General features: G+C 41.7%; 91 protein-coding genes, 2 tRNA genes and 3 pseudogenes (2 of these 96 only partly in view). 28 read left to right on the top strand and 68 right to left on the bottom strand.

The features are described from left to right. From FA047_RS01940 to FA047_RS01930, 3 genes are all read right to left on the bottom strand, one after another. Window positions 1-36 carry the beginning of an ATP-binding protein gene (locus FA047_RS01940; protein ID WP_136834301.1) on the bottom strand. 1341 nt of this gene lie to the left of the window's left edge, so the window shows 36 of its 1377 coding nt (coding positions 1-36); the start codon lies at window positions 34-36; its stop codon lies beyond the left edge, outside the window. A 144-nt stretch (window positions 37-180) separates the two neighbouring features. Then, window positions 181-819 carry a response regulator transcription factor gene (locus FA047_RS01935; RefSeq protein ID WP_136834300.1) on the bottom strand — a complete coding sequence of 213 codons (639 nt, stop codon included), beginning with the start codon at window positions 817-819 and terminating at the stop codon, window positions 181-183. Between the two features lie 47 nt (window positions 820-866). Then, on the bottom strand, window positions 867-1919 hold the full coding sequence (locus tag FA047_RS01930; RefSeq protein WP_136834299.1) for a sensor histidine kinase: 1053 nt from the start codon (window positions 1917-1919) through the stop codon (window positions 867-869). 230 nt (window positions 1920-2149) lie between these two features. Between FA047_RS01930 and FA047_RS01925 the strand changes: the two genes are divergently transcribed. Beyond that, window positions 2150-2704: a YciE/YciF ferroxidase family protein gene (locus FA047_RS01925; protein WP_136834298.1), complete on the top strand. Its 555-nt coding sequence runs from the start codon at window positions 2150-2152 to the stop codon at window positions 2702-2704. A gap of 234 nt (window positions 2705-2938) precedes the next feature. Here FA047_RS01925 and FA047_RS01920 read toward each other — a convergent pair whose 3' ends face one another. Genes FA047_RS01920 through FA047_RS01885 form a run of 8 tightly spaced genes read right to left on the bottom strand, consistent with a single transcriptional unit; the run spans window position 2939 to window position 16005 of the window. Then, a complete protein-coding gene (locus FA047_RS01920) occupies window positions 2939-3736 on the bottom strand; it encodes a helical backbone metal receptor (protein ID WP_136834297.1) in 798 nt (265 codons plus the stop codon). A gap of 35 nt (window positions 3737-3771) precedes the next feature. After that, on the bottom strand, window positions 3772-6183 hold the full coding sequence (locus tag FA047_RS01915; protein WP_136834296.1) for an ABC transporter permease: 2412 nt from the start codon (window positions 6181-6183) through the stop codon (window positions 3772-3774). 9 nt (window positions 6184-6192) lie between these two features. Then, complete coding sequence (locus FA047_RS01910) at window positions 6193-6873, bottom strand: ABC transporter ATP-binding protein (protein WP_136835131.1); 681 nt, start codon at window positions 6871-6873, stop codon at window positions 6193-6195. A gap of 13 nt (window positions 6874-6886) precedes the next feature. Then, window positions 6887-9247, bottom strand: a complete 2361-nt coding sequence (locus tag FA047_RS01905) for an ABC transporter permease (protein ID WP_136834295.1) — start codon at window positions 9245-9247, stop codon at window positions 6887-6889. Between the two features lie 17 nt (window positions 9248-9264). After that, window positions 9265-11631 (bottom strand): ABC transporter permease, encoded by a 2367-nt coding sequence (locus FA047_RS01900; protein ID WP_169304296.1) that lies wholly within the window; start codon window positions 11629-11631, stop codon window positions 9265-9267. Between the two features lie 17 nt (window positions 11632-11648). Further along, complete coding sequence (locus FA047_RS01895; protein ID WP_136834293.1) at window positions 11649-14042, bottom strand: ABC transporter permease; 2394 nt, start codon at window positions 14040-14042, stop codon at window positions 11649-11651. Between the two features lie 10 nt (window positions 14043-14052). Further along, complete coding sequence (locus FA047_RS01890; protein WP_136834292.1) at window positions 14053-14751, bottom strand: ABC transporter ATP-binding protein; 699 nt, start codon at window positions 14749-14751, stop codon at window positions 14053-14055. A gap of 9 nt (window positions 14752-14760) precedes the next feature. Next, window positions 14761-16005 carry an efflux RND transporter periplasmic adaptor subunit gene (locus tag FA047_RS01885; protein ID WP_136834291.1) on the bottom strand — a complete coding sequence of 415 codons (1245 nt, stop codon included), beginning with the start codon at window positions 16003-16005 and terminating at the stop codon, window positions 14761-14763. 178 nt (window positions 16006-16183) lie between these two features. On the opposite strand from FA047_RS01885, the gene FA047_RS01880 reads away from it, so the two are divergent. Both FA047_RS01880 and FA047_RS01875 read left to right on the top strand, forming a co-directional pair. Beyond that, the gene (locus FA047_RS01880; protein WP_136834290.1) at window positions 16184-17557 is read left to right on the top strand and encodes a sigma-54-dependent transcriptional regulator; all 1374 of its coding nucleotides are present in this window, start codon (window positions 16184-16186) and stop codon (window positions 17555-17557) included. Further along, window positions 17557-18912, top strand: a complete 1356-nt coding sequence (locus FA047_RS01875) for a sensor histidine kinase (protein WP_136834289.1) — start codon at window positions 17557-17559, stop codon at window positions 18910-18912. The genes FA047_RS01880 and FA047_RS01875 overlap by 1 nt, the downstream gene beginning before the upstream one ends. A 23-nt stretch (window positions 18913-18935) precedes the next feature. On the opposite strand, the gene FA047_RS01870 is transcribed toward FA047_RS01875, so the two are convergent. The 9 genes and pseudogenes from FA047_RS01870 to FA047_RS01830 all read right to left on the bottom strand — a co-directional run bounded on the left by FA047_RS01870 (window position 18936) and on the right by FA047_RS01830 (window position 29009). After that, window positions 18936-20204, bottom strand: a complete 1269-nt coding sequence (locus FA047_RS01870) for a glucose-1-phosphate adenylyltransferase (protein WP_136834288.1) — start codon at window positions 20202-20204, stop codon at window positions 18936-18938. Window positions 20205-20216: 12 nt separating this feature from the next. Next, window positions 20217-21623 carry a glycogen synthase gene (locus FA047_RS01865; RefSeq protein WP_136834287.1) on the bottom strand — a complete coding sequence of 469 codons (1407 nt, stop codon included), beginning with the start codon at window positions 21621-21623 and terminating at the stop codon, window positions 20217-20219. A gap of 240 nt (window positions 21624-21863) precedes the next feature. Further along, window positions 21864-23114: a sulfate adenylyltransferase subunit 1 gene (locus FA047_RS01860; RefSeq protein WP_136834286.1), complete on the bottom strand. Its 1251-nt coding sequence runs from the start codon at window positions 23112-23114 to the stop codon at window positions 21864-21866. 22 nt (window positions 23115-23136) lie between these two features. Next, on the bottom strand, window positions 23137-24042 hold the full coding sequence (gene cysD, locus FA047_RS01855) for a sulfate adenylyltransferase subunit CysD (protein WP_136834285.1): 906 nt from the start codon (window positions 24040-24042) through the stop codon (window positions 23137-23139). 15 nt (window positions 24043-24057) lie between these two features. Further along, window positions 24058-24762 (bottom strand): phosphoadenylyl-sulfate reductase, encoded by a 705-nt coding sequence (locus FA047_RS01850; RefSeq protein ID WP_136834284.1) that lies wholly within the window; start codon window positions 24760-24762, stop codon window positions 24058-24060. Window position 24763: 1 nt separating this feature from the next. Then, complete coding sequence (locus tag FA047_RS01845) at window positions 24764-25348, bottom strand: precorrin-2 dehydrogenase/sirohydrochlorin ferrochelatase family protein (protein ID WP_136834283.1); 585 nt, start codon at window positions 25346-25348, stop codon at window positions 24764-24766. 6 nt (window positions 25349-25354) lie between these two features. Beyond that, complete coding sequence (cobA, locus tag FA047_RS01840; RefSeq protein ID WP_136834282.1) at window positions 25355-26140, bottom strand: uroporphyrinogen-III C-methyltransferase; 786 nt, start codon at window positions 26138-26140, stop codon at window positions 25355-25357. Beyond that, window positions 26140-28224 carry a HEPN domain-containing protein gene (locus FA047_RS01835; RefSeq protein WP_136834281.1) on the bottom strand — a complete coding sequence of 695 codons (2085 nt, stop codon included), beginning with the start codon at window positions 28222-28224 and terminating at the stop codon, window positions 26140-26142. Before FA047_RS01835 ends, cobA begins: the two co-directional genes overlap by 1 nt. Before the next feature lie 270 nt (window positions 28225-28494). Further along, window positions 28495-29009: pseudogene (locus FA047_RS01830) on the bottom strand (DUF3472 domain-containing protein). A 156-nt stretch (window positions 29010-29165) separates the two neighbouring features. On the opposite strand from FA047_RS01830, the gene FA047_RS01820 reads away from it, so the two are divergent. Beyond that, on the top strand, window positions 29166-29534 hold the full coding sequence (locus tag FA047_RS01820; protein WP_136834278.1) for an RNA recognition motif domain-containing protein: 369 nt from the start codon (window positions 29166-29168) through the stop codon (window positions 29532-29534). A gap of 9 nt (window positions 29535-29543) precedes the next feature. Here the strand turns inward: FA047_RS01820 and FA047_RS01815 are convergent, their stop codons facing one another. The 17 genes from FA047_RS01815 to FA047_RS01735 all read right to left on the bottom strand — a co-directional run bounded on the left by FA047_RS01815 (window position 29544) and on the right by FA047_RS01735 (window position 56447). Then, complete coding sequence (locus FA047_RS01815) at window positions 29544-30500, bottom strand: HTTM domain-containing protein (RefSeq protein ID WP_136834277.1); 957 nt, start codon at window positions 30498-30500, stop codon at window positions 29544-29546. A 23-nt stretch (window positions 30501-30523) separates the two neighbouring features. After that, the gene (locus FA047_RS01810) at window positions 30524-30997 is read right to left on the bottom strand and encodes a hypothetical protein (protein WP_136834276.1); all 474 of its coding nucleotides are present in this window, start codon (window positions 30995-30997) and stop codon (window positions 30524-30526) included. A gap of 55 nt (window positions 30998-31052) precedes the next feature. Beyond that, a complete protein-coding gene (locus FA047_RS01805; RefSeq protein ID WP_136834275.1) occupies window positions 31053-31445 on the bottom strand; it encodes a hypothetical protein in 393 nt (130 codons plus the stop codon). A 90-nt stretch (window positions 31446-31535) separates the two neighbouring features. Then, a complete protein-coding gene (locus FA047_RS01800; RefSeq protein WP_136834274.1) occupies window positions 31536-34295 on the bottom strand; it encodes a CHAT domain-containing protein in 2760 nt (919 codons plus the stop codon). Window positions 34296-34302: 7 nt separating this feature from the next. Further along, window positions 34303-35673: a S8 family serine peptidase gene (locus FA047_RS01795; RefSeq protein ID WP_136834273.1), complete on the bottom strand. Its 1371-nt coding sequence runs from the start codon at window positions 35671-35673 to the stop codon at window positions 34303-34305. 38 nt (window positions 35674-35711) lie between these two features. Beyond that, window positions 35712-36446 carry a hypothetical protein gene (locus FA047_RS01790; RefSeq protein WP_136834272.1) on the bottom strand — a complete coding sequence of 245 codons (735 nt, stop codon included), beginning with the start codon at window positions 36444-36446 and terminating at the stop codon, window positions 35712-35714. After that, on the bottom strand, window positions 36443-37024 hold the full coding sequence (locus FA047_RS01785) for an RNA polymerase sigma factor (protein ID WP_136834271.1): 582 nt from the start codon (window positions 37022-37024) through the stop codon (window positions 36443-36445). The genes FA047_RS01790 and FA047_RS01785 overlap by 4 nt, the downstream gene beginning before the upstream one ends. 144 nt (window positions 37025-37168) lie before the next feature. Beyond that, window positions 37169-38275 (bottom strand): Fic family protein, encoded by a 1107-nt coding sequence (locus FA047_RS01780; RefSeq protein ID WP_136834270.1) that lies wholly within the window; start codon window positions 38273-38275, stop codon window positions 37169-37171. A gap of 116 nt (window positions 38276-38391) precedes the next feature. Beyond that, complete coding sequence (locus FA047_RS01775; RefSeq protein ID WP_136834269.1) at window positions 38392-38808, bottom strand: hypothetical protein; 417 nt, start codon at window positions 38806-38808, stop codon at window positions 38392-38394. Window positions 38809-39453: 645 nt separating this feature from the next. Continuing rightward, on the bottom strand, window positions 39454-42213 hold the full coding sequence (locus tag FA047_RS01770; RefSeq protein ID WP_136834268.1) for a glycoside hydrolase family 2 protein: 2760 nt from the start codon (window positions 42211-42213) through the stop codon (window positions 39454-39456). Between the two features lie 142 nt (window positions 42214-42355). Continuing rightward, entirely contained in the window at window positions 42356-43780 is a 1425-nt protein-coding gene (locus FA047_RS01765) for a Gfo/Idh/MocA family protein (RefSeq protein ID WP_136834267.1), read from the bottom strand. A 41-nt stretch (window positions 43781-43821) separates the two neighbouring features. Beyond that, on the bottom strand, window positions 43822-45189 hold the full coding sequence (locus FA047_RS01760) for a 3-keto-disaccharide hydrolase (RefSeq protein WP_136834266.1): 1368 nt from the start codon (window positions 45187-45189) through the stop codon (window positions 43822-43824). A gap of 235 nt (window positions 45190-45424) precedes the next feature. Continuing rightward, on the bottom strand, window positions 45425-46981 hold the full coding sequence (locus FA047_RS01755) for a discoidin domain-containing protein (protein ID WP_136834265.1): 1557 nt from the start codon (window positions 46979-46981) through the stop codon (window positions 45425-45427). Window positions 46982-47054: 73 nt separating this feature from the next. Further along, a complete protein-coding gene (locus FA047_RS01750; RefSeq protein ID WP_136834264.1) occupies window positions 47055-48779 on the bottom strand; it encodes a RagB/SusD family nutrient uptake outer membrane protein in 1725 nt (574 codons plus the stop codon). A gap of 11 nt (window positions 48780-48790) precedes the next feature. Further along, window positions 48791-51805 carry a SusC/RagA family TonB-linked outer membrane protein gene (locus tag FA047_RS01745; protein WP_136834263.1) on the bottom strand — a complete coding sequence of 1005 codons (3015 nt, stop codon included), beginning with the start codon at window positions 51803-51805 and terminating at the stop codon, window positions 48791-48793. Window positions 51806-51835: 30 nt separating this feature from the next. Continuing rightward, window positions 51836-53470 (bottom strand): RagB/SusD family nutrient uptake outer membrane protein, encoded by a 1635-nt coding sequence (locus FA047_RS01740; protein WP_136834262.1) that lies wholly within the window; start codon window positions 53468-53470, stop codon window positions 51836-51838. A 10-nt stretch (window positions 53471-53480) separates the two neighbouring features. Continuing rightward, the gene (locus tag FA047_RS01735; RefSeq protein ID WP_136834261.1) at window positions 53481-56447 is read right to left on the bottom strand and encodes a SusC/RagA family TonB-linked outer membrane protein; all 2967 of its coding nucleotides are present in this window, start codon (window positions 56445-56447) and stop codon (window positions 53481-53483) included. Window positions 56448-56732: 285 nt separating this feature from the next. Between FA047_RS01735 and FA047_RS01730 the strand changes: the two genes are divergently transcribed. Further along, a complete protein-coding gene (locus tag FA047_RS01730) occupies window positions 56733-57746 on the top strand; it encodes a LacI family DNA-binding transcriptional regulator (protein WP_136834260.1) in 1014 nt (337 codons plus the stop codon). On the opposite strand, the gene FA047_RS01725 is transcribed toward FA047_RS01730, so the two are convergent. After that, the gene (locus FA047_RS01725; protein WP_136834259.1) at window positions 57731-60730 is read right to left on the bottom strand and encodes a glycoside hydrolase family 2 protein; all 3000 of its coding nucleotides are present in this window, start codon (window positions 60728-60730) and stop codon (window positions 57731-57733) included. The two genes, FA047_RS01730 and FA047_RS01725, sit on opposite strands and share 16 nt — an antisense overlap. 142 nt (window positions 60731-60872) lie before the next feature. Further along, complete coding sequence (locus FA047_RS01720) at window positions 60873-64889, bottom strand: hybrid sensor histidine kinase/response regulator transcription factor (RefSeq protein ID WP_136834258.1); 4017 nt, start codon at window positions 64887-64889, stop codon at window positions 60873-60875. A 644-nt stretch (window positions 64890-65533) separates the two neighbouring features. Between FA047_RS01720 and FA047_RS01715 the strand changes: the two genes are divergently transcribed. The 5 genes from FA047_RS01715 to FA047_RS01695 all read left to right on the top strand — a co-directional run bounded on the left by FA047_RS01715 (window position 65534) and on the right by FA047_RS01695 (window position 69612). Next, entirely contained in the window at window positions 65534-66724 is a 1191-nt protein-coding gene (locus FA047_RS01715) for a metallophosphoesterase (RefSeq protein ID WP_136834257.1), read from the top strand. Window positions 66725-66776: 52 nt separating this feature from the next. After that, window positions 66777-67466 (top strand): CDP-alcohol phosphatidyltransferase family protein, encoded by a 690-nt coding sequence (locus FA047_RS01710; RefSeq protein WP_136834256.1) that lies wholly within the window; start codon window positions 66777-66779, stop codon window positions 67464-67466. After that, window positions 67466-67876: a GtrA family protein gene (locus tag FA047_RS01705; protein WP_136834255.1), complete on the top strand. Its 411-nt coding sequence runs from the start codon at window positions 67466-67468 to the stop codon at window positions 67874-67876. Before FA047_RS01710 ends, FA047_RS01705 begins: the two co-directional genes overlap by 1 nt. 150 nt (window positions 67877-68026) lie before the next feature. Continuing rightward, entirely contained in the window at window positions 68027-68914 is an 888-nt protein-coding gene (locus tag FA047_RS01700) for an alkaline phosphatase (RefSeq protein WP_136834254.1), read from the top strand. Window positions 68915-69030: 116 nt separating this feature from the next. After that, the gene (locus FA047_RS01695) at window positions 69031-69612 is read left to right on the top strand and encodes a helix-turn-helix domain-containing protein (RefSeq protein WP_136834253.1); all 582 of its coding nucleotides are present in this window, start codon (window positions 69031-69033) and stop codon (window positions 69610-69612) included. A 10-nt stretch (window positions 69613-69622) separates the two neighbouring features. Here the strand turns inward: FA047_RS01695 and FA047_RS20600 are convergent, their stop codons facing one another. Next, window positions 69623-69844, bottom strand: a complete 222-nt coding sequence (locus tag FA047_RS20600; protein ID WP_205943218.1) for a hypothetical protein — start codon at window positions 69842-69844, stop codon at window positions 69623-69625. A gap of 189 nt (window positions 69845-70033) precedes the next feature. Between FA047_RS20600 and FA047_RS20960 the strand changes: the two are divergent. Next, window positions 70034-70767: pseudogene (locus FA047_RS20960) on the top strand (DUF5690 family protein). Between the two features lie 4 nt (window positions 70768-70771). Continuing rightward, the gene (locus tag FA047_RS20955; RefSeq protein WP_136834250.1) at window positions 70772-71044 is read left to right on the top strand and encodes a DUF5690 family protein; all 273 of its coding nucleotides are present in this window, start codon (window positions 70772-70774) and stop codon (window positions 71042-71044) included. A gap of 66 nt (window positions 71045-71110) precedes the next feature. Here FA047_RS20955 and FA047_RS01670 read toward each other — a convergent pair whose 3' ends face one another. Next, window positions 71111-72595: a hypothetical protein gene (locus tag FA047_RS01670; protein ID WP_136834249.1), complete on the bottom strand. Its 1485-nt coding sequence runs from the start codon at window positions 72593-72595 to the stop codon at window positions 71111-71113. A gap of 128 nt (window positions 72596-72723) precedes the next feature. Here FA047_RS01670 and FA047_RS01665 point away from each other — a divergent pair, with 128 nt between their 5' ends. Together FA047_RS01665 and FA047_RS21080 are read left to right on the top strand one after the other, a co-directional pair. Continuing rightward, window positions 72724-73617, top strand: coding sequence for an AraC family transcriptional regulator (locus FA047_RS01665; protein WP_136834248.1), 894 nt, complete (start codon window positions 72724-72726; stop codon window positions 73615-73617). A gap of 123 nt (window positions 73618-73740) precedes the next feature. After that, window positions 73741-74307 (top strand): annotated as a pseudogene (locus tag FA047_RS21080) (phosphatase PAP2 family protein); the annotation flags it as partial. A 123-nt stretch (window positions 74308-74430) separates the two neighbouring features. On the opposite strand, the gene FA047_RS01655 reads toward FA047_RS21080, so the two are convergent. Next, window positions 74431-74503: transfer RNA gene (locus tag FA047_RS01655), tRNA-Gly, on the bottom strand. A gap of 161 nt (window positions 74504-74664) precedes the next feature. Here FA047_RS01655 and FA047_RS01650 point away from each other — a divergent pair. Then, window positions 74665-75321, top strand: coding sequence for an HAD family hydrolase (locus tag FA047_RS01650; RefSeq protein WP_136834247.1), 657 nt, complete (start codon window positions 74665-74667; stop codon window positions 75319-75321). 3 nt (window positions 75322-75324) lie between these two features. On the opposite strand, the gene FA047_RS01645 is transcribed toward FA047_RS01650, so the two are convergent. From FA047_RS01645 to FA047_RS01620, 6 genes are all read right to left on the bottom strand, one after another. Beyond that, window positions 75325-76737, bottom strand: a complete 1413-nt coding sequence (locus FA047_RS01645) for a c-type cytochrome domain-containing protein (protein ID WP_225872604.1) — start codon at window positions 76735-76737, stop codon at window positions 75325-75327. A 6-nt stretch (window positions 76738-76743) separates the two neighbouring features. After that, window positions 76744-77679 carry a sugar phosphate isomerase/epimerase family protein gene (locus tag FA047_RS01640; RefSeq protein WP_136834246.1) on the bottom strand — a complete coding sequence of 312 codons (936 nt, stop codon included), beginning with the start codon at window positions 77677-77679 and terminating at the stop codon, window positions 76744-76746. Window positions 77680-77722: 43 nt separating this feature from the next. Further along, window positions 77723-79231: a DUF1501 domain-containing protein gene (locus FA047_RS01635; RefSeq protein ID WP_136834245.1), complete on the bottom strand. Its 1509-nt coding sequence runs from the start codon at window positions 79229-79231 to the stop codon at window positions 77723-77725. A gap of 5 nt (window positions 79232-79236) precedes the next feature. Beyond that, window positions 79237-81975 carry a DUF1553 domain-containing protein gene (locus tag FA047_RS01630; RefSeq protein WP_136834244.1) on the bottom strand — a complete coding sequence of 913 codons (2739 nt, stop codon included), beginning with the start codon at window positions 81973-81975 and terminating at the stop codon, window positions 79237-79239. Window positions 81976-82281: 306 nt separating this feature from the next. Continuing rightward, window positions 82282-83586, bottom strand: coding sequence for a sensor histidine kinase (locus tag FA047_RS01625; RefSeq protein WP_136834243.1), 1305 nt, complete (start codon window positions 83584-83586; stop codon window positions 82282-82284). 101 nt (window positions 83587-83687) lie between these two features. Further along, entirely contained in the window at window positions 83688-84263 is a 576-nt protein-coding gene (locus FA047_RS01620) for a YdeI/OmpD-associated family protein (RefSeq protein WP_136834242.1), read from the bottom strand. A gap of 68 nt (window positions 84264-84331) precedes the next feature. On the opposite strand from FA047_RS01620, the gene FA047_RS01615 reads away from it, so the two are divergent. Then, the gene (locus FA047_RS01615; RefSeq protein ID WP_136834241.1) at window positions 84332-86179 is read left to right on the top strand and encodes a Xaa-Pro dipeptidyl-peptidase; all 1848 of its coding nucleotides are present in this window, start codon (window positions 84332-84334) and stop codon (window positions 86177-86179) included. A 71-nt stretch (window positions 86180-86250) separates the two neighbouring features. Here the strand turns inward: FA047_RS01615 and FA047_RS01610 are convergent, their stop codons facing one another. The 5 genes from FA047_RS01610 to FA047_RS01590 form a co-directional block, all read right to left on the bottom strand. Continuing rightward, window positions 86251-86691, bottom strand: a complete 441-nt coding sequence (locus FA047_RS01610; protein WP_136834240.1) for a carboxymuconolactone decarboxylase family protein — start codon at window positions 86689-86691, stop codon at window positions 86251-86253. A 77-nt stretch (window positions 86692-86768) separates the two neighbouring features. Continuing rightward, window positions 86769-87341, bottom strand: a complete 573-nt coding sequence (locus tag FA047_RS01605; RefSeq protein ID WP_136834239.1) for a Crp/Fnr family transcriptional regulator — start codon at window positions 87339-87341, stop codon at window positions 86769-86771. 26 nt (window positions 87342-87367) lie between these two features. After that, the gene (abc-f, locus tag FA047_RS01600) at window positions 87368-89002 is read right to left on the bottom strand and encodes a ribosomal protection-like ABC-F family protein (RefSeq protein ID WP_136834238.1); all 1635 of its coding nucleotides are present in this window, start codon (window positions 89000-89002) and stop codon (window positions 87368-87370) included. Next, on the bottom strand, window positions 88995-89297 hold the full coding sequence (locus FA047_RS01595) for a DUF6266 family protein (RefSeq protein WP_136834237.1): 303 nt from the start codon (window positions 89295-89297) through the stop codon (window positions 88995-88997). The genes abc-f and FA047_RS01595 overlap by 8 nt, the downstream gene beginning before the upstream one ends. 184 nt (window positions 89298-89481) lie before the next feature. Continuing rightward, on the bottom strand, window positions 89482-89739 hold the full coding sequence (locus FA047_RS01590; protein WP_136834236.1) for a DUF6266 family protein: 258 nt from the start codon (window positions 89737-89739) through the stop codon (window positions 89482-89484). Window positions 89740-89867: 128 nt separating this feature from the next. Between FA047_RS01590 and FA047_RS01585 the strand changes: the two genes are divergently transcribed. From FA047_RS01585 to FA047_RS01560, 5 genes are all read left to right on the top strand, one after another. After that, entirely contained in the window at window positions 89868-90113 is a 246-nt protein-coding gene (locus tag FA047_RS01585) for a GIY-YIG nuclease family protein (protein ID WP_225872603.1), read from the top strand. Between the two features lie 232 nt (window positions 90114-90345). Then, the gene (locus FA047_RS01580; protein ID WP_136834235.1) at window positions 90346-91227 is read left to right on the top strand and encodes an Rpn family recombination-promoting nuclease/putative transposase; all 882 of its coding nucleotides are present in this window, start codon (window positions 90346-90348) and stop codon (window positions 91225-91227) included. A gap of 386 nt (window positions 91228-91613) precedes the next feature. Next, on the top strand, window positions 91614-92084 hold the full coding sequence (locus FA047_RS01570; RefSeq protein WP_136834233.1) for a GNAT family N-acetyltransferase: 471 nt from the start codon (window positions 91614-91616) through the stop codon (window positions 92082-92084). 23 nt (window positions 92085-92107) lie between these two features. Further along, a complete protein-coding gene (locus tag FA047_RS01565) occupies window positions 92108-92473 on the top strand; it encodes a helix-turn-helix domain-containing protein (RefSeq protein ID WP_136834232.1) in 366 nt (121 codons plus the stop codon). Window positions 92474-92996: 523 nt separating this feature from the next. Next, complete coding sequence (locus FA047_RS01560; protein WP_136834231.1) at window positions 92997-93890, top strand: winged helix-turn-helix domain-containing protein; 894 nt, start codon at window positions 92997-92999, stop codon at window positions 93888-93890. Here FA047_RS01560 and FA047_RS01555 read toward each other — a convergent pair. The 5 genes from FA047_RS01555 to FA047_RS01535 form a co-directional block, all read right to left on the bottom strand. Further along, window positions 93880-95529 (bottom strand): YceI family protein, encoded by a 1650-nt coding sequence (locus FA047_RS01555; RefSeq protein WP_136834230.1) that lies wholly within the window; start codon window positions 95527-95529, stop codon window positions 93880-93882. The two genes, FA047_RS01560 and FA047_RS01555, sit on opposite strands and share 11 nt — an antisense overlap. 118 nt (window positions 95530-95647) lie before the next feature. Next, the gene (locus FA047_RS01550; RefSeq protein WP_225872602.1) at window positions 95648-95854 is read right to left on the bottom strand and encodes a hypothetical protein; all 207 of its coding nucleotides are present in this window, start codon (window positions 95852-95854) and stop codon (window positions 95648-95650) included. A 109-nt stretch (window positions 95855-95963) separates the two neighbouring features. After that, on the bottom strand, window positions 95964-98645 hold the full coding sequence (locus FA047_RS01545) for a carboxypeptidase-like regulatory domain-containing protein (protein WP_136834229.1): 2682 nt from the start codon (window positions 98643-98645) through the stop codon (window positions 95964-95966). Beyond that, window positions 98642-99430 carry a GLPGLI family protein gene (locus FA047_RS01540; RefSeq protein WP_136834228.1) on the bottom strand — a complete coding sequence of 263 codons (789 nt, stop codon included), beginning with the start codon at window positions 99428-99430 and terminating at the stop codon, window positions 98642-98644. The genes FA047_RS01545 and FA047_RS01540 overlap by 4 nt, the downstream gene beginning before the upstream one ends. A 69-nt stretch (window positions 99431-99499) precedes the next feature. Next, complete coding sequence (locus FA047_RS01535; protein WP_136834227.1) at window positions 99500-99853, bottom strand: hypothetical protein; 354 nt, start codon at window positions 99851-99853, stop codon at window positions 99500-99502. Between the two features lie 324 nt (window positions 99854-100177). Here FA047_RS01535 and FA047_RS01530 point away from each other — a divergent pair, with 324 nt between their 5' ends. Continuing rightward, entirely contained in the window at window positions 100178-100930 is a 753-nt protein-coding gene (locus FA047_RS01530) for a LytR/AlgR family response regulator transcription factor (protein WP_225872601.1), read from the top strand. Further along, the gene (locus FA047_RS01525) at window positions 100927-102852 is read left to right on the top strand and encodes a histidine kinase (protein WP_136834226.1); all 1926 of its coding nucleotides are present in this window, start codon (window positions 100927-100929) and stop codon (window positions 102850-102852) included. The genes FA047_RS01530 and FA047_RS01525 overlap by 4 nt, the downstream gene beginning before the upstream one ends. A gap of 34 nt (window positions 102853-102886) precedes the next feature. Here FA047_RS01525 and FA047_RS01520 read toward each other — a convergent pair whose 3' ends face one another. Then, on the bottom strand, window positions 102887-103510 hold the full coding sequence (locus FA047_RS01520; RefSeq protein WP_136834225.1) for a class I SAM-dependent methyltransferase: 624 nt from the start codon (window positions 103508-103510) through the stop codon (window positions 102887-102889). Window positions 103511-103737: 227 nt separating this feature from the next. Between FA047_RS01520 and FA047_RS01515 the strand changes: the two genes are divergently transcribed. From FA047_RS01515 to arsB, 4 genes are read left to right on the top strand one after another with little or no spacing between them, the layout of a single operon-like run. Continuing rightward, the gene (locus tag FA047_RS01515; protein ID WP_136834224.1) at window positions 103738-104067 is read left to right on the top strand and encodes an ArsR/SmtB family transcription factor; all 330 of its coding nucleotides are present in this window, start codon (window positions 103738-103740) and stop codon (window positions 104065-104067) included. 54 nt (window positions 104068-104121) lie between these two features. Then, entirely contained in the window at window positions 104122-104589 is a 468-nt protein-coding gene (locus FA047_RS01510) for a DUF6428 family protein (RefSeq protein ID WP_136834223.1), read from the top strand. Window positions 104590-104600: 11 nt separating this feature from the next. Continuing rightward, the gene (locus tag FA047_RS01505) at window positions 104601-105227 is read left to right on the top strand and encodes an arsenate-mycothiol transferase ArsC (protein ID WP_136834222.1); all 627 of its coding nucleotides are present in this window, start codon (window positions 104601-104603) and stop codon (window positions 105225-105227) included. Between the two features lie 2 nt (window positions 105228-105229). After that, complete coding sequence (gene arsB, locus FA047_RS01500) at window positions 105230-106306, top strand: ACR3 family arsenite efflux transporter (RefSeq protein ID WP_136834221.1); 1077 nt, start codon at window positions 105230-105232, stop codon at window positions 106304-106306. Between the two features lie 198 nt (window positions 106307-106504). On the opposite strand, the gene FA047_RS01495 is transcribed toward arsB, so the two are convergent. The 9 genes from FA047_RS01495 to FA047_RS01455 form a co-directional block, all read right to left on the bottom strand. Then, window positions 106505-106584 (bottom strand) — tRNA-Leu (locus tag FA047_RS01495). Between the two features lie 60 nt (window positions 106585-106644). Continuing rightward, window positions 106645-106932, bottom strand: a complete 288-nt coding sequence (locus FA047_RS01490; protein WP_225872600.1) for a DUF3817 domain-containing protein — start codon at window positions 106930-106932, stop codon at window positions 106645-106647. A 59-nt stretch (window positions 106933-106991) separates the two neighbouring features. Further along, window positions 106992-107534, bottom strand: coding sequence for a Fe-S protein assembly co-chaperone HscB (gene hscB / locus FA047_RS01485; protein WP_136834220.1), 543 nt, complete (start codon window positions 107532-107534; stop codon window positions 106992-106994). A gap of 7 nt (window positions 107535-107541) precedes the next feature. After that, entirely contained in the window at window positions 107542-108870 is a 1329-nt protein-coding gene (gene rseP, locus FA047_RS01480; RefSeq protein WP_136834219.1) for an RIP metalloprotease RseP, read from the bottom strand. Between the two features lie 8 nt (window positions 108871-108878). Then, window positions 108879-110060: a 1-deoxy-D-xylulose-5-phosphate reductoisomerase gene (locus FA047_RS01475; protein WP_136834218.1), complete on the bottom strand. Its 1182-nt coding sequence runs from the start codon at window positions 110058-110060 to the stop codon at window positions 108879-108881. Beyond that, window positions 110057-111556: a GH3 auxin-responsive promoter family protein gene (locus FA047_RS01470; RefSeq protein ID WP_136834217.1), complete on the bottom strand. Its 1500-nt coding sequence runs from the start codon at window positions 111554-111556 to the stop codon at window positions 110057-110059. Before FA047_RS01470 ends, FA047_RS01475 begins: the two co-directional genes overlap by 4 nt. A gap of 6 nt (window positions 111557-111562) precedes the next feature. Continuing rightward, window positions 111563-112351, bottom strand: coding sequence for a hypothetical protein (locus tag FA047_RS01465; protein WP_136834216.1), 789 nt, complete (start codon window positions 112349-112351; stop codon window positions 111563-111565). Further along, complete coding sequence (locus FA047_RS01460; RefSeq protein WP_136834215.1) at window positions 112348-113316, bottom strand: glycosyltransferase; 969 nt, start codon at window positions 113314-113316, stop codon at window positions 112348-112350. Before FA047_RS01460 ends, FA047_RS01465 begins: the two co-directional genes overlap by 4 nt. Before the next feature lie 3 nt (window positions 113317-113319). Next, window positions 113320-114273: a glycosyltransferase family 2 protein gene (locus FA047_RS01455; protein ID WP_136834214.1), complete on the bottom strand. Its 954-nt coding sequence runs from the start codon at window positions 114271-114273 to the stop codon at window positions 113320-113322. Between the two features lie 86 nt (window positions 114274-114359). Between FA047_RS01455 and FA047_RS01450 the strand changes: the two genes are divergently transcribed. Further along, window positions 114360-115343 carry the start of a DUF6263 family protein gene (locus FA047_RS01450; RefSeq protein ID WP_136834213.1) on the top strand. Its footprint extends 1302 nt past the window's final position, so the window shows 984 of its 2286 coding nt (coding positions 1-984); the start codon lies at window positions 114360-114362; its stop codon lies beyond the right edge, outside the window.

Below are 115343 nucleotides of genomic sequence, written 5' to 3'. Positions count from 1 at the left end.
CAACCAGACCATTACCACAGTAACATTAATTCTCATATCCTCTTATAACATTTATCCCATTGCCTAACAGCCAATTAGTATAATAGTTTGATACATTTTAAAAACACGTACAACCCGCGCCGCCTGGTGTTCGATTCCTATATCCATTGCAATGGCGATCTGACGGTAGACTTGGGGGCATCAGATCAGCTTTTGCAGCACAGCAGAGCGGATTAACGTGGCTGTATTACGGGATTCTGTTTTTTCCAGAAGACTTTGACGGTGTCCTTCCACGGTACGCTTACTAATAAAAAGCCTATCGGCAATTTCCATGTTGGTATATCCCTCTGCGATAAGGTGCAGAATCTCCAATTCCCTTGCTGAAAATTCAGCACCCTTATAATCAGCGGTCTTTATATCGCCACCAAATTGCTCCAGGAGATTCATGCCAATTTCAGCGCAAATGTAGCGTTCGCCTGCACTGATATGGTTTAGCGCAAATATCAGTTCCTCTGCACCGGTATTCTTCAACAAATAGCCACAGGCACCGGCCTTTATCATTTGTGCGATATGCGCCGGATTCTCCATCATCGATAAAAAAACAACTTTAACTTTTGGGTAATTTTCATTTATGGCGTCGAGAAGCCCTTTCCCATCCAGTACCGGCATATTAATATCAGCCAGCACCATATCAGCTGTGGTGCCGCCTGCAAGCAGGTCAAGCACAACCTGACCATTGGGGGCTTCTGCAATTACTTCCAGCGTGTCTGACGTGCCCAGTAGCATTTTAACGCCGTCACGGACCAGCTTGTGGTCTTCTGCCAATATGATTCTTAACATGTCTTTTTATCTCAAGGCTTTAAACATATGATCTACAGAATAGTTTTTTAAAGCTTTGGAATGATAAAATGAAACGTACTTCCGGCGCCTTCTTCACTTTCGCACCAGATCCGGCCGCCATGCCACCCAATGATCGTTTCTACAATGGAAAGCCCCAGGCCAAGCGTCGGTTCTCCATGCAGACCTGGCTTGCGCGCAGCGGTGAATTTTTCGAATATCTCAGAGAGCTGGCTTTTAGGGATGCCGATCCCGTCATCAGAAAAACTAAAACGTACTTGTTCCACTTCGTCAAAAACCTGGAGTATGATTGCTCCTCCCTGGTTGGTAAATTTCAAGGCATTAGACATCAGGTTATTGATCACCTGCATAAATTTGGCATGATCCAGGTTTATAAAGATCTCATCCCTTGAACTTTTCAGGCTGAAGCTGCGCTGAGCTAAATCCTCTGATCGCTTACATTCCTCGAGGTATTCCAACAGCTTCTCTACAATATTCACCTGCTTTTTGACCAGCACTACTGCTGTAGTTTCCAGAAACTCACGGGCGACCAGATCAGCGATCAAATCTATAGACTGCTGAAGCACGCCTGCTATATAGCTCGTTTTTCTGCGAAGTCCCGGCTCCGCCAGTTCGCGGTCTACAATCTTTACCACAGATTTGGCCATATTCAGGGGACCGCGGAGATCATGGGCCAGCATATGCAGAATAGAGTTTTTCTTATTGGCATACCGGGCGATACTTTCCATATTCAGGATTTCGCCGGTGACCTCCTTCAATGTTCCAAATAATACTGTCGAAGATTCATAGCTGGCCAGAAAAGGGGATATTTCCAACCAGCGCCTTCCATCAGGTGTATCAAGCTTTAAAGTGATGCTGCCATTATAATGCCCCTGAATAACCTGGTGATAAGTTTCAATTTGCCGGGGAACATCTTCAGCTGAGATCATTGCTAATAACTGAGCAACCAAGTCCGCACCCTCAGAAACCACCCAGTTGAAATCAGGATGCAAGAAACGCAGCTGCCCACTGTCAACCTGATACAGAAAATGGACATTTGGCCCGTAAGGTTGAGCAGGTGAGGTGATCAGTTCTATGGTCATAATGAAGTGGTAGGTTTAACTTTACTATAATACTATTTTAAGAAATAGGTTTTAGATATCTAAAAAAAACGTAGTTAGCTGAGGATGGATCATCTACATTGGGCATGGCATACGTATTTCACGCAAATCACCCGTTAATTACGCGTTTTTAAGAACTTACAAACTCCTGCGAAGAATCACTGTTGTGGTTATACAGCTATGAAAACCTGTATTAATTTAAATCTATAATTATGGCAACTACAAAAAAATCAGGCGCAAAGACCGCCGTAGAATCTAAAACAGGAAAAATGGAGAATTCAGAATTTCATGAATTTTTTGTGGATGAACTTAAAGACATTTACTGGGCGGAGAAACATCTGGTAAAGGCGTTACCTAAAATGAAAAAAGCTGCTACCAGTCCTGAACTTTCAGCGGCATTTGAAAAACATACCGAAGAAACCAACCAACACATTGCTACGCTTGAACAGGTATTCGGATTGCTGGATGAAAAAGCACAGGCAAAAAAATGCGACGCTATGGAAGGTCTGTTAAAAGAAGCCGATGGGATTATTGAAGATACTGACGCCGGCACACTCATCCGTGATGCAGGATTAATCCTCGCTGCGCAGAAAGTAGAGCATTATGAAATTGCTACCTATGGTACCCTGGTCGTGTTCGCACAAAACATGGGGCATACTGACGTAGCCGAATTACTTCAATCCACGTTGGACAATGAAAAAGCAACCGACGTAGCGCTTACAGAAATTGCTGTTAGCTCTATCAATGAGCAGGCAGTTGCGGAATAATAAGGTTCTACTGCAAGCCCTCTTAGCTAATCGTTAAGGGGGCTTTTTTATGCGCTACACACTGCCTAACTTGCAGTAAGCATCGCCAATATTTCAGTTGTGTTGGCTTCGCCCTGCGCTCGTATCATCAGGGTATTGCTCCGATCGTGATCGAAGCAATACCCTGGATGAACCGAAGAGGCAGCGGAGTTGAAGCGAAACCATAGCGAAGTCAAAGAGGAAGGAAAGCATGTCTTACCTGATCTCGTTTTGTAACTGAAAAAGGTATTGAACAGCCTTAACCAGACTGCTGCCATACCAGGAAAACATCTCCCCATCTACCAGCATAACTTTGGTCCGGGGGATTACATTACGTATTTCTTCAAGATGTTTTTCTTTAAAAGGATAAGGTTCAGAGGACAAGAAGATCAGATCAGGCTCCAGCAAAGCGAGTTCGTCAAGTTTAACCTGAGGATATCTTTTTTCATTTACGACATTACTAAGTCCGTTCAGCACAAGTATATGATCTATAAAAGTGTCCTTACCTGCCAGCATATAAGGATTGCGCCAAATTAAATAGGCTACTTTTTTATCTATTCCATTCTGGAGAGCCAGGGTCTGCAGATCAGTAAAACCAGCATGGATCAAATGATTTAAATAAGCCGCTTCTGGCTGCTTGTCCACCAGTTCCCCTATCTGAGCGATGGTATTTTTAGCATCTTCCAGCGTGTAAATATCACTCATCCATACCGGGAACTCAGCCATAAGCTCTTCTACCTGATCTTTTTCATTCTCCTCTTTATTGCCAATGATCAAATCAGGCTGCAGCGCCCTGATCATTTCTATGTTCAGCTTCTTGGTACCTCCTACTTTTACTGTTGAGGCAAATTTTTCTATGGGATGGATACAAAACTTAGTAATACCAATTACCTCAGTATCCAGCCCCAGATCAAACAACAATTCTGTTTGCGAGGGAACAATAGAAATGATCCTTTTCGGGGGATAATTAAGGGTAACTACCCTACCCAGCTGATCCGTAAAACTGCGTTCCATTACACAAAGATACGCAGTGTATCCACAAATCACATTTACTCGTATTTTAATGCATCCACAGGATTAGCTTTGACTGCATTCTTTACCTGAACACTTACAGTAAGGGCCGTGACAAGAATGGAAACGATAAATGCAATTAAAAATGGAAACACAGGCATTTCAATCCGGTAGGCAAAGCCCGCCAGCCAATGCTGCACCGCAATGTATATCAATGGACAGGCTACAACATTAGCACCAAGCATCAGCCACAAATAGCCCTTGTTCAGCAGAAAGAATATGTCCTTATCATCTGCTCCCAATACTTTCCTGATGGCGATTTCTTTAGTCCGCTGACGGGTCATGAATGCAGCCAGCGAAAACAGTCCGATCATGGAAAGAGAAATGGATAGCAAAGAAAAGAGTTTTACCATTTGCTTGAAACGTTCGTGACTCACAAACAACTTCTTAAAATCATGTTCGAGAAAACTAAAGCTCAAAGGATAGTCAGGTGATGCTTGTCTCCATATTTTATTGAATTCTGCAAGTACATGTTTTTCTTTTTTAGTGTCGTAGGTAACCAGGTTGGCAAAGCCGTCGTTGGTGTAATCAGTAGCATTGAATTCAGATGCAGTGTAGATCGTCGGTGGCGATACTTTATCGAATCCGGTAACCTGTATATCTTTAATAATGCCCACCACTTGCACCCTTACACTATCATTATTATAAGTGATGTATTTGTTGAGCATATCTCCTCCATATAGCTTTTCAAGGCTTTCGTTTATAATTACTGTTCTTGATGTATCTTGTTTATGTAATTTATCAAAGAACCTTCCGTTAATCAATTTTGCGCCGACAGCCTGCAATCCTTCAAGGTTCACAAATACAGTATTCAGTTCCTTCACTTCGTTGTTATACTTATAATCTGCAGTAATATTCGGATGCCTACGTACATTCCCATTATTGACGGCAACATATTTCACTCCTTCTATATTTCTGATGCGATCAGAAAGCACTTTATTCATTGGCTCATTGACATATATTATTCCTGTCGGATCAAAACCAGGATCTCTTGATTCCATGTATTTAATCTGACTGGAAATGATTAGGATGCCAATAAAAAAGCCTACAGCGATCACAAATTGCATTCCGACCAGGGCAACTCTTAATTTAGAGCCTTTCTTTCCCTGTGCAAAATTGCCCTTCAATACATTATGAGGATCATAGGAAGAAAGGAATATCGCAGGGTAAATTCCAGAAAGTAGTGTAATTAGCGTTACGAGACCTATAAGTTGTAAAGAGACCAATCCAATACTGTAACTGTCGGCTATTGACAGTGCAAGCGAAAACTGTTCGTTAAGATATGGGAGAAACAACTCCAGCAGGATCACACCCAGTATCAATGCGCAAAAACATTGAAGAGCGGTTTCTAAAAGAAATTGCTTGATCAATGATGCCCTGCTTGCACCGGTTACTTTCCTGATTCCGACTTCTTTTGCCCGGGAAACAGCCTGGGCAGTAAACATATTCATGAAATTGATGATAGAGATCAGTAACAAAAGAGAGGATAACAGTATGATGGGTTTTAATTGTTTAAGCCAGTCTTCCTGTTGCAAGGGTTCTTGATGCACGCTATAAAATGGTTTTAATCGTACCGCGGGTTTATTTCCATTTTTCAGATACTCCGAGGGCGACCATTTCCACTTTTTAAGCATTGCTGCCCGGAAAGGCTCGTATATTTTTTGAAGCGACTGATTAATATTCTGCTCATTTTGCTTCTCGCTAAACTTCACGTAGTTAGGTCTGAAATAAAGTGCCCGGTCTGTGAATTTCAAATTGGGAGCTTGAACCAAAACATTAAAATCAAAAATACTTGGGGTTTCTGGTTTTGCAATTACACCGGTAATCGTATAATGCGTCGTTTGGTTTACCCAGGCCTGAGATGTAAGTTTCACTACCTTCCCTACTGGATTAACATCACCAAAGTATTTTTTTGCAAAATCCTCACTAATAACCATATCATTTAGATTTCTTAATGCCCCAGCAGGGTTTCCATGAATGAACTTATAGGGAAAGACAGAAAAAAACATGCTGTCGGCCCTTTGCACATCATTTATAAAAAACGCTCCTTTATTATCTATAACAATGGCTTCATCCTGTTCCGCTTCATAGACATGAGTAACCGCAACTACGTTAGGCAAACCGGCTTTTATCATTTCCCTTAGCCGTCCGTCAGATTCTCCCCGCCACTCAGCCTTGCCTTCTTTTAAAGAAAACAAATCCAGCTCCTGCACCTGGTAAACTTTATCCAGTTCTTTGTCCCAGGTATCGTAACTTTTCTCATAATTGATATAGAGCAGGATAAAAATAAATCCGGCCAATCCCAATGCGAGTCCGGCAATGTTAATGGCTGTATATGCCTTATTTTTATACAGGTTCCTTAAAGCAATTTTCAGGTTGAGTTTAAACATCTCGAGAGACTATTTTAAGTTTACATCTTCTTTTATAATCCCATCGAGCAAGTGCAGGATGCGACTGCCATAACCTGCATTAATTTCAGAATGGGTCACCTGAATGATCGTCATCCCCTCCTCTTCATTGAGCCGTTTAAACAACTCCATAATTTGTATGGCTTGTACCGACTGTAGATTTCCTGTAGGTTCATCGGCGAGTATAATAGATGGCTGGGCGACCAATGCTCTTGCTATCCCTACCAGTTGTTGTTGCCCGCCCGATAGCTGATTTGGAAAAAGATCTCTTTTGGCCACCATGCTGAAGCGATCGAGTATATCTGCCACACGGCTTTTTCTTTCCGCGCTTCCTATCTTTTTGTACAGCAATGGTGCTTCAATATTTTCCGCTACTGTCATTTCATCTATCAGATGGTAGGCCTGAAATACAAAGCCAATATGACTGCGATACAGATCGATGCGCTTGCGCTCGTTCAGAGACAGCACATTTTCGCCCATAAATTCATAATCTCCATAAGTAGGCTCTTCCAGCATCCCCAGGATATTTAACAGCGTCGATTTTCCGGCACCTGAAGGGCCCATTATCGACACGAATTCCCCTTGTTTGATGCTCGTGGTTATATGCCTCAGGATATAACTCTTTACACCTTTATTGGCGTAGTATTTCTCTATGTTTTTTAATTCGATCATCATATTTATTATGCTATTCGTATTTCAGTGCATCGATAGGATTGGATTTCGCCACCTTTACTGATTGCACACTTACTGTAAGTATGGCGATAAGCAGCGAAAGTACAGCCGCAATTACAAAAGGGAGAATAGAGATATTTATTCTGTATTCATATGCAGAAAGCCATTTGTTGACAATAATGTACGCAAGCGGAAATGCTATTAAGTTTGCAATGACTACCAGCCTGATAAAGTCTCTATTCAGTAAGGTTAAAATGTTAGTCGTGCTAGCTCCCAGCACTTTGCGGATGCTGATTTCTTTTTTACGCTGCTCGGCCATAAACAGTGCCAATCCTAATAAACCCAAACAGGAGATAAAAACGGCGAAGCCACCAAACCAGTTAGACAACGTCCTAAGTAATTTTTCGTTTTGAAATTTTTGTTCAAAACCATCGTTCACAAACTTTCTGCCTACCGGATATTCAGGATTCAGTGTTTTAATAATCTCGTCAATTTTACCGATAGCGTTACTTACATTCATAGCCGGGTTTAATCTGGCTATAATGACATTTACTTCCCTCATATGATGATATACAATCATAGGTCTCGCCCTATAATACGGCGATTCAATTACAAAATCTCTCATCACCCCGATGATGTTCAATGGGGTTCCCTGTGAGTTAATCATTGTGCCTACCGGATTTTTTAATCCCATAATTTTAGCAGCTGACTCATTGATTATTGCATTTGAAGAGTCAGAGGAACTCAGAAATTCTCTGCCTGAGATCATGTCCGTCCCTATGGTTTTAACAAAGTCGAGACCCGCAAATCTAAAATTAAACAGTGTTTCATCTTTCAAGTTTTTACCAGGCCATTCTACACTAAAAGTATTGTTTCCGTCTTCATTTAAACCTCTGCTAAAGGAAGTTACGCTGCTGACAGCTCCTGATTTTATTAACAGATCTTTTAACGTATTCAATTTCTCAGGTGCTTTGAAATTCCCCTGTATTGGCATTTCAATTAATCCTGCTCTCTGGTAACCAATAGGTTTGTTTTTAATGTAGCTCAACTGTTGATAGATAACTGTTGTGCATATAATCAGGCAAGTGGCAAATACAAACTGAAATACTACTAGAACTCTTCGTACAGAGAGTGACGAGTTCCCAACTATTGTAGCCCCCTTTAACACTTTAACCGGTTCAAAAGAGGACAGATAAAATGCTGGATAGCTTCCGGCGATAAAACCGGTAATTAGCGTCAATCCAGTAAGTGCAGACCAAAATCTCCAGTCGCTGTAATTGATAGATAGATTGACGTCTAACAGTTCATCAAAATATGGCAGACTTATTTCAAGCAATACAAATGCGACTAACATCCCCATTAATGCCAGCAATAAAGATTCTAGCAGAAACTGCCCAATAAGGGACTTTCTTGAAGAGCCAATGGTTTTACGAACCCCAACTTCCTTACCCCTCTTCTCTGATCTGGCGGTAGAGAGATTCATGAAATTAACACAGGCAATCAGCAGGATACAAAATGCCAGAATAAAAAAGATCTTGATCTGATCGATCCTCCCCCCTACAGATTTCCCATTTTCGAAATTACTGTACAAATGCCATTTCGATAAAGGATGCATGATCGCTTCGGAATTAGAGTCTTTTTTATGTTGTTTATAGATACCTTTGATCTGAGCATTGGCACGTTCAAAATAGTTATTATCCTGCAACTGAATAAGTGTTAAGCAAAAATTGCCTTCGTAACCATTGGTTTTCATCCATGGATTTACTTTTACATTTAAGGCCCAGGGCATGAGGTAGTCAAAACGAATACTATTGTTTTTTGGAATGTCTTCAATTATCGCTTCTACTTTCAGTACTTCGGCGTTGTCTAACTTGACAGTTTTGTTGATCGGATCTTCGTCTCCAAAGAGATTCCTTGCCATTGTCTCCGTTAAAATAATCGTATTGACTCCCTTTAATACTTTATCTGGATTCCCCTTCACAAATTTATAATCAAGTATTTTCAGAAATGACGGATCTGCAAAAACCCCTGACTTTTTAAAATTCCTTTGTCCGTAACTGATCAATCGGTCTTCAGGATATGAGGAATGTGAAGCGTATGCAACACCCGGAATGCTTTGTTCTACATCGGGCGCCATATCTCCCGGCGTCCATGCCCAGCTAAATATCCTTCCGCTTGCATTGGCCAGATTGTAAACCACATAAGTTTTATGATTGTTCTTAAACTGCTTATCAAAACTCCATTCATAGGCAACGTACATAAGCAACACCATGCAACTTGCAAGGCCAATAGCTAAACCACCCATATTGATCAGGGTGTAAGCTTTGTTTTTCCAAAGATTCCTTAGTGCTATTTTTAAGTTTAATCTGAACATGGCCCTATTATTTAAATTTATTCGTATTTCAATACTTCTGCCGGATTCCTCCGTACGGCCTTTTGCGCCTGTATACTTACAATAATAATGGTTAGTACGGACGTAACGACTGCGGCAACAAGAAAGGGCAATATTGGCATCTCAATGCGGTAAGCGAATGTCTGCAACCACTTTTTCGCCAGCATATAAGTGAGCGGCCAGGCTACCAGATTGGCTACAAGTATGATCCAGATGAAATAGGTATTCAATAATTTCAGCACCTGAAAATCTGTAGCCCCTAATACTTTGCGGATAGAGATTTCCTTGATCCTGCTGTTTGTGGTAAAAGCAGAGAAAGCAAACAATCCCAATACGGCTATAAAAATAGTAAGTACGGCCGCGAAGAAGAATACGGCCTGCAACTGCTCTTGCTTTTTGAATAACCTGCCATAGAGTTCATCCAGAAAATCATATCTGAAATCATCTCCATCCAATTTATTGATCGACGACCATTGCGATTTTAAAGTAGTGAGGACAAGTGCCATCCTTTGTTCATCTACATTGATCATGATTTTGGTCTTGAAATTACCACAAGGATTTTTGATAGTATAGACTGTTGGCTCTACCGCTGTCTGAAACCCTTGTGATTTAAAGTCCTTTACCACACCTACAATCTTATAATCGATATCACAGCCTCTGATGGTCTTCCCTACCGGATCTTTAACACCATATCTAGCCACAGCACTTTCATTTAAAATAGCTGAATTGGCGGTATCAGCATTGAACTTCCAGGAGAAAAGACGTCCTTCTTTCAGACGAATGCCGAGTGTTTCAAAATAATCAAAATCTACATAGAGAAAATCGCTGGAAGCCTCCTTTCCGTCAATCTTGTAGTTCATTGTCCCCGCTTTAGAGCCATCTGGAATATCAGAAGCGACAGTGACATAATTAACCCCCGGTATTTTGGAGATCTTCTCCCTTACATCCCTGAAGCTCCAGGGCTGCGAATACAGCACCATATTTTTTATGCTGATCACCTGTTCAGGTTTGAAACCTGTATCCTCCGTACGCATGTATTTCAACTGACTGTTCACGATAAACAATCCGGTGATGAAGATGATTGCAATCCCAAATTGTCCGGCCAGCAGTGCATTTCTCAGCCACAACGTTTTATAACTGGTCTGCAGATTGCCTTTCAGTACCGCAGCCGGCTTAAATCCGGAAAGTACCAGGGCCGGATAGATTCCCGAAATAATGGTAATCAGCAACAACAGCAGTGGCAATTGCCAATACAGGGTGGTATTGCTTCGCCATAGCGACAAGGGTGTGCTGAACAAATTATTAAAAACGGGGAGCAGTATTTCAGCCACGATCAACCCCATTATGAGTGCTAGCACACACTGCATGAAGATTTCTGCAAGAAATTGGAAAGTAAGGTTGAAGCGGTAGGCACCAAGTACCTTTTTGACCCCTACCTCTTTTGCCCTTTTTGTGGCTTGCGCAATGGTCAGATTGGTAAAATTAATACAGGCAATCACCATGACCAATATGCCCAATCCAAATAAGGCCATCACCACTTTATAATTTGCATCGCTACCGGCGGCTGGCCTGAGGTGCAGGTTTTTAAGAGGGTCAAGAAATATAACTGACCTCCCAGCAATTCTCCTGTCTGTCGGCGACACCCCGGCTTTGACGACTTCCTTTTTATACAAGCGGTCTATTTTTTCCTGCAGGGCTTTTACATCTGTACCCTTTTTTACCTGTATAAAGGTTTTGAAATTATTGGCCCCATAATCCTGATCCCCAAAACTAATGTCATTGCCCAGGGCCAGGAGGTCAAACTTCAGATTAGAATGTTCATCATCTCTATCTATAGTGCCTGAAACCTTCTCGGCCTGTGCTCCATTACTGGGACCTAATGCCACCATTTGTGGGGGCTTCATGCTTTCTTTGGGAAAAAGCTGTTTGTATAAAGGTCGGGGCAGATACGCTTTTAACCCAGCATCATTAGCCGGAAGGCCATCCCGGGGATCGATATCGAACATTTTTGCCACTTCAGATTCTACTTGCAGCGCATTACTTGAAAATATTTTCCCATGATCTGAACTTACCGGCATTTCAAATCCCATGTTTTTGGTCAGTCCCGCCAGTTCCACTTCCGGAAAATTCTGCCTGATTGCCTTCGCTAATGGCGCGGGTGTATAATCTGTTTTAAAATCAGGCATACTGCGGCCCACCAGGTAAATCCGGTCATAATTTGGTAGGTTCTTATCATAGCTGGTTTCATAGTTGACATAAAGTACAACTATGATAAATGCCGCTAATGCAATAGACAGTCCACCGATATTAATGGCAGTATATACCTTATTTTTCCAAAGGTTGCGCAATGCGATTTTCAGGTTCATTCTAAACATAGGGCTCCTTATTCGTATTTTAAAGTATCAACAGGTGATTTTTTGATTGTGCTTAATGCTTTCAGAGAAACCGTAAGAATGGTAAGTACCAGGCAAATGAGCATTGCCCAGACAAAAGGCCAGTACGATAATGAAATCCGGTAATAAAAGGTACTGAGCCATTTATTGATTAGTAAATAGGCGATCGGCCATATGATCACATTGGCGATGAGCACCATGATCACAAAGTTCTTATTCATGAGCGTCAGCAGATCATTTAAAGAAGCACCCAGCACCTTACGGATGGCAATCTCTTTGGTTTTTTGCTCGAGTTCATAATACACTATTCCGAACAAGCCAATACAGCATAAGAATATGGCCATGCCGGCAAAAACGATAAATATTGAGCCCAGGCGCATCTCTGAAACATAGAGTTTCTCCAGATATTGATCCAGAAACTGAAATTCGGTTACCACATCAGGAAAATGCTTTTTCCATAGGGCTTCAATGGTTTTACGGGTGGCCGGCAGGTCATCAGTCTCCATTTTAACATAGGTATATCCTGACGTAGTTTTCGGCTGCAAATAAAGCGCAACCGGCTTCACTTTATTGTGTAGCGACATCCCATTGAAATCAGTCACCACGCCAATAACCTTCCCCTGAAGGCCTCCTGCCAGCAACAAGGTGTCGACGTTTTTTATATTCAGGCTTTTGGCGGCTGCTTCATTCAGCAATATAGGATTTCGCATTTCAAGCTCCCGCTGTTGTTTTTCAGTCAGGCCCTGCCCTTCTGTATTGAAAGCCTTTAATTCAGCAGGTGTGGCTTCAGAAAAAGACCTACCCTTCAACACCTTAATATCCAGCGTTTTCATAAAATCAAGGTCGCAGTACACCATTTCCATCTCATATTTGGTAGTATCGCCGTCGTTTGTCCAGGAGGACGTTCCTCCGTAGGAAACGCCAGGATTAAATGTAGATATGCTCAATGACTTAACTCCTTTTTCCTTCAGCAGTGCTTCTTTAAATCCGGTAAACCTGTTGTCGAGCATATTATAGGAAGTAACCAATACCTGATCTTTATCGAAACCAAGATTCTTATTGCTGATGTATTTCAACTGACTATAGATAACCATGGTGCATACCATGAGCAATGCACTGATGGCAAACTGAAATACAACCAGGAATTTCTTGAATCCTCCTTTGCCTGGAATATGTCCTGTATAGCCTTTCAGTGTATCAGCAGGCATCATTCTGGACAGCACCATAGCCGGATAAAAAGCCGCAATGAAACCTGAAAGTACAATGATGGTCAGCGAAATGCCGATCATCTTCAGATTAAACACCTCTGAAAATGTGATGTTGATACCAAGTCTGTTACCTAACAAGGGTATCAGATCCATTATAATTAGAAATACCACAAAAGTAGCCGCTATGAAATAGATGTAGCTTTCGCTCAGAAACTGAACCTTTAATTGCTGCATAGATGCACCAAGCACTTTCTTAACACCTATTTCTTTACTTCTCTTTAAAGATGCCGCAACGGTAAGGTTGATGAAGTTCACCACAGCTATCAATAAGATGAGAGACGCCACAATCGAGAAAATATAAATATATTTAATGTCACTATTAGGCTCCAGTTCACCAGAGGTATGGGAATGCAAATGAATATCAGTAAGCGGCATCAGCTTTAGCGCTATCTTTTCTGGAAACTGGTATTTCTTGTACAAGCTCTTCATTTTTGCCAATACTGTTGCGGGGGATGTTCCCTTTTTTAATAGGATGTATTGGGGAGCTGAGGTATACCCTCGCCAGTTCACTACCTGCTTGAGGTTGGATTTCACCAATATGTCTCCATGAAAATGCGATGCTTTAGGAATGTCTCCAATGATACCGCTGATGAGGTATGGAGTGCTGTTTAGATTTAATGAAATGGTCTTACCTATGGCAGATTGTCCGGGAAATGCCTGTTTGGCAAAGGCAGCAGAAACGAGGGCTTCCTTAGGTTCTTTTAAAACCGTATTACGATCAGCCCCCTCTTTTAGGGGAACCGTAAACAGGTCAAAAAAAGATGCTGTAGTCCTTAGGATCTTTACTTTAAACATATTCCTGTCAACCTGTATAGGCGTTTCATAAATACTCAAATAGGTTCCTTCTTCCACTTCGGGGATTTCCTGTTTCATCATTTCAACCATCCCTGAAGGCATATGAATACTTTCATTCTCACCGTCAGTCTGCACAACGTGCAACCTGTAAATGCGATCAGCATTCAGGTTGTGCCTGTCGTAAGACAATTCAAACAACACATAGGCTACCAGTAATACCACACTCGCCAGTCCTGCAATGAGACCAAATAATTTAATCGACGCGGTAAGCCTATTTTTCCAGATATTTCTGAATGCAATTTTGAGGTTAATTCTAAACATGATATTGGATTTAGATCAGTTCTTCATTTCTTCCCTTATTCATTTTCTCGGAGATCACATGGCCATCTTTCAGATTAATGATCCGGTTAGAGAAGCTGGCATCATGCGAAGAGTGGGTTACCATCACAATAGTCGTTCCCGCCTCGTTTAATTCACAAAGCAATTCCATTACTTCATTACCATGTGAACTATCCAGGTTGCCTGTAGGCTCATCCGCCAGTACGAGTTTGGGTTTGGTGACCAAAGCTCTGGCAACAGCAACACGCTGCTGCTGTCCTCCAGAGAGTTGTTGTGGGAAATGGCCGCTACGGTTTACAATGTTCATTCTTTCAATGATCTCGTTGACCAGTCTTTTACGCTCCGATGTGGCTATTTTATTATAAATGAGAGGCAGTTCAATATTTTCAAATACGGTCAGTTCATCAATCAGGTTGAAGTTTTGAAAGACAAAGCCCATATTTCTTTTTCTGAAATTCGCCCGCTCCCTATCGTTCAAACCCAGAAGTTCGGTATCCATGAAATGATAGCTTCCTTTTTCAGGCTTATCCAGCAATCCCATCACATTCAGGAGCGTTGACTTGCCACAGCCGGAGGGGCCCATGATGGAAACAAACTCCCCTTCTTTTACGTGGAGATTGATATCGTTTAATGCCGTGGTTTCGATCTCCTCTGTCTTATATATTTTTTCCAGCTTTTCTATTCTGATCATGGTTATATTTTATTTGCTAAGTTCTATGATGTCATATTGATTAAACTGATCGTAGGATGAAGTGATGACCTCCTCATTCTTTTGTAACCCTTCCAGTACTTCATAATACTGATAGTTTTTACGTCCGATCTTTATATTTCTCTTTGCTGCTTTACCATGCTTCACTACAAACGCCCATGAACCTCCGGTACTCTGAAAAAATTGGCCTTGTGCTAGCAACAACGACTTACTGTTGTCTGATAAAGTTAGCTTTAATTGTAATGAAAGTCCCCTTCTAAGTTCATCAGGTGCTTTTCCGTTGAAGATCAGCTCTACCTGAAACTGTCCTGAGGTAATCTCCGGGATCACTTTTCGTACAATAAGGGAATAAGTTTTACCGTCAAATTCACAGGTGGCTGATTGCCCTTCCTTCACTCTGTTTACATAATATTCATCCACGCTGGCCTGCAGTTTGTATCCCTGCAATACGTCAATTTTACCCAGCATTTCATTTCCTCCGTATGACTTACCTATTACCGGATCATAGGAAGACAGTTTACCTGACACAGGTGCTTTAATGGTCATATTCTCAATATTTTGCCTGATGGTCTCCAGACTCTCATTCATTCTGCCAATTGAAAAATCTATCTGCTGTAACTGCATGACACGGCTTTGGTTTTCCTGTCTTACTGCCTCTTTTAATATCTTTTTACGCCCCTGATAATATTCATAATCCTGACTGGAGACATTAAACTCCTGCTGGGTAATTACTTTCTTTGAATACAGCGTACTGTCGATCCTGTACTTCCTGGTCGCCGTGCGCAGGCTGTTCTCAATTTCCATCATGTCCTGACTCATGACCCTTTGATTTTGTTCCAGGTCCAGGCGGAGCTTTCTCAGTTGGTTAATCTGTTCCGTAATGCTGGTTTCGCTGGAGGTATAACTGGACAATGCATTTGGGTTGGTAATTCTGAGCAATGGTGTCCCTTTCTCTATGGTCGCTCCATTCTCCGTAAATATCTCAGCCACTGTACCGCCTTCGGGCGAACTCACGATCACAGAAGTCAGTGGAACCACACTGCCATTGATCAGTACTACATCCTCAAAATCCCCATAGATTACCTTATTCACAGTTAATTTATCTGCATCAGCTTTATAAATTTTGTTCAGGGATAGACTATAGCCATAAGCTACCAGGCCTACAAAAGCCAATATTGCCCCCAGTGTCAGCAGCTTCTTTTTACTAAATCTCTTTTTCTCTATAATCTTGTCCATCGAACTTTATTGCATTTATACGATGCGCTGAGCCAAGGTTATGCCAATGGAAAACAAGGATACAAACAACTGATTTAAAGCCCCTTAAAAAACAATCTATTTTAAAGGTGTTCATAAGCGGACAGTTCCTGTACATCATCGAACACTTTTATTATTTTTGATCAAATGCCTGTTTGTTATGATAGAAGCCAACGTTTTAGTAATTGATGACGACGATGATATTCTGCTGAGTGCAAAGCTGTTTTTGAAGCAGCATTTCAGTCAGGTGATCACCTGTAAATCACCCAAAGAAATCAACGTCTTGTTGAGCAGAAATGAAATCGACATCATTTTGCTGGATATGAATTACCAGAAGGGTGTAAGTGATGGCCGTGAAGGCTTATATTGGCTGGAGCATATTTTATCGATAGATAAAGATTATGTGGTGATCCTGATGACGGCCTATGGAAACGTAGAGCTCGCTGTACAGGCCATAAAAAAAGGGGCTACAGATTTCATATTAAAACCCTGGGAGAATGAGAAGCTCTTTGCCACCCTCTCGGCAGCCTCGAAGCTACGCCAGTCTAACAAAAAAGTAAAAAAACTTGAAAAGATCCACTCTTCCTTACAAAAAGACATCAACAGGAAATTTGAACATATCATCGGACATTCTGAACCGATCAAACAACTGCAAAATACCTTAATTAAAGTAGCCCCTACCGACGCTAATGTACTCATACTGGGAGAAAACGGGACAGGAAAACAGGTATTTGCCTATGAACTGCACCAATTATCGCAGCGGAAAAACCAGATCTTCATGCATGTGGACCTGGGCGCTCTAAACGAAAACCTATTTGAAAGTGAACTCTTTGGTTATGCAAAGGGTGCATTTACCGATGCAAAGGATGATAAGCCCGGAAGGTTTGAAATGGCCGAAGGAGGTACCATTTTCCTGGACGAGATCGGAAACTTATCACTGCCGCTGCAGGCAAAATTACTGAGTGTGATCCAGAACAGAACGGTTAACCGCCTGGGCGAGAGCAAAGAACGAAAGATCAATGTGCGCCTCATCACAGCTACCAATATGCCATTAAATGAGATGGTGGCTAAAGGAACTTTCCGCCAGGATTTATTGTTCAGGATCAATACTGTAGAGTTGTTTTTACCCGGTCTTGCAGAGCGTGGTGATGACATCCTGTTGCTGGCCAGTCATTTCCTGAATACTTTCAGTTCAAAATATCATAAAAGCAATCTGAGCCTCGACCATAAGGCCGAACACATGCTGCTAAATTACCAATGGCCCGGCAATGTCCGTGAACTACAGCATGTCATAGAACGTGCCGTTATCATGTCTGATGGTTTGAAGATCAGTGCCAGCGACCTGCAGTTGAGTCCTCAGAAATTCGGGGGGACAAACCAGGTAGTACAAACGGACATGGGTCTGGAGGAGATGGAAAAGCTAATGGTGCAAAAAGCGATAGACAAACATAAGGGCAACATATCACGAGCCGCAAATGACCTTGGTTTAACCCGTGCGGCATTGTACAGGCGCATAGAAAAATTCAACCTCTGATGTTTTATTCAAGATTCACCTTCCGGCTGCTGACCAGGCTTATTGTCATCAACGCACTTGCGCTGCTGCTATTTTACCTCATCAGCAAAACCCAGCTTTGGTTTACCATTATAGGGACAAGTATTGTACTGATCGGTTGTCTGATTAGTTTATATAGCTACATCAATCAGATCAGGGAAGACATCAAGCGTTTTATACTGGCTGTAAAAACAAGGGACAATACTTTAAATTTCAAAAACAAAGCGACCAAAGGCAGCTTCCCGGAATTATACGAATCATTTAATGAAATCATTCAGATCCACCGGGATATGCAGCTGGAAAAGGACTCTATGTTCCAGCTGATCAAGACCATACTTGAACAGGTACCTGTGGGCGTTATTGTCATAAAAAACAATAATTCGGAGGAGCAATCTGAGATTGTATTTTTCAACCAGTCGGCGACCAATCTGCTTGCAATCCCAGCCTATAAATACTGGCACCGCCTGACGCAGCACATCCCCCAATTTGCCAAAGAAATAGCAGCAATTGGAAGAGGGGGAAAACGTTTTATGGAACTCAGGATACAGGATAAGCTCATTCAGCTTTCTACTGAGGTGATACCACTAAACCTCTACCATACAGACTATACCATCATCTCCTTCCAGAATATAAAAGATGAGATAGAGCAAAAGGAATCTGAAGCATGGAACAGACTCATTGGGGTTATATCTCACGAAATACTGAATTCGATTACGCCCATCAGTTCGCTGTCCGACACCGTCAACAGCATGATCATTCACAAAAAAGAATTGAATGAGGACGAACTGGATGATTTAAAACCGGCCATCCAAACCATAAAAAGAAGGTCTGAAGGGTTGCTGGATTTTGTAAAAGACTACCGCTTGATTGCGGAACTGCCTACGCCGGAGCTGAAGCACCATACCATCGGTGAAATCTTACAGCACATCAAGGTGCTCATGCTGCCATTTGCATCAGGAAGAAACATCCTGCTTAAGGTAGCGCAAACTTCTTCAAAAATCAGTACCATGATCGACCTTAAACTGATAGAACAGGCATTGATCAATTTGGTTACAAACAGCATATATGCTTTGGAAGGGGTTGATAATCCTGTGATAGAAATTGGCTACAGGCTTGAACATAACAAACTGTACCTGGATGTGCACGACAATGGCAGAGGCGTAGCACAGGAATTAATGGATAAGATATTTGTGCCTTTCTTTACGACCAGAAAAAATGGTTCCGGAATTGGGTTAACCATCACACGGAACATCATGAAAATGCACCATGGAAGCCTGGAGGTCACGTCCCTTCCGTTGGAAAAAACAACCTTTTCCCTGGTGTTTAAATATGATTAAAGACCAGGGAAAAGGTATCTTTATTAAACTACTGTACCGTCCGGAATAATTGCACCTTTTTTCACCACAACAATTCCATCTTTTACAGTATATAGGCTATGATCCCCATCTGGTAAATGTGACCCGCCTATAATCTGTACATCATTACCTATACGGCAGTTCTTATCTACAATTGCATTGACAATTTTACAGCGGTCGCCAATACCGATCAGTGGCTTTCCTGCTTCTACATCCTTGGCTATTTCATCCAGGGTCTGATATTTATCACTACCCATGATGTAACAGCTTTCGATATGAGTGCCCCTTCCGATACGGGACCTGATACCTATAACCGTATGTTTAATGCATTCAGCCTGAAGTATACAGCCTTCTGCAATCATGGTTTTATCTAAGGTTGTACCCAATATTTTTGAAGGGGGCAGCATCCTTGCACGGGTAAAGATATTATGATGGCTATCAAAAAGATTGAACTTAGGAATATCGTCTGTCAGCCCAAGATTTGCTTCAAAGAAAGAAGATATATTTCCTATATCAGTCCAGTACCCTTCATACTGGTAGCTCAATACGTCATAAGTATTCAGCATACGAGGGATGATCTCTTTACCAAAGTCCTTCTCATCGGCATTTTCTGCGAAAATCTTGATCAGCAAATCCCTGTTGAAGATATAAATACCCATTGAAGCGAGGTAATTACGCCCTTCGGCCTGCATCTCCGGACCGGTATCCGAAGTCCAGTCTTCTAATCCCGTTTTAGGCTTTTCTATGAAAGAAGTAATGATGTTCTGCTCATTAGATTTCAATATCCCAAATTCAGGTGCATCCTTTCCATTTACCGGAATGGTGGCCAGTGTGATCTGTACTCCACTATCAATATGTGCCTGCACCATTTTATTAAAATCCATTTGATACAACTGGTCGCCCGAAAGGATCAGCACATATTCAAATTCATGGTTCAGCAGGTGGTGCATGGTTTGTCTCACTGCATCCGCTGTTCCCTGAAACCAGGTCGGGTTATCTGGAGTTTGTTCGGCAGCCAGGATGTCAACAAATGCGGAACTAAAATGACTGAAATGGTAAGTATTTTTAATGTGTTTATTTAGGGATGCCGAATTGAACTGCGTCAACACGAACATACGGTGTATACCTGAATTTAAGCAATTCGAAATCGGAATATCAACCAGCCTGTATTTTCCGCCTATCGGAACTGCTGGTTTAGAGCGTGTTTGTGTAAGAGGGGCCAACCTAGAGCCCTGGCCACCGCCAAGAATTACACCTAAAACTTTGTCAGTCATGTTTATTCATATTTATATTTGGTAAAGATCAATATATTGTTGGGCGGCCTTATCCCAGGAATGATCCAGCTGCATCATAAACTTACGGATTTCTTTTACTTTTTTCTTATCCAAAAATAAATCATATGCGCGCCCGATTGCATGGTTTACATCCCAAACACTGGTTTGGTCATGACAGATGCCGAAACCGCCGTCGCCTATGTCTGTCACCGTATCCTTAAGACCTCCAATCCTCCGTACAATAGGAATGGTGCCATACCTTAAAGCATACATTTGATTTAATCCACATGGCTCTACCCTGCTTGGCATCAGCAGAAAATCTGCACCTGCATAGATCTGGTGCGAAAGCTGTTCATTGTAACCGATATAAGCATTGTAGTTTCCAGGAAAGGCGTGTGTCAGCTGATTTAACCTACCTTCCACCTGAGGATCTCCAGATCCCAACACCAGGACATTAATGTCGCCATTCCCCTGTATAAGTGCATTGTAAAATATTTCAGGAAGCAGATCCGCACCTTTTTCCCCTACCAGTCTGCCAATAAAAGTGTACAACGGCTTGTCGGGATCCAGATTAAAAACGGAACATAGCGCTTCTTTATTTGCCTTTTTTCCTGCTTCTAATGTTTTCACACTATATTGTTTTTCCAGCATCGGGTCTGTCAGCGGATTCCAAACCTCATTATCAATGCCATTTAAGATACCTGCTGATTTGCTTCTTTCCTGAGCAAGCAGATCCTCCAGGCCATTGGCTTTAAAGCTGATCTCCTCGAGGTAACTTGGAGATACCGTAGTAACGCGCCATGCACATTTAATGGCGGAAGCTAAAGGATTAATGGAACCTTTCCAATCCAGCTGACCAGATTTCCATAGATCAAAGGGAGGAATATAATGCAATTTATCCCAACCAAACTGCCCCTGATACTGTGCATTGTGAATGGTTAAAACTGTAGGGATATTGCTGAGTTTTCTAAACTGTTCGCAGTAAGCCATCATAAAAGGCACCAGTCCTGTATGGTGATCGTGGCAGTGGACTACATCAGGCTTGTGCTCCCATTGGGTGATCCAGTCTAAAACTGCAATCTGATAGGCAAGGAAACGTTCGGTATCATCATCATAACCATATACTTTCTCCCGGTCCATTAAACCCGCAATATGCACCAGGTACAGGTCAAAACCCAGTTTATTTGTCTTTTCCCTAAAGATTCTTACGGGAAAGTTGTGAAATCCAAGTTTACCCCAGCCATCATAGACTACTTCGAACTCGTTCTCCTGCAGGAATTTGGTCTGATATGCCGGCATAACTACCTTAGCAAAGTGCCCAAGCTTGTTTTGATATTTTGGTAAAGCACCCACAACATCGCCTAAACCGCCGACTTTTGCAATTGGGTAGCATTCCGCACTAAGGTGTATAATCTCCATGATTTAAGATTTTAAAAATCATCTTAAAATAGGGATTAAGAAGCGTAAAGCAAATATTTGACGAAAAATAATTTAATATTCTATGAGTGCTCAATAATCTATTAACGCCATACGGGATATGCTCCCAACAAAAAAGGATATACTATGAGACGGCATAGGGTTCATTTACTTTTCCCAAAGGAAAAGTAATTTATCCCAGCCGAAGAATAGTGTATCCTTTTTTGTAAAAGCAATAAAAACCTAATCCGCTACAGCCCTGAACATCAGCGCTGCAACCGTTAAATTTGTTCTGCTGTCTATTAAAATAGCTGCGCCGTTGGCTTTATTTTCTGTATAGAAATCGAAGGCCAATTCGTCCGCTGTTTTCAAGATCACACGTCCTATGTCATTCAGTTTAAAATCATAAGCATCTTGCTTCTCCAGCGTATTGATGTCTACTTTGTACAGGATCTCGCGGATCTTGCATTTCGTCACTTTGCTATTGTGCTGCAGCAGGTAAGTAATGCTTTCATCCAGCGGACGGGAATCCATCCAGCATACGTCGGCTTCGATCGCTTTAGAATTTTGAGGCAGGTGATCAGAATTCACCAGCACATCACCCCTGCTGATGTCTATATTGTCTTTTAGATGAAGTGTTACAGATTGTCCTGCATATGCTACTGCGGGCTGCTGGTCAAAGATCTCAATTCTTTCAATTACAGAACTACTGCCCGACGGCAACACTGTAACCTTATCGTTCACATTAAATTCACCACTTACGATCCTGCCTGCATAGCCCCTGTAATCGTGCAGTTCTTCCGTTTGCGGTCTTACCACCCATTGCACCGGCATACGGGCCAAATCAGATTCAGCACCAGTTTCTACATCCACACTTTCCAGAAAATGTAGCAGACTGCGTCCTTGATACCAGGTCATGTGCTCAGATTGATTGACCACATTATCACCTTTAAGCGCACTTACAGGAATAAAAGTAACATCCTTTAATTTCAATTCTCCGGCCAGGGTTTTGTACTTATCAGTAATGGCGTTAAATACCGTCTCGCTGTAACCAACCATATCCATTTTATTCAGACAAACCACTACATGCTCAATACCCAATAAAGAAACCAGATAAGAGTGTCTGATGGTCTGTTCCACCACGCCGTTTCTGGCATCAATTAATATAATGGCTAGTTTAGCAGTAGAAGCTCCGGTAACCATATTACGGGTATACTGAATATGCCCAGGGGTGTCCGCGATGATAAACTTACGTTTATCTGTCTGGAAGTATTTGTAGGCTACATCTATGGTGATACCCTGCTCACGTTCAGCACGCAATCCATCCGTTAAAATGGCGAGATCAATAGTTCCATCGTCATTTTTACGGTTGCTTGCCTGAAGGGCTTCCAGCTGATCTGCAAGAATAGAGTCTGTATCGTATAACAGCCTTCCGATTAGTGTGCTTTTGCCATCATCAACACTCCCTGCTGTAAAAAATTTTAATATGTTCATGCTAAAAATCTAAAATCGTAAATTAAAAGTATCCGCCCTTTTTCCTGTCTTCCATAGCTGCTTCGGAAACTTTATCGTCCATACGCGCACCGCGTTCACTGATCTTTGATGCACTGATCTCCGCGATGATATCGTCCAGCTGATCTGCATCAGATTCTACGGCTGCAGTACAGCTCATGTCACCCACGGTACGGAACCTTACTTTTTTGTGTTCCACCACATCTTCATCATCCATGTTTAGGAATGGGGAAGCAGCCATAAGCTGGCCATTGCGGGTGATGACATCTCTATTGTGTGCGAAATAAATGGAAGGTAATTCTATCTGCTCCCTTTTGATGTAGTTCCAGACATCCAGTTCTGTCCAGTTGCTAATCGGGAACACACGTATGTTCTCCCCTTTGTGGATCTTCCCGTTATAGATGTTCCAAAGTTCCGGGCGCTGGCGTTTCGGGTCCCACTGACCGAATTCATCCCTTACAGAGAAGATTCTTTCTTTAGCACGTGCTTTTTCCTCGTCGCGACGGGCGCCACCGATACAGGCATCAAAGCCATGAAGGGCAATGGTGTCTAATAAGGTGACTGTCTGCAATGCATTGCGGCTCGCATTCTTGCCAGTTTGTTCTACTACTTTACCCTGATCTATGGACTCCTGAACATGGCCGATGATGAGTTTTTCACCGATACGTTCTACCATTTGATCACGGTAAGTGATGGTTTCTTCAAAATTGTGCCCGGTATCTATATGAACCAGGGGAAAGGGAAACTTACCCGGTCTGAATGCTTTTTCGGCAAGTCTTACCAGTGTAATAGAATCTTTTCCTCCGGAAAACAATAAAGCCGGCTTTTCAAACTGCCCTGCCACTTCACGTAAAATGTGAATGGCCTCGGCCTCTAATTCGTCTAAATAATCTAAATTATATTTACTCATCTCTTTTCTTGCAAATTATTTTGTCGCGTGCAAACCACATTCTTTTTTTGACTGGTCTTCCCACCACCACCTTCCGGCCCTGAAATCTTCTCCCTCTCTCACTGCCCGGGTACAAGGTGCACATCCTATGCTAGGGAAACCTCTGTCATGTAATGTATTGTAAACAATATTATGTTTTTTTATGTACTCTTTTACTTCATCAAGGGACCAGAAAAAGATCGGATGAAACTTGACCATCTGGTTGCCTTCGTCCCATTCCAGGTTGACCATATCGTGCCTGTTCAATGATTGCTCAGACCGGATTCCGGTAACCCATAGTTTATTGCCGGTCAATGCTCGTTTCAATGGCTCTAGTTTTCGGATACCGCAGCATTCTTTCCTATTGTCTACAGATTCGTAAAAGCTGTTCGGACCTTTCCTGTTTACCATCTCCTGCAGCGCTTCCGCCTGCGGGTAGTAAGCTTTAATTGGTTTATTGTATATTTCCAGCGTGCGGTTCCATACATAATAAGTTTCAGGGAACAACCGTCCTGTTTCTAAAGTAAATACATCAATAGCAATATCGTTAGAGAAAATCATGTGCGTGATCACCTGGTCTTCCCAGCCGAAGCTGGTAGAAAAAACGATCTGACCCGGGTAAGTTTCAGCAAAATACGTTAATGCTGCTACCGGATCCATATCTTTAATTTTATCAGCTATCGCTGTTAACTGTTCTTTCATATTATTTCAAATCCTTGGTCAGGATCTCTGTTACTTCATTCAATTTTTTAACCTTCGAACTAAAATCTCCCTGCAGAGAATTGCGCAGCGTATTCATTTGCTGTAAAGTGGTATCCAACTCTTCAGGTATGCTTTCATCAAGCACTTCTTTTAGACGTTTGGCAATAGTCGGCGATTTCCCATTGGTTGATATTGCGATTTTCAGATCGCCTTTTTTCACTACCGAACCCAGATAAAAATTGCACAAGTCAGGCTTGTCTGCAAAATTTACCAGGAGGTGTCGCAGGTCGGCCTGCACCCGTATTTCTTCATTGAGCTGTGCATTATTTGTAGCCGCAATCACCAGATCAGCATAATCCAGATCTTCAGCCTTAAATGCCCTATTCTGAATATTTACCCTATCGAAACCAGCTGCCAGTTCCTGAATTTCAGGAATTACTTCCAGCCCGATCACGGTTACCTTTGCTTCAGGACTATTGCTCAGTAGGGCAGACAGTTTTTCCAGTCCAACATTACCCGCACCAATCAGCACAGTATGTATGGTGTTCAATTTAATGAAAACAGGAAATAATTGATTGCCTTCCATCTCTACTTATAATTCTTCCTTTAGAGCTTCGTAAAAATCCCTGATCGGCTGGAACGAAGGATGCAGGGAAACCACTTCACCAAAGACCAATAGTGCCGGAGCTTTGACCCCTTTCTCTTCTACCAGTTCAACTATAGTGTCTACAACTCCGATAGCGAGTTTCTCATTTTCCGTAGATCCACTTTGAATCGCTGCTACAGGCAACCTGTTTTTACCTTCGTTCTGGAAAAGTTTTACTATTTCCTTTAGTTTACCTAACCCCATCAACACCACTACGGTTGCTTTTGATCTCGCTGCCTCATAAAGATCGTTGGAAATCATTCCAGACGAAGTGGTACCAGTTACGACCCAAAAGCTTTCACTTAAACCCCGGTGCGTAACTGGGATTTGCTGTAAACCAGGTACAGAGATTGAACTAGACAAGCCAGGAACTACCGTTACAGGAATGCTGTATCCCGCTGCATAGTCCAGCTCCTCGTATCCCCTTCCGAATACAAATGGATCGCCTCCTTTTAAACGGACAACGTGACCGTAGTTGAGGGCATAATCGACCATCAGTTTATTGATGGTATCCTGACCGTAAGAATGCTCACCCGATCTTTTCCCCACATATACTTTGATCGCATTTGGTCCGGCGTAATCCAGTACACTTTCGTTTACCAAAGCATCGTACAACACCACATCTGCATCTTTAAGTGCATTTACAGCTTTCAGTGTAATGAGTTCAGGATCACCAGGGCCAGCGCCTACCAATGTGATCTTTGGTTCCTTTATATTTTTTTGACTAATCATTACAAGCCTCCTCTTTTAGCATTAATTTGACTGATGAAGTCATTTACAGATGCCAGATAAGCAGTTGCAAATTTCTCAGTTGGTTCATTTTTGTTGATCTGCAGTACCTCATCATTGAAAGACTGGTTCAATACGATTTCTCCTGTCTGCACATAATGGGTATCGAATTCTCTGATCACTCCGATTTGAGTACTGCTATTTACACCTTTATCCAGCAAGAGTGCTTTTGCTGCACTCACATATACTGCATAGCTATGGTAAATGGCATCAGACCAGGCTTTAGCTTCGTAAGAAGCATTGGCCCATTCCAGTTTCTCCACCGCTTCAAGTAGTAGTGTTGAAACCAGATCGATCACTACACCGGCACATTCGCCCACACCAATAGCGGTAACAAATGTTTCCTCATGACCCCAATCCACATACTCTTCATCTTTCAATGTTGTAAGGTCAGCCAACGGCTTCAGCAACTGGTAGAAATAATCCTTACCCTGTCTGTCATAGTATCCATGGAAACTCTCCTCACTTTCCGAATTGCCGGCATAGTCGTTCAAGACCGTCCTGAGTACATCTGTAGCACGCTTAGATGGGGCTTTGATCACTCTTTCTGCTACTCTTCCTTCACCATCTCCGATGGTTCCACCACCAAGCATTACCTGTACAGCCGGTACTACTTTACCATTCGCTTTCAGCGAACTGCCGTGAAAACCGATGTGTGCAAGACCGTGCTGTCCGCATGAATTCATACATCCGCTGATCTTTATCTTGATGTCTTTTTCGTAAACCAGTTCAGGATACTCTTCATACACCAGTTCCTCCAGCGCAACAGAGAGCGACATAGAATTGGAAATGCCAAGATTACAGGTATCCGTTCCAGGGCAGGTAGTTACATCTGCCACACTATCAAAACCTGGTTTGGCAAAACCGAGCTCTTTTAACGCTACGTATAAACCTGGCAATGCTTCTTCCCTCGCAAATTTCAGCATCAGGCCCTGATTTTGGGTGACACGTATTTCATCCGCTACATAGGGACTGATGGCCGCAACAAGTTGACGTGCCTGATCTGTAGGAATATCACCTTTAGTTACTTTGATATATACAGAGAAAAAACCTTCCTGTTTTTGAGGAACTATGTTCGTAGCTCTCCAGTGTTTATAGTCCAGCGTATCCACTACATCCAGTACGGGATAATCTATCAGTGCCGGTGCTTCAGGTTGAGGTACTGCATCGCGGTCTATTTTGAATGACTTTACTTTGTTCGCGATACGCTCTTCTTCGATCAGCCTCAATACTTCTTCCAATCCCAGTTTTTGCACCAAATACTTCAAACGGGCTTTATTGCGGTTGGTACGCTCGCCATAGCGGTCGAACACCCTAAGCATTGCCTCTGCATAAGGAATGATCTGATCTTCATGCAAAAATTCATGTACCAGGTTTGCCAGAAATGGCTGAGCACCGAGTCCGCCACCTAACAACACTTTAAATCCGCGTTCACCCTGCTCATTGATCTTAGGAATGAAGCCAAGATCATGGATATAGCTAAAAGCAGTATCCCGCTCGTCAGAAGAGAAAGAGAATTTGATCTTTCTACCCATCTCCTGGCAAATCGGGTTGCGCAGGAAATAAAGGAAAAAGGCATGTGCGTAAGGAGATACATCAAAAAGCTCGTTAGGATTGATACCCGCATCCGGAGATGAGGTAACATTTCTTACGGTATTTCCGCAGGCTTCACGAATGGTTACATCATCCTGCTCCAATTCTTCCCAAAGTTCTGGCGTCCGGTCCAGGCTTACATAATGTATCTGAATATCCTGACGGGTGGTCAGGTGCAGGTTGCGGCTGGCATATTTATCAGAAACGTCAGAAATGCGGAGAATCTGCTTAAAAGTAACCTTTCCGAAAGGTAGCTTAATTCGAATCATCTGCACACCCGGCTGTCGCTGACCATAAATACCACGCGCTAAACGCAGACTTCTGAATTTCTCATCATGGATTTTTCCTTCGCGAAAAGCTCTGATCTTTTTTTCAAGATCAATGATGTCTTTCTCGACTACAGGATTCTCTAACTCTGTCCTAAAACTTTGCATGTCAAATTGTTTGTTTAAAAAAAAACTTCTCTGTCTGGGAGACTGGAGAAGTTCGTATATCTAATCTCAACAGCCCACGATATTACCCGTACATGCAGTGCATGATCACGTAATTAAGGCTATTGATTGTTTTGTTCATGAAGCAAATATATAAAGTATAGGGGAATAGTAGTATATATTATTTCAGAATATCTGTAAACAACTGTAATACAGTGATATATTTTACATTAGAAATACAAATGGCACTTGATCATGGGCGCCATTTGTATTTTATTGAGAAGATTTGGGAGAATTAACCAGCGTCTTTTCTAATGCCTTCAGGTCAACTCTAGGTATTTTGCCTTTTGCTTTTACCATTACTGTTCCGGGATTAATGGTTTTCTCGTATCCTCCGGATGACATGTAGAAATGATCGCTATGATCCGGAGAAATACCACCAGCATAGTCGCTCCTACCCTCGGGAACACCATCTGTATGTGTCAGTTTTGCCTGATCTAAAAATTTCCAGTCGCCATTAACTTCCTTTCCAAACATATTATAGTATTCGGCTTTGCGCAGCAACTGTCCGTTTCCATTGCCAAAATTCTCAATAAAAGAATAGAATCCGTCAAAATACCTGTTTTCCAATTGTACTTTCTATAAGACTGCCCGCCCGTTCCCTCATTTCCAAAACTATTAGCCTGCACTTCAGTGCCCTTAGTCGCGAGTCTCACCAGGTCCTCCTCAAAGCTGGCGGACGGATTTCCAAAGAAATCATCAGCTTTCCGGGCGGAAAGAGGTTTCATTTCCTTGATCCGGCGGGAAATGAATTGGCAATCTGGTCTAGCTAACCTTTATATTATAGCTGGCTCATGTAAAAAAAAGGATATATAAGATAGATTGGCTATCCCATTACTCAAAACCCAATTAAAACCTTAAATTTGGGGTATTAGATTATTTTCATGATAAAATTATTTGTGGTGGGATACCCACTAGACATTGAGGATGTCGAACTGATTGAGTTGTTCAGTATCCAGGGGATGATACATAGTATACATTTATTGACCGACAAAGTAACCCATAAGCATAAAGGTTATGGGTTTATCGAAATGGTAGATCAGGCAGGTGCAGACAGGGCTATAGCAAACCTTAACGGGATGGTGATGAAGGGACGAAAACTTACTGTAAAACTTGCAGACGAGGATCGCGAGAAAAAACCTAAGGCCTTTAAATCAAATCACTTTCCAGCTCAGGACCGACAGGCAAGTCAAAACACTGAAGAAGGATTCAAAAGTAAACGGCCAAGAAAATTGATTTCAGAGGGGAAGTAAACTCAAAAATCAATTAACTTTCCCGGGTAGATAAATAGTTAAGGCGGTTGGCTTGGGTGAAAATCTTTGAAATTTGGTTATTTTCATTTTTATGGCACAATAAACAGATCCAAACACTCCTCCGAAAGCACTCAGGTCAAACACGATCATGATCCAGGCAAACAACTGCAGACCCATAACTGCACCTATAAAAACGTGCATTAATATGACGCTAAGCAGGATTAATACCCTGACTCTACCCCATTTGATCCATATCAGGACAGGAAACAGCATTTCCACAAACAAGGTAGTCCAGGAGAAAATGGCAGACACACCCGGGCGACTGATCAGGTCTTTAAAAAAATCTGTGAACATGGAATAAAACTGCGGCTGGTTGATCGCACTCCAGATGGCGGTACCATCCATCCATTGTTGCCCGCCAAACTTTGCCACACCCGCGGTGAAGTAAACGATGCACAAATGAAGCTGCAGCACATTAAAACAAATGTTCATGTATGCCAGATCTATAGGCTTTTTGGAGCTGTGTATCAAATTATCAAGAGACCAGACACGACCTATCGGAAACAATAAGCTATAAAACAACAAGGTGAATAGGAAACCGTCAAACCCAAAAGTCAGCAAACTATAACCATTAAAAACCAGCAGATGAATAAACAGACAAATTGCGACATTGATCCTGGTTTTTAAACCGATCAGCAGGCAAAATGCTGAAAAACCAAACAGCAGGTAGAGCGCAGAAAGAAAGTTGTGTTCATTACTAATTCCCAGAAAATCGATGAATTTTGGAAGGGATATGATGTAAGATACCTGCAGTGGTCTGGATACAAAATCCTGAATGATCCCGGTCTTGCTGTAGAGCAAATCCAGTTGATCAAACTCTGAATAAATTTTAAACAGTATCGTAAGTGCCACACCTATCCTTAAGGCGGCAAACTGTAAGGGCGAATTGGAGGTTAATGCTTTCATAACAAAAGTTTTAAGGCAAATAATTATTGTAGCTTGTAAGTTCCGTTATATACTTCCCGGAAAATGCTTGTTTTTTGGTAAAGGCGGTAATCTTTCATCAAGGGGGGAACGTATTCTCCGATAGAGATGAAAGCTACTCCCGTGCCTGGCCGGTTGGCGAAAACGTGTGAGGCAATCATCCTCGAAGTAAGCTCGTAGGCCTTTTGGTTTCTAAAAGTATGGATGACTGCGGATAGCCGGGAGTCGAACAGGTTTTTTCCTATACCATAGGCATCCTGTCTCAAATGCTTTTTACCATCCAGCGTGTAGGCCTTTACCACGGTCTGGTTTCCCACATTTGGAGAAAAGAAACTGTAACCAAAACCTCCTCCCGTGTACGATGCGTACCGCAACAAAAAAGCTTCTGCCAGCTTGTTATGCTGTTTGATCAATCCTGATCCCAGCAGCACAATCAACAGATGCAGGGCAAAGAAAGATTTTATCAAGGTGTATTTCATGGCTTTAAAATAAAGGAGCAGGCGTTTACCTGCTCCTGGTCATCAGAATATTTCCTTACAGTCCCCTGCCGCGCACTGCCGACAGTTTTACGGATTTGAATGATTGCTTGCTCAGATTGGTATTCAATTTCGAGATGATTGAATTTTGCAAGTCTTTACCATTGGTAATGATCTTTTGGATCACGATCACATCAGACGCATTAAAACCGCCTCCTGCACCTACTGTGGCTCCTCCCACTTTACCAATAGATGAAAGCGGAGCAGTACCATAATTTACAGTCAGGCGATAAGTCGAAGGATCAGCACCTTTTAAAGATTCCACGATTTTGTTGACTTCAGCTTCTGAAGTTGTGTTTACGATCAAAGCTTTTGCAGTTTGAGCTTTAGAAGCAGTTGCGCCAAATAATAAAAGACCTGCGCACAATGTTGGGATGAATAACTTTTTCATGTTGTTGTTTTTAAAGGTTTAAATAATTAAAGTTTATTGTCATGACTTACTACATTAGTCGTGACTACCTAAAAAAGGGAAACAACATTTTTAACTTTTTTTATTTTTCAGCAATAACGCCCCTGCCAGCATCAGAATACCACCAGCTGTAATCCACAAAAACAGACTAAAACCGGCTTCATATTCAATAGCATCCGTATCCCCTATTACTATAGTCGCAGCCCAGAAATACGGCATCACATGCAATCCATCTTCATCATCCAGCAGTGCCAGTTTTGCCTTGTTCAAGGCCACATCCTTTGTCATCCCTTCCTGCAGGCACTTATAAAAAGATTCAGTAATCCTGTAGGTCACCTGATCGTCAATCTGCCAGAGGTTAGTTACGCTTGCAGGCACGCCGGCGATCATAAAGCCTCTGGCCATGCTAAATATACCTTCACCACTAGCATTCCGCCCTACTCCAGTATTACATGCAGAAAGCACTACCAATTCGGTGTTTGTAAATTTCAACTGCTGAATAACTGATAATTTTACCGTGCCATCAGCAAGGTACAATACCGGTTCCTTTGCCAGACTATCAGCATCTGCATGCGCATAAATTTGCAAGAGCTGGTGTCGGGTGGCCTGCTGCAAAAAAGCTTCCCGTGACGCATCAGCACCTTTTAATAACAGCGCCTGCTTAAAACCAGACGCTATCCTTTCCAGTGAATGATCTGAACCTGTCAAGGCAGATAAACCGCCACCATACTGCAGCGGCGCGACACCTAAAAACGAGGTTTCCGTAGGGTAGCTCTGGTGCTTTTTCATCACCGTACGCATTGCATGCACATAGCTAAAAGCATATTGTTTTGCTAAAAAGCTCTCCCGGTTCCCAGCATCGGTAAGCAGGGCTTCAAAAGGTATAAACTGTTCATCCGGCGATAGGATGACCCTGCCTCTTTCAACACCCAGAGGCTTGAAAAGTCTTCGATATAATTTATTCGCCAGTAAAGCGTATCTGCTATAATTTTGGTTGAGCAAAGACCGATTGGAACACAGGTTCAGCAATTCCCGGGTGTCTTTTTCGTAATCAGGATACCTGATCTTCAGCAGCTTTTGCTGTGAACCGGAAAGCACTAAAGTATAAATACAGTCAGCTCCCGTAAAATACTCTACCAATACCTGCTGTTCTTTCTTCAATCTAGCCCTGAGACTACTGTGAGGAAAAACCTTACGGTCAAATTTATGTTGATAGTAAGCCGGATACTGCTGTTCCAGTTTTCTAATATACCGCTCCCATTGATCCTGCGCAGCACGCCAGTCTGCTTTTAACCTTGAATATTCCGTCGCTTCCTGTGGAGCGGCAAGTAGCTTTTGTCCAAGTATAAAGGCATTTATACGTAATTGTTTTTCTTTTTGACGGTCTTTCTTGGAAAGCTGATTTTCTGCCAGGGTTTCACTCAACCTGTCATTTAATAATGCTGCCCGGCTCTTTTCAAAAAAATAGTAAGCCTTTTCTACATCCTTCAGGGCGAAGCACACTTCGATGCATTCCTCATACAGGTCCCTTGTTTTTTTACGCCAGACCAACTTACTTTCCTCAGCGTGTTGCTTCCATCGCATCATATCGAGCGCTTCATCTGCCAGTTCATAGGTAGCCAGAGAAAGTTTCAGGTCTGTTTTATCCCCACTCTGACGATAGCGCTGCAGTAATGCATTTGCTTTGTTAGCGATCATCGTAGTCACAAAATAATCGTTGGAAACCAGCTTGAGCATATTCGAATTCAGGTTTCGATTCAACGAAATATCCTTAAATCCCAAAGGCAATGTGATCAATGCCTTTTGATAATAAGACAAAGCCTTACTGTAGTTTTTCTGGTAACCATACACCACGCCCATATTGGAATATAAGGCTGCCATCTGGTACTGATCTTCCGCCTCCCGGGCGAGCTTAAATCCTCTGTTGTAACATTCGAGGGCCTTATCATATTCCTTCAGTTCATCCGCATATACACTGCCCATATCCAGCAGATCCCTGGCGCACTGTTCAAAATTTTCATTAGTGGCATTTAAATCGTACGCTTTTTGATAGTAAGAAATGGCAGATTTCGGATTTCCCTTTTTACCGAGCAAATCAGCATATACAGAATAACTGGTTGCCAGGTGTACAGGGTCATTACCCGACTGCTCAAGCATGGCGATCGCTGTTGTGATACTGGATTCTGCTTCGGAAAACAACGACAACTCTGCGGCCGCTTGTGCCTTTTGTGCAAGCAACGGCGCCTTGGCATCAAGGTTTCCTACTTCTCCGGCCAGGTAAATCCCTTCGTTCGCTATTTCTATACTTTTCTGATAATCCCCTGTCTGGTACCAGGCATAAGACTTCTGCTCAAAAGCCATAAAAACAATGAAATACTTATCGGGGAACTGACTTCCTGAAGCAATGCACCTGTCGAAGTAATCCTGGGATTCTTTTAACAGGTTCAACCGCTTATAGAATATCCCAAGGTTAAAATAGCTGTTGGCCAGGAAGGATGGATCGGTGTTTTTTCTACCTGAAGTATTGACCTGCACGGCTTCCTTAGTAAAAAATATGGCCTTTACCAGGTCATCTGTTTTGCCGTACAAATCTCCCATCCTATGGGCCATTTGCGCATAGCCGAAGCCCCTGACGGGATGGCATTTCAGGTATTTCTGATGTAATGCCTGTAGCAAGCTTAGCTTTTTGTGATTGCTGAGCCCGGAATTTCCATGAATGCCGTTTACTTTATTTACTACCGCCGAGTCGGACAAACATTGAGTGTAGCCCTGTAAGCCATACAGCAAAGCAAACAACAGTAAAACTGCTGAGCGAAAAAATAATCTTTGCATGGCTTGCTTATTTTACACAAGCACCATTTCTGATGTGCTTTTTGGCAAGCACTAAATTTTCCTCAAGAACATGGGTTCCTGAACCTGCAACAGCCAAGCTGCCCAGGCATGCAATGAAATCTGCCTTTTTGATATTTGGCACATAAAAGCTTTTTGGACAATGTGCCCCGATAATCCCGCTGGCTATGGCCGTAGCAAAGGAAGATCCGCTGATCAAAGCCGGATCCGCACCATCAAAAGGAACGGCAAACTTCATCCCTTCACGCAGCACCTGATCGGCCACTACACCAAGATCCACATATTTATTGCTGTAATTCTGCGTGGCGCTTACCGTACGCTCATCGGTGGTAGTTACCGTGATTACGCTATTGGCCGCGGTGCTCAAGTTAGCAGGATAGAAATTATGAATGGCTAGATTGCGTAGCTGATCTTCAGTCAACGTAATTCCATGCTCTGCCTGGTAAATTTGTTTGGCAATTTCGTCCTCTGCCGGACTTTGATTGCCTGCTGCCGTGACAAAGAGGATGCCTTTTTTTCGCAATACGCCGGTAATCAGCGTTTTAAGATAAGGCACAGGAATTTCATAGTAATAATAGAATCCCCAGCTCGCATTGATGATATGAGCACCCTTGGCTATTGCAAAATTAATGGCACAGAGTATCCCAAAAAGATCACCCACCCCATCCTTGTCATGCGTTTTCAGCGGCATGATCTTTACCGTATTATTTTCAGCGCCTGCAAACTGGTTGATGATATACTGGCTGACGATACTGCCATGCCTATTGGGATTGTCATCCCTGTAATTACTGGTATTGTCAATAAAATTCCAGCCTTCATGCACTTCAGCATAGCACTTTGCCCCCGTTGTGGTGTCAGTCTGTTTCCACAGATACTGAGGATCGACTAGCGCAGTGTCTACACCCGTATCTAATACGGCTACGATAATTTCATCTTTTTTGCCGGACGAAGGATTTTGCAAATGCTTGTTTTCACCTTGAAATCCTCTCTGCGCATCAGCCGGAACCGAATTGGTAAAGTTCAGGGAATAAGACTCGCCCACGGTCGTAGATGATGGTCCCGACCCGGCTTTTAAAGAATCCTTGCTGATCCGGGAATGAATTCCTTTGGCAGACCACAGTTGCACAGGGATATCACAATTGCCACAGGAAAGCATCTTGATCGTCTCTATGGCAATGCCGTCTTTCTTAAAAGATTCCTTAACCGTCCGGATATCATTTTCCGTTGGTTTCCTTTTGAAAAAGACCAGGATCTGATCTTTACGGTAAGTTCTGGTGAGTAATTTTTCCAGTTTTTCGCTCCGCGCGCTTAATCTAACCGCAGCGGGGTTGCGTTTTGGTGAAAGTTTGTTGGTATACATAGGGATTTTTTGATTTCATAAGATAGATTTTGAGGTGATCAGAGCTTGTCCAGCCATGCTTTGGCCTCTTTACTTCCAGCCAAGTCTTTTGAAACAACCTGTTCCAGGTTGATTTTTGCTTGCTCATGGCTTTCTTTATCGCCCTTATTCAAGAGGGCTATTGATTTGTAAAACAAACCGGGATTGGTATATAAATCCATTTTAGACAGCTCATCAAACGCTGCTATGGCTTTATCATACTCGCCCGTAATCAGATAGGTAATACCCAGGTTTTTTACAGCTTCAGCCCGAAATGTATTGTCATTTGTCAGGGTTTCGAAAATGCTGATTGCTGTAGGATAGTCTTTTTTATTGAAAGCAGCGATTCCCTGCTGCAATTGGTCACTAGCACCCATGGTTACACCGAGGTTGTTAAAATTGGCGGCGATATAATCTCGCGCCATTACTTTTGAATCCGGGCTTCTGAAGAAAATCAGCCAGGCTGCTACCAGGGCCAGACAAGCGGCGGCGGCATACAGCGACAGTTTTCTGATCAATGGATAGTTTTGTTTTTCCTGAGGCTTTTCAGCAGCTAAGACATCCTCATAAAGCTGTGCAAAACGCGCTTTCTTATGCTGCGCGAGTTCCAGCTTCAGCGCATCTTTGATCATGATATATTGCGCAACCTGCTCTGCAAGGACTTCATCTTTGGCACACCTTTCCTCAAATGCTTTTTTAGCATCCTCAGACAATTCCCCATCAAAATATTGCGCTATATACTCCAGATCTGTCATCTTTTATTAATTTTCAATAATGTTCTTAATTTTTCCATACACCTCAACCTGCTGGTTTTTACCACCTCTGCTGAATTGTATTCCGTCATACCAGCTATTTCCTTATCGCTGTAACCATCTTCAAAAAACAACAGCAATTGCTTGCATTTCCCCCCTACTTCCATCAGCATTTTGGTCAGGCGGCTATAGTCATCTTTTGCTATGATCTGCTGAACAGCATTTCTGGCAGCATCCGGCAATTCATACACCAGACTGTCCAGTGGAATACCATATTCGGCCTTTCGCTTATTAGTCGTTTCTTTTCGTAAAAGGTCAACACATTTGTTGGAAAATATCTGGTACGCGTAGGACTTGAGTGCCGAGCGGCCTTCAAACTTTCGGTTAACTATCTGATGGATGAGGCTGATGATGGTATCCGAATATGCACTGGCGGCATCTTCGGTGCTGATTTTGTATTTTTTAGTGCCGTGGGCGATGAGGTAAAAATAGGCCTTGTACAGATCTCGTTCAGAAATCTGTCTTTGTGACCCGCCTCGCTTCAACCCTTCAATAATCTCATTATCAGAATGTAGCATCATCTAAAAATCGACTGTAGCACTTTGCTTACAATAATAATGATTATTTCTGATCTTGTATGTGATTTTTAATACGGAGACTTATCCTAAGTCTGAGATTTTGCTATGATCCTCTCTCCTTCCTAAGGAGAAACGGGGCATTTTAAATTAAGAAACCGTAATCTGATACCGTACAGACCTGCCAAGCCCCTCTTGCAACAGCACACCAATTTCATGCAGATACTGCAAATCCCTGGTCGCAGTCGCCTTGGATATCTTTGCCATCCGCATATACTTTGCCGCAGTCATCCCTCCTTCAAAGCCATCCGCCCCACTTGCAAGCATTTTATTGATCACCTTCAACTGACGTTCATTCAATTGTGATTTATAACGGTCAAAAAAGAAGGCTTTTTTTAAAGTAAACTGTACCATAGTTTTTGCATCAATTTGAGCTTCCAGGATAACTGATGCAAAATAGATCATCCACTCCGTGATTTCTAAACCAGCCTGTGCCTTTTTGAGTTCAGCATAATACCGTTTCCTGTCTTTTTCTATCGCTTTCGATAAGCTGAGCATGACTGGCCTGCCGAGAGAACAGGAAAGTGCCTTTTCTGCGATCGCACGGCCAATACGTCCGTTACCATCTTCAAAAGGATGTATAGACTCAAAATAAAGATGAGAAACGGCAGCCCGGAGCACTGCTTCAGCAACATCTCCACCAATCCCGAATTCAACGCTGTTGAACCAATCCACAAAGCGGAGCATTTCGTTTTCTACCTGACTGGAAGGAGGAGCTTCATAATGTATCGTCTCTTTGCCGTATGCACCTGAAATTACCTGCATAGGCTCGGCGCCTGTCCTCCACTCGCCAGCATTGATTTGCTTCGCGTTCTCCATCAGCAATTCATGCCAATATTTAAGCGTGATTATACTCAGTGGTTCCTGGAAACTTTTGCGCACATCTACCATCAGACGACCAATACCTGCGGCCTGCTGATCTTTGACCAGAACGGGACTCTCATTAAGACCAAGGTTATTCCTGATCGAAGACATGACATCTTCCCTGCTGAGATATTCCCCTTCAATTTCCGAAGTTTTAATCGCTTCAGACAGCATGAGTTGCAATAAGTTTTCCAATCGCATTTCCTCAGGCAAGGCCTGGATAATACCGTTAACCTCCCCCGTTTCCTTTGCGAAATTCACAATTAATGGCTGAACTTCGTCTAAGTTATAGATAAAGTCAGGCCATCTCTGTAACTGCCAATTGTAACTCATGAGCCGATTATTCTAATTATTCGGCTCAAATATAAGCAAATTATGAGCCGATTAGCGAATTTAATCGGCTCACCACAATTCCCCTACCAAATTGCCTGAAAGGATTTCCCGTTAAACTAATCGAAAGCAATTTGACTAGGACCTGAAACTTTTTCCATTTGGCAGGCACATTTACCGCCTTTTACTTTTACTATTGCAGATTTGGTCTGATTGGTCTCTACAGATGTGCCTGTAACTCTCAAATCATCACCCGCTTCAGACAACTTTCCTATATAACTACCATCGACCAATACGAAGGAGCCTTTCACATATTTCGAACTGGTATAATGAGCATTAATTTGTTCTCCCGTCCGCTGGTTCACGACAGTGTAGTCTTTTACATCCGCGGCCAGCCCTTTATTGTCTACAAATTTTATGAACACCGAGCCAATCGAGATATACGGGCAAAAATTATTACAGTCGGTGTTATTTCTGTCTTTTCTACAACCCAGCAACGCGCCGGCCATAAGTAATAAAAGCGCAATTCTTTTCATGGTTTATAGGTTTTTAAAGAAAACGCTAATATCTGTTAAAACGCTACAATTTAAACCAATAAAAAACTCAACTACAATTTAAACCGAAATGGCTAATTAAAGTCTGGTTGTCAGATGGAAAACCAGCCGGGCTTACTAACCGGCTTCTATTTCTTCTTTTTTTGACCTCTATTCTCAATTAGTCCAATCTGCAAAGCAATGGATTGTTCTAATATGCCTGATCCTTCGTCACACACCAACCACCAACTGGTAGTGCTCTACCTTAAATATTATCTTGGTAAAAATCTTGTGGATAAGATTTAGATGGATAACTAACACCTGATTGGTATGTTAGTTATCACCTGAAAACCGAGATGAAGTAGTCTACCAATAATGCGCTCTCCTTTCAACCTGCGTTCGTTTTGCGTTCGTATCTATTAAAGCACTTCAAAACCCCTTTATAGGGGCTACTCAAGGGTTGGTAGGGCTACAGCTTTTTAAATGGCTATGTAGGAATTGCATAGTGATTTCATTTTGGGTGTAGTTACACGAATGCATATTGAAGGAACATCAGAGGCAGCGCGAAACCAGCTTAGAGACTGCTTCCCTTTAGAACCAGAGCTTTTGGAGCAGACCATACATGCCTACATCGCTTCATTCACCAAACTACTGACGGACAAAATCAAACCACAGCGTACCACTTACCTTTTCACCATTGGCATGATTGAGTTCACTTTGAGGGCCCATTACTTTTGCCGATTGGAATTTAGTGCCGATTGGACTGATGCCACTTAAAAACCCAATGCTTCCTTCCGGAAAAGAAGGCTCCACATTGTTATTGGCAAGCGCAGCCATTTCTCGTGCCGGACGCAGCATTTGTAGATAGGTATTTTTATCTGCCGAATAAACAGTAAATGGCGCTTCCTTATTTTCTATCGTTACCCAACTGACCTCAGCATGATAGCCCTTAAACTCTGGATACCCCCAGCTTTCACCAGTAATGGCATTGTTATAGGCCTTATGCCAAACGCCGAACTGCTGACCTTTTAACCTGTTCTTCCAGACCCTGTAAGGACCACGGCCAAGCCATTTCATTCCGGTGATCTTTTCTTCAGGGTAATTGAATGTGATGCCCACAAAACTGGCATCTCCCTGTTGCGAATACTGGTATTCCAGTTTAGCAGGCTGTCCCGAAACAAATGTCCATTTTACATGCAACCAACCCGCTCCCTGGTAATCAGCCTCGACAATATATTGACCATTAACCATTTTATGTTCAAACTGCTTTAATTCGGTTTGAACGCCAGCCAGCACCGGCCCTCCCGACAAAGAGATCGTCGTTGCAGGTTTTACTACATTTTGGATATATCCAGTCTTTTTATCAAAATTGTAAGTGAGACCATCGCATTTGATGCTCAGCACATTATCCGTTTCCGTCATTCTTACAGCCATTTTGCCAGTCGAAATGCCTTTTTTACCTGCGATCGCTGCCGGCTGACCAATTGCCCAGCTCCAGGTAAATATCTCTTTCTTGTCCGGACCATAAGCAGTCAGGTATAATGCGTCATTTTTCGTCCATGCAGCAGGCAGTACCAGGTTTAGGACGCCCTTTTGCCCCGGACTAAGATCAGGAGCCTTGAGTAAACCCTTTGCTTTTACAGCAGCCGCAGTAACTTTATCCGTTGCCGACGGAAACTTAACTAGCTTCCATTTAAATGTGCATTGGTTCAGGTTTGTAAACGAATACCTGTTTTCGACCGCTATTTTCCCATTAAAGCCCGCAGCGATTGGCTGTGGATTGATATACACCGGCGACCAGATCTCTTTTATTGCGTAAAAGCTTCCTTCCTTTTCGCGGTGAGCCCCGACAATGCCGTCCGGAGCATGGTTGCCATCTCCGTCATAAGCACCATTTTTATCTGTACGGATAACCGATTCATCTGAAAACGCCCAGATAAATCCGCCCCCCGCGTGCGGATGCTTCAGCATTTCAGTCCAAAAATCATCCAGCGCAGCAGCAGCCCCACCATCATACAGCGCATGCATAAATTCGGTCGGAAAGTAAACTTCCTGTCCGCTGCCCGCAGCCTTAACTATGTCCTTAAAATTTGGGTAATGCTTGGTATCGGTACCATTAAATTTTTCCCAGGGATGAATCACGGTGCGGTTTTGCGGATCGTACAACGCATAGTCTTTATCCAGATCCCTGTTAAAACCTCCTTCGTTGCCATTGGCCCAAAACAGGATCGAGGGATGGTTTACATCGCGCACCACCAGCTCCTTAACCAGTTTGCGCCCCGTTTCGGTATCGTAATTGCCCTGCCAGCCAGTAAGTTCGTCTATTACATACAAACCCAGCGAATCACAAACATCCAGAAAATCGCGATCAGGTGGATAGTGGGACATCCTTACCGCATTCATATTCATTTCCTTCATCAGACGTACGTCCATCAGGTGAACCTCATGACTTAGTGTACGGCCGGTTTCCGGCCAGAAACTATGGCGGTTAACCCCTTTCATGATTACTCTTGAACCGTTTACATACAGCCCGTCGTAAACCCGCAACTCTACGGTACGGAAGCCGAATTTTTGTTTAGTGCGGTGAACGCTCCCCTTTTCGTTTTTGATAGCAATCACTACCTGATATAAATTAGGAAATTCAGCACTCCATAGTAGAGGTTTATCAAAGCCAGACTTTAATTCAATGTGATCTCCTGATGTATTTGCTTTAGCTGAAAAAGGCTTTCCTACATTTTGGCCGTTGAGTTTTTGCACCTGGGCTTCAATCAGATCGCAATCCTTTAGGTTTTGTGCGTATACATCCAACTGGAAGGACCCGTCAGCTTTTGCGTTTACAGCGACTCTTTCTATAAAAACCTGTGGAACAATTTCCAGGTAAACAGGCCGGTAGATTCCACCGAAAACCCAGAAATCACCACTCCGCTCGGCCTTATTTACCGATAGATTGGCAGATGTCTTATCTACGGTCACTTCAAGCAGGTTTTTTGAGTTTGATTTTAGCAAATCGGTGATATCATACTTAAAGCAATAAAAACTGCCCTGATGTACCGGCCCCGCCTGCTTGCCATTGATCATGACCCTGGTATCGGTCATCGATCCTTCAAAAACGATATAAACCTTTTTACCTGTCAGGTTAGCTGTAAGAAACTCATGCTTATACAGCCCTTGTTCGTTGTTTTTTATCTTATCATGGCCGTAATTATAGGCTCCAAACCCCTGTTGCTCCCATTGTGATGGCACAGGAATTTTAGTCCATACACCACTCTTCCTTCCTGCAGTGCAATAAAAATCCCAGGACACCGTGTGGTTCTTATCTGTCCCCGACAAGTATTTAATAACCGTTTCCTGTGAAAATGCGCCGAAATAAATCGACGTCAATAACAATTGCAGTATGATCTTTTTCATGATGTGCGTGGTTCTTTTGTATGGAATACTAATCTAACTAGTTAAAGCCACTTTAATAAAAAAACTCCCGACTAAAACTACGCAATCGTTACCGAAAACAGGGTGCCCGAACGTATTCTCCGGACACCCTCATTTATAAAAATTATACTTTGTAATACTGCTCCCAGCCCTGACGCGGCGGCGGACCGATCAGCAACTCATTCGCATTTTTACTGCTGGTGATGATCTTCTTCTTCCTGTCGAAAACAATTTTTTCGCCTGTCCACTGGGCCAGTACACCAAGGCAGAATACCTGGCTCAATGGTCCTGCGATCTCGAAAGACGAGCGCGTTTTTTCTTCGCCTTTACAGGCCTTTAGGAAATTCGCAAAGTGGTTTGATGGACTCTGAGGCACAACCGGCAAGCGGGAAGCCATTTCCTTTGCCTTTTCTTCAGGAATAATGGATAACGTACTACCATGTGAACCTCCCTTGAAAGTAAGGTCTTTGCCGTAAATGATCTTACCTGGGTTCAGACTGGCTGCCTTAATCGGTCCATTGCTCGGCGGCGGAATGTTGGGATCTAATCCCTGTATGCCATATCCGGCCGGTATCGGTGGAAGGTTATCAATACCATCGTACCATTTCACTTCAACTGGTGGCTTACTGCCACGTTTCGGGAATTTAAATGAAAGTGTAGATGACATCGGATAGAAAAAGTTATTGTGTCCATCCAGTTTTACCGGATCTACTTCGTAAGGTAGTCCCAGGTCCAGAAACTCGTGCGAGGTATCCAGAATGTGTGCACCCCAGTCGCCTAAAGCGCCCATACCAAAATCGAACCAGCAGCGCCACTGACCGTTCACAAAATCCTTGTTGAACTGGTGTCCCTGGGTCTGCATCTGCCAGATATTCCAGTCGAGGGTAGCGGGAGTTGGTTCCGCAGCCGGGAAGGAAGTAATTTTGGTATTCCAGCCATGCCAGCGTCTAGGTGAATTCATATGTGCGGTAATGGAGGTCACATCTTTAATGATGCCTGCATCTACCCATGATTTATACTGGAAATAATTGGCTTCTGAATGTCCCTGATTGCCCATTTGGGTCACCACTTTCCTGTTTTTCTTTGCGGCCTTCATCATCAGCTCTACTTCCTGGAAGGTGCGGGCCATTGGTTTTTCAACGTATACGTGCTTACCCAGACCTATAGCCATCATGGTAATTGGAAAATGGGAGAAATCGGGTGTACCAATGGAAACGGCTTCAATCTGGTTGCCCATTTTATCAAACATTTGTCTGAAATCTTTAAACCTCGGTACATCCGGGAACATTTTCAGGATCGCCAGGGTATGAGGAGCTTCCATATCTACATCACACAAAGCCACAATATTGGCCAATCCTGTTTTATAGAGTTCACGGATAATTTCACCACCTCGGTTGCCAATTCCGATGCAGGCAAGGTTTACTTTTTCACCGGCCCCAAAGCGGGACTGGCTTTGTCCATATAAAAAGCTGGGCGTTGCTGCAACTGCGGCAGAGGCCAATAATGCTTGTGTTAAAAATTTTCTTCTTGAAGAATTGTGATCAGTCATATAAAGGTTTTATTATGGTTCGTAAATATGGTAAGCTATTGTTATTTCAACTCCCTGATTTTAATACTCCGGTAGCTTACTTCGTTGCCATGGTCCTGTATCAAAATATGCCCTTTTTTTGCTTCGCCAAATCCTGGCCATACCTTGTATTTGCTCTCGGCAACCAAATCGCGGAACGCTTTTGAGCCACGCTCGTATTCCAGTACTTTTACGCCATTCAGGTAGTGCTCCACATGGTTGTTCGGGTAAACCACGATCCTGGCTGTATTCCAGTTGCCCGGCTGACGGAAGAAACGTGATGATTTTTGGGCTTTGATCAGATCATATAATGAACCTAACGTACGGTTACCGTCTTTACCCAATTTTGCATCTGGATGCAGGTTGTCGTCCAGCAGCTGATACTCCAGTCCGATTGCTGAACCGCTATTGTTTTCTTTCAGCGTCACAAAATATTTTAAACCGCTGTTTGCGCCTTTTGTCAGTTTAAAATCGAACGACAGGTCAAACGCTACATACTGCTGTTTGGTCACAATGTCACCTCCATTTGTCGATTCGTCGCCATTTGATGGCAGTGCCCTCAACAAGCCGTTCTTAACTTCCCATCCCTTATTAGGAAAAGAGGATTTGTAGGCACCAATCCAGCCTTTTGTAGTCTTGCCGTCAAACAACAATTTCCAGCCGCTTTGTTGTTCATAACCGGTAAGGCTGTTGGTCATCAGGTTAGCCACATACACGCCTTTTGGGAAAGCGAGCGGCTTGATGTTTTTGGTCTGGATACGGATGTTCTTCCAGAATATTTTAATACCTGCGTACTCCGGCTTGCCGATCGCATGCACCTGCAGTCCAAGGACACCCTGGTTTGTTTTCAGGGAATCCACCAAATAAGAAACAGGCGCACCATCCAACCAGGTCTTCACGGTGTTACCGATGCATTCTATGCGGATCTTGTGAAAAACATTAGGTGCGAAAAATATTTGTCCTTTGGGATTGTTTGATACGGGATATAACCACTCTCTTCTGCCTTCATCATAAATACCTCCCGCCCACTTACGGGCTGTAGGGTCAAAATCATATTGATAACCATATATTCTCCCCTGTCCTTTATTCGCAGCCGCATCAAAATTACTTTTGAATTGCACACCTGAATTGGTATTGGTATCGGTCATCATTGCTTCCAGTTCCAATACAAAATCGCCGCTGAAACGCTGATCACTTACAAGAAATGAATTGGGTGATTTTAAAGCTGTTGTGCCTACGATCATTCCATTTTCCGCAACATAAGTAGCGGAGCCAGTCATCTGTTTCCAGCCATTGAGCGTTTTGCCGTCAAACAGTGACTGCCAGTCGCTCGACTGGGCGACGGAATTAAATGCAATAAGTAAAAAAAAGAATGTTAAAATTTGTTTCATTTTGTGTTTGTGTGTGTATTTATTTATTGTTTAGTTTTTATATAATTAATCCCCGATCTCATTTCCATCCAAAATAGAAACTAAGCTAATGAGTTCTAAGTATTTTAATGAGGATATCCCCAATTAAAACTACGAAATCGTTATCGTATGACCAGTGTGTTTCAAGTATTCACACCCCCCGTATTGTTTGTGTAGTTATTTGACCATGAGCAGTGCTCATGGTCAATAAAATGGCTTAGTTTTTATACAAGCCTAATTCGGCAATACATGATTTATTAGGTTCAGCCGTATCATAATTTGACTTTACTATAATTTTAAAATACCTGAATGTTTTCGATGTGCCAAACGGAATTTTAGATTCAGTGGAAACCTTTGGCACCACAAAGTTACCGGCAGAAGTCCAGGTCAGGTTATCTGAACTGGTCAGGATCTCCACATCTTTTACAGCACGGTATGCCCCGGAACGCAACAGAATCTTAAAACCATCTGCGGTAAGACTGCGGGACAGGTCAATGGTAACATGATGAGGCAAAATTGCTGCCGGAGATGAATGCTTGGCAAACCAAAAGCTATTGTTATCTTCATCTATCATGTAACTCGCAGGTTTGTTCTCAATCACGGTTTCCTGGGAACTAAAATCAATTACCGTCCAATCACTCTTTTCAAAAGGATCCGGAGTAACATTAATCACCGGAATGTTATTCGAAAAGTTAAAGTTATAGGTAGTATTTGTAATCTTCCCGTTTTCATGGATCAGTTTCACTTTCAATTCCGCCGGATTATTAACTTTATAGGTGTTGTTCATTTCAATCATCGGCAATTCCACGTAAAAACTATCAGTCCCTATTACATTCGTAGCCCAGGTTACTGCATTATAGTCTTTGTTTACGCCAACTCCTTCATTATTATGATTAGGATCCAGATAAAAAGTAACATTGGTTACCGGAACGCTGCTGGTAAATCTGCCGGAAGCCACAATAGCTCCTTTAGCAGCTGAGTAAGAGGCATACATTCTTTTTACCTTTGCTGTTACCACTCCATAATAAGTAATAGAAGTGCTCGTTTGAAAAATCTGGTTGGTATTTAATATAGCACAATCTGCTTCGGTCAGGAAGGTAGGAGATTTTCCGTAAGTTCCGTTACCGCTCCCCATCAGGGAAGTACCATAGCTCGGATCACCTATTCTTGATTCGCGTTGCCTGTTGTGGGGTAAATTTAAGCCGTGACCCAATTCATGCATTAATCCGCCAATTCCGGTAGTGCTGGTAACCTCTTCCCCCCTGTCAGGCCAAAAACAACTTTTCCCATAACCCACATACGGGTTACCGACGCCACTTGGTATCGAGGGACTGATGATCAGGTTGTGCTCGCCTGATTTTTCTCCTGGATGGGCGGCAAAATAAGCTTCTACTTCTGCCAGTATACCACTTAAATTAGCAGTTGTATACTGATCATAAGTATATTGAGCTGGTATGGTAGTAATTTTAATTCTGGTTTTATTTTTTCTGGTCATTAAACCAAAAGTTTTAAATCCATAGCCATTGGCCTGCATTTGATTACCATAGAAAGTTTGTGCCGACAGCATAATCTCACTTAAGCGGCGTTCATAATCCGCTTTAGCCGGATTATTTGTAGGGACAAAGTATACAACATTCAAATTATAGACGTGGTCACTTGAAAAGGTAACAGTATCCTCGGGAATCACCTCTTCGAAAGGGATCGTGTCTACATCTTTTTTCTTACATGCAACCAGCATTAGCGGGAGGCAGAACATCAATAACATTTTTTTCATTTTGGTTTTGGTTTAGTGTAACAATAGGATTATTTAAATAACAGGTTGCGGGCATAAGACCGCAACCTGTTATTTACCATTCTGGATTTTGAATGAGCTTAGTAGAAATATTAATTTGCTGTTGTGGAATAGGTAACAGGTTCATTTTTGGCTCAATAAATACTGAGGGCTTGGTAAATTCGAATTCTTCGTAAGTATAGGTGGTTGCACCTGTTTTCACGATCTTCATACCGCGGAGTGGCTTACCATAGGTACTGGCACCAATTTTCCAGCGTCTGATATCCCAGAAACGATGGTCCTCATAAGACAGTTCAATACGGCGTTCGTCACGTATAAATTTTCGCATCTGTTCTTGTGTTAAACCTGATGGCAATTCAAATGGAACCAATCCTGCTCTTTCACGAATTAAAGCCATAGGAGCATAAGCTTCTGCTGTCTTCCCTGATTCGTTCAAAGCTTCTGCATAATTCAGCAGTACTTCTCCATACCGTAAAAACGGAAAAAAATGCTGTGCTCCGCCTGTTGTTCCGGTAACGCCTTCACTCATCATTTTACGATTGAAATAACCGCTTTGTGTGCCCCCGACAAAAGGCATACTTAATCCATCTTGTGGAGCATTATGATATGTGTAAACTGGTTGGTCACCTGAACTGCTTGCCCATATTGCTCCATTGTAGATGACACTGCGATAAAAACGCGGATCACGGTTCACATAAGGATTTTGAGGATTATAGCCCGATGTGGGATCAGTAATTGGCTTACCATTTTTCATAGGAAAAGTATTCACATAATCGCCATTTGGATTGTTATGATTGGCACCACCACGACTTGTAGGTAAGTGTGAGTTTTCGAGCGTACGGTTACTGGCGGAAAGACGGGGCAGGATCATTTCTGTATTGATGCGTGTTAAAAACAAATTGTAATAACCCTGAGCCGTGCTGTTATCTCCATTTGTCCCTTGCACCAATGAGTAAACCCGCATATCCATAACAGCTTTTGCTGCTTCAGCCGCTTTTACCCATCGGTTTTGGTCATAAGCTGGGTATCCATATACCGGGTTAGGTTCAGCTGCGCCTCCATTGAACAGTGGACTGGCAGCATGTAACAATACACGCGCTTTCAGTGCCAGACAAGCACCTTCGGTTGCCCTGCCAAAATCTTGTCCGAGCCCGCTGGCGATATAATCAACAGGAAGGTCAGGAGCCGCAGCATCTAAATCCCTGATCACAAAATTCACACATTCTTCATATGTATTACGGGGTACATCAACCTCCTCAGTAATCGACAATACTTTTTCGATCAATGGCACACCGGCATAATGCTTCATCAATATGTGATAATACCAGGCTCGTAAAAACAGAGCTTCTGCTTTCATCCGTTTTTTCATTGCCGGAGATAAAGGAGATCCATCAACTTTTGAAAGGAACAAACAGGCTTTACGAATCGATTTGTAGCTATTGGCCCAAATGTTATTAAACGGATCAGGTAACGAACTGGCACTATAGTTACCTTTCTGAAAGGCTGACGCCGGACTAACATTTGTCGCCGTCCAGCGTTCATCTGATTCATCCGTAAATTCAGATAGGGAATTGGAGGTATTGATCCGTGTCAACATACTCTCCGGACCAAGATCGGCATAAACACTTGTCAAAACCTGAGTTGTTTTTACACTGTCAGTCCAAACGTCGGCATCAAATATATCTGTCTGAGTATCATTTTTGAGTACTCCTTCTTTTTTACAGCCTGTCGAAACAACAGCTAAAAAAGCAGATACAATTAAATATTTTGATATTTTCATCACTATTCAAATTAAAAATTAAGATTTAAACCAAAACTGAAGATCCTTTGCTGAGGATAGTTTTCACCACGGCCTGATGGCGATTCGGGATCAACTAACTTTAAATAATCCCAGGTAAGCAAATTCGCTCCATTAGCGTATACACGCAGACTTTCTATCCCAATACGTCGAATAGCTTTTGGTGTAAATCTGTAGCCTATTTCAGCATTTTTCAACCTCAAATAATCATTTGAGCGCAGCCAAAACGAAGAAACAGATCTGTTGTTGGCACTGGCCAAATGTAATTTAGGATAGGTAGCCGTGGCAGCTGTTTCGGGTGTCCATCGGCCTAAATGTGTTTCCTGGAAACGGTTGGCAGCATTATCGTAAATCAGCTCATCTGATAATCTTACGCTTCCGTTCAGCGCACTTTGCAGCAGGAAGCTAAAATCAAAGCCTTTATAGCTAATTCCGCCTGACAAACCCAGCGTAGTATTGGGAACATTCGGGTATCCGATAGGGCCTTTGTCATCATCGTTAATAATGCCGTCGTTATTCAAATCAGCAAATTTCAAATCCCCTACCTGCGGGTTAAGCGTGACATTTTTAGGGCTATTTGCCAAATCATCGGCATCATTATAAAAACCGATTACTTTATAACCAAAAGACTGGCCGACCGGCAACCCCGTACTTTGCAGCCATGGATATTTCTTCTTCTCTTCATCTCGTTCCAATATCTTGTTCTTGGCAACCGATATATTCCCCTTCATGAAATACTCAACTTGCCCGACTTTGTTGTTGTGGCCTAATTCCAGTTCAAATCCTTTGTTGCTTACTTTACCCATATTAATTTCCGGTAAAGTGACACCTACAATCTGACCGACAGTAGCGCGGGTAGTAATGATATCGAAACGCTGGTTATCAAAGTAATCAAAAGTAACCTTCAGTTTTGATTGGAAAAAGTCAGCATCAATACCAATATTTGCCTTACGTTCTTTTTCCCAGGCAATGTCCGGGTTACCAATCTTTCCCTCTGCCAATCCGGTATAGTTGGTATGGCTATCGCCAAAACCATAAGAGCCGGTACTCACATATGTACTTAAATAGGCGTAGGTCGCTAAATCAATACCTATCCTGTCATTACCCACCATACCGTAAGAACCGCGTAGTTTTAGAAAATTGATAAAGTTCAGGTTCTTTTTAATGAAAGATTCCTCACTGATGACCCAGCCTGCTGAAATTGCAGGGAAAAACCCAAAATGATTTTCATCATTAAACTGGTTTGATCCATTATATCCTGCATTGAACTCCAACATGTAGCGCTGGTTGTAGTTATACGTTACACGGCCTACATATCCTAAATAGTTAATGTCACGGTTAGCGCCTTCTTTAGTTGAATTCTGATTATACAATGCCAGCGCGCTGATATTATGTTTTCCAAACACCTTGTTGTAATTCAGCGATGTTTGCAGATCAGTGACTGTTTTAGGAGCCAGATTACCTGTTGAAGTTAAATATGGTCTTAAAACAGGATAGGTACTATTAAATAAAGTATAGGTACTATTTATTGGATTATAGCGATAGGTGGGGTATCCGTCCCTGTATAAACTTTTTGATGAAAATTGCCCGTTGGAAAATGCCATTTGTGCTTTTGCCGACAATCCCTCAAGCACAAAGTCTAACTTATGGGTAGCATTTAAGGTTGATGTAATATCTGTTTTATAACTTCTGTCGTAACCTGCCAATGTCAACTGTGCCACCAGGTTTGCATGCTGATTACTTTCTTTAGGAGCACCAAATGAACCGTCCGGATTATAGATCGGAAAATTATACGGAGCAAAACCTACACGCATCAACTGGTTGAATACTGAACGGCCTGATTCTGCCGGATGTGGCTGATTGATATTTTCCAGGCGGGTGGCCAGATTAAGGCTCAGATCTAAATTTTTATTGACATTAATATCCAGGTTTGAACGAAAGTTGTATCTCTTAAAATAATAGGTGTTCTCTGTTTCACTCTGGCTGAAATTTTTGAAAATGCCGTTTTGGTTTAAATAGCCTGCCGAAACAAAGTACTTCACCCGCTCTGTACCTCCTTGTACATTGGTATTAAACTGACTTTGTAAGGAGCTTTTTCGCATGACCTCCTTTGACCAGTCAACATTTGGATAAACATCGGGCATATCACCGGTTCTGAAATGTTCCATATCGGCATCTGAGTAAGGGAAAGAGCTGGCCTGTCCATCATTTACATAACTTTCTTTGAGCAGTAAAAGTGAATTGTAAGAATCCAGGAATTTAGGGAGACGGTGTGTGACATTTGCTCCTGTTTGCAGGCTGACACTTACTTTAGCTTCCCCGGTCTTACCTCTGCGTGTAGTCAGTATAATTACTCCGTTTGCGCCTCTTACCCCATACACTGCAGTAGCTGATGCGTCCTTTAAAATAGAAATGTTCTCCACCTCATTCATATCGATTTGTCCGATGTCATCTTGTTGTACACCGTCGACGATATAAAGTGGTGCAGTTCCTGATCGGTAAGTGCTGATGCCTCTAATTTGTATATTAGCCTGATCTCTGCCGGGCTGACCGCCATTTTGCTGTGCAAATAAACCGGACAATCTGCCCGCTAGAGCATTGGTCAGGTTAGCTACCGGACTTTGTCTCAGTTCTTTTCCGCTCACCGTGGCAATTGCACCGGTTATTGTAGGCTTTTTTTGCTGACCAAAACCTACAACTACCACCTCATTCAGTCCCCCTACGTCCTCTGTCAGCTGTACGTTGTACACACTTTTGGACTGCAGTTTTTCAGATGCTGTTACATAACCAACTCCACTAAATATTAACCGGCCTTCTGCCGGTGCATTTTTGATCGTATAAAATCCTTCATTATTTGTGGCACTCCCGATGCTTGTACCTTCTACTTTGACGTTTATTCCTGGAAGCGGGCCGCTACTGTCTGACACCCGTCCGCTTATCGTTCTGGTTTGGGCAAAACCCAACAGCACACTCAGTGTACAAGCCAGCATAATGTATATCTTCTTCATGAATATATTAACTAAAAATTAATACCCTACTTAATTCCAACCCTGATTTTGAACAAGGGCGCTATTTTTCTGTATCTCCACATAAGGCACCGGATACAGGTACATTTTAGCTACATCAAACGTTACGGTCTGCACCGCAGCATTTGGATCATACGTCAACGTTTGGTCGGCATTTTTTACAATCTTCATCCCTTTTAGTGTGCCGTTTAGAACATTTTCCGCGATCTTCCATCTACGGATGTCCCAGAACCTGTGTTCTTCAAACGCAAGTTCAATTCGTCTTTCGTTCCGGATAATCGCTCTCATTTGGTCCTTATCCAGGGAGCCGACAGCAAAAACCCCAGTGCTGCCTCCTCTTTTTCTGATGTCATTAATTGCTTTGTATACTGAAGCGTCCGGGCTGGCCAGTACTTCATTCTGTGCCTCTGCATAGTTCAGCAGCAATTCGGCATATCTGAAAATGGGAAAATTATGGGTAGCGTTTGAAAAACCAGCGGCTGTACCGCTCGTAGTCATGAACTTACGCATGTAATAACCGGTTTTTGTACCGCTTCCCAGACCAATCCGGATATTGTTTTTACCTCCAATAAATGTTTCTATTGGACTGCCTAACCAGGAGAAGCCATTGTGGAATATAGTCAGATAAAAACGGGGATCACGGTTCTTGTACGGATCTGCCGCATTATATCCGGAACCAGCCTCATTAATCGCTTTACCATTTAGCATCGGAAAGGCATCTGCAAGATTTTGTGTAGGATTGGTAATTCCCTGCCCGGCTCTTTTATAACCCGGAGGTTCATTTAAGCTTTCAATACTTGTGTTATCGGCTTGCTGGTAAGCCAATATGAATTCCTTGTTACTTCTTGTGGTAAACATTGTTCCAAAGTTGACTTCCAGCGAATAGTTATTCAGTTTAATCAGGTCATCGGCTGCTTTTGCGGCTGCCTCCCATTTCGATACAATGTTAGTCGGATTGTATAAAGGACTGGCCTCATATAAGAGCAACCGTGATTTGAGTGCCATGATTGCCCCCCTGGAAACGCGACCCAACTCATTAGCCGCAAGTGTAGGTGACAATTTATCTTTTAAAAATTCACATTCTGATAAAATGTAATCCACACATTCATTTCTGGAATTCCGGGGAAGCTGAAGGTTGTCATTCAAGACAAAAACCTTGTCTCCGATCAATGGCACACCTCCCCATCTTTTCATCAGTTCAAAATAAAAAATGCTGCGCAAGGCCCTTGCCTGATAACTGATGGTTTCTTTTTTAGCTTGCGGAATACCGGATTTACCAATATTCTCCAATAAAACATTTACTCTTCTGATGGCGCTATAGGATGAAGTCCAGGGGTTCTCCGGCAAGTCTGACGGGCCCCATTGGCCGGTTTTGAATTTGTCTACGGCGGTCACAGAAATATCTCCGCTCAGCGCATCGTCTGTTCCCGCATCCAGTAAATTATTACCGATACGGTTAAACCCCCTGGGCAGCTGGGCATATATTCCTGTTAAATATTCGTCAATCAGCACCCCTTCTTTGTCTTTTGGATTGAAAATATCACTAAGATCTGTACGTTCTACAGGAAGCTGGGTCAACACATCTTTTTCACAAGATGAGATCAGGAGTATAAGTAGTCCTGCTGTAACTATGCTATATAATTTCATATTATTTCTTTTAGAATTTAGCCGTCAGGCCAATATTATAACTTTTATAAAGCGGGTAATTGCTGAAAAGTGACTCCGGATCCAGGTCTTTGAGCTTCGTTACCGTAGCCAGGTTAAAGGCGGAAGTAAATATCCTCAGGTTGCCGAGACCGATGTTACGCGTTACCGCAGATGGAAAGGTATACCCCAATTGCACATTTTTAAGCCTCAGGTAATCGCCATTTTTAATCCAATAAGTAGAAGTTCTGTGATTATTTGTATTGGTCCCAAAAGTTAACCTTGGATAATCTGCAGTTGGGTTCGACGGTGTCCATCTGTTTAAGTGATGTTGTTGTACATTTCCGTTATCCTGAAATTCCCAGGCATTGTTTCCGGTAAAATAGAAATCTTTACCAGATACGCCGTGTAACAGTGCGAAAAAATCAAAATTCTTAAATCTCAATCCAATGGAACCGGCATAGTAAACGGGCATGCCTTTTTTCCCGATAGCAGTAACATCGTCTTCATTAATAACGCCATCTGCATTCTGATCAACATACTTGATGTCGCCTGGCTGCAGCAAACTGAAAAATTGTTTTGGACTATTGTCAATTTCAGCTTGATTCTGAAAAAGTCCTGATGCTACAAGCCCAAAAGCCTGGCCGATTTGCTGGCCGGTACGCTGCTGAAAGGCAAATTTCCTGGTCAGCTCATCGGTAAATACTACCTTGCTTTTAGCTGCCTGCATATTTCCATTCAGGCTGAGTTCAACTTGCCCTATTTTCCTTTGGTAATCTATGCCTAGTTCTATACCGCTATAGTCGTAAACTCCCAGATTCTCTACGGGATAACTGATCCCAAGCAAAGGGTTTGACTGGCCTCTTTGTTGCAGCACATCATATTGGTGTTGCCTGAAATATTCAATCGTTAGCCCTAAACTGTTTTTCAATATCCTCGCATCAATACCTGCACTAAAAACTCTCGTTTTTTCCCAGCTTATTGCCGGATTCCCTAAAGCCGTTTCATTCCATCCCGTCATTCCGGTTGCAGTTCCAAAATAATAAGCATTGCCTGCTGAACTGTAATAAGGCTGATAAGCAAAATTAGAGGCCCTGTCGAAGCCCAGGAGACCGGCTGAGGCTTTTAACTTTAACTGATCGAAAATGCTGTTTTCCAGAAACTTTTCTTTAGCAAGGTTATAACCTACTGAGATGGCCGGAAAAGTTCCATATCTTTTGTCTTTCAGATATTGTTCTGTCCCCTGGTAGCTGACTGTAACATCTGCAAATATCCGCTCATCGTAGTCGTAAGATGCCATGGCAAGAAGTCCCTGATAAGCATGGGTAAGTGATGTACCTACATCATATTGGTCCCAGGTATAACGTAATGAAGCATCAATGCTATGTTTTGAAAAGCTACGGCTGTACTTCAGTCCGGTATCATAATTCAAACGCCTGGCAAAGCTGTTTCCATAGGAATTTCCATTGGCATAATTGTCGTTTGTACCCAACTGCAAATAACTCTCTGCCTGGGAAACAGGATCTATAACCGGTTGAAATACAGCAAAATTAGACCTGTTTCGTAAAATGACATTGCTATAATACGACGTGTAATGTATAGAACCTGTTAATGAAAGCCCGCTTGTGATAAAGTTAAGTTTCCGGTTAAGATCTGCATCTATAAACAGCGTCCGACGGAAATCCCTGGTATAGCCGGTTTTATACAGCTGACCACTAATATTCTTAGTATATAATGAGTTTCCGGAGAGAGAACCATCCTTATTGAAGATCGGATATGCATTTGCCGGTGTTTGTCTGATCTGATCTAATATCGTCCCTATCCCCGCGCCAGGACTATTGACTTGTTGGTATTTTCCGGCCAACCTTAAAGCAATGCTTAAGTTTTTGTCAATATCAACCTCCACATTGGATCTGAAATTGTATTGGTTTACGGTATTGTTCGTGTTGAAGTCATTAGTCCCTTCTTTAAAAATACCACCTTGATTCTGGTTCTCCAATGCGACAAAATACCTTGCCGTACTGCCTCCTCCCGAAACATTCAGGTTAAAACGGTTAAAGCTGTAACGTGGCTTAAGTGTAGCATCGTACCAGTTTACATTTGAATATTTGTAAGGATCGGAACCACTTTCATAACCTTCAAGATCTGCTGGGCTGTAAATCAGAGGGCGGCCGTCATTAGCGGACGCTTCATTGGCAAGTGTCGCGTAATTATAGGCATCCAGGTATTTTGGCAGATTTATAGATTCCTGCAAGGAACCCTGAGCTGAAAAGCTGATGATCTGCTTACCGGCAAAACCTCGTTTTGTTTGTACCAGCACCGCTCCGTCTGAACTGCGCATTCCCATCGCCGCAAGTGATACGGGATCTTTAAGCAGAGTAATACTTTCTATTTCGTTAAGGCTTAATCCATCGATATCCCTGACTGCCCCATCTACCACAACTATCGGGCTTCTTCCTCTTAAACTGAGTGAAGAACGATCATCGCCGTTAGCAATAGACTGTGTCGTGATCAGTCCGTTTAATCTTCCGCTTAGGGTGTTACTCACGTTGGAAATCGGAGCACTGAATAAATCTTCTGATTTAACCTCAGCCGCCGAGCCGGAAAAGGTGGATGACTTGTGTTTGCCAAACAAACCGTTCGTCCATTTTTCAGCACCGTTTTCCTGAAGAAATACGTCAATATTTTTTCCTTTAACACTATGCTCCTGCTGAGCATATCCTGCCAATTCATAAGTAAGCACATCATTTACTTCGGCTTGCAGACTATAATAACCTTTTTCGTCGGTAAGTGTATTTACGGTTTTACCCTTAACACCAACCAGAACGCCTTGTAAAGGAGACCCACTGCGGGTTTTCACCTGCCCTTTAATTAGTTTTTGATAATAATAATGTTCGGATTCTTTAACTGAAGCGGCGGCTGCATTGTAAGGCAGCAACCCTGCTGCTGCAATGAAAATTATTAGGTAATGTTTCTTCATACGCTTCTAATAATTTTGTAAATACTGGTTAAGCATTTTCTGTTCATACATTAGTTGGTTAGGTTTAGGCAACCGGAAATAATGCACCGGCTGCAACAGCTAATTTTGAGAAAACACATGACATGTATTGTCGACAATCCTGTTTAATTTGTAGGAATATTTTACGTTTAGGCCATTTTTGACCATATAGAGTTACTTTCATAGCAGATTACCAGAAAACACCGATACGTTATGTGGTCAATCACATGAGTTTTTTTAAGTACCTTTATTTCATACCAATTATACATGTATAAGCCAGTTACGATAAAAGATATTGCTGTTGCATTAAATCTATCCGTTTCAACTGTATCCAGAGCATTGCGTGATACCTACGATATCAGCAGAAAGACAAAGGACCTAGTTTCGGAATACGCTAAGAAAGTCAACTACAAATCTAACCCTATAGCCGTAAGTCTTAAAAATGGCCGCAGCTACTCGATAGGCATAGTGGTTCCTGAGCTTGCCAATAGTTTTTTTTCACAAGCCATCGCGGGCATAGAATCCATAGCCTATGAAAGAGGTTATAATACCATCATCACGCAAACTCATGATTCTGCAGAAAAGGAACTGGCCAATGTCAGCCATCTTACCCAGCGTTCGGTAGATGGCCTGTTAATTTCTGTCTCCTCTGAAACCAAAGATTACAGCCTGCTGAAGCGCTTAAATGAACAGGGATTGCCAATGGTGCTTTTTGATCGGATCATAGATGAAATACCCACATTTAAAGTTACGTCTGACAACTATACAGGCGCCTTTAATGCAACAGAATTACTCATCAGGTCAGGACGCAAACGCATTGCCATGCTGGCCAATGCACCCCAGCTTTCGATTACGAATGAACGGATGTCGGGCTATCTGAAAGCTTTAACTGATCATGGGATTGCCTTTAAACCTGAACTGGTAAAGAATTTCGGTAAGGGCAATAATTCTGATAGAAATATAAGCGCTGCTATTCAAGAGCTAATGGCAATGAAGGATAAACCGGATGCCATTTTTATCAGCAGCGACAGGATCAGTATTTCCTGCATACGTGCTTTAAGGAAATTAAACATCAGCACTGATGAGATGATGGTGGTGGGCTTTTCGAATTCAGATGTGGTAGATTTACTTTCCCCTTCCATCTCTTACGTCAGGCAAAAATCCTTTGAAATGGGAGAAGTTGCTATGGAAATGCTGCTGAAGCTTATTGAAAGCAAGTATCCTGTCACAGAATTTGAGACCAGGATACTTGATACAGAATTACATCAAAAGACTTCATAAGTTACCACGCAATATTTGTCTTTTGGCAACTCTGGCTTTATAGCTCGCAGCTTTGTTAGCCTGCAGCCGCCCTCTAACAAGATATCCGGGATAATATAGATTTTAACCATTTTATTATCGACGGTTTTAACCGTTATTTTCAGACTGACTTTAGTCTTTTCACCGACATTAAAAATACAAGGTACGATCTCATCATCTGGCCCGTATACCACATCCACATTTTCGCTGCCTGCAATTATTTTATTCCCGAAAAACTGATGAATATACCAAGCCAGCTTTGCATGGCCCATCGGATCGAGCAATGGCTTTTCGTAGGTTCCTGCATTCGCCCCGCCCTCTATGGTACACCATGAAAAACCCACTACCCCGTTCCAAATTTGCTTTTTCGTAGATTCGTACGCGCTGAATGCCTGCCAGCCCTGGCTTGCCCGCCATTCTTTCAATTCAAGTGTACGGCCAATACTTCCCTGATCATAAGGTTTTTCATAAGACCGGATATGATGCCATGGCATGCCTTCAGATAATGCCCAGTTAGGCTGACCAGTAGATTCTTCGTGCTCAAAATTAAACCAGGCCCTGATCTTATTGTCCAGCGCATCTTTCGCCTTTCCTGAAGGCCATTGTCTAAGTACCGTCCATGATGCACCATAGCCCGTAAGGGCATCCTGTGAGCCTCTGGTTACCAGTGGATGCGTATATTCCTGCACCGCCTGAATAGTTTTTTTTTGCCAGTCAAGGGTACCGAGGTCATTACCATAATGGGTATGCGACCAGTAAGTAGTTGGAGAAATCAAACGGGATGAGTCGGTAGCCAGCACGGATCTTACCGTATTCCGCACAAAGTCATCTGTTCGTGATGCACTTGCAGGATTACTTCTGTCAAAGGCATTTGGATGATTACCCATTTCCCAGATGATGATACTTGGATGGTTATAGATCTGTTGGATATAGTGTCCTACATTTTTTGTGTCGATGGTTCTTTCGTCGCCCTCTCTTACCCAGGATGGGTTACACCAGATCAGTGCCATACCCAGCTGATCTGCAATTTCAGCAAAGCGCGGATCATTGATGCCTCCAGTTTTGTTCAGGGCCATGTGTACATGTAGCCTGAAAAGATTCCCACCCATATTTTTTATGGCAAGAATTTCAGACATGATCATTTCGTTAGTAGCAGATCTGTTGTATTTAGATGCATTTTCCAGATCGGGGTAAGGACGTATGCCCATATTCTGCGCGCCTACCAAAAGTGTTGGTTTACCATTTAAATACAACTTCCCTTCTTTTTGCGCTATCGTCCGGATGCCTGTTGTAGTCACAAAGTCATCAATTACCTCTCCCTTTTTGTTCTTCAATACCACCCGTACTGAATACAATTGCGGCGATTCAGGGTTCCACAATTTGGCGTTATTAACATCCAGGTTAATCTTTAACTGCGCTGCTGTATTGGCAGCAATACTAATCTGCTGAACCTTTGAAGCGACGACAGCACCTTCTTTAGGAAACCATGGACTATAGGTAACCTGCAGGCTGCCTTCGAAGACATTTTCGCTCGTATTTTCAACGGAAATCTGGTTGTGCTGTGCTGCCGTATTCCCCTTTTCGATACTCATAGTGTTTGCAAAAACTTCCTTGATACCTGCCGCATCAGAAAAAAGATGTAGAGTAGTGCGGCCGGCAAACCATCCGCATGACCGGTCGAGCATCGCATGGCTTACCAGGTCATCGATCCAGTTGTAATTGATCTTATAGGTAATCACATTTTCACCCTGCTTAACGAATGAAGTAATATCAAGCTTCACCGGCAAACGGTTAGGGATCTTTGCCGCAAGCTTGCCATTGACATAGATTTCACCTGAAGGGTCCAGAGCTTCCACATCCAGCAAGACACGCTTTGCTGAAGGGATCACCACCGTTTTTCTTAAATAAAGGTCTTCTCCAATCTCTCTGAAACCACCGTGCACACAAGGTAAAGTTGCAGTTTCCCATAACTGGTCGTCATATTTTTCCGTGGTCCAGCCGTTCATATCGGGGGAAGGTTTAAAGTTATCTTCTGCCAGACAAACCGGTTCAAATACCTGGCCGTCACGATAGGCCTTTCTTGGCATTCCTCCCGGCAAAACCACTTCATCCTGCTTACCATCCTTATCCAATCTGTATTTGTAATCAATGAATACCAGGCTATGCAGACTGACATCGGCACTGTTCAGGATCTTAAAAAAAAATTCTTTGTTCTCCGCATGATGAAAGGAGAATTTGGCTATGCATTTTTCATCTTTCCATATGTAAGCCATTTTTTCCGCCAGATCTGCCTTAAAACGAAAAAAGTGTTTCCCGTCTTCTTTCAGCCAGGCCGACTCAGGGGCTTCAAATGTTCCAAATTTCCATTTCACAATGGCTCCGCTTTTTTTCTTCGCAGCCTCCCACCTCAGCTCGTATCGCCAGCCTGAGCTTTTTGCCAGATTGATGACTGCATTTTCACCCGCATGGAAAAGCAATTCACCGGCTTTCAACTCTGCATTTTTATTTAGTCTCCAGGGGCGGTCCTTTTCTGTTTTAACCGCCTGTACTGCATTTTGCTTCCAGCCCTCATTTAGTCTGATCACCTTCCGAAAAGAAGGCAGCGGTACCGGTTTTATTTCCTTTAACCGGGCGGCTATTTCCTTCGGAGTGGCCGCCAGCTTATTTAAGCCGGGATCACCGAACCATTGCGCAGCATAATTCGCATAGACATCGAGAAACTTCACCCTGTCTTCCGTTGACATTGTTTCATTCTTACCTTTAAAATCAGTCTCACCGTTTGCAGATGCATGATCACTGATACCTCTGAATTCAAAAGAGCGGGAAATAACTTTTTGAGATTGGGATAGAACTTCGCGTTTACCTTTTACTTTTGACTGTGCATTTAATGACAAAGGCACACCAATACATAATAAAATGAATGAGCCTGCTGCTTTAAAAAATTGGTATCCGGTAAACGAATTCATTGTAGTTCATTATTTGGTTAACAAATGAAGAAATAAGTAAACGAATCTAACTAGTTCTGATCGCTTTAATGAAGATATCCGCAGCTAAAACTATGCAATCGTTCTCGAACTTCATCTATATCGCTCAAAAACCAAAGACTTATCAGGAGTTTAAATATTCGCGTGGAGTCTGCCCGAATTGCCGTTTAAATTCTTTGGTAAAGTAACGGGAATCGATAAACCCGACCAAAGCCGACACCTCGGAAACATTATAACCGGATTCTTTGAGCAACTGGGCAGCTTTCTTCAACCGGATGCTTTTAGAAAAGTCGTTTACCGTCATGTCGGTCAGTGCCTTTACTTTTTTGTAGAGCACAGTCTGACTCATTCCCATTCTGTCTGCCAGAAGATCTACCCCAAATTCCCTGTTCTCCATTCCTTCCTCTATGACCGCAATTAGTCTTGAAAGAAACTGTTCGTCCATCGTATTCAGCAAGGTATTACTTGGCGCAAAAATAAACTGTTTACGGTATTTACTGCTTATTTTCTCTCTGGATGCAAGGATGTTCCTGACGCTCAACTGCAGAATCTTGATGCTGAATGGCTTGGTGAGGTATAAATCTGCTCCATTGCTCAATCCGCTGATCTGATCGGACTGGGTATCTTTGGCTGTCAGCAAGATCACAGGAATGTGACTTGTCCGTTCGTCTGTCTTAATTTCAGCGCAAAGTTCAAAGCCGTTCTTATTCGGCATCATCACATCGCTGATGATCAGATCTGGGATTTCTGTCCTTGCCATCTGCAGTGCAACCTCCCCATCAGTACTTTCCAAAACACGGTATTCAGGCTCTAGCAAATCCTTAATTATTTTTCTAAGTTCGACATTGTCTTCTGCAAGCAGAATGGTAAAACTTTTATCATCAGGGGTATCTGCAGCAGCCTCGATCGGGTTTTCCCGAGCCAAAGCGCCCGGCAATGGCAAACTAACGGTAAATTGTGTAAAACCAATTCTACTGCTCACAGTGATCTTTCCATGATGGAGTTCTACAATATGTTTGCTCAATGCCAGCCCAATTCCATAGCCGGTATTCTGAAGTGCATCGTCTACCTGGAAATAGTTGGTAAACAGTTTATCGAAGTAATCTGGTGAAATTCCTTTACCGCTATCTGAGACCTTAATTATAGTTTCATCTTCTGTTACATTTGCCTCCAGGGTAATCTGCCCGCTTTCGGGTGTAAATTTAAATGCATTCGAAAGCAGGTTAAAAACAACCTTTTCCAGTTGCTCTTTGTCAAAAAATACCAAAACCGGCTGTTCGGGATGTTTAAATGACAGACTCAGGTTCTTTTTCTCACATACTTCTTTAAATGAGACGTAGATATCATTTAAAAACCCAACAAGATCGTTTTCCTGAATATGGAGTTTCAGGTTTTTGGATTCTGCCTTTCTGAAATCCATCAGTTCAGTCACCAGCCCCAGAAGGCGGTCGGCATTTTTTTTAATACCATCCAACTGTTTGTTAACGAAAGTATACTCCTTGCTTTCGTCGATCACTTTTTCAAGCGGTATCATAATCAAAGAAAGGTGTGACCTGATCTCATGCGAGATGTTTGTAAAAAAGTTCAGTTTGATCTGATGGAGTTCTTCGTCTCTTTTAAGGAGCTGCTTGAGGTAGAAAAAACGGGCAACAAAAAAAACAATACCTGCAATGGCAATGGTATAGATAAGATATGCCCACCAGCTTCTCCAGAACGGGGGAAGGATACGAATCTGAATGTGTTCAGCCTCGCTCCAGACTCCGTCGTTATTTGCCCCTTTTACACTAAACACATAGTCTCCTGAAGGTAAGTTTGTATAAGTTGCCTGCGGCAGCGTGGTTTCATTCCAATCCTGATTTACACCGTCCAGTTTATAAGCGTACCTGTTCTTATCAGACTTGATGTAGTTCAACAATGCAAATTCCAGCGTAAAAATGTTCTGCATACTGCTGAAAACAAGCAGCGGCCGGAAAATGATGTTCTTTGTTAATATTTTCTGTTCTTTGCCAGGCACTATATATTGGTTAAATAGTCTGAGTCCGGTAAATACAAGAGAAGACTTGTCGTTGTTACCCTTGATTTCTTCCGGCAAAAAGTAGGTTATCCCATTCATGCCTCCAAAAAAAAGCTCCCCGTTTCCAGCCTTATAGACTGAGCTAAAAGTAAACTCATCATCAGCCAGTCCGTCTGAGATTGTATAGTTCTGAATGGTTTCCTGCCGTGGATTTAATCTTGACAGACCATTCATTGTACTGATCCAGAGATCATGCTGTTTGTCTTCCAAAATACCCAACACATTATCATTGCACAAACCTTCTTTTACCGTATACCTTTTAATGATCTTTTTTGCATTGGGATTATAAACACATAAACCACCATGATAAAACCCAAACCAGATATTACCCTGATGATCCTGTATTAAACAATTAAGCCCCTTCAGATTGCCTCTATTGTTATGAACTGTTATTTTCGTGACTACCTTGTTATTCTTGCTGAGGCGATAAATCTCCGTTTGGCAAACAACCCATAAATTACCGGTTTCATCCTCAAAAAACTTTATGATCATCTTATCCTTCAGTTTTTCCATTAAAGGAAAATTCTTTATCGGGTGAAGCTGGGTTCCCTTTCGCTGATATACACCGTTAATCCCGATGCCCCCTACCCAAAACCTGTTTTGCGAATCCTCCAGTATAGTTGATATGGCAGAGCGTTTGGATTCAAACATGCTTCTGCCTGAAAAAAAACGCTTAAACTTACCGTTTGCAGGATCCAACAAATTTAACCCTCCTCCGCTGGTGCCGACCCATATATTGTCACTTTTGTCTATGTAAATGGTTTTTACAAAATTGGAAGCTAATGAAGCGGGATCTTTAGGACTATTGGTGTAATAACTGAACTTATTTGTTTGCTGATCAAAGTAATTCAAACCTCCCCCTTCTGTTCCGACCCACAAATTCCCTTTTTTATCCCGGATTATGGAACGCACCACATTATGGTTAATTCCTAAATTGTTTTCTTCACGCGTAATGGTCTTAAATAAGGTCTTTATGCCATATACCACGTTTACTCCACCATAATAAGTGCCTATCCAAATATTTTCACTCTTATCTCTATAAAGGCTGTACAGGGAGTTCTGATTCAGGCTTAATGGATCATTAACCCTATTCTGATAGGTGATAAAAGTTCTTCTGACGGGGTCGAACACACACAATCCCTCCTGCGTTGCGATCAGGATATTGCCTTTCCCATCGGAAGTCATTTTCCTTAATGAATTATGAATAAGACCATTTGGATTTCCAGAGAGATGTTCAAAATGCTCAAAGGTACCTGTATTGCGGTATAACAGATTGAGCCCCTTGCTCTCGCTGGCCATCCATATCTTACCATCAGAATCCTCAATAATAGACTTAATAGGGCTGTCGCTGATACTTCCTGGTAAATCAGGCTGGTGGACAAAGGTTTCAACCTCAGAAAACTTTTGGTTAAAGCGGCTTTTCACAAGACCCCTCCCTGTGCCTATCCAGAGGAAACCGAAGCGGTCTTCGTATACACACAAGATTTCACTGCCAGCAAATTCTGAAGCCAACCCTAGATTCCCGGCATTTACAAATCCGGAAGCCGATGAACGTTTTACAAAAAGCCCTTTGTCAGTACCTGCCCAGATATTATTTTTCTTGTCTTCATACACGCAAAAAACTTCCGGCTGCAATACACCTTTTTGATGAAGCAACTCAATGCGTTTGAAGTTATTGGTTTCAGGAACATAGCTGTTCAGCCCTTCTGATGTACCTACCCAAAGCGTCTTTCTACTATCAAAAAATAATGAGTTGATGTAATTGTCACTTATTGAATTACTATCTGCAGGATTATTGATATAAGTACTAAACCGGCTGCCATCATACCTATTGAGCCCATGCCCAGTGGCAAACCACATAAATCCAAAATTATCCTGTGTAATGTCAAGAACAGAATTTCTCGAGAGCCCGTCTTCCACTGTCAAATGTTCAAAATGTAACTTTTGTCCACTCACATTTAAAGCCCAAATCCATAATCCTATGATCAGGATTACCTGGTTACCCGCATGTCTCAAATATTGGTACATCAGTTCATCTTTTAGGTACTTTCTGACAGACGAATCCATTTCAATTGACTATTGATTAACAGACCGAAATATGAAACTAATCTAATTAGTTCTAAGCGCTTTAATGAAGATATCCCCAACTAAAACTACGAAATCGTTATCGCGCCTTATTCAGACGTAAATAAACACCAATGATCTACGCAGCGTTTACCTTTTAAAAGCAACCCGCCAATGAATCACCTGGCTTTCTCTGGCTTTAATAAGCTCCCTTAACCATCCTCTTTCCGTTTGTGGCAGCACTTCAATGGTTACGCCTGCTGGACTCCCTACAATTCCAGCCTTTTTTAAGTTAAACTCGCATTACTAATGCGATTAATAACCTGCTCCTGAGCAGGTGTACCCGAACGATATACTTTGGCCAATACCGCACTGTCTATTGATAAAGCACTAATAGTAATTACTGCTGATAGTAAAAAAGATTTGATCATTTGGTTGGTCTACTTTAATAGTTCAATATGTCTGAACATAAAACTAATATAATGGAGTTTATTCATAAATCCCACTAAAACACTCAATACTTTCACCGATCTTTTGCTACGCTTTACCGAAGCCCTGACATTTAGATTACCTGTTGAGTGTCAGTTAGCCCAACGTGGCCTGCACTTTGTTACCCAACCTGTAATTTTACATACTCATATTTATACATGAAACGAAAAATAAACCTGCTGCCCTTCCTGATCATTGCCGTTCTTTTTTTCCTCATCAACAGCTATGTGCTGTCAGGGATTCATAGCTTAAGTTCAAATCCCTTCATTACACCAGTTTTCTGGATCAGTATAGCTGTCATAACCGGCTCACTTTTTTATGCCATTCAGAGGATGCGGAACAAGGAGATGGATACGTTCTTTAAAATTGCCACCCATGCATTTTTGATATTAATTGCCGCTGAATTGGTATTTACATTAATTCTGTTGCCAAACGACCTTTACAGGCTGGCAGCTGATGTACCCAGAAACATCTATTGGGTAGAATTTGCCTGGTTTGTCTTTTTTCTAACGATTGGAGCGTTCATCTATGGAATGATCTTCGGCAAATATGCATACAGGGTCATCAGGCATACACTTTACTTTGACGATCTTCCTGAAAATTTTGATGGCTTTACCATTACGCAAATCTCAGATGTGCATGCAGGAAGTTTCCAGAATGCAAAAGCGGTACAAAAAGGGATTGACCTAATCAAAAAACAACATTCTGATCTGTTTGTATTTACAGGCGATCTGGTCAATAATAAGGCTGAGGAGATTAAACCATGGATCGGACATTTCAGCCAGATAAAATCAACCTACGGACAATTTTCTGTTTTGGGGAACCACGACTATGGTGATTATGTAAAATGGGAAAGTGAAGCAGCGAAAAGGACCAACCTGGAACAACTGAAGAAGTATCATGATGAGATTGGCTTCAGACTGCTGCTAGATGAACATGTCGAGATCAATAAAAACGGACAAAAAATTATCCTTGCCGGTGTTGAGAACTGGGGCATAGGTTTTGGTGAACGGGGAGACTTAAAAAAGGCACTGACAAATGTAGCGGGTTCTGATTTCAAGATCTTATTGTCACACGACCCCACCCATTGGGAAGCTGAGGTAACCAAATTCCCTTCTAAAATACATCTTACCCTGGCAGGACATACACATGGTATGCAATTTGGCATCGAAGCATTTGGTATAAAATGGAGTCCTGTAAAATATCGTTATGCACATTGGGCTGGCGTAACTGGCAATGATGGGCTTTATTTAAATATAAACAGGGGGTTTGGCTTTCTTGGGTTTTCAGGACGAATAGGAATATGGCCGGAGATTACGGTAATTGAATTGAAAAGAACACCAAAATAACTTAAAATACATACTTTTGTACCACTTAATAAAAGTAGATCTGCAAATCCGAATGGAAGAAAATAATTTAAGGATATTTCAAGATAGAAAAAGAACAAACATTTTAAGAAGTGCGGAGCAAGCCACAATTTCTTTTCTGGTAAAGAGAGTTCCGGCATTCATCACCTCAGACATGCTTACTTTTCTGGGCACAGTAGGTTCCGGAATTGTTTTACTGGCTTTCATACTGGCTACTTATTATGGCAAACAATATCTTTTACTGGGTGTTATCGGCCTAGCTATAAACTGGTTTGGTGATTCCCTTGATGGTCGCATTGCCTATTACCGCAATATTCCCAGGAAGTGGTACGGATTTTCACTGGACATCATTATGGACTGGGTCAGTACTGTAATGATTGGTGTTGGCTATATGGTCTACGCCAGAAATGAATATGAGCTTATTGCTTTTGCCTTTGTCGTATTGTATGGCTGGGCAATGATCATTTCGCAGTTGAGATATAAAATAACCGATATCTATAGTATAGATTCGGGACTGGCCGGGCCGACTGAAATCAGGATTATCCTTGCCATCATGCTGATCCTCGAAGCATATTTCGGCCATATCATCGAATATTTCGCGTGCTTTTTATGTGCAGTATTGGTGGCGATCAACCTGATAGATACCCGTAAACTGCTAAAGCTTGGCGACATCAGGGATAACGCAGAACGCGAAGAAAAACTTACCAAAAACAATACGCGTTAATGGATAAAAGAAAATCGGTATATACGTTTGCAAAAGCACAGTTATCTGCCTTTTCAGGCGGAATAGTTGACTATCTTGTGATGGTAACGTGTACCGAACTACTTCACATTCACTATACCATTTCAATTGCTATCGGCGGAATTATCGGTGCCGTAGTTAATTTTTCGGTGAACCGTTACTGGACTTTTACCGCCAATAAGGCCAGTCAGTTACCAGTTGGCGGCCAACTTGTAAAATTCATATTTGTAGTAGCTGGCAGTATTCTGCTTAAATCGTCCGGGACTTATCTACTAACAAACTGGCTTCGCCTGGACTATAAAATAACCCGGATTATGGTGGACATCATTGTATCTCTTAGCTTCAATTATGTATTGCAAAAATACTGGGTGTTTAAGAAAACTCCGCAGTAAGATTCTCTAACACATCTTCTTCTCTTTTGTGATTTAACTAAAATATTTGTTTAGCAAAACTAAACAATTAAATACATATATTTAACACCGTCATGAAGTTGTTGATGACAACAGTTGTTATGTAATTTTTTAAACCACAAATAAAACACAATGAAAACATCAATGATTGCCTTATGTATCCTTTGCTTAACATTGCAATTGAATGCCCAGGTAAAAAAAGTAAAACATGTAGTATTGATTGGCTGCGACGGCTTTGGCGCTTATGCAGTTCCTGATGCCAAGATGCCGAACTTGAAAAAATTAATGGAAACAGGGTCCTGGACGTTAAAAGCAAGGTCTGTTTTGCCCTCATCAAGTGCGGTTAACTGGGCTTCTATGCTGATGGGCGCCGGACCTACAGAACATGGTTATACAGAATGGGGAAGTGCAACGCCAGAAATCCCTTCTGCAGTGACCACCAAATATGGTTTGTTCCCCTCTATTTTTAGCGTGATCCGCGATCAGAAACCATCAGCTAAAACAGCAGTAGTGTATAGCTGGGGAGGAATCGGTCCGCTGATTGAAAAAGATGCGATCAACATCGTAGTTCCCGGAAAAGATAAGGATGATTTTTGTGCGGATACTGCAGCTAGCATCATTAGAAAAGAAAAACCTTATTTTACTTTTTTACACCTTGACGAACCCGACCATACCGGTCACGGCATTGGTCACCGCACACCTGCTTACTATAAGGAACTTGAAAATGTAGATCTACGGATCGGAAAAATACTACAGGCCATCAAAGATGCAGGAATAGAAAAAGAAACCATCGTAATTTTAAGTGCAGATCATGGCGGAACGGGCAAAGGACATGGCGGCAAAAGCCTGGATGAGGTACTGATACCCTGGGTGATCAATGGTCCCGGCGTAAAATCAAACCATGAAATAAAGGACGTGATCATCACCTACGATACTGCAGCGACGATAGCCTGGATATTGGGCTTAAAAACACCTCAGAGCTGGCGCGGCAAAGCGGTAGCGGATAGTTTCATAAATTAATACCAATTGCTATATTTATAGCTAAAGCCGGCTGTTTTTAATACAATGGTTTCATTTTATTAGAGGCAGCAGGCTTCATTGCAAAATTTGTTTACTTTTGGACAAAATAATAAAATATGGAAGATGATATAATCCTGAAAATCAGCTACAGAATAAAAGAAATAAGGAAAGAAAAGAACATTACTATTCAGGAATTAGCGAACAGAGCCGGCGTAAGCAAAGGCCTGATCTCCCAGATAGAAAATAATCGTACTATCCCATCTTTGCCCGTTCTGATGAATATCGTGCATTCATTGGATCTTGATCTGACTGCCTTTTTTAAGGACATCTCTCCGGGCGATCGTCAGGAAAAGGTATTCGTCATCCGTTCATCGGAATACACCTCACTTAAAAAAGAGACTGCCAAGGGCTTTAACTATCAGCGGATACTTGCCCGCAACATTCATGGTGGCCCTGTCGATTTTGTGTTGCTGGAATTAAAAAAAGGCGCTCGTCGGAATAAGATGGTAGTCACAGATGCTTTCGAATACAAATACCTCGTGAAAGGTAAGATTGAATACCTGATAGAAGATAAAACCTATATTCTTGAAGAAGGAGATTCCATCTTTTTCGACGGTCGACTGGGGCACAATCTCTCAAATATCGGAGAGTCTGATGCCATTATGCTGGTTGTTTACTACTTCATCACCAATGATTAAAAACCATTAATCAGAATTTAACCAGGCTTTTTCCATCATAGTTCTCAGGGATCAGCACGCCTAAAAAGCTGAGGATAGTTGGCGGTACATTGTATAAATAAAGCGCACCGACAATTGATTCTCCCGAAATCACCTTAGGTTTGATAGCCTTGTTATTTAAAATGATGAATGCATTTTGCTCGGGATAACTTGATCCTCCATGCGAACCATCGCCGCCATGATCTGTCGACACTACAATGAGCCAGTCTTCATTTTTATAATTAGGACGGGCTTTAAGCGCAGCGAGAGTTCACCGCTGAGAAGGCGATTATCTGCAGTGGAGGGGAATTTAAACTTCTGTTTGCAGATCTGTTTAAAGACAGCGGCATTGTTGTAAGCTACAAAACTCATCATTGGCCTCATTGTTTTCGCTGAAGTAGCCTTGTTGCTTTTTGGACTGGTACCTTATCCCTATAATTTTGTCTTTCTGCTGCTCAATGGCCTGCCACTTGGTATGATATGGGGTGTTGTTTTCAGCTACCCCGAAGGAAGACGTTTTACTGAAATGCTGACGATGGGAATGAGCATCAGTCTCATCGTATCATCAGGCATCATGAAAACAGTATATTTTACTGTCCACGAATGGCTGCCAATGATCTCTGAATTTTGGATGCCCTGTGTTATAGGGGCCTTATTTCTACCCTTATTCCTGTTATTCACATAGATGCTTCTGTAATCCCGGAACCTGACGAAACGGACAAGCTACTTAGGGTAGAAAGGCTTCCAATGACCGCAGAGGATAAACGGGCAGTGTTAAAAGAATACGGTATTGGTATCATTGGAATTGGACTGGTATACATGATGCTCACAACCATGCGCGATTTCTCTGTAGAAATATGGAACGAAATAGATATCCATTGGGACAAAACAGTATTTTCAATAACGGAAGCAGTAACCGGAATAGTAGTTTTGATGGCTATAGGCTGCTTATCTCTTATCAGGAATAACATCAAAGGCTTTTGGGGAACTCAGTACATTATCGCATTGGGTCTCTTGTTAAGCGGCGGGAGCACCTTGTTTTTTTACATTCACCTGATCACTCCTTTCTGGTGGATGCTTCTTGTAGGCAAAGGTATGTTTTTTAACCTATACACCTACACAAGTCGTGCTTTTTGATCGTATGATTGCTCTTTTCAAAATAAAGGCTAATGCGGGCTTTTTTGTATACATCTGCGATTCTGCCGGCTATTTGGGAAGTGTTGGTTTACTGCTCTACAAGGAGTTCTTCATGAAGGATCTTAGCTGGGCAAAAGTGCTGATGCAGTTTAGCTATTTGCTGACCATCATCTGTACATGCCTCCTGATTTTTGTGGCAATTTTCTTCAACAGGAAAATTGGAGTTAAAGGCCCCATAACAGGGATTTTAGATAGAATGCCTATAAATTCTAAGTAACTTTAATAATGAATTTCGATTAACACTTGAAAAGGCAAAGTGACAGAAGCCTTAAGGTATTATTTTTCATTTATACTTTACTGGTGATTGATATTGCATCCAAACCGTCATCCAGGCAGAGGCGATCCTGGTTGCTATTGCCGCCTCTTTACCGGAATAATTATTTTCATTATTGTCCAGATAAGTATGTCCATCTGAAAACCTGCTTTGTTGTTTAACTACAGCATCGAGATGTAACTGAGCCCAGTACTTTCCATTGTATTGATCTCCTTTGTCAAAGCCATACATCCATGCTGCAATATCCATATTTACAAAAGAATCATAAATCTCCTTACCCCAGTCTGAGCCCTCAGGATAATAAACCTGAGCTTGCCCCGGAATATACATTGTTCCTCCTGGCTTCTGATATTTCACCGAATCAAATTTTGTAGTAATCAACGAGTTATATATCTTATCCATGTTAAAAGCAGCGGCTTTAGGTGTATTTTTGCCAGCCAGCGAAAAAACAATCGGTGCATTTACCACAGATGAAAGCGCATTGTATAAAGGGTGGACAATGTGATGATTGACCACCACCCCAGGCTCTTCCACATTATAACCGTTTAGCCAACTCCTTACAGGCCGGCCGTGCAACATGTTGTTGTTTTCCAAATCTGAAGGTAAAGAAACTCCCGATATGATGTAATTTAATGATTGATCATACCAAAGGCGGCTATTGGCATGCGTTGGCATCATGACTGACGCAAGGTACAGTAATTCTGCATTCCATGCATTTTCCTCTATTTTAGAATCGCCGGGTATCAGAACTTTACCGGTTTTATCTTTACAGTATGGCGGATCTATTTTCAGCAGTCTATCAGCCTCACTGATTATCATACGTTTGATATTATTCTGATCTCTGATTTCTAACTTTTCCCAAAGTAACCATGCCGAATACCCGGTGTAGTAAGCCCAGTGTGCAGCCTGCCAATCTCCTCCCCATACGTTACGCTTTTGATTAGCTTTGTGGTCATAGGCAATTGCGCTAAGTAATTTGATGGCTTTTTCTGCAGCTACCACCGTGGGCACCCCGGTTAGCCGGTAATCATACGCACCCGTTTTTAAAGCAATGGCAATACCAAAGGTCATTCCAGCAGGATATCGATACCTAACCTGATTGTCCTTTCCTTTACTCTTTAGTATCAGATAGCCGGAATTATCAGTACCATTAATCGTATCAAACTCATTTACTTTTATGTACCAATCGTTTAGCGCATATTTATTGACGTTTGACAAGGCTATTTTCAGCGAATTAAATATAGGTTCTTCAGGAAGTTTTTTATTAAAATTCTTCCATCTGATCTGTGTTACAGCCGGAAGTTTTGGTTCATTATCCTGCCAGCCCGTACCCTTTTTACTCAACTGACTAAAACCGTTAGACGTCCCTAATGTTGGATTTATGTTTTGTGAACTGGCATTAAACACAGACAACCAGCAAGATATAAATATCACAGCTATGGCACTCAAGTTAGGTAAATTATACATATTATAGTTTAAATCCCATTTTTTCATTGTTTAACTGCCTTTTTATCTATACCTCAGTTTAATTTCATAGACTTTCTTTTTATAAAATTAGCTTTACATTAAGTTTTTCAAGAACACTATAATACTATAATACTATTTTGTACGTAAATATCCTTATGCCAGAACTTGATCTTCAATCTACTAAACAAAGAACCATAATTGATTTCAGAAAATGGAAATTAAACACAGTAATTGTATTAGGATACTATCGTTACAAAACGGTCTTTCCTGAACTGAAACCTCATAAGCATTCCGGAATGATTGAGATCTGCTTTTGCCTAAAAGGAGAACAGACTTACGAGGTTAATGGGGAATTATATCAAATCAAAGGCGGTGATATCTTAATTACTTATCCTGATGAAATACATAGCTCAGCTGGGCATCCCGAGGATAAAGGCGAATTGTATTGGCTAATTTTGGATTTCTCACAACACAACAAGTTCCCTGCTATTTTAAATTTCAATGCAGAAGAAAGTAAGGCATATTTTCAATGTCTATTTGAATTACCAAAGCGTCATTTTGAAGGAACTTCAGGCATGAAAAAACAGCTAGACCTGGTAATGGAGCTTAAAAACAATGATACTTTATCTACAATGCAAGTCATCCAGGTCAAGCACGCACTTTCAGGATTTTTAATCGAACTAGTGCAGGTAGGTAACAACTTAAAGGTTACTAAAAGCGACGAATCTCTAAACCGGATTAAAAAGTACGTTGCGGATCACATTCAGGAGAATTTTTCTATTGAGCAATTGGCCGGATTGATTTTCCTGTCTGAATCCAGATTTAAATCCTGGTTTAAACAAAAGACAGGCCTCCCCCCGCTTGAATATGTGTTAAGAAAAAAAATACAGTATTCTAAATTAATGCTGGAAAACAATGACAATTCCATTAATAATATCGCTCACGAACTTGGGTTTTCTTCATCCCAGTATTTTTCTAATGTATTCAAAAAATTCACAGGCTTCAAACCAACAGATTATAGAAATTCCATCAGATCAGCAGTTCGCTAATTATCGATCATCATGCACTTATAAATTCCAAGTAAAAATATATTTAGCATATTTTTTTACTACTTTAACTTTACTTCAAAATCAATTCAGAATTGATGGGTAGTTTCGGGTAAATAAAATAATATGTTGAATTTAAAGTATAGCTTACTGTTCTGCTTTCCATTTATAAGTCAGGCCCAGTGCAATAAAAATGCCGATTCACTTTCAAAGGATAACCGTCTAAAAATTGCCCCCTTTATTATCCCGACCATTTTTATTGGCTACGGGATAGCAGCAGGCGGCAATAACCCCATACGTGATCTGGACAGAACTACACGGGCAGAGTTACAGGAAGACCATCCGTTTTTTTCAGTCCATGTCGATAATTTCATTCAGTATGCTCCTGCTGCTGCAGTTTACGGTTTAAATTTATCCGGCGTAAAAGGCAAAAATGACCTGCTGGATGCTACAGGGATATATGCAGTTTCCATGGCAATTATGACCGCTTCGGTAAGAATCGTTAAATCTCAGACAAACAGGATAAGACCGGACGGGACAACAGATAACTCATTCCCCTCAGGGCATACTGCAACTTCTTTTGCAGCTGCTGAGTTTCTAAAACAGGAATACAAGGGTGTTTCTCCATGGATTGGCTATGCAGGATATGCTGTAGCAGGAACCACCGGCATATTGAGGTTATACAACAACAGGCATTGGGTAAGCATTCATCAAACTACAACGTCAGCCCGCTTTATCGGGATAAAAAAATTGGCTTGTCTTTTTCAGGAAATTTTTAGCTGTCTGCTGTGCCGGATCGATACGGAAAGAAATTTGAGCGAAAGACGAGATTCGAACTCGCGACCCCGACCTTGGCAAGGTCGTGCTCTACCAACTGAGCTACTTTCGCTTTTAAGTTCTGCGAAGATATAGCTTGTTTTTATATTTTCTAATTCTATTTCAAAATACACGTGAAATGAGCTGAAATTCAGGCAAAAAAAATAATATATTTTACCGGTCTATAGAAATTCAGACTAAAAACTGAGTTTCAGAAGTGTTAACTTTGCAACAATGAATAAAGAAATTGCAATCATTTTTGATATGGATGGTGTCATTTGTCATACCAACCCTTACCACTCCAAAGCTTTCCGGGAATTTTTCTCTACACGGAACCTGGCCCCTACTGAAGACGAGTTTGCCCAGCATATGTACGGGAAAAGCAACAGCTATATTTTAAGCCATTTTTTAAAAAGGCCTATTGCAGGGGAAGAATTGCTGCAGCTCGAATACGAGAAAGAAAGCCTTTTTAGAAAGATTTATGCGCCGCACATAGATCCAATAGCGGGTTTTAGAGATTTCATAGCCGACCTTTATGATAACAATGTAAAATTAGGCGTGGCTACTTCCGCCCCCTTTGCCAACCTTGAATTGATACTAAACAAAGTAGACATACAGGAAAAACTGGGTTCTGTTCTCGCAAGTGAAAATGTGAAAAAACACAAGCCCGATCCTGAAGTATACCTTAAATCTGCCGAAAACCTTGGGGTGTCCGCCGATCAATGTCTTGTATTCGAGGATTCTTTCTCGGGAGTATCTGCTGCGTTGAACGCAGGCATGAGGGTCGTCGGTGTATTGTCTTCACATACAAAAAACGAACTACCCCCATGTGACCTGTATATAGAGAACTATCTTCAGCTAGATTACGCTAAAATCAAAAATCTATTTTAGAAGTTATTTGCCTGCTTCCGGCGGTTTTACTTCCGTAGTATCCTGTGCTAAAATAGGAACGGTGTAATCTCCAAAATCCAGGGTTACTTTCTTAAATAACTTTTTCAATCCAGCCTGATCTTCTTTCTTCACGCCCGATTGATAAAGATATACTTTGCTTAATTCTTTTAAACCAGCAAGCTTAGCCAAACCTTTTGCCGTCATCTTAGTTCCTACAAGATTTATATACTGTAAGTTTTTCAACTTTACGAGACCGTCGGCGCTTGCATCTGTTATCGGTGTACGACTCAAATTGATACGCATCAATGCACCAAAGCTCGACAGGCTCTTTATTTGCGCATCGCTAAGTGCAGTGTTAGACAGGTTGAGCCAAACCAGTTGCTTGTCCAATCCACCCAGCAATTTCAAAACTTCAGGACTCGCTTTTACCGTCACAAAACTTGCTGATAAATAATTACTATTCCCCTTGACAGGAATAACCACTACTCCAGCCTTTTTTAAATCAGCGATGACAGCAGCATCGGCTTTACTTACTTCTTTTTCAGGAAGATCCAGCTTCTTAGCTGTCGCAGCTTTTGCACCTTCCTGGAAGGTCAGCAGTGTCGACTTGATCTTTTCCGTTTGTTTTAAATCCTGTGTTTTCTTATCGAAATCTGCTCCTTCACTAACCCACCATTTTAGCAACTCAATCTCCTGTTCAGTCAATTGTGGTTTCTCTTTTGGAGGCATATGATCTTCATTAGAAGGAGGCAGTAATAATCGCTTGATCAATTCACTTTCTTCAATATTACCGGCTACCAACGATGCCCCGGCCTCGCCTCCTTTTAGGATAAAATCTTTCGTGTCGAGTCTCAGTTTTCCTTTTTGTTTCTCTGATCCGTGACAACTGTAGCAACGGTTCTGCAAAAGTGGCTGAACCATATGTTTGTATACAAATGCCTGCTGCACATTGGGCACGGGTGGTATGGCTACCTTTCCGCCGCCGTCACTTTTCAACGCGGAACTGATATAATCGGATCCATGTGTCAGCGAACCTCCGTAATGACCTGTAAGCGCCGTTAGCAAAATCAGAAACACTGCTATAACATTTAAGTAAACTTCTTTTACCTGTATCCTGAATAGCACATATACGACCATAGAAATGGCTGCTACGCTAATTCCCATCCATTGATGAAGCTGAACCAGACTGCCATCATAATCACCACTCTGAGACAAAAGGTAACCGGTTATCGATGAAAATATAGCACCGATTCCGCCAAGCAGATAGATAAGAGGTATGGCAGGTTTTAAGGTTAGAAACCTGTTTCCCGAAGAAAGCAATTGAAAAAAGCAGCCCAGTAACAGGATTCCTATAGGCAGATGGACCAATACAGGATGGAACCTTCCTATAAACTCAGTAATTGTTAAAATGACCATATCGACTTATTGATAACGTTTACGCAGCAAATTCATCATATGAACATTTATTCCCCATTGATCCGCAACAGGCTGTCTAGTGTAAGGCAATGTAGGCAAATAGTCAGGAGGTCCAAACTCCGTAAGTATCGTCATTCGTTCTCCTTTCTGTTTTTTACGTTCGATAACCTTATCCCACCATGCCAGGTGTGATTTTATCGCCTGTTCCCATTCCGGAGCTCTTGGATCATTTACCTGTGGTCCTTGTGAGTGACCTACCCTGGAATGGATGTGATCCACCCGACTCAAGGCAAGATCAATTGTCTCCTTCTGGTCGCCCAGCAAACTTTCATGAACCACACACCAGTGTGAAATATCAAGTGTCAGACGCAAATCAGGGTTTTTCTCGATGAACTGCTTCGCAACGATTGCTGAATAGAGCATTCGTCCCCTGTGCGTCTCATGATAAACCGGCACACCTGTTTCTTTAGTCTTTTTTACGGTATAGTCAATGAACATTTTATTTTGATCATAACTAAAAAAATCCTTACCAGAATGGCAATTGACATATACTGGCTTTTGGAATTTATTGCTGAGTATGGCATCCAGACTAGCTTTGAATGAATTTAAATGACCCAGGGCATCTGATCCGCCGCCGCCACATAAAAATCCAACCTGAAGGTCATGCTTTTTTAAGGCTGCAAATAGTTTCTCCTGTGCCGCTACATTACCTGCGGGCCACCAGACTTCTATGCCTTCGTAGCCCTCCTTTTTGGCTGCTGCACAAAATTCTTCTGTTGAGCCGGCAAAGCCCCAATCGGTAGCCATAAACAAAAGCTCATAACCAGCTTTTGACTGTACAAACGGTATTTCTGCAGCTGTGATTTCACCAAGCGGCCCCAGCAGGCCAGCCGCAGTTGCAGTAGCTGTAGTTTTTAAAAAATTTCTTCTATTTTGATTCATTTAATCGGTTCAGGTTTGTGTTTGTCTATAATTTGGTCAATAGTTAGGCTACAATATCACGTATCACTTTACCCGCTACATCAGTCAGACGGAAAGGTCTTCCCTGGAAAGGATAGGTAAACTGTTCATGATCGAAGCCCAGTTGGTTTAATATCGTTGCCTGTATATCGAAAGGATCTACCTTTCCACTTAAAGCACTATAACCGATCTCATCTGTTTCACCATGGGTGTATCCCTTTTTGATACCGCCGCCAGCCATCCACATAGTAAAAGCTTCTGTATGGTGATCTCTGCCATTATAAGGGTTCTGAACACCGTTCCTGTTCTCCATCATCGGCGTACGGCCAAACTCACCGCCCCAGACCACCAATGTTTCATCTAAAAGTCCACGTTGCTTCAGATCCAGCAACAATGCCGTAATTGGCTTATCGGTACTGCGGCATTTATTTTTCAGACCAATATTCAATGAGTTATTTGGTCCGTCGCCATGGGCATCCCAGCCCCAATCAAACAATTGAACGAACCTCACTCCTTTTTCCACCAGTTTCCTTGCGAGCAATACATTGTTCGCAAAACAAGATTTGCCAGGCTGAGTTCCGTACATATCATGAATGTATTGTGGCTCATCGTTGATATTCATTACCTCTGGCGCAGAGATCTGCATCCGGTAAGCCATTTCATATTGAGCAATGCGTGAAAGTATCTCAGGATCGTTATAATTTGCATACTCCTGCTCATTAGATGCATTAATCGCATCTAGTGACGCCTTGCGGAGATCTCTGCTCATTCCATGAGGATCTTTGATGAAGAGCACCGGGTCACCTTCACTTCTGCATTGTACACCCTGGTACACTGAAGGTAAAAACCCGCTTCCCCATATGCTTTTACCTGCATCAGGAAAACTTCCACCACTGGTTAGCACGACAAAGCCAGGCAGGTTCTGATTTTCAGTACCCAGACCATAAGTAGCCCAGCTACCCATACTTGGTCTCCCTAACCTTGGACTACCGGTATGTATCAGTAATTGTGCCGGAGCATGGTTAAACTGATCAGTGGAACATGCCTTTAAAAAACTAACTTCATCTACCATGGTAGAAAAATGCGGAAGGTTTTCACTTACCCATGCCCGGCTCTCTCCGTGCTGCGCAAATTTTGCCTGCGCACCCAGCATTTTGGGCACACCGGTTATAAAGGCGAATTTTTTACCTGCAAGTAAAGATGGCGGACAATCCTGTCCATCCATTTTCATCAGTTCAGGTTTAAAATCGAACAATTCTAATTGTGACGGGGCACCGGCCATATGCAGGTAAATCACGCTTTTGGCTTTACCTATAAACGGAGGCGATTTTGGCAACAGCGGATGCGCCGGATCATATAAGATTTCATTGTGACTTTTACCACCTAATCCGCAGCTGGCCAGCAATGAACCAATCGCAACCGCACCAAGTCCCATGGCGCTTTCCTTCAAAAAATGTCTGCGTGTAAACGCCCTTAACTCTGTTTCCTGAGCTTCCTTTACCAGGCGATGCGCATTTAATTCGTCTCTTGTCATTACATTTAATTTTTTGTCAGTGCCTCTTCAAAATTCAACATGGCATTTGCCACCACGACCATCGCGGCCCTTTCCGGAATATCACTTTTATGTTCCTCTCCCAATATTTCTAAAGCTTTCGCTGGATGACGTTTGTAGTCATCAAAAGCCGTTTTATACAAATCATTCAATACTTTTAATTTGCCCTCTGGTATTGCCCTGTACATCATCCATTGATAACCTTTAGCGATTTGACTCCTCACATCTCTTCCGCCTTCCTTTTTCATCCGAAGAGCGAAATGCTTCGCTATGGCGATGTAAGCGGAGTCATTCAGCGTAACCAATGCCTGTAAAGGTGTATTGGTCCTGATCCTTCGTGGACTGCAGACTACACGTTGTGCTCCGTCAAAGGCGATCATCGAAGGATAAGGTGCTGTTCTCTTCCAATAAGTATAGATTGCCCTGCGGTATTGATCTTCACCATCTGAAGTATTCCATTTGGCACCATTGTACGGAGAATTCCACACCCCTTCCGGCTGCCATGGCATCACCCCTATTCCATACATCTTCGTACTGAGTACCCCGCTGATCGAAAGATCCTGATCGCGCAGCTGTTCCGCACTGAGTCTGATCCTCGGTCCTCTTGCATAAAACTTATTAAAGAGGTCCTTCTCCTTCATCTCTTCAGTTACCCTTGAATCCTGTCTGTAGGCAGCACTCATCACCATCTCTTTAATCAGTCGCTTCACACTCCATTTATAATCATTCATAAACTGCCATGAAAGATGATCGAGTAATTCTTTATGGGTAGGGTTCATACCCTGCGTTCCCATATCTTCCAGTGTTTCTACGATGCCTGTACCGAACAACTGTTCCCATAAGCGGTTGGCCATAGTTCTGGATAACAAGGGATTTTTTTTGTCAGTCAGCCACATCGCCAGTCCCATTCTGTTTTTTGGCGCATTGGCCGGCATTGCGTATTGCAGTGTTTTTGGCACACCAACTTGTACTTCTGCACCAAGCGATGTCCATGCACCTCTTTCGAATACATGGGTCTTACGTCGTCTGTTTGCCGGATTTTCTACCATAACTGGGATAGACTTTGCATTGGAGTTCAGCAATACCCAGAAGGTCTCTTTGTTTTCTTTATATCCCGGTTTGTCTTTACCCGGAAATTGCTGCGAAAAGCGGAACCAGTCAAAATAAACTACCGTCTCGTCTTTATTGGTAAGTGTAGGGTTTTTATAACTGATGTATACATCGTGAACACCTTGTTGTGTTTTAAAATCGACAGGGACGCTTTGATAGCCCGGACCTTCGGTTACTTTCCAGGAGGCAATAAGCGGGCCATTTGGACGATCCAGACGCAATTCCATTTTCCCACCTGGTTTACCCGTCGAGTATTTTGCAATCAGTTGGTCCACTCCATCTAGGTCTACCTGCTTAATACGTGCTATAGCATTGTTCTTAAAAAACAAGGCAATATTGTTATTTCCAATAACTGAGTTAACCAGACTATCTGCCTCGATCGAGTTGATGATCGGCTGTCCTGTTTTCAGAAACTTATATATTTCCTTCGATTTCTGTTCTGAGACATTTTGCTTTAACCAGCTGGTCAGGGAGACCAGTTTGGTATTTAATGAATCATTGTATTGTTTCAACAAGGGGTATTCCGATTGAACATCCTCATCCCTGGTATTATTAAAATAAGCCATGAATTTATAAAACTCATCGTGCTTAAAAGGGTCATATGGATGACTGTGACATTGTACACAAGCAAAAGTAGAGCTCAACAATCCTTCCCATGTTGTATTCACACGGTCCATAACCGCCGCAACCCTAAATTCCTCATTGCTTGTTCCGCCTTCATCGTTGGTCATTGTGTTTCTGTGAAAAGCAGTTGCTATATAATCCTCATCTGTCGCATTTTCTATCAGATCACCTGCAATCTGTTCGGTAATGAATGTGTTATAAGGCTTATCATCATTGAACGCACGAATTACCCAATCCCTGTACTGCCAAATGTTTCGTCCGCCATCCGATTCATAACCTTTAGTATCAGCATAACGGGCTACATCCAACCACATAGACGCCCATTTTTCACCGAAACGCGGAGAAGCCATCAGCGAGTCTACAAGGAGTTCATAGGCTTTGTCGTTGTCCTTGCTGCTTAGGTATTTGTTAACCAGCTTTTCAGAAGGAGCCATACCGATAAGGTCCAGGCTGACTCTTCTTAATAAAGTTGGCTTATCCGCTTCTTTAGAGGGGTCAAGGTCTTGCTCATCCAGCTTTTCCAGTATGAACCGGTCAATATCATTCTTCACCCAATCCTCATCTACATCCGGGAGTTCTACCTTTTTAACAGGCAAATACGCCCAGTGATCTCCCCATTTGGCACCTTGCTTAACCCATCTTCTAAAAATATCGATTTCTTCATCACTTAGTGCATCATGTTTGTAAGGCATGCGCTCTTCCGGATCCTTACTGGTCAGCCTCCTGATAAATTCACTCCCATCCGGATCACCGGGAATGATGGCCGGCTTACCACTTTTAGTGGCCGCTAGTGCTTCTTCATGAAAAAGGAGACTAAATCCACCTTGCTTTTTAACCCCACCATGGCAGGAAATACATTTTTTGTTGATTATTGGCTTTACCTCTGTATTAAAATCTACAGACTTATCATACGGCATCAACAATGAGCCTAAAGCCACTACAACACAAAGCACCAACAGCACTAAAAATTTCTTGTTTTTGAAAAACTTCATAAGGGCATTCGATATCTGGTTTCATTTATCAGTCAGGGATTGTGTGGTATCTCCTGACCATAAGTTAAAATTAAAACTTTATTTAGCGCATCACTACAAGGTACTTGTCCGTTACTGACACTATATTATCCAAAACAGGGACTATTATGACAAAACACACAAAGTATGTTACTTATCATAAATAATAAACTGTGATTTAGCATACCAGCTACGGACAATCCTAAGTTTTAAAGCTAGGGAAGCGATTCAAAAATTCAAATGGGATATTCGACTGAAAAGATGGATTTTCTTACGATTTACCAGCGGTTATGTGCCGGGCTGCACTGGCAGAAAAATGAAAAAGCTGGAACCAGTTCCAAAATCGCTTTCAAAACCTATTCTTCCCCCCTGTCGCTCGATGAACTCCTTGCATAAAACCAGACCTAAACCAACTCCCTTTTCGTTATTCGTACCAAAAGTAGACGATGACTTAATGGAAAAGATTTCATTCTGCTTATCTTTCGGAATGCCCTTCCCATTATCAGTAACTGTTATTTTGCATTCGCCCGACATCAGCTGGGCTTTGACAGCTATTGACCCTCCCTGAGGTGTAAATTTTATGGCGTTACTGATCAGGTTGCGTATCACCAATTGAAGCATATCTACATCAGCAATGACTTTCAGTTCTTCAGCGATTCCATAATGTAAGGATATATCCTTTTCTAATGCATGCATTTTCTCCATTTCCAGGGTACTGGTCAGTGCTTTAAGTAAATTTACTTCTACCAGATGTACGTTAGGCCCCTCCATTTGTGATTTTGACCAGTGCAACAGATTGGAAAGCATTTCCACTGTATTGTTTGTAGATTTAAGCAATGCTTTTTCCAGTGCAGGCCGCTCTGTGACATTGATATCATTTTCACTCAATAACTCCAGGTATCCCTGAATATTTGTCAACGGTGTTCTGATATCGTGTGATATGACAGACATTAATGTCTGTATAGCCAGTGTCTTTTCTTCAGTTGCCTTTCTTTCTTTATCATAACTCCTCCTGATGAATTTAATGATGATATAAATTGCAACCACAGGAATCGGAAATGCCGTAATCCTGTCTATAAATTGACCCTGACCTAAGCTGAAGGGGTGTTTTACCAAAGAAGGATAATAAAACTCAACAACGTGCAGTATTAAAAAGCACAATAGATACACAATCAACCATCGGATATGCTGATTGTACGGGGAAATCGCGAACACAAGTAATAGGTAAGCCGGCCATATTAAATCGGTAGAGCCGTGAATCCCCGAATTGGTGAAATAATTGATTCCTAAAATCAGGATCCCTATTAATCCAAAGAGCGTATTGCTGTGAGGACGTCCATAAAATCTGGAATAGTAATACTGGTAAAAAAAGAACGAACCAAATATAAGGGCAGACAAGGAACCGATATAAAGACCTGCATACAAATTATAAGGAATGTATACACCCATAAGGATGATCAAACATATACTGATGGAATGGAATATCCTGCTTTCTAAGGAAAACACCTCCGGACTGCCTATCAGCTCAGACCAAAAGGTATTTTTTTCATTTAATGATTGATCACTGGTGCTCCTAAGCTTGAATTTCGGCATGAATAAAGGTTGCTACGCAATAAGACAACAATAAGCTATCAAATTTAACACTATACTTTCAAAAACCTAGGAAGTAAAATTTACCTTAACAAACCAGAAGACTAGAAATTGTTGGGCCTCTGTTTCTTTGCCGCGCAGGTTACGGTCTCGGCAATTCTTTTTTCTCTGGTTTCCTGTCTTTTGGCAAGTACCACCCATTGTAAAATAATCTTTTTGACCGACTTGCTCAAGCTTAAAAAGAATTCTTTCGAACCTGGTTTATCCAGGAAAGCTTTTTCCAGATCTTCCGGGATATTGAGTTCTTCAACCTCATCTAAAATTGTCCACGACCCATTTTGTTTAGCTACCTCAACACTTTCAAGCCCAGCCTTAGTCATCAGTCCTTCTTCCATTAGCCTCGTGATTTTTGCTTTATTGATCTTCGACCAATTGCTATTGGGCTTTCGCTTAGTAAATACCTGTACGAAACTATCTTCATCTATCGTTCTTCTGGTACTGTCGATCCAACCAAAACAAAGCGCTTCATCTACAGAGTCGCTCCAGGAAAGACTTGGTCTGGATGATTTTTGCTTATATTGAACAAGCCATACCGATTGCTTTAAGCGATGGTTTTCCTCCAGCCATTGTCGCCATTCCTGCCTGTTTGCAGGACAAAAAGTTTCTGTTTCCTTTTGCATGATAGCTAAATATATAAATTTACAGGACTGGATTCTTTATATTAGCCGTACTTATCAAAAATAAAAGTATGATCAACCTCCACCTGAAGAAAAGCAAGTATCTTTTCTTATCACTTTCTTTATTTACAACACTCCCTCAAGCTTTTGCCCAGGAAAAAGCAGCACCGGTTTTCAAAGATGGTGAAGCCCAGATTGTCACCTCATTTGACACCCCCGATAAATGGATCCGCCACGACCTATGGGTAGAAACCACATTTGATACTGATGGCGATGGAAAGCCTGACCGCATGCATGTAAGCATCACCCGCCCCTTCCAAACTGAAACAGAAGGCCTAAAGCTGCCTGTCATTTACGAAACCAGTCCATACTATTCCGGAACAGCAGGCAATGCCCCTGGAACCTTTTGGGATGTAAAACATGAAGTCGGCGAAAAACCGCCTATTGCACATTTACACCCTACCGTAATACGGACAGGTGCCAGACCTATCATTTCAAATTCGCTAATCAGAGAATGGGTAAAGAGGGGTTTCATCATTGTCCATTCAGAATCCCCGGGAACAGGGCTTTCTCAAGGATCACCAACGGTTGGGGGAATTAATGAATCCCTGGCCCCCAAAGCTGTCATCGAATGGCTTTCAGGAAAAGACAACGGATATACCGCTCCTGACGGAAATGAGAAAGTTAAAGCATACTGGAGCACAGGAAATGTAGGCATGACAGGCACTTCCTATAACGGTACGCTTCCGCTCGCGGCCGCAACTACTGGTGTTGAAGGGTTAAAAGCAATTATACCTGTCGCACCCAATACTTCTTACTACCATTACTACCGCTCAAACGGATTGGTTAGAAGCCCAGGCGGATATTTAGGTGAAGATGTTGACGTATTATACGATTTCATCCACAGTGGAGCTGAAGATAAAAGAGCCTACGGCGACAAGACCTTCAGAGATGGTGAAATGGCAAAAGGAATGGATCGTGTTACAGGCGATTACAATGATTTTTGGGCAGGAAGAGATTATCTGAATGCAATGAAACCAATGAAAGCAGCATTGCTGATGTCGCATGGTTTTAACGACTGGAACGTGATGCCGGAACATAGTTACCGCATTTACAAAGCTGCAGAAGCAAAAGGCTTACCTGTGCAGATCTATTACCACCAGGGCGGACATGGTGGCCCACCTCCAATGAAAATGATGAACAGGTGGTTTACACGTTATTTATTTGGAATAGAGAACGGGGTAGAAAAAGATCCGAAAGCATGGATTGTAAGAGAAAATGAGCCGGCCAATAATCCAACCTCGTATGCAGACTATCCCAACCCGGCCGCTGCTGATGTAAAACTTTATCCTGGAGCAGGGGGAATAACCTCTGGCAAACTCTCTACTACCAAACCAGTTAAGCAACCGTCAGAAAAGCTGATTGATGATGTAACATTTTCAGGCAGCGACCTTGCTAAAGCGGAAAAGTCAGATCACCGCTTATTATATGTAACTCCGGTGTTGAAAGAGGCTGTCCACCTGTCGGGCCTTACTCAGGTTACAGTTAAGTTAGCGAGCAGTAAGCCTGCTGCTAATTTTTCAGTCTGGCTGGTTGCCCTTCCCTGGAGTCAGGGTCAAACGGTTAGGTTAATGGACAATGTAATTACAAGAGGCTGGGCAGATCCTCAGAACAACAAATCGCTCACTAAAAGCGCACCATTGGTACCAGGGAAATTTTATGACCTAAAGTTCAGCCTTCAGCCTGATGATCAGATCATCCCGGCAGGGAAACAAATTGGCTTAATGATCTTTTCAAGCGATAAGGAATTTACGCTTTGGCCTAAAGCAGGTACAGAAATAACCATCGATTTGAATGGCACTACGCTTACATTGCCTGTTGTTGGCGGACTAAATGCATTCGAAAAAGCGACTAAATAATTTAAAGGGTGTCCGAGAAGGTATGTTCGGGCACCCCTTTTATTTCTGCTGCATAAAAACTTATTTGGCTATCAGGCAGGCTGTGTTTGCGTAGCAACACTCATTCTATTCCAGCCGTTGATGGCAATAATGGCTACCATGATATGTGCCAATTGGTTGTCATCAAAAAAGGATTTTGCGGTCTGATAGGTTTTCTCTGACACACCCCCATTTGCAATTAAAGTCATTTCCTCTGTTAAAGCCAAAACAGCTCTTTCTTCTGCTGTGTAAAGTCCATCAACTTCCCTCCAGGCATTCAACAAATAAATTCTTTGTTCTGTTTCACCTTGTTTTCGGGCATCTGCAGTATGCATATTGATACAAAAAGCACATCCGTTTATTTGGGATGCCCTAATCTTGATCAATTCCTTCAATGTATGGCTAATGGAAGTGGTAGCCAGATAGTTTTCCACACCGAGTAGAGCTTTATAAGCTGCTGGTTCTATTTCTGCAATATTTATTCTTTTTTCCATTTCTTTGATGTTTAAAATGATAGATCAAAGATAAATCGATGCTTCTTTTAAAAACTTAAACTGGTTTAAGAAATGAACTACAGTTGTTTTTTTCGCAATTCACTCACATATTCCGGGGTGAGCCCCAGATAAGAAGCCAGCATATATTGAGGGATGCGCTGAACAAAATCGGGAAATAAGCTTACAAACTGCCGATAATTTTCTTCTTTAGAATACACATGAAAGTACTTAACCCGCATCTGCGCTGCAGCGTAGGCACGTTGCATCATCAACATAAAATAGCGTTCAAGCTGTGGGATTTGTTTGAGCAATTCGTCTTGTTTATGATGTTCAACAGCTATAATTGTTGAAGTCTCCACCGCCTGGATATAAAAATGAGAGTTATTCTGTGTGATTAAGCTCATGTAATCAGCTATCCACCAGTTTTCTAAAGCAAATTGTGTGGTTTGCTCAATCCCTTTGTTATTGATGAAAAACATTCTGAGTAAGCCTTGTTCAACAAAATAGTTGGCCTTACAGATCTGACCCTCTTTGATTAGAAAATCCTTCTTCTTAATGTCTAACGGTTTTACACTCGATAAAAGCAGTACCACTTCATCATCAGTTAATGAAATGTATTTTTTAAGATGGCTTACAAAATTTTGATACATGACATTAAAAACCCAATCTTCTTTACTTAGTTTTGCTCAATTTCTTTCAAGCTACTCATTTTCTTGTAAGCCAGGAAACCCTTAATATCTTCAAAGTGTTCGCGAACACGTTTATTACCAAATTCGAATACTTTTTGGGCCATTCCGTCTAAGAAATCCCTGTCGTGCGACACCAAAATCAGGGTACCATCAAAATCCTGCAGGGCCTCTTTGATGATGTCTTTGGTCTTCATGTCCAAATGGTTCGTAGGCTCATCCAGGATTAATAAATTTACTGGTTCTAATAACAACTTAATCATTGCTAAACGAGTTTTCTCACCACCAGAAAGCACCTTTACTTTTTTGTTGATATCGTCGCCGCTAAACATAAAGGCTCCTAAAAGGTCTTTTATTTTTATGCTTCCATCGCTTAATGGTACTTGATCTATGGTTTCGAACACCGTTAAATTGCCGTCGAGCAAGGCTGCCTGGTTTTGTGCGAAGTATCCAATCTTTGCATTATGGCCAACTTTTAGACTTCCTTCATAGTCAATCTCACCCATAATAGCTTTTATCATGGTCGACTTACCTTCTCCATTTTTACCTACAAAAGCTACTTTCTCGCCTTGTTCAATGACCATTGCAGCTTTTTCGAACACTACATGATCTCCATATTTTTTAGTAAGATCTTCCACCATCACAGGATATTTTCCAGAACGGGGTGCAGGTGGAAACTTCAAACGCAATGCCGAAGTATCGACTTCATCGATCTCTATGACCTCCAACTTTTCAAGCATTTTTACGCGCGATTGCACTTGATGGGTTTTGGAGTAAGTGCCTTTGAATCGATCTATAAATTCCTGGTTGTCGGCAATAAAACGTTGTTGCTCTTCGTGAGCTTTTAATTGGTGTACGCGACGGTCGGCCCGTAACTGCAAGTAGTGGCTATATTTGGCTTTGTAATCGTATATCCTGCCCATGGTCACCTCGATGGTACGATTGGTGATGTTGTCTACAAAGGCCCGGTCATGCGAGATCACCATTACCGCTTTGGCTGAGTTCATTAAAAAATCTTCCAACCATTGAATACTTTCAATATCCATGTGGTTAGTGGGCTCATCCAGCAAAATCAGATTAGGTTTCTTTAATAAGATCTTGGCCAGCTCAATCCGCATGCGCCATCCGCCTGAAAACTCAGAAGTTTGCCGGGTAAAGTCTTTACGTTCAAAACCTAAACCTTTCAGTACTTTTTCCACCTCAGCATCGTAATTGACCTCCTCTACAGAATAAAATTGTTCACTTAACTCAGACACGCGCTCAATTAACTTCATGTAATCATCAGTATCGTAGTCGGTCCGAATAGTTAATTGCTCATTCAGCTCATCAAGTTCCTTTTGCATTTGATTCATCTCTTGAAAAGCTTTCGAAGTTTCTTCAAATACCGTTACATTATCTTGTGTCAGTAAATGTTGCGGTAAATAAGCAATTACAGCATCTTTCGGTCCGGTTACATTCCCTGAAGTAGGTTTAGCTGCACCAGCAATTATTTTTAAGATGGTGGACTTGCCTGCACCATTTTTACCCATCAGGGCTATTTTATCGTTCTCGTTAATCGAAAAGGTTACGTCACTGAACAAAGTAGTTCCACCAAATGAAACGGAGATATTATTTACATTAATCACAAAAAGGGGATATTAAATTGAGCGGCAAAGATAGTGGAAATTGATACAAACCCAAATACTTACTATCCGCTACTTCCTTCCTGTCTTCCGAGATCACCGATATATATAGCTCCATTGACTTACCCGACATATTACCCGGTAATTCAAGCTCATCATGTCCGGTACTGCGCTTCGCCCCCGCTGTTTTATAATAAGCAAGATCCTCGTTTTCTTCCCCGGGACAGTAAGCCATCAGCATCATCTGTGTAGCTGGCTTACGCCGGCCCCTTATATTACCACCTTCTATAATTCCCATAATTTTTGTTTTTAATTTACAGCCTCAAGTATACACTCCATTATGTGGGACTTCTCTCGACAAGTAGCTTAGTTCGCCAACAGAAAAAGACAGGTACCTCCGACAGGACATCGCACTCATTCGAGCTACGATAGTAGCGAGATTTATTGCAGTCCTGGAGGAGTGTACCATGTCTTTTTCAGAACTAAACGACTGTCAGCTGCCCTACATAAGTAGTATCACTCACCAACTTCCCATCAGCACTTACGACCACAATCCAGCTATGCACAACATCACCAACCCAATCCAGCGGAAGCTGCAACTCATACGCCTCTGCCGACCGAACCGCAGCATCCATCAGCGCGACAAAACTTGAAAAAGAAACCATTTGGCCTACGCAGAAGCAAATAGCAACTGTTTTTGGAACCCAAATCCCCGCGATCAGCAAACATATTGGAAACATATACAAGAGTGGTGAGTTAGACGATTCAACTGTTTCCAAAATGGAAATAGTTCAAAATGAAGGTTCCAGAACTGTTTTTTGTCATTCAGAGCGCAGCGAAGAATCTAATTCACTAAACATACCCAGCTATGCGTGACCACAACTACTTCGTCTACATCTTAACTAATATCAAAAGAAGCGTATTATATACAAGTGTTACTAATGATCTCTCTGCAAGACTGGAAGAACACAAAAAGGGTAGTAAACAAACCTCGTTTACAAGCCGTTATAAATGCTATTATTTGGTGTATTTTGAACATCATCAATATATTGATCAGGCAATTGACCGTGAAAAAGAAATAAAAGGTTGGTCCCGCGCTAAAAAGATGCGTTGATATCTGCAGAGAACAAAGACTGGAAATTCTTAAACGAAGAAGATTAGATCCTTCGCATTCGCTCTGGATGACAAATCATTACGAGCAATCATATTTTCCTACCCAAAATCCTGCTCGAAAATCCAATATATAAAACTGAATATCAATATTTTAAACAAAATAAATTTGTTTTGGAAATGTGGTTTTTATAAATAATCTGAAAGAGATTTGCTTACACTAATTCTTATTATTTATGACAAAAGCACGTTTTATTGATCCGCTTACGGATTTTGGGTTCAAACATCTATTTGGCCGTGAGCCCGACAAAGACATTCTCATTGAATTTTTAAACGATCTGTTTCAGGGAGAGAAATACATCGTCGATCTCACTTACAGCCCTACTGAGCATGGCGGAGAAAGCAGTAAAGAGAAAAAGGTATTTTTTGACCTCACCTGCACAGGAAAAGATGGCGAAAAATTCATTATCGAGATGCAGCGAACAGGACAGGAGTTCTTTAGGGACAGGTGCGTATTTTACATGTCCAGACTGATCAGCGCTCAGTTGCCAAGAGGAACTTCCAACTGGAATTCCCCCCTAAAAGAAGTATACCTGATCGCTATTATGGAGTTCCAGTTCAACAACATCAACAGCAATTACATGCACAACATTGCGCTGATGAATAAAGATACCGGCAAAGTTTTTTACAAAGGCATGGGTTATAAGTTTTTGGAATTGCCTAACTTTGATAAACAGGGAGATCAACTGGAATCAGATCTGGACAAGTGGTTTTATCTTTTAAAGAACATGAGCCGTCTGGATAAAATCCCAGCCTTTCTGGATAAAAGAGTATTTCAGAAGATATTTAAAATTGCAGAAGTGAGCAAGCTGACTAAAGAAGAGCGAGAATTGTATGAATCAGATTTGAAAGCCAAATCTGATTGGAATGGCGGTTTAGATTGGGCTAAGAAGCAGGCAGCGGAACAGGGATTGCAACAAGGTCTGGAGCAAGGTCTGGAACAAGGCGAGCATAATAAAGCGATTGAAATAGCGAAACAAATGAAAGCCGACAACCTACCTGTCGAAACAATCTCGAAGTACACCAATCTCTCCATTGAAGAAATAGAAAGCCTATAACAAAATAAGCCCTTTGGAAATACTAAAGGGCTTATTTATTTCAATATAATCTCCAACAATTAGCTATCTTTTGTCATCCACCTGATAGTTACCGCAATAATGATAAAAATAGCGGATAAGTTATTCTCTGATTTTTACATCAAGGGATTTACACCTGCACTGATCATCGCTCTGGTGATGGCGGTCACCGGAAGTATCATCAGCTTTATCTAGCATCCCGTTTGAAGACCATTGCTATTACTTCAATCTATAAAATCTTGACCTTAACAATTTCAATAATTCTTTACGATTGCACTTTAAGCCATTAGCAGATATGCTGATTACAGAACCATTAAGGTTGACAATACATTTTTTTGACTTTATCTTTATCAAAGCTTAAGAACTGAATGATAAGATTAAAATCCGTTGAATCGGTCAACCCGCAGGATCTGGCTTTACAGGCCAACAATTCTGCAATTGCCAGAAACATGAGGGATATATTCCCGCACCCCTACACCATTGAAAACGCCAGACATTTTCTAGACCTGGCCCGGCAAAAACTGGTAGGGCATGTATTCGGAATCTTCGAAAATGAAACTTTTATCGGCATTGGCAGCATAATCCCACAAACAGATATTCACCGTATGAACGCCGAGATAGGCTATTGGATAGGCGAAAGTTATTGGGGAAACGGATACGGAACACAAGCGGTCAGGCTGCTGGTCCGTTATGCGTTTGATGAATTGAAACTGATCCGTGTCTATGCGTCTGTCTTTGAAAGCAACAAGGCATCTATGCGGGTACTGGAAAAATCTGGTTTCCACCTCGAAGTCATTATCAAATCCGGCATTATCAAAAACGATGTGGTGATGGATTAATATTAATTTATTTTATAGAACTGATGAAGGAAATCAAAAAAGAAGCCGACTACAATACGGTAATGGCCAAGATTGATAGCTTGATGGCTAAAGGAAGCGATAGTGTTTCCAAAGAAGAACTGGCAGAAATTCGCCAGCTTGCGCTGCTGGCTCAGGCTTATGAACAGGAAAAACATAAAATAACGCCTCCATCAACACTTATAGGAATGATAGAAATGCGTATGTATGAATTGAGATTGAAACAAAAAGACCTTGCTGACATATTGCATATAAGTAATGCCAAACTATCATTAATTATGAATGGTAAACAAAAAGCAAATGTACAATTTCTAAAAGCTGTTCATTCAAAATTAAACGTTGATGCGGAGTTCTTGTTAGCTCATGCTTGATTCGCCTTTTAACAACCTCTCAAATAAAGCATCAATGCCACAAAAGCTAAATAACAGTCACAGGCTTTATTTTGTCCGCAATGTTGGGCAATCGTCAAGTTCAATGGTTTTTATTTTGCCTTTGCAATACAGGTTAACATTCGCTCTCAACCATTCATAGCCTTCCCTATCTCCAATTCTAATTGCTAAGAAGCAATCTGCCGAATCATCCTTGTACCTTTCCGCTGCGCTCCAGGTCAGGATGAACGTACCTTGGCAAACAGCATCTTTTTCGTGTGTGCTTCAACACACCCTGCATTTGCTATGCGGTTGTATGAATTGAAGTGCATTTGCACTCAATCTCCGGTGTTATTTCGGTCAGGATCGAAGCAACACCGGAGCGGCACCGCAGAAACAGCCCAGTTGGAGCGCTGCAAAATCGAATACACACCAAAAGAAGCCCGATTTCTCCATCATCTTTCCGTCTGAAACATCAGGATTGTTAATAAAAAAATGTAAACTTTGTAAATAAAATCTTGACATTATGCTAGATAGCCGAAATCTCCTCTCCGGGAAACGCAAGTACCTGGGCGGAATGATATTGCTCTTGTTTGTTTTTATCATCTGCGCTGCTTTCAATATCATAGATGGTGACAACTTTGAAATCGCCAGAAGGGAAGTTTTGCTCCGCAGGATCGGACATGAACTACTCCTGCAATCGGGCGACAGTACTTCAAGAGTGCTCCCGGTAAAAAAGATCGCAGAAAATGAATACCAGATCAGGTTTGAGAATGAGCTTACTTTTCAACCGGACTTCCTGGTTAATACTACCCGGCGCTTGTTGGCCAAAGACCCGTTCGCAAGTGATTATGTCGTTAATGTTCTGAACAGTAGCAACTCCAGCGTAGCCTATGGTTACGCGATATCCAAAAATAAAAAAGATGATATTGTAGCATGCATCGGAAGAGAGCAGCCCAAAGCAGGTTACAGGATCAACATTAAATTCAAACCGACAGGTATAAATGCAACAACGAAAGGTTATATTCTCGGTGGCCTCCCTTTTTTAGCATTTGTTGGTTTCATATTTTTGAGATCGGTTAAGCCCCGAAAAGCTTTACCTGAGGATGGTCAGAATACGAGTACGATTACTTTGGGTTCGGTGTTATTTGATGCGAAGAACCGTAAGCTCATCATAAATCGACAGACAATAGACCTGACCGGAACGGAAACCCGCGTACTGCTCATTTTCGCGTTGTCTCCCAACGAGACCATAGAGAGAAGCCGGCTACAAAAAGAAATCTGGGAAGATGAAGGTGTTATCGTCGGGCGCAGTCTGGATATGTTCATATCAAAACTTAGAAAAAAATTGGAACTGGATCCGAACATCAACATTGTTGTGATACGCGGCAAAGGATATAAGCTTGAAATTAGCGTTTGATTTTTTTTGCCACGATTTTCATAAAGAGTTTAACGTCGTCCGAAATAGTTCCATCACCAGACTTATCAAAGTGCTTTTCTGATGCATAATCGATACTCCAATCTGTTCGATCAATGATCAGCGTGCCATTCATCTCGACAGTTCCGTCCATTCCGTGCTTAAATTGCATTCTGGCTGGAAAAGTAACTGCCTTCGTGATGCCTTCAAGCGTCAGGTTCCCGGTAACTTTTATATTTCCATAATTAACTCTTATGCTTCCATCACTTGGAACTTTTGTATTCCCTGTTTCAACCTTCGTAATTGCGAATGTAGAAACAGGGAATTTTTTGACATCAAAAAATGCAGGTAATTGATTGAGTGAACGTTGATCAACAAAATTTCCAATTGTATTCATGTCGACTTCAACTGTACCGCCCACCAGATGACGGTTGTCGATCAACAATTCTCCTTTTAATATATCGACGTCCCCTGTTTGGGAACCATCACCAAGAAACTTAGAACCTTCCCATCCACCAAGTAGCGTAGAACCTTTCCATACTACAGCACTTTGCTTCGTATCTATGATATATTTTTTCTGACCGGCTTTATTATAAAAATCCGTGATGGTCTTTCCATCATAACGATACACGCCGGTCGCATCGCCAAACCAAATACTTCCATCGTTAGCTTCCAAAAGCCCATAAAAAGCATTTCCAGACTTGATTTCGGTTACCGTGGGCTTATTACTATACAGAGACTTTGCATCATAACGAGAAAGTGCCTGAACGGTAGAATTAGCAGGATTTACCGGACCAGTAGTCCAGATGTTTCCTTTCTCATCCTCGATTATCGTATAAGCACCTCTCTCCGATACCTTAGTAAAGGTGCTAGCGTTATAGCGCCAGAGGCCACCGGTCTGGCTTACTTTAAAGCCATTGAAACCGCTGAGCCAAATATTGCCTTTTCTATCTTCCATTATAGCCCAAACGTCGATAAAGGGTTCGCCTTTATGGGTTAGCGTGGTAAATGTTTTTCCGTCATAAACAAATGCGGCGCCCCTTGTACCAACCCACAATTTGCCGGTTTTATCTTCGAGGATTTTCGTAATATCATTGTTCCAGTTTCTTCCGCTATAATCACGCGAGGGATTCGGGTTTTTAAAACTTCGAAAAGATTTCCCATCGTAACTGCTCAGGCCATTTCCAGTGCCGAACCAAATAATGCCGGCTTTATCTTCATAAACAAACATCACCCGATTATCGGCAAGTCCCTCCGTGGTAGTGAAATGTTGAATGGATTTCCCGTTGTAATAATAAACTCCTGAATCAGTAGAAGTGAACCAAGTATTTCCTCGTCGATCTTCCAGGACATCCCAGAACCGGTGCGGACCTATTTTGCCGGTGAGGTTGGTAAAAGATTTTCCCTGCACTTCCGGCAGACGGGCATCGTATCGAAAAACATCACCAAATGATGAGTTGTTCGGACCAGCGATCAAAATGGTACCATTTCTTCCATTTTTTATATTACGAACCATGATGTTAGGCCCTATGTCGTTAATTTCGGACTTGATGTTATCTTGTGGCAGGCCTGTTTTGTCTTGTCCACAGGATGTGAGAAAAACAGACATTAAGAACAAAGCATATACGTGTATGTATTTCATAACTTTTTATTTACTGATCCTGTCAAAATTGATTCAGCGAATCTACTTTGATATCTTTCGGCGCAACGAATTTGGATTGTAAATAAAAATGTAAATTTTGTAAATAAAGTTTTGCAACCTAATCCGTGGATCTGTCCAGCTCCCTTTGTATCAGTTCAGCCGAAATACGGAACGCATCAATCCTCCGGATCATTAAGGTATACTGAGCAGAATTTTCTTTTAGCTTGAGAACGACTTTCTCACACTTACCCAGCGTTGACTTTATAGCCCGCAACGCCTCTTCCAGCTCTGCCTTTTCATACATGATCGTAAACTCAGAATTCATCTAGCGACTCCTCTCATACTCATCTATTGAAAAACAAAGTTAACCAAGGAAACAATGAGCTGCAAAATAAATCACGATGATTTCGTTGATGATTTTTAGAATCAAGATCTCAGAAACGATAGTCAAGTCCTAATGCTGCATAGCGGGGCAACAATCGGTATTCCGTTATAGCACGGTACGTATCAGTGATGATGGCATTACTGAATTGACGGTTGTTGAATAGGTTTTTGGCCGATATATTAAATTTGGTCTTGATTTTCTTGACATCATAAGAAAGAGAAACATCCGAAAAGAAATATGTTTTGGGCGATTCAGAGAGAAAATCACCAAAACGATAGGCCTCATTTTTCATATTAGCCTGAATATCCTCGGCGACATTGAAAAAAATATGCAGAAAACTGTATGTATTTTTCAGTCGATCCATATGCTCACTGTTGAAAGATCTAATCTGTATATGCGATCCCGAATGTATGTTCAGTCTGGATTTCCACACACTTCTAAACGATAGACCATAGTCGTAGGAACCGGACTCTATTCTGCGCTTGCCCACGCCGACAATACTGGTTTCATACTCCGAAAAATCTGCCCCCATATCCACCCTGAAATTCCCATTCAGCAACTTTACATAATAGTTGAACTGTGCTTTATAAAACATAGTTTTTTTATCTTTCAGGAGTATCTGCTCCGTTAGATTGAAATTAGGATTCAGGCTACGTTGGTTACTGATATAGTCGAACATCGTTTTATGACCAAGGGAGAAATTGGCGAAAAATTTATCCAGCATATTGCCATAGGTATAGGTAATTACCGCCGCAGAGTTGTTTAATGTGGCCATATCGTCGAGCCCCTTTACAAAATTCTGGATACCCGTATTGAAATAATTTGGCACGACATCCATGAGCTCAGAACTCATTTGTTGGAAAGAAAGTTCGCCCTCCAACTTCCCTTTATGGTGTATTAACCATTTTGTAAACAAGCTCGAAGAAATCAACCAATTATTTTGATTCCTGGAAACGCCATCATTACTTAAATCGCGCTGCATAAATCCCGCGCGCAACTGCGGAGTCAATTGCCACATCCTTCTTTTGATGGTATACTTGGTCATGACATGCGTATTATTGGTCCTGAAGTTGACCTGATTTGAAAATCCAGAAGGACGGATTTGGCTGCCATCTTCCCGCTGCAATATAAAGTCTGTCACAAGCGTTTGACTTTTATATTCATTGGCAACGGCCACTTCCATAAAATCACCGCCTTTCTTTTTCTTTACATAATGCGATGTGATGCCTGCGTACTGAAGATCATTTTTGGCATGCTGGTAAACATTAGAAACATCCCCCACCTGAAACAGATCATCGTAGTAATACTGATCGATCTGATAATGCAATGGTGATTTTTGCATGATCCAACGGGCAGAACTCACAATAGCCTCGTTGTCCGACAGCTTATACGTATGCGTGAGGAGTTGGTTGGTCAGGTAGCCTTTCATTTTGGTCAGTTCCGTTGTACGCTCCCCATTAAACACCAGAGCCCCACTATCGTATTTACCGAGCGATCCCAAACTTCCGGTATAAATCAAAGTAGAGCGATTGCTGACATCATAATGCATCTCCCATCTGGAATAGTAATTGTTTATTTTCCTATTAAGCTCATATCCTTCAGTATAGGTAAACTGTATATCCTCAATATCATATTCCTGTACTGTATTTCTGTAGAACGATTTTTTTGTGGGATTTGCAAAGCCTAGCCACTTGATCTTGAGACGTTTAGAAGGATTCAATATCGTATTGAATGACAGTAGCTTATCTTGGTTAAAATTAGTCCTTCTATAATCAAACCCCGGTAGGTCGGGCGTGTTATCAATAAGAGTCGGAGTTGTGATACCTACACCGATTTGCCCGGGTTCGTCAGTTTGTCCCGAGTAGAGCAGATAGTTTATACTGCTCAGGGCATCTAAACCGTGATTATTGGCTGTGCCCAGCAGATAATACTTGTTTCGTTTTCCAAAATTCATCACATTGATGCTCGCCTGGTAAAAAAATGGTTCGACCGGCGTTCCAGAAGCAGATACCGAACCCAGCCATTGATTTTTGCTGTCTTCTTTGAGTTGCAGGTTCAAGGCGACTTTGTCTGAATTTTCGATTCCTTTCAAGTGCTTGTTGTTGGAATAACGTTGTAACACCTGCACCTTATCCAGTGGTTGGACCGACATATTTTGGGTGAGTAACCGATATCCCTTTTCAAAAAAATCATCCCCTTCTATCATGACCTTCTCAACTTCCTTTTCACCGATTTTGATGCTGCCATCGGTACCGACATTCAATCCGGGAATCTTCCTCAGCAGATCCTCCACCGTGCGTTCGTCACCCTGCAGAAATGATTTTACATCCAGTTCTATGGTATCCCTTCCACGTCCATAAGGACGCTTTGCGTTTATGATTATTTCCTGCAGTCGCTCCACACCACCAGGTACGAGCGCTAGGTTGAGCAAGGTATCGGTCTGTCTCAGTTCAATTATTTTTGTTACCGGCTCATAGCTGAGTGCCCTGAAGCTGACAACAATTCTGCCTGTTTGGCCTAGAGCCAACCGGTATCCGCCATTCCCATCTGTGAAAGTATAGGCCATAAAGGCCGAGGCCCCATCTAAACGGGCATCTACCCGAACCCCTCCTAAGGGTAACCCGGCAGTAGTTACTTGTCCATGAATAGCCAACTGTGCCTGTGCACAATAAACGACCGAGCACAAACAGATCATCAATGTATATCGATACAGACCGGAATGAGTAATCATTTCCGTTTACCTGATTCCCATTCATAAACCTGCTCAACAGTACCGCGTACTTTATTCCTTTCCACCGTGACCCCCTCCATTACAGGCATTTTGCTTTCCATGATGCGCATCTGTTCTTCTATCAGCACCTCATCTTTCTTGACATAATCTTCCAATAATAATTTGGGCAGCGAATAGATATATTTTTCATCTACCGGAATATCTCCATTGTAGGGATAAGACACTTTTTTGAGCAACCAGTAGTGGGGGTTAGCACCTTCATTGTACAGCATCACGATAAGTCCCGGGAGTCCACCAAATTTGTAAGGTCCAGCCGGCACCGGAATTTCATTTGTGTAATAAGCGATCAATTTCGTACCTCGATAATCTGCCGTCGCCTTATGACATATATATTTACCCAAGGTGTCCGTTTCCGTATAGTTGGTATTCCATTCGATGACAGGAAATTTATCCATCACCAAATAATTCTTTCCCTGGAGTGAACGTGTTTCCCCCAAGTCACGTTCCCCACTTTTCTGAATCACAATACGTCTGTAATTTGTACCTGTATTCAGCATCATGGAGAAATCAGCAGATATTTCATCACTTGCATTGTCAGCATCGCCAGCAGTGGGAGCAACTGGTATAGAATCGCGGACAGCCGTCTTCATAGCATCAATGTAATACACCTGTTCACGAAAAGTCGCCATTGCAGAGGGAATATACTCGTACTCCACATGCAATTTTTGCGCCTGTGCACAGTAGGTTAAACAGAATAATAAACAAAACGATAAGTAGTATTTCATAAGTTTAAAAAGCTATAAAAGGGCTGTTTCCTACATGTGTCATCAACAAACATAGGAAACAGCACCCTGTTATTGGATATCGTAAACTGCACTAAAAGCCTTTCTCATTCTCGCAAAAAAATCGCTGCAACTAGAATAACCTCCAAGGTCATCACTAACTACACCATTAATAACATGTGAAAACTGATACTCTCCTTGTGCATTGTATACTTTAAGCGTATAACGACAACTTTGAAGCACTGCATTACCAACCTTGGTTTCTTTAACTTCTTCCGTTACCTTAGCATAGCTCTTTCCGACCGTTGATTTGTGTGCGTTTGTCGTACGAACTGATTTTTCTGCAGACGCTTTTTTACCTGAAGCCGCAAAGGCAGCAGATGACATAACAGCCACAGCTACCAAACTCATAAATAATCTTTTCATTTCTTATTTTTTTATTGTTAAACCATTGCATAGGATAATCCTAGGCATTAATTGATGATTAAAAATAATGCCCATTGTACTTAAATGATAAAACCCTTTATGATTCGCTATTGCTGGTTTACAATCCGCACACGATCGTGACAGCTGGATTTATTTGGACTATCCGGGCTCGGAATTCATGTCTGCTGGCGAGGACAGCAGATGGACAAACTTAAAAAATGGCGCACTCGTGGATTTTTATGCGATTTGTAAAAACTACAAACGAATCGTAAATGATCTAGAGCAACAGACCTGGTATTATATTATCTTTATGACAAACAAAATATGGCCATTATTATCAAAGTTGCTATTATCGAAGACGAGCCGGTCGTCCGTAAAGAGATCAGCTTTCTCATCGGATTGGAAAAAGATGCCGAACTTTTGGGCTGGGCAGACAGTGTACGTACAGCTCAAAAGCTGATTGCAGAAACGCAGCCCGATGTGGTCTTATTGGACATACAGCTTCGTGATGGAACAGCCTTCGATTTACTGAAAAAGCTTGATCCTATCCCGCCCAATATTATCTTTATTACAGCATACAATCATTTTGCCATTAAGGCGATCAAATACGGGGCATTGGATTATCTTTTGAAACCTGTGGACCAGACGGAGCTAAAAGAAGCACTTGAACGCTTTCGTCGACGTCGCCAAAGCAACCCACAATGGATGCAGCAATTGTCACTGACTCAGGACTCCATGACCCTAGGCGAACTACCGGAAAGCATCGTGCTGAATACCCTCAACAATATGCGGATTGTACCCGTACATGATATTGTTTATTGTAAAGGCGATGGGCCATACACATTTTTCTTTTTCAGTGACGGCACAGAGGAACTCATTTCCAAACCACTCAAATATTATGAAGACCTACTGCCTGCACCCCATTTTTTGCGGACACATCAATCTTATCTGGTCAATAGACAGCATGTGACAGGAATTAACCGCTCAGAATATATCGTACTCAAAAACAAAGAAGAAATTCCGATTTCTATGCGCCGAAGAAATGCGATATTAACGTTACTATCATCAAAAAAATGAAACGAACAATACGATTGATGCTTTGGGTGCCGATATGCTTCTTGCTTTTCTCATGCAATAACCATAGCACTCCAATTTTTCAGCACGAAACACCCATTTCATCGCAGGTCGATACATTAATAAAGATCACGCCAGGGCCCAGTAACAGTGACTCGCTAGTTACGGTATGGCAACAGATGGCTAAAAAACCAGCTGTTCTAAAAGATACCGTACTTGCTGTGGAGGTAAAATATCAACTGGCTCGATTGTATGGAATGCAGGGACGAGATTCTGCCCGTATTTTAATTGGACAAGCGCTCGAACTGATTGAACCTACCAGCGGCAACCTAAAAACAAAGGCAATGATTTACAACGGTATGGGCAATGTCTGCAGTATGGAGTCAAGGCAGAAAGAAGCGGGCTACTATTACAACAAAGCTGCAGCAATAGTCCTGTCCGATTCCACCATTGATTTATCCTTTCAAGCAAAATCGGCGATGTTGCTGTCCGCTGCACAAAGCAACCTGAAAACTTTTCAATATGACCTCGCCGAGAAAATGAACCGTGCAGCATTACCCCTCTGTGATTCGTTGCCGGTGGGAGATGTACACAAACAGCGCGTGTTGGTACAATTGATCCAGACATTGAAAATGCGGGAGGAACCGGCAGCAAGTTTTCTGCCCTATCTCCTTAAATTAGAAGCTTTACATGACCAGGATCCCGACAAGTACAATATAAGTTACCTGTACGATTCCAAGATGCACTACTTTAGCACCATCGATCAGAAAGACTCCCTGCTCCATTATCAGTTGTTAAAAATGGAAAGCGACGAACAACGCTATGCGACTGATAAATCGGTCGTTCTTATCAACAACCTATTTATTGACTATTGCAATGTAGCAACGTTTCATCTTGAGCATAACCGACAGGCTTTGGCTAAGCCATATATTCAACAGGCGACTAGGCTACAGGAAAAGCACCCAAAGATCATGTTCGCCAGTAACGCCATCATTTACCACGAGGCCTTAGCAACTTTGTACCAATTGCAGGGCAAAAAAGATCAGGCAATATCTGCATTGAAACATGTAGCGACGATACAGAAGGACATTTATGAAATGGAAAATACACAAGTTGCCGCAGAGATGAGTTCACTTTATCAATTGCAGGCAAAAGATCGATCCATCCGTACTTTAAATGAAAACATCAGACTCAATCGGCTGCAATTGCAACAAAATCGATTATGGCTTGCTGTTTTAGTACTCGGTATCATATTGCTGGGAATGATGCTGTTGTTTTTATATTATAGCTTTCGTCAGCGTCGCTTCAGAGCGGAAAAAGAAAAGGTATTATTGCAGCAAAAATTGCTACGGACACAGATGGAACCCCATTTTATCTTTAATACTCTTGCGGCTGTACAAAGTTTCGTTCGTCTGGATAAAAAGGAAGCCGCCATTAAATATCTCAACCGTTTCAGTCGTTTGTTACGTAGCAGCCTGGAAATGAGCCGGGAAGATCTGGTTCCGTTAAATGATGAAATTGAGGCCCTGGAAAATTATATCAGTCTGCACCAAATGCGTTGTGAAGATGCATTTAGCTATACGATAGTACACTCGGATGTGCAGGATACGGATGCCATATTGATACCACCCATGTTAATACAACCCCATGTTGAAAATGCTATTCTTCATGGCATAGATCTGGAGAGCGGAAAAGGGAATCTTCATATTTACTTTGGATTGGAAGAAGATTTGCTCACAGTGATCATCGAAGACAGTGGCAAAACTGAAAAAGGGATCAATGCCCCTGGGCACAAGTCACTTTCAGGTATCATCAGTCGTGAACGCATGCAGTTACTGGGCAAAAGAGCAAGTGTTCAGGTAACTACACCTTCAAATAGCGGCGGAACCATTGTTATCATGAAGATTATTGTAGTATTTGAATAATCTTACGCCGTTCCAGCTTCGCTGAAAAATAAAATCATGATGATTTCGTTTTGCGTACACACCAGGTGGTCATGCTCCTCAGGTTTTGGACATTGGTAGTCTTAATAGGTTCATGAAGTTCGCCTCCAATTTTTTTAGTGAGTCTGAGCAGCATCTCCTGGTTGACCAGGAAGCGCTCTGATCCATCAGGAAGGATATACCGCCCGTTTCCAATAAACCTCACTAAGGATTCGATGCCTATTTCTGAGGCCAGACGACAGAAAAAATACCCTCCGGACTTGAGCACGTCCCACATGGAATTGAGCATGGCTTCAAAATGATTGAGATTTTCTGCAAAATGTAATACAGCGCTGCTGATGACCAGATCAAAGGTTTCATTTTCGAACGGTAGCTGCTCTACAGCAGCTACTTTAAAGTTCTCTTCCGGATCAACCTGAGGAAATGAGCTTGCAAGGGTTTTAAGTTGAGCGATAGCTTCCGGGTTTTGATCTACGCCAAAAACATTTGCGCCGCTTTGCAAAAGATACAGCAAGTTTCTGCCTGTTCCGCAACCGGCATCTAGAATCGTATGACAATCATCATACGTGCCTTTTAGCAACTGGTCGAATAAGTAAATATCAATGTTTCCGAAAGTGTCCTTAATGTGCTGTTTTTTCATCTCAGGGCAAATATAAAACAACCATGCAAGAAAATAGCTTAGCTTTCCAAACCAGGATATTTCATAGCTATTAATAAACTGATTATGATTCGTCAGTAATCTTATGAACTAAATAAAAATAAAAGATTTGAAAGCTATTGATATCTAAAATAGATAACAATACCAAATAAAAAAGCAAATTTATTTTGCATCCTCATAGAAACATCGTAATATTGCGATATAAAGCTATGGGACTTACAAAGACAGAAATATTTACAGACGAGCAAAACCAGTTGGCAACCTTATTAAAAGCGATGGCTCATCCTGCACGAATTGCTATCCTGCAAAGGATATTAATTTCGAATACTTGTATTTGCGGTGATCTTGTTGAGGAACTTGGTTTAGCCCAGGCTACCATTTCGCAGCATTTAAAAGAGTTGAAGAATGCTGAGATTATACAAGGAACGATAGAGGGAGTTAGTATTTGCTACTGTATCAATCCAAAAACCTGGAAGTTGTTGGAGAAACAATTGGGTGCGTTTCTTGCCGAATACAAAGGTGAAACGTCTTGTTGCTAACCTTTTTTTGCTCACATCAATCGTTAAATTGCAATAACACTATAGATATAAATTATGAAATTATCAGAAATTAAAGAAATCCTTGCTTCGGCTGAGGGTGTAAATTTTAAACTAGAAAATGGCAATTCAGTACCTGAACATTTCCATGTAACCGAAGTCGGAATTATTACAAAAGACTTTATCGACTGCGGCGGAACAGTGCGTCATGAAAAAGTGGCTAATTTCCAATTATGGGATGCTGATGATTATGAACACCGTTTAAAAGCAGGAAAATTGCTACATATTATTTCTCTTTCAGAAAAGGTTCTGGGAATGGAAGATTTAGAGATTGAAGTGGAGTACCAGGCAGAAACCATTGGTAAGTATGACTTAGCTTATGACGGGGAAAATTTTCTTTTGCTGTCTAAGAAAACTGCCTGTCTTGCGATGGACAAATGTGGTGTCCCAGCTGAAAAACAAAAAATTGAAATGGTAAATCTGGCTTCGGGTTTAACTTGTACCCCGGGTGGCGGCTGCTGTTAATATTGATAAACATGACCAATAAAACAGAACTTTTTCAGGAACTTGAAAGTGTAGCTATCACTTTTAGGTTTGATAATATCACGCCAGATCGTGAGGCGATTTTACAGCCTTTAATTGACTTTATTCAAGATAAGTACAATGCTAAAAAAGAAGTGCGGCTCAACTTGATATGTACGCACAATTCACGTAGAAGCCACCTTTCGCAAGTCTGGGCGCAGACAGCGGCAGCTTATTATGGTATTAAAAATGTGTTTTGTTATTCAGGGGGTACAGAGGCTACCGCAATGTTTCCCGTAGTTGCCGAAACCCTGAAACATTCGGGCTTTAAAATTCATGTCATTGCCGAAGGTAGCAATCCTGTATATGCCATAAAATATAGCGATAATGAACATCCTGTCATCGGCTTTTCAAAAACCTATGATCATGAATTTAACCCTTCAAGTGCATTCGCTGCAATATTAACCTGTTCACAGGCTGACGGGGGCTGTCCATTCATTTCAGGAGCGGAGAAGCGTATTCCAATAACATTTGATGATCCTAAAGCATTTGACAATACTCCGCAACAAGCAGAAAAATATCATGAAAGAAGTTTGCAGATTGCAACTGAAATGTTTTACATTTTTTCACAAATCAAATAACCATGTCTGCAAATACTTGTGCGCCTGCGGTAAAACGTAAAAAATTAAGCTTTTTAGACCGATACCTAACCTTATGGATTTTCCTGGCTATGGCTATAGGCGTATGCATTGGTTTTTTTATCCCTTCCTCTTCAGGTTTCATCAATTCATTTTCCAGTGGCACAACAAATATTCCATTAGCAATAGGGCTGATTTTAATGATGTACCCGCCATTAGCAAAGGTTAAGTATGAGCAAATGGGTAAAGTATTTAAAGATACTAAGGTTTTAAGTGTGTCATTAGTATTGAACTGGGTAATTGGCCCGGTATTAATGTTCTTCCTCGCCATTACTTTTTTAAGTGACTATCCTGAATATATGGTTGGTCTGATCCTGATCGGTTTGGCCAGATGTATTGCTATGGTTGTTGTCTGGAATGAACTAGCCGAAGGAAACCGTGAGTATGCTGCCGGATTAATTGCACTAAACAGTATTTTCCAAGTATTGCTGTATAGCGTATTTGCGTACATCTTCATTACTGTTCTTCCGCCGTATTTTGGCCTTCAGGGTTTGGATGTGAATATCACCATTTCTGAAATTGCTAAAAGTGTAGGCATTTATTTAGGAATTCCTTTCGCCATGGGTATAGTCAGCAGATATGCGTTGATTGCGCTTAAAGGAGAAGAATGGTTCCAAAATAGATTTATACCAGCCATCTCCCCTATCACCTTAATTGCACTGCTTTTTACTATTGGTGTGATGTTTAGTTTGAAAGGTAAACTAATCGTTCAGATTCCTATGGACGTGGTAAGGATCGCCATTCCGCTTGTCATTTACTTTTCTATCATGTTTGTAGTTAGCTTTTTTGCAGGGCGATATTTTGGAGCTGATTATTCCAAAAGTACGTCAATTGCCTTTACCGCTACAGGAAATAACTTTGAACTGGCTATTGCTGTGGCCATTGGTGTATTTGGAATTAATTCAGGACAAGCATTTGCCGGGGTGATTGGGCCTCTGGTTGAAGTACCTGCATTAATTGCTTTGGTAAACCTCGCCTTCTGGTTTAGAAAGAAATATTATAGGACCTCACCAACTGTTTAATTATTATAGAGGTTCCATAATCACAGCTATAATCTTATTCGTGTTATTTATCATTTAGCACTACTTGACGAACAAGGAACTGTTTGAGTATAGTCCAAATCAATGTATTCTAATCCAAGCCTCCTTGCATAATCTACATTAGTTAACAAATATAATCTATAAAAAAAGCTTTAGATTTCTCTAAAGCTTTAGTCAATGTACCCAGCGCCGGAGTCGAACCGGCACGGTTTCCCACAGGTGTTTGAGACCAGCGCGTCTACCAATTCCGCCAGCTGGGCATTTGCTTTGTTAGCGGGTTGCAAATGTATTAATTGAAATACTAATTCGCAAGATTTATTTTAATTATCTTCTTTAAGTTTTTTATCTACCCAAAAAGGAGCAAAAGGCAATAGGGAAGCAACCCCAAACAAGGCGGTTCTTTTAAAACTCCATTTGTACTCTACCCATGCCATAATCAAAAACACGATATAAAGCATAAATAAGAGTCCGTGTGCCCATCCTGTATATTTTACAGCCAAAGGCATATCAGCCCAATATTTCAATGGCATAGCGATAAAAACAAGCAAAACGTAAGACAGGCCCTCGGCGACAGCAATTTTTCTAAAAACTGATAGTGTATTCATCATATGATCTTTGGCTCAAAGATATTCAAACAAACATCCCGAAACATAAGCATTTCACTTTTTTACAATGTGTTAGCAGAACCAGCCTTTGCAATGCTTTCTTTTATTCTGAACAGATATTTACTCCTGTAATAAAGATCTTTTATGGTCAACAACAATTGTCCCTGAACATCTTCACTTTTTTGATCAAAGTCATTAGTCAACAATTCAATCTCACCAGTTATATCTTGCTCAATAGAATGAACCTCTGATTTCAAAGCTTCAAGCTTTGCTGTATCCGGTTCAAACTGCAGGTCCATCAGCGCCTCATTGACTTCCATCATCTCCATTAAAAAACTTTGAGGAAGTGTATAATGTTCCCCTTCTGTCAAATGACCTTTCAGCTCAAGAATATATGCAAGGCGTTTCTGGGGATCAGACAACACCTGATAAGCATTATTATTCACCGTGCTCATTTCAAGAACTTCAGCCTGCTTCTCCCCGCTTTCATTAATGTAAAAATCAGGATGAAACTGCTTGCTAAGCGCATAAAACTTTTGTTTTATCAGCGCCGGATTAGGATTAAAGCTAACCGGCAAACCATAAAACTCAAAATAATCTGTCATAGCGTACCTAATGCATGAAGGCTTTAAAGATGTCATTGCCGAGTACAAAGACCATGAGCGACAATAGCAATACGAAACCTACAATCTGTGCGCGTTCCATAAATTTATCACCAAGAGGTTTTCCTTTGATCATCTCTACGATCAGGAATACCACATGCCCTCCGTCCAATGCTGGGATCGGCAACAAGTTCATGAATGCAAGAGCTATTGAAATAAACCCTGTAGAAGCCCAGAACCTCGCCCAGATCCATTCTCCTCCGTATACCTTACGTGCAATCTCTACAGGTCCGGAAAACGCTTTGTTTGCCTTTATTTTACCTGTCAAGACTTTCCAGATTCCTTTTCCATTATCACTAAACACCTTCCAGGCCTGGTTAACACCAATAGGAAGGGAAGCAAAAAGACCGTAGTTAATGGTTTCTTCTTTGATATCTGCAATATTGAAACGAAGACCGACAGTACCGGCTGTATCCACAGGGACATTGATCGCCAGTTTTTCTGAACCACGTTCCACATCAAAATTCACTACCTTACCTTTATTTTTAACAATCAGGGCTTGTGCATCCGCATCAAAACTAACAGGTGTTCCGTTTACGGCCGTGATCCTGTCACCGACCTTAATTCCCGCCTTCACTGCAGTTTTATTAGGAAGCACACTGTCAATTAAAGAAGACCTCAATGGCATTCTGCTGATAAACTCTTCTATTCCTAAATCAGAAACCTTATTCAGTATGTTATCAGGAACATTGATAGCTATTTCTTTTCCATCTCTAAGAACGGTCAGGGTTGTATTACCCAATAACACCTTAGAACTGATCAGTTCTTCAAAACGAACTACTTCCTGACCATTTACAGCTACAACTTTATCCCCTAGTTTCAGACCGATTTCTTTTCCAATCTTTCCTGGATTAATACCTAGCACTGAATTATTCGGAATAAATGTCTCTCCGTAATTAAAAGTCATCATCCAGAATATGAAAATACCTACAACGATGTTTACAATCACACCACCCAGCATCACGATCAAACGCTGCCATGCAGGTTTAGACCTGAATTCCCAGGGTTGCGCGGGCTGGTTCATTTGCTCAGTATCCATCGACTCGTCAATCATACCCGCTATTTTCACATAACCACCTAAAGGCAGCCATCCGATACCATACTCACAGTCTCCTTTTTTAAAACTAAACAGCTTAAATCCCCAAGCATCAAAAAACAAGTAAAATTTCTCTACTTTAATTCCAAAGGCTCGTGCCGCCAAAAAGTGTCCTAACTCATGCAAAATTACTAGTATCGATAATCCCAGAAGTAACTGGGCCGCCATAATCAGTCCGCTCATATATAATTTTAATATTTTATGTTTTGATTGTAATTAACTTGTTTTGTTACGAGTTCGCCGGCAAATATACGTGTATACCGGTCTGTTTCTAAATAATTATTCAGGCTTGGTTCAGCAATAAACGCAATGTTGTCCATACAGGCCTCTATCACGTCACTCATTTGTAAAAAGCCAATTTGTCCCTGCAAGAAAGCATTTACAACAACTTCGTTTGCAGCGTTTATGATACAAGGCATATTTCCGCCTCTACGCATTACTATAAATGCAAGATCAAGGTTCCTAAAGGTCTCCCTATCTGCTTGTGCAAAAGTAAGTTCTGGGTAATCCATAAAATTGAAACGCTTAAAATCACTGCTTATTCTCTGAGGATATGCCAGTGCATAATGAATTGGAAGCTTCATATCCGGCAAGCCCATTTGCGCCTTCATTGAACCATCATTAAACTGAACCAGGGAATGAATGATCGACTGGGGATGTACAATTACATCAATCTGGTCTGGTTCAAGTCCAAACAGCCATTTCGCCTCTATTACTTCCAGTCCTTTGTTCATCAAAGATGCTGAGTCAATGGTGATTTTCGCCCCCATCACCCAGTTTGGATGTTTTAATGCTTCCGCTTTGGTAACACCGGTTAAAAATGCGCGATCCTTTCCTCTAAACGGCCCTCCGGATGCGGTAAGGTATATTTTCTCAATTGGATTGTTCTCCTCACCAACCAGGCACTGGAAAATGGCAGAATGCTCTGAATCTACAGGAATAATCCGCACACCATGTTGCTTTGCAAGAGCCGTAATGAGGTCGCCGGCCACTACAAGCGTTTCTTTATTGGCCAAACCAATATCCTTTCCGGCTTCAATTGCGGCAATTGTCGGCTTCAATCCTACTGCACCAACTACGGCAGTCAGTACAAAATCTGCTTCAGCTATACTTGCAGCTTCACACAGTGCATCCTCACCAGATAACACCTTGACAGGAGTTGAGGACAACTCAGCTTTTACTTTCAAATACTGACCTTCATCCCCTATAACCACCATCAAAGGCAAAAACTCCAAAGCCTGTTTGATCAACAGATCAGCATTAGACTGTGCCGTAAGTGCAGAAATCTTATATAAATCGGGATTTGCTTTGACGACCTCCAGAGCCTGTGTTCCAATTGAACCAGTGGAACCTAAAATGGATATATTTTTCAACCTATAAAACTCCTTAATTCATCTGCAATCTTCCTATCGTTCGATAATCTTGGAACCTTATTTTGTCCGCCAAGCTTGCCCTGGGTACGCATATAGTTCACAAAAGCATCTTTTTGCAACGAACGAACGATCAAAGGCTGCAGTATTTTCCCTTCAATGAGGTCAAAATAGTAAATATTCTTCTTTTGTAAGGCTTCATCTACCTTTTTACTAAAAGAAATTAAATCTTTAGGTGGATTTGAGAACTCAATAAACCACTCATGGTACGGCAATTCTCCTGCCGGAGTATCTACCTGGGGTGCGACAGTAAACTCAGTAATTCCTACGCCTTCCTCATTTGCCACAGTAAGTAATGCATGTTCTACCTCTTCACCGATCACATGCTCTCCGAAAGCGGAAATAAAATGTTTGATGCGGCCCGTTACCAATATTTTATAAGGATTCTTAGAAACGAATTTAACGGTGTCACCTATGCTGTAGCCCCATAAGCCAGCATTTGTATTCAATATTAATGCATAGTTCTTATCCAACTCTACATCCTCCAGGCAAAGCCTCGTAGGATTGTCATTGTAATATTCATCAGCAGGAATAAATTCATAGAACATCCCTGCTTTTGCCAGTAGCAGCAAGCTCTTTTCCTGCTGGCTGTCCTGGTAGGCGATAAATCCTTCTGAAGCCGGATAGGTTTCTATGGTATCTATCTTTCTCCCTATACTGGCTTCAATCTTTGCGCGATACGGCTCATAGTTTACACCACCGTACACAAACAGATCGAAGTTCTTAAAAATATCCTTGATCTTTTTACCTCCTGATTTTTCGGTAAGCTTGTCGAAATACATCTGAACCCATGGCGGTATCCCGGAAATGAGGGTCATATCCTGATTAAAGGTCTCCCCGACAATCGCATCTACCTTTTCTTCCCAATCCTCAATGCAATTGGTCTGGTACGATGGCAGGCGGTTCTTTTGGAGATAACCAGGCACCAAATGCGCGACAATTCCTGAAAGCCTTCCCACATTGATCCCGTTCTTCTTCGTAAGAACCGGACTTCCCTGCAAAAAGATCATCTTCCCGTTTACAAAACCGGATTTACCCGTTTCGTGTATATAGGTAAGTAAAGCGTTCCTTGCTGCTTTTACATGCTCGGGCATCGACTCTTTGGAAATCGGAATGTATTTCACACCGGATGTTGTACCCGAAGTCTTGGCAAAATACTGAGGTTTCCCTTTCCACATTACATCCGGTTCTCCCGCGACAACCCGGTCTATATAAGTTCTCAGCCCTTCATAATCCCTTACAGGAACCTGCTTTTTAAAATCTTCATAATTACGGATCTCCGCAAAAGAATGATCCTTGCCAAAAGCAGTGTTTTTAGCTGAGTCTACCAATGCCAATAAAGTACGCTTCTGAACAGCAACTGCATTTCTTTTCCATTTTTCAATGCCTCTTACAATAAAGGCAGCAAATGGCTTGCTCAATGCCGCTTTTAATCCCATACCTTACTAAACTATGTTGTGTAAAATGTCCGGTTCGCCTTCTCCTTTATATTCATTCATCATCTTGCGGTATGCAACAGTAAGGGCTACGCTAGCAAGGGGAACAATGATAAAAGAACTCAAAACATTGACAAAAAAAGCAACTAACGGCCAGTGGATGTAGCCAAAGAAGAGGTTCAAAAGGTGAAACCCGGCTAATACCAATAATAGCAAGAATATTTTAGTGAAATTACCCCTGGTAGTAGCCAGGCTATATTTGATCGATGTAAAAGGCCCCATATTCTTATCGATGATAAAAAAGGGAAAAAAGGAAATACGTACCCAGGTGATAAAAATGGCAACGATTCCTACGGAAATAGCGACATTAGTGATGATTTCCAATGGAATACCAGTATAAATAAATGGAAAAGCAACCAAAATCACCACAGAATACACACCTATAATACACAGCATAAAATAAAGCGATGCCACCAGAAACCTGATGATCTGCTGTCTTGTTGGGATGGTACTTACAATACTTACGTCGTTTTCTTCGTCATCCAGCAAATGAAAAATATACCTGAACAATGACAGGTTGATCGTAAAATAGAACATGATGAATGTAAACGACATCAACAAACGCAGGCCAATATTAACCTCACTCATAAAAAATGCCATCAAATTGGAGGCTGCATATGTGATGAACATCAAAAAACAAAGCGTAGCTATAGAGAAGTAATTCCTCTTAGTTACGGCCCAGGCCTTACTAATCACCTCATTTACAGCAAAAGTACTGTCTTTTAAAAACTCTATCATCGTTGTTTAAGTACTACTCTTTTAAATAAATCCTGCATGAAACCCAGTCCGTAAGCAAATAACTGTATGAAAGCAGCAATAATGCTCAAAAATGCAACTTTTAATGATTTATTGACCTGCCATGAATGAAAAAATATCAACATAAAGTATACCAACATTAAAAAGTTGCATACAAAGGCAAGAGGCCAGTAAATGATATTAATCAGTATAGTAAATATGACACCGCAGGTAAAAATTGCTGGAAAAAAATGCACTAATTTGAGTTCAGAAGGGAAATGTTTATAAATATTTATCCTTGCCCTGCCAAAAAAATGCAGTTGTTTATAAAACTGAGAAAAACTCGTACGCCTTTTATGAAAAACTTTAGCTTCTGGTATTAATCCTATCTTAAACCCATTTTCATGAATCCTGATACTATATTCAATATCTTCTCCAAGCCTGGTTAGAATAAAACCACCTACTTTTTCCCAGGCCTCACGGGAAACACCCATATTGAAGCTGCGGGGATGAAACTGACCAACATGCTTTTTGTTTCCCCTTATACCTCCTGTGGTAAACGGAGAAGTCATTGCGTAGCTGATGGCTTTCTGTACTGGTGTAAAACTTTGGTGTGCTGCGTCAGGGCCTCCATAAGCATCGAGCTTATGCTCAAACAGGTAATCTCTTACAATTTCAAGGTAATCTTTAGGGATCAGGCAATCCGAATCAAAAATAACAAAGTAATCGCCTTTAGCTCTTTCAAAACCATAATTACGAGCAAACCCCTGCCCTTCATTAGGCTTTAAAAAATATTTTACATCTAATAAATTAGTGTATTTATCTACTATTGCCTTCGCGTCATTTACTGAACCATCTTCTATTACCAACACTTCAAATTGCATGTAGGTCTGCTGCGTAAGCGTATTCAACAGCTCATCTATTTCCTGCGGACGGTTATAAAGTGGTATTATTATCGAAAAAAACATCGCTTAAGCTATCTCCTTTTCTATCAGGTATTGATTCCTTTCAGGCGCATTACGGGTTACCAATTCGGCCACAAAACCAGTTAAAAACAATTGTGATCCCAAAATAATTGCTACCAAGGCAATATAAAACAAAGGTTGTTCTGTAATATCCCTCTTATACGGAATACTCATTGAGATGTGATAAAGCTTTACAAAAATTAACCACAAGGCCATTATAGTACCTATCACAAAACTCAATACACCCAATGAACCAAAAAAGTGCATCGGTCTTTTTCCAAACTTGCCTACAAAAAATATAGAAAGCAGATCCAGAAACCCATTGATAAAACGGCTCAGACCAAACTTGGTTACCCCATATTTACGGGCCCTGTGTTCTACTACCTGTTCACCGATCTTCTTAAATCCTGCCCATTTTGCAATCACCGGAATATAACGGTGCATCTCCCCGTAAACCTCAATGGTCTTTACTACATCATTGCGGTATGCTTTTAAGCCACAATTAAAGTCGTTCAGTTGAATACCGGACATTTTCCTGGTTGCAGCATTAAACAGTTTGGTGGGTATGGTCTTCGTAATCGGATCGTAGCGTTTCTTCTTCCAGCCCGATACAATATCAAATTTTTCTTCCTTTATTCTCCGGAACAGTTCAGGGATTTCATCAGGACTATCTTGTAAATCCGCATCCATGGTGATGACTACATCACCTTGCGCAGCGGCGAACGCTACGTTTAAAGCAGCACTTTTACCGTAGTTCCTTCTGAATTTAATGGCTTTCAAAGCATCATATTGCTCCTTTAACTGTTCTATAACAGCCCAGGAATTATCGGTACTTCCATCATCAACAAAAACAACCTCATAGGAAAAGTTATGGTCTTCCATAACCTTTGCAATCCAGGCAGTTAATTCCGGTAAAGACTCATCTTCATTATATAACGGGATTACAACAGAAATATCCATGTACGATTACAAGCAATTAAACAATGTGCAAACTTATATAAAATCTGACAATTTTTCCTTTATATTTAACCCATTAACGATAACTCATGAAGAAATTACTCGTATTGGTTCTTGGCTTAACAGCAGCAACAACCACCTATGCACAGCAATTAAATGTGCCTAAAAACAAGCAGTTTGAATTTACCACAAGAAATACTCAGCATGGAACTTTCACCAGCGACGAGCAATTTACTTATGCCTTTAGATCGCTGGGTAAAAATGCTTCCGGCAATACTGTATTCGATTGCAAACTGGTGAAAGCAATCATTAAGGATCGTAAGGGTGACAAAACCATTTTACATACTGATTCTATTTATAATACCAGCTTAAATTCGACAGGTGTGCTCTTTCCTATCGCAATGCTAAACAACCCTTTTACTGTAGTAGTAGATCCCAAAGGAAAAGTAATCAGTGTAGATGGGGTACTGTCTTCTTTGAAAACTGCCATTAGGCCATGGAGTCTCACACCGGAGATAGAAAAGCAGTTACTCGAAAATGCCGACAAAGGTTTTACAAGTACCATGCAAGGATTATTCTTTCTGTTACCAGAAAAAAGTTTAGCAATAAGCCCGCAATGGCAAAACAAAGATTCCGGCACAAAATTTAAATTAGGTAGCAAGAATGCCAAATCTATAATATTCAATGCCTCCAAAACCGATACAAGTGGTTATAGCTTACAGGGTAAATATGCTATTGATCCGCTTACCGGCTTAATTCAGCACTCACAGACAGACATGAAATACGGTAAAATTGATGATGGCTTACCGGCAAAGTTCAGTGGTGGAGTGAGGTCTTCTCAAAAAATAAGCGCCGACATTACAAAACCTCAGCTAGATACAGCCTGGACGAACATGGCGGTGAAGCTCAGCTATTGGAGTACAGCAATAAAAAATAACCTGGGATACGATTCTGTAAAAGTGCAGTCAGCGTTCGAAGCCTACGATCAGAGATATAGTAAAGATCGCTACTATATGCTTAGCAAGCTGGGAATGGTTCAGCAAATGCGCAGTAAAAATTCTTACCAAAAATAT

This window comes from Pedobacter frigoris (assembly GCF_005116445.1).
Taxonomy (GTDB): domain Bacteria; phylum Bacteroidota; class Bacteroidia; order Sphingobacteriales; family Sphingobacteriaceae; genus Pedobacter; species Pedobacter frigoris.
This window is presented reverse-complemented; position numbering and strand designations above follow the sequence as displayed.

What these genes read in the sequence shown, in the direction of transcription:
- FA047_RS01935 (WP_136834300.1), bottom strand. Translation starts at nt 819, where the DNA reads ATGTTAAGAATCATATTGGCAGAAGACCACAAGCTGGTCCGTGACGGC.
- FA047_RS01930 (WP_136834299.1), bottom strand. Translation starts at nt 1,919, where the DNA reads ATGACCATAGAACTGATCACCTCACCTGCTCAACCTTACGGGCCAAAT.
- FA047_RS01925 (WP_136834298.1), top strand. Translation starts at nt 2,150, where the DNA reads ATGGCAACTACAAAAAAATCAGGCGCAAAGACCGCCGTAGAATCTAAA.
- FA047_RS01920 (WP_136834297.1), bottom strand. Translation starts at nt 3,736, where the DNA reads ATGGAACGCAGTTTTACGGATCAGCTGGGTAGGGTAGTTACCCTTAAT.
- FA047_RS01915 (WP_136834296.1), bottom strand. Translation starts at nt 6,183, where the DNA reads ATGTTTAAACTCAACCTGAAAATTGCTTTAAGGAACCTGTATAAAAAT.
- FA047_RS01910 (WP_136835131.1), bottom strand. Translation starts at nt 6,873, where the DNA reads ATGATCGAATTAAAAAACATAGAGAAATACTACGCCAATAAAGGTGTA.
- FA047_RS01905 (WP_136834295.1), bottom strand. Translation starts at nt 9,247, where the DNA reads ATGTTCAGATTAAACTTAAAAATAGCACTAAGGAATCTTTGGAAAAAC.
- FA047_RS01900 (WP_169304296.1), bottom strand. Translation starts at nt 11,631, where the DNA reads ATGAACCTGAAAATCGCATTGCGCAACCTTTGGAAAAATAAGGTATAT.
- FA047_RS01895 (WP_136834293.1), bottom strand. Translation starts at nt 14,042, where the DNA reads ATGTTTAGAATTAACCTCAAAATTGCATTCAGAAATATCTGGAAAAAT.
- FA047_RS01890 (WP_136834292.1), bottom strand. Translation starts at nt 14,751, where the DNA reads ATGATCAGAATAGAAAAGCTGGAAAAAATATATAAGACAGAGGAGATC.
- FA047_RS01885 (WP_136834291.1), bottom strand. Translation starts at nt 16,005, where the DNA reads ATGGACAAGATTATAGAGAAAAAGAGATTTAGTAAAAAGAAGCTGCTG.
- FA047_RS01880 (WP_136834290.1), top strand. Translation starts at nt 16,184, where the DNA reads ATGATAGAAGCCAACGTTTTAGTAATTGATGACGACGATGATATTCTG.
- FA047_RS01875 (WP_136834289.1), top strand. Translation starts at nt 17,557, where the DNA reads ATGTTTTATTCAAGATTCACCTTCCGGCTGCTGACCAGGCTTATTGTC.
- FA047_RS01870 (WP_136834288.1), bottom strand. Translation starts at nt 20,204, where the DNA reads ATGACTGACAAAGTTTTAGGTGTAATTCTTGGCGGTGGCCAGGGCTCT.
- FA047_RS01865 (WP_136834287.1), bottom strand. Translation starts at nt 21,623, where the DNA reads ATGGAGATTATACACCTTAGTGCGGAATGCTACCCAATTGCAAAAGTC.
- FA047_RS01860 (WP_136834286.1), bottom strand. Translation starts at nt 23,114, where the DNA reads ATGAACATATTAAAATTTTTTACAGCAGGGAGTGTTGATGATGGCAAA.
- cysD (WP_136834285.1), bottom strand. Translation starts at nt 24,042, where the DNA reads ATGAGTAAATATAATTTAGATTATTTAGACGAATTAGAGGCCGAGGCC.
- FA047_RS01850 (WP_136834284.1), bottom strand. Translation starts at nt 24,762, where the DNA reads ATGAAAGAACAGTTAACAGCGATAGCTGATAAAATTAAAGATATGGAT.
- FA047_RS01845 (WP_136834283.1), bottom strand. Translation starts at nt 25,348, where the DNA reads ATGGAAGGCAATCAATTATTTCCTGTTTTCATTAAATTGAACACCATA.
- cobA (WP_136834282.1), bottom strand. Translation starts at nt 26,140, where the DNA reads ATGATTAGTCAAAAAAATATAAAGGAACCAAAGATCACATTGGTAGGC.
- FA047_RS01835 (WP_136834281.1), bottom strand. Translation starts at nt 28,224, where the DNA reads ATGCAAAGTTTTAGGACAGAGTTAGAGAATCCTGTAGTCGAGAAAGAC.
- FA047_RS01820 (WP_136834278.1), top strand. Translation starts at nt 29,166, where the DNA reads ATGATAAAATTATTTGTGGTGGGATACCCACTAGACATTGAGGATGTC.
- FA047_RS01815 (WP_136834277.1), bottom strand. Translation starts at nt 30,500, where the DNA reads ATGAAAGCATTAACCTCCAATTCGCCCTTACAGTTTGCCGCCTTAAGG.
- FA047_RS01810 (WP_136834276.1), bottom strand. Translation starts at nt 30,997, where the DNA reads ATGAAATACACCTTGATAAAATCTTTCTTTGCCCTGCATCTGTTGATT.
- FA047_RS01805 (WP_136834275.1), bottom strand. Translation starts at nt 31,445, where the DNA reads ATGAAAAAGTTATTCATCCCAACATTGTGCGCAGGTCTTTTATTATTT.
- FA047_RS01800 (WP_136834274.1), bottom strand. Translation starts at nt 34,295, where the DNA reads ATGCAAAGATTATTTTTTCGCTCAGCAGTTTTACTGTTGTTTGCTTTG.
- FA047_RS01795 (WP_136834273.1), bottom strand. Translation starts at nt 35,673, where the DNA reads ATGTATACCAACAAACTTTCACCAAAACGCAACCCCGCTGCGGTTAGA.
- FA047_RS01790 (WP_136834272.1), bottom strand. Translation starts at nt 36,446, where the DNA reads ATGACAGATCTGGAGTATATAGCGCAATATTTTGATGGGGAATTGTCT.
- FA047_RS01785 (WP_136834271.1), bottom strand. Translation starts at nt 37,024, where the DNA reads ATGATGCTACATTCTGATAATGAGATTATTGAAGGGTTGAAGCGAGGC.
- FA047_RS01780 (WP_136834270.1), bottom strand. Translation starts at nt 38,275, where the DNA reads ATGAGTTACAATTGGCAGTTACAGAGATGGCCTGACTTTATCTATAAC.
- FA047_RS01775 (WP_136834269.1), bottom strand. Translation starts at nt 38,808, where the DNA reads ATGAAAAGAATTGCGCTTTTATTACTTATGGCCGGCGCGTTGCTGGGT.
- FA047_RS01770 (WP_136834268.1), bottom strand. Translation starts at nt 42,213, where the DNA reads ATGAAAAAGATCATACTGCAATTGTTATTGACGTCGATTTATTTCGGC.
- FA047_RS01765 (WP_136834267.1), bottom strand. Translation starts at nt 43,780, where the DNA reads ATGACTGATCACAATTCTTCAAGAAGAAAATTTTTAACACAAGCATTA.
- FA047_RS01760 (WP_136834266.1), bottom strand. Translation starts at nt 45,189, where the DNA reads ATGAAACAAATTTTAACATTCTTTTTTTTACTTATTGCATTTAATTCC.
- FA047_RS01755 (WP_136834265.1), bottom strand. Translation starts at nt 46,981, where the DNA reads ATGAAAAAAATGTTATTGATGTTCTGCCTCCCGCTAATGCTGGTTGCA.
- FA047_RS01750 (WP_136834264.1), bottom strand. Translation starts at nt 48,779, where the DNA reads ATGAAAATATCAAAATATTTAATTGTATCTGCTTTTTTAGCTGTTGTT.
- FA047_RS01745 (WP_136834263.1), bottom strand. Translation starts at nt 51,805, where the DNA reads ATGAAGAAGATATACATTATGCTGGCTTGTACACTGAGTGTGCTGTTG.
- FA047_RS01740 (WP_136834262.1), bottom strand. Translation starts at nt 53,470, where the DNA reads ATGAAATTATATAGCATAGTTACAGCAGGACTACTTATACTCCTGATC.
- FA047_RS01735 (WP_136834261.1), bottom strand. Translation starts at nt 56,447, where the DNA reads ATGAAGAAACATTACCTAATAATTTTCATTGCAGCAGCAGGGTTGCTG.
- FA047_RS01730 (WP_136834260.1), top strand. Translation starts at nt 56,733, where the DNA reads ATGTATAAGCCAGTTACGATAAAAGATATTGCTGTTGCATTAAATCTA.
- FA047_RS01725 (WP_136834259.1), bottom strand. Translation starts at nt 60,730, where the DNA reads ATGAATTCGTTTACCGGATACCAATTTTTTAAAGCAGCAGGCTCATTC.
- FA047_RS01720 (WP_136834258.1), bottom strand. Translation starts at nt 64,889, where the DNA reads ATGGATTCGTCTGTCAGAAAGTACCTAAAAGATGAACTGATGTACCAA.
- FA047_RS01715 (WP_136834257.1), top strand. Translation starts at nt 65,534, where the DNA reads ATGAAACGAAAAATAAACCTGCTGCCCTTCCTGATCATTGCCGTTCTT.
- FA047_RS01710 (WP_136834256.1), top strand. Translation starts at nt 66,777, where the DNA reads ATGGAAGAAAATAATTTAAGGATATTTCAAGATAGAAAAAGAACAAAC.
- FA047_RS01705 (WP_136834255.1), top strand. Translation starts at nt 67,466, where the DNA reads ATGGATAAAAGAAAATCGGTATATACGTTTGCAAAAGCACAGTTATCT.
- FA047_RS01700 (WP_136834254.1), top strand. Translation starts at nt 68,027, where the DNA reads ATGAAAACATCAATGATTGCCTTATGTATCCTTTGCTTAACATTGCAA.
- FA047_RS01695 (WP_136834253.1), top strand. Translation starts at nt 69,031, where the DNA reads ATGGAAGATGATATAATCCTGAAAATCAGCTACAGAATAAAAGAAATA.
- FA047_RS20955 (WP_136834250.1), top strand. Translation starts at nt 70,772, where the DNA reads ATGATTGCTCTTTTCAAAATAAAGGCTAATGCGGGCTTTTTTGTATAC.
- FA047_RS01670 (WP_136834249.1), bottom strand. Translation starts at nt 72,595, where the DNA reads ATGAAAAAATGGGATTTAAACTATAATATGTATAATTTACCTAACTTG.
- FA047_RS01665 (WP_136834248.1), top strand. Translation starts at nt 72,724, where the DNA reads ATGCCAGAACTTGATCTTCAATCTACTAAACAAAGAACCATAATTGAT.
- FA047_RS01650 (WP_136834247.1), top strand. Translation starts at nt 74,665, where the DNA reads ATGAATAAAGAAATTGCAATCATTTTTGATATGGATGGTGTCATTTGT.
- FA047_RS01645 (WP_225872604.1), bottom strand. Translation starts at nt 76,737, where the DNA reads ATGGTCATTTTAACAATTACTGAGTTTATAGGAAGGTTCCATCCTGTA.
- FA047_RS01640 (WP_136834246.1), bottom strand. Translation starts at nt 77,679, where the DNA reads ATGAATCAAAATAGAAGAAATTTTTTAAAAACTACAGCTACTGCAACT.
- FA047_RS01635 (WP_136834245.1), bottom strand. Translation starts at nt 79,231, where the DNA reads ATGACAAGAGACGAATTAAATGCGCATCGCCTGGTAAAGGAAGCTCAG.
- FA047_RS01630 (WP_136834244.1), bottom strand. Translation starts at nt 81,975, where the DNA reads ATGAAGTTTTTCAAAAACAAGAAATTTTTAGTGCTGTTGGTGCTTTGT.
- FA047_RS01625 (WP_136834243.1), bottom strand. Translation starts at nt 83,586, where the DNA reads ATGCCGAAATTCAAGCTTAGGAGCACCAGTGATCAATCATTAAATGAA.
- FA047_RS01620 (WP_136834242.1), bottom strand. Translation starts at nt 84,263, where the DNA reads ATGCAAAAGGAAACAGAAACTTTTTGTCCTGCAAACAGGCAGGAATGG.
- FA047_RS01615 (WP_136834241.1), top strand. Translation starts at nt 84,332, where the DNA reads ATGATCAACCTCCACCTGAAGAAAAGCAAGTATCTTTTCTTATCACTT.
- FA047_RS01610 (WP_136834240.1), bottom strand. Translation starts at nt 86,691, where the DNA reads ATGGAAAAAAGAATAAATATTGCAGAAATAGAACCAGCAGCTTATAAA.
- FA047_RS01605 (WP_136834239.1), bottom strand. Translation starts at nt 87,341, where the DNA reads ATGTATCAAAATTTTGTAAGCCATCTTAAAAAATACATTTCATTAACT.
- FA047_RS01595 (WP_136834237.1), bottom strand. Translation starts at nt 89,297, where the DNA reads ATGGGAATTATAGAAGGTGGTAATATAAGGGGCCGGCGTAAGCCAGCT.
- FA047_RS01590 (WP_136834236.1), bottom strand. Translation starts at nt 89,739, where the DNA reads ATGTTTCCAATATGTTTGCTGATCGCGGGGATTTGGGTTCCAAAAACA.
- FA047_RS01585 (WP_225872603.1), top strand. Translation starts at nt 89,868, where the DNA reads ATGCGTGACCACAACTACTTCGTCTACATCTTAACTAATATCAAAAGA.
- FA047_RS01580 (WP_136834235.1), top strand. Translation starts at nt 90,346, where the DNA reads ATGACAAAAGCACGTTTTATTGATCCGCTTACGGATTTTGGGTTCAAA.
- FA047_RS01570 (WP_136834233.1), top strand. Translation starts at nt 91,614, where the DNA reads ATGATAAGATTAAAATCCGTTGAATCGGTCAACCCGCAGGATCTGGCT.
- FA047_RS01565 (WP_136834232.1), top strand. Translation starts at nt 92,108, where the DNA reads ATGAAGGAAATCAAAAAAGAAGCCGACTACAATACGGTAATGGCCAAG.
- FA047_RS01560 (WP_136834231.1), top strand. Translation starts at nt 92,997, where the DNA reads ATGCTAGATAGCCGAAATCTCCTCTCCGGGAAACGCAAGTACCTGGGC.
- FA047_RS01555 (WP_136834230.1), bottom strand. Translation starts at nt 95,529, where the DNA reads ATGAAATACATACACGTATATGCTTTGTTCTTAATGTCTGTTTTTCTC.
- FA047_RS01550 (WP_225872602.1), bottom strand. Translation starts at nt 95,854, where the DNA reads ATGAATTCTGAGTTTACGATCATGTATGAAAAGGCAGAGCTGGAAGAG.
- FA047_RS01545 (WP_136834229.1), bottom strand. Translation starts at nt 98,645, where the DNA reads ATGATTACTCATTCCGGTCTGTATCGATATACATTGATGATCTGTTTG.
- FA047_RS01540 (WP_136834228.1), bottom strand. Translation starts at nt 99,430, where the DNA reads ATGAAATACTACTTATCGTTTTGTTTATTATTCTGTTTAACCTACTGT.
- FA047_RS01535 (WP_136834227.1), bottom strand. Translation starts at nt 99,853, where the DNA reads ATGAAAAGATTATTTATGAGTTTGGTAGCTGTGGCTGTTATGTCATCT.
- FA047_RS01530 (WP_225872601.1), top strand. Translation starts at nt 100,178, where the DNA reads ATGGCCATTATTATCAAAGTTGCTATTATCGAAGACGAGCCGGTCGTC.
- FA047_RS01525 (WP_136834226.1), top strand. Translation starts at nt 100,927, where the DNA reads ATGAAACGAACAATACGATTGATGCTTTGGGTGCCGATATGCTTCTTG.
- FA047_RS01520 (WP_136834225.1), bottom strand. Translation starts at nt 103,510, where the DNA reads ATGAAAAAACAGCACATTAAGGACACTTTCGGAAACATTGATATTTAC.
- FA047_RS01515 (WP_136834224.1), top strand. Translation starts at nt 103,738, where the DNA reads ATGGGACTTACAAAGACAGAAATATTTACAGACGAGCAAAACCAGTTG.
- FA047_RS01510 (WP_136834223.1), top strand. Translation starts at nt 104,122, where the DNA reads ATGAAATTATCAGAAATTAAAGAAATCCTTGCTTCGGCTGAGGGTGTA.
- FA047_RS01505 (WP_136834222.1), top strand. Translation starts at nt 104,601, where the DNA reads ATGACCAATAAAACAGAACTTTTTCAGGAACTTGAAAGTGTAGCTATC.
- arsB (WP_136834221.1), top strand. Translation starts at nt 105,230, where the DNA reads ATGTCTGCAAATACTTGTGCGCCTGCGGTAAAACGTAAAAAATTAAGC.
- FA047_RS01490 (WP_225872600.1), bottom strand. Translation starts at nt 106,932, where the DNA reads ATGATGAATACACTATCAGTTTTTAGAAAAATTGCTGTCGCCGAGGGC.
- hscB (WP_136834220.1), bottom strand. Translation starts at nt 107,534, where the DNA reads ATGACAGATTATTTTGAGTTTTATGGTTTGCCGGTTAGCTTTAATCCT.
- rseP (WP_136834219.1), bottom strand. Translation starts at nt 108,870, where the DNA reads ATGAGCGGACTGATTATGGCGGCCCAGTTACTTCTGGGATTATCGATA.
- FA047_RS01470 (WP_136834217.1), bottom strand. Translation starts at nt 111,556, where the DNA reads ATGGGATTAAAAGCGGCATTGAGCAAGCCATTTGCTGCCTTTATTGTA.
- FA047_RS01465 (WP_136834216.1), bottom strand. Translation starts at nt 112,351, where the DNA reads ATGATAGAGTTTTTAAAAGACAGTACTTTTGCTGTAAATGAGGTGATT.
- FA047_RS01460 (WP_136834215.1), bottom strand. Translation starts at nt 113,316, where the DNA reads ATGTTTTTTTCGATAATAATACCACTTTATAACCGTCCGCAGGAAATA.
- FA047_RS01455 (WP_136834214.1), bottom strand. Translation starts at nt 114,273, where the DNA reads ATGGATATTTCTGTTGTAATCCCGTTATATAATGAAGATGAGTCTTTA.